The 115,343-nt window shown below is 48.2% G+C and carries 90 protein-coding genes and 1 pseudogene (2 of these 91 only partly in view); 67 read left to right on the top strand and 24 right to left on the bottom strand.

All coding sequences use genetic code 11. From position 1 onward, the window contains the following. The 10 genes from ADU23_RS30195 to ADU23_RS33855 all read left to right on the top strand — a co-directional run. Positions 1–518, top strand: partial view of an ABC transporter permease gene (locus tag ADU23_RS30195; RefSeq protein ID WP_053377148.1) — the 3' portion only. It extends 385 nt beyond the left edge of the window; the window shows 518 of its 903 coding nt (coding positions 386–903); its start codon lies off the left edge, out of view; its stop codon occupies positions 516–518. Positions 519–531: 13 nt separating this feature from the next. Beyond that, positions 532–1,407: a carbohydrate ABC transporter permease gene (locus ADU23_RS30190; RefSeq protein ID WP_442950637.1), complete on the top strand. Its 876-nt coding sequence runs from the start codon at positions 532–534 to the stop codon at positions 1,405–1,407. Between the two features lie 150 nt (positions 1,408–1,557). After that, complete coding sequence (locus ADU23_RS30185) at positions 1,558–3,153, top strand: extracellular solute-binding protein (protein ID WP_053377147.1); 1,596 nt, start codon at positions 1,558–1,560, stop codon at positions 3,151–3,153. Between the two features lie 106 nt (positions 3,154–3,259). Continuing rightward, the gene (locus tag ADU23_RS30180) at positions 3,260–4,294 is read left to right on the top strand and encodes a response regulator transcription factor (protein WP_053377146.1); all 1,035 of its coding nucleotides are present in this window, start codon (positions 3,260–3,262) and stop codon (positions 4,292–4,294) included. Beyond that, entirely contained in the window at positions 4,291–6,150 is a 1,860-nt protein-coding gene (locus tag ADU23_RS30175; RefSeq protein ID WP_053377145.1) for a cache domain-containing sensor histidine kinase, read from the top strand. The genes ADU23_RS30180 and ADU23_RS30175 overlap by 4 nt, the downstream gene beginning before the upstream one ends. A gap of 2 nt (positions 6,151–6,152) precedes the next feature. Then, the gene (locus ADU23_RS30170) at positions 6,153–6,920 is read left to right on the top strand and encodes an SDR family NAD(P)-dependent oxidoreductase (RefSeq protein WP_053377144.1); all 768 of its coding nucleotides are present in this window, start codon (positions 6,153–6,155) and stop codon (positions 6,918–6,920) included. Continuing rightward, positions 6,917–8,995, top strand: a complete 2,079-nt coding sequence (locus ADU23_RS30165) for a heparinase II/III domain-containing protein (protein WP_053377143.1) — start codon at positions 6,917–6,919, stop codon at positions 8,993–8,995. Before ADU23_RS30170 ends, ADU23_RS30165 begins: the two co-directional genes overlap by 4 nt. Then, positions 8,992–11,304, top strand: a complete 2,313-nt coding sequence (locus tag ADU23_RS30160) for a DUF4962 domain-containing protein (RefSeq protein WP_053377142.1) — start codon at positions 8,992–8,994, stop codon at positions 11,302–11,304. The genes ADU23_RS30165 and ADU23_RS30160 overlap by 4 nt, the downstream gene beginning before the upstream one ends. Before the next feature lie 404 nt (positions 11,305–11,708). Then, complete coding sequence (locus tag ADU23_RS30155) at positions 11,709–11,969, top strand: hypothetical protein (protein WP_053377141.1); 261 nt, start codon at positions 11,709–11,711, stop codon at positions 11,967–11,969. A 33-nt stretch (positions 11,970–12,002) separates the two neighbouring features. After that, the gene (locus tag ADU23_RS33855) at positions 12,003–12,347 is read left to right on the top strand and encodes a response regulator (RefSeq protein ID WP_053377140.1); all 345 of its coding nucleotides are present in this window, start codon (positions 12,003–12,005) and stop codon (positions 12,345–12,347) included. A 7-nt stretch (positions 12,348–12,354) separates the two neighbouring features. On the opposite strand, the gene ADU23_RS30145 is transcribed toward ADU23_RS33855, so the two are convergent. Beyond that, a complete protein-coding gene (locus ADU23_RS30145) occupies positions 12,355–13,701 on the bottom strand; it encodes a lytic polysaccharide monooxygenase (RefSeq protein ID WP_053377139.1) in 1,347 nt (448 codons plus the stop codon). 821 nt (positions 13,702–14,522) lie between these two features. Here ADU23_RS30145 and ADU23_RS30135 point away from each other — a divergent pair. The 3 genes from ADU23_RS30135 to ADU23_RS30125 all read left to right on the top strand — a co-directional run bounded on the left by ADU23_RS30135 (position 14,523) and on the right by ADU23_RS30125 (position 17,726). After that, positions 14,523–15,866, top strand: a complete 1,344-nt coding sequence (locus ADU23_RS30135; RefSeq protein ID WP_053377137.1) for an ABC transporter substrate-binding protein — start codon at positions 14,523–14,525, stop codon at positions 15,864–15,866. 105 nt (positions 15,867–15,971) lie between these two features. Beyond that, complete coding sequence (locus tag ADU23_RS30130; protein ID WP_053377136.1) at positions 15,972–16,829, top strand: carbohydrate ABC transporter permease; 858 nt, start codon at positions 15,972–15,974, stop codon at positions 16,827–16,829. 21 nt (positions 16,830–16,850) lie between these two features. Next, positions 16,851–17,726, top strand: a complete 876-nt coding sequence (locus ADU23_RS30125) for a carbohydrate ABC transporter permease (protein WP_231637560.1) — start codon at positions 16,851–16,853, stop codon at positions 17,724–17,726. Positions 17,727–17,800: 74 nt separating this feature from the next. On the opposite strand, the gene ADU23_RS30120 is transcribed toward ADU23_RS30125, so the two are convergent. Together ADU23_RS30120 and ADU23_RS30115 are read right to left on the bottom strand one after the other, a co-directional pair. Further along, positions 17,801–19,294: a response regulator transcription factor gene (locus ADU23_RS30120; RefSeq protein ID WP_053377135.1), complete on the bottom strand. Its 1,494-nt coding sequence runs from the start codon at positions 19,292–19,294 to the stop codon at positions 17,801–17,803. Continuing rightward, complete coding sequence (locus ADU23_RS30115) at positions 19,291–21,033, bottom strand: cache domain-containing sensor histidine kinase (RefSeq protein ID WP_176707726.1); 1,743 nt, start codon at positions 21,031–21,033, stop codon at positions 19,291–19,293. Before ADU23_RS30115 ends, ADU23_RS30120 begins: the two co-directional genes overlap by 4 nt. A 210-nt stretch (positions 21,034–21,243) precedes the next feature. Here ADU23_RS30115 and ADU23_RS30110 point away from each other — a divergent pair, with 210 nt between their 5' ends. The 11 genes from ADU23_RS30110 (at position 21,244) to ADU23_RS30060 (ending at position 36,388) form a co-directional block, all read left to right on the top strand. Further along, positions 21,244–22,572, top strand: coding sequence for an ABC transporter substrate-binding protein (locus ADU23_RS30110; protein ID WP_063846121.1), 1,329 nt, complete (start codon positions 21,244–21,246; stop codon positions 22,570–22,572). 255 nt (positions 22,573–22,827) lie between these two features. Then, positions 22,828–23,667, top strand: a complete 840-nt coding sequence (locus ADU23_RS30105; RefSeq protein ID WP_141680325.1) for a carbohydrate ABC transporter permease — start codon at positions 22,828–22,830, stop codon at positions 23,665–23,667. Then, positions 23,664–24,473: a carbohydrate ABC transporter permease gene (locus tag ADU23_RS30100; protein WP_053377132.1), complete on the top strand. Its 810-nt coding sequence runs from the start codon at positions 23,664–23,666 to the stop codon at positions 24,471–24,473. Before ADU23_RS30105 ends, ADU23_RS30100 begins: the two co-directional genes overlap by 4 nt. Before the next feature lie 183 nt (positions 24,474–24,656). Next, positions 24,657–30,044, top strand: a complete 5,388-nt coding sequence (locus ADU23_RS30095) for an NPCBM/NEW2 domain-containing protein (RefSeq protein WP_053377131.1) — start codon at positions 24,657–24,659, stop codon at positions 30,042–30,044. A 294-nt stretch (positions 30,045–30,338) separates the two neighbouring features. After that, a complete protein-coding gene (locus tag ADU23_RS30090) occupies positions 30,339–31,700 on the top strand; it encodes an ABC transporter substrate-binding protein (RefSeq protein WP_053377909.1) in 1,362 nt (453 codons plus the stop codon). Between the two features lie 92 nt (positions 31,701–31,792). Beyond that, on the top strand, positions 31,793–32,683 hold the full coding sequence (locus ADU23_RS30085) for a carbohydrate ABC transporter permease (protein ID WP_053377130.1): 891 nt from the start codon (positions 31,793–31,795) through the stop codon (positions 32,681–32,683). A gap of 19 nt (positions 32,684–32,702) precedes the next feature. Further along, positions 32,703–33,536 (top strand): carbohydrate ABC transporter permease, encoded by an 834-nt coding sequence (locus tag ADU23_RS30080; RefSeq protein WP_053377129.1) that lies wholly within the window; start codon positions 32,703–32,705, stop codon positions 33,534–33,536. A 298-nt stretch (positions 33,537–33,834) separates the two neighbouring features. After that, positions 33,835–34,317 carry a tetratricopeptide repeat protein gene (locus ADU23_RS30075; protein ID WP_053377128.1) on the top strand — a complete coding sequence of 161 codons (483 nt, stop codon included), beginning with the start codon at positions 33,835–33,837 and terminating at the stop codon, positions 34,315–34,317. 103 nt (positions 34,318–34,420) lie between these two features. After that, the gene (locus ADU23_RS30070) at positions 34,421–34,870 is read left to right on the top strand and encodes a GNAT family N-acetyltransferase (RefSeq protein ID WP_082198175.1); all 450 of its coding nucleotides are present in this window, start codon (positions 34,421–34,423) and stop codon (positions 34,868–34,870) included. Between the two features lie 179 nt (positions 34,871–35,049). After that, complete coding sequence (locus tag ADU23_RS30065; protein ID WP_053377127.1) at positions 35,050–35,394, top strand: DUF3243 domain-containing protein; 345 nt, start codon at positions 35,050–35,052, stop codon at positions 35,392–35,394. Between the two features lie 424 nt (positions 35,395–35,818). Further along, on the top strand, positions 35,819–36,388 hold the full coding sequence (locus ADU23_RS30060) for a hypothetical protein (protein WP_053377126.1): 570 nt from the start codon (positions 35,819–35,821) through the stop codon (positions 36,386–36,388). 159 nt (positions 36,389–36,547) lie between these two features. Here the strand turns inward: ADU23_RS30060 and ADU23_RS30055 are convergent, their stop codons facing one another. Together ADU23_RS30055 and ADU23_RS30050 are read right to left on the bottom strand one after the other, a co-directional pair. After that, positions 36,548–37,420, bottom strand: coding sequence for a carbohydrate ABC transporter permease (locus ADU23_RS30055; RefSeq protein WP_053377125.1), 873 nt, complete (start codon positions 37,418–37,420; stop codon positions 36,548–36,550). A 15-nt stretch (positions 37,421–37,435) separates the two neighbouring features. Further along, positions 37,436–38,386, bottom strand: a complete 951-nt coding sequence (locus ADU23_RS30050) for an ABC transporter permease (RefSeq protein WP_053377124.1) — start codon at positions 38,384–38,386, stop codon at positions 37,436–37,438. 144 nt (positions 38,387–38,530) lie between these two features. Between ADU23_RS30050 and ADU23_RS30045 the strand changes: the two genes are divergently transcribed. The 4 genes from ADU23_RS30045 to ADU23_RS32530 all read left to right on the top strand — a co-directional run bounded on the left by ADU23_RS30045 (position 38,531) and on the right by ADU23_RS32530 (position 45,066). Continuing rightward, positions 38,531–40,342 carry a sensor histidine kinase gene (locus ADU23_RS30045; protein WP_053377123.1) on the top strand — a complete coding sequence of 604 codons (1,812 nt, stop codon included), beginning with the start codon at positions 38,531–38,533 and terminating at the stop codon, positions 40,340–40,342. Between the two features lies 1 nt (position 40,343). Then, the gene (locus ADU23_RS30040) at positions 40,344–41,978 is read left to right on the top strand and encodes a response regulator (RefSeq protein WP_053377122.1); all 1,635 of its coding nucleotides are present in this window, start codon (positions 40,344–40,346) and stop codon (positions 41,976–41,978) included. A gap of 80 nt (positions 41,979–42,058) precedes the next feature. Beyond that, complete coding sequence (locus ADU23_RS30035) at positions 42,059–43,747, top strand: extracellular solute-binding protein (protein ID WP_053377121.1); 1,689 nt, start codon at positions 42,059–42,061, stop codon at positions 43,745–43,747. Between the two features lie 125 nt (positions 43,748–43,872). Further along, the gene (locus ADU23_RS32530) at positions 43,873–45,066 is read left to right on the top strand and encodes an eCIS core domain-containing protein (protein WP_197286121.1); all 1,194 of its coding nucleotides are present in this window, start codon (positions 43,873–43,875) and stop codon (positions 45,064–45,066) included. 612 nt (positions 45,067–45,678) lie between these two features. Here the strand turns inward: ADU23_RS32530 and ADU23_RS30025 are convergent. After that, on the bottom strand, positions 45,679–46,284 hold the full coding sequence (locus ADU23_RS30025) for a hypothetical protein (protein ID WP_157266025.1): 606 nt from the start codon (positions 46,282–46,284) through the stop codon (positions 45,679–45,681). Between the two features lie 463 nt (positions 46,285–46,747). Here ADU23_RS30025 and ADU23_RS30020 point away from each other — a divergent pair, with 463 nt between their 5' ends. Beyond that, on the top strand, positions 46,748–47,527 hold the full coding sequence (locus ADU23_RS30020) for a squalene/phytoene synthase family protein (RefSeq protein WP_053377907.1): 780 nt from the start codon (positions 46,748–46,750) through the stop codon (positions 47,525–47,527). A 56-nt stretch (positions 47,528–47,583) separates the two neighbouring features. Here ADU23_RS30020 and mprF read toward each other — a convergent pair whose 3' ends face one another. Beyond that, positions 47,584–50,232 carry a bifunctional lysylphosphatidylglycerol flippase/synthetase MprF gene (mprF, locus tag ADU23_RS30015; RefSeq protein WP_053377119.1) on the bottom strand — a complete coding sequence of 883 codons (2,649 nt, stop codon included), beginning with the start codon at positions 50,230–50,232 and terminating at the stop codon, positions 47,584–47,586. A 205-nt stretch (positions 50,233–50,437) separates the two neighbouring features. Next, complete coding sequence (locus ADU23_RS30010; RefSeq protein WP_053377118.1) at positions 50,438–51,340, bottom strand: hypothetical protein; 903 nt, start codon at positions 51,338–51,340, stop codon at positions 50,438–50,440. A gap of 273 nt (positions 51,341–51,613) precedes the next feature. Between ADU23_RS30010 and ADU23_RS30005 the strand changes: the two genes are divergently transcribed. After that, complete coding sequence (locus ADU23_RS30005) at positions 51,614–52,273, top strand: suppressor of fused domain protein (RefSeq protein WP_053377117.1); 660 nt, start codon at positions 51,614–51,616, stop codon at positions 52,271–52,273. Positions 52,274–52,368: 95 nt separating this feature from the next. Here the strand turns inward: ADU23_RS30005 and ADU23_RS30000 are convergent, their stop codons facing one another. Together ADU23_RS30000 and ADU23_RS29995 are read right to left on the bottom strand one after the other, a co-directional pair. Beyond that, entirely contained in the window at positions 52,369–52,593 is a 225-nt protein-coding gene (locus ADU23_RS30000) for a hypothetical protein (protein WP_053377116.1), read from the bottom strand. A 166-nt stretch (positions 52,594–52,759) separates the two neighbouring features. Further along, positions 52,760–53,623, bottom strand: coding sequence for a LysR family transcriptional regulator (locus tag ADU23_RS29995; protein WP_053377115.1), 864 nt, complete (start codon positions 53,621–53,623; stop codon positions 52,760–52,762). Between the two features lie 188 nt (positions 53,624–53,811). Here ADU23_RS29995 and ADU23_RS29990 point away from each other — a divergent pair, with 188 nt between their 5' ends. From ADU23_RS29990 to ADU23_RS29950, 10 genes are all read left to right on the top strand, one after another. Beyond that, positions 53,812–54,552 carry an SDR family NAD(P)-dependent oxidoreductase gene (locus ADU23_RS29990; protein WP_053377114.1) on the top strand — a complete coding sequence of 247 codons (741 nt, stop codon included), beginning with the start codon at positions 53,812–53,814 and terminating at the stop codon, positions 54,550–54,552. 40 nt (positions 54,553–54,592) lie between these two features. After that, positions 54,593–55,102, top strand: a complete 510-nt coding sequence (locus ADU23_RS34125; protein WP_331459300.1) for a DMT family transporter — start codon at positions 54,593–54,595, stop codon at positions 55,100–55,102. Beyond that, positions 55,074–55,460, top strand: a complete 387-nt coding sequence (locus ADU23_RS34120; RefSeq protein WP_331459299.1) for a DMT family transporter — start codon at positions 55,074–55,076, stop codon at positions 55,458–55,460. Before ADU23_RS34125 ends, ADU23_RS34120 begins: the two co-directional genes overlap by 29 nt. 71 nt (positions 55,461–55,531) lie before the next feature. Continuing rightward, entirely contained in the window at positions 55,532–55,984 is a 453-nt protein-coding gene (locus ADU23_RS29980; protein ID WP_053377113.1) for a MarR family winged helix-turn-helix transcriptional regulator, read from the top strand. Between the two features lie 84 nt (positions 55,985–56,068). Then, complete coding sequence (locus ADU23_RS29975; protein WP_053377112.1) at positions 56,069–57,481, top strand: MFS transporter; 1,413 nt, start codon at positions 56,069–56,071, stop codon at positions 57,479–57,481. Between the two features lie 629 nt (positions 57,482–58,110). Beyond that, positions 58,111–60,393, top strand: a complete 2,283-nt coding sequence (locus ADU23_RS29970; protein ID WP_082311251.1) for an amidase family protein — start codon at positions 58,111–58,113, stop codon at positions 60,391–60,393. A gap of 100 nt (positions 60,394–60,493) precedes the next feature. Then, on the top strand, positions 60,494–62,140 hold the full coding sequence (locus ADU23_RS29965) for an S-layer homology domain-containing protein (RefSeq protein WP_053377111.1): 1,647 nt from the start codon (positions 60,494–60,496) through the stop codon (positions 62,138–62,140). A 212-nt stretch (positions 62,141–62,352) separates the two neighbouring features. Continuing rightward, positions 62,353–63,009, top strand: coding sequence for an SDR family NAD(P)-dependent oxidoreductase (locus tag ADU23_RS29960; RefSeq protein WP_053377110.1), 657 nt, complete (start codon positions 62,353–62,355; stop codon positions 63,007–63,009). A gap of 154 nt (positions 63,010–63,163) precedes the next feature. After that, positions 63,164–64,288 (top strand): NADH-dependent flavin oxidoreductase, encoded by a 1,125-nt coding sequence (locus ADU23_RS29955; RefSeq protein WP_053377109.1) that lies wholly within the window; start codon positions 63,164–63,166, stop codon positions 64,286–64,288. 221 nt (positions 64,289–64,509) lie between these two features. Further along, on the top strand, positions 64,510–66,141 hold the full coding sequence (locus tag ADU23_RS29950) for an MDR family MFS transporter (RefSeq protein ID WP_053377108.1): 1,632 nt from the start codon (positions 64,510–64,512) through the stop codon (positions 66,139–66,141). 79 nt (positions 66,142–66,220) lie between these two features. Here the strand turns inward: ADU23_RS29950 and ADU23_RS29945 are convergent, their stop codons facing one another. Then, on the bottom strand, positions 66,221–66,679 hold the full coding sequence (locus ADU23_RS29945; RefSeq protein ID WP_053377107.1) for a MarR family winged helix-turn-helix transcriptional regulator: 459 nt from the start codon (positions 66,677–66,679) through the stop codon (positions 66,221–66,223). 106 nt (positions 66,680–66,785) lie between these two features. On the opposite strand from ADU23_RS29945, the gene ADU23_RS29940 reads away from it, so the two are divergent. The 4 genes from ADU23_RS29940 to ADU23_RS33030 all read left to right on the top strand — a co-directional run bounded on the left by ADU23_RS29940 (position 66,786) and on the right by ADU23_RS33030 (position 68,832). Beyond that, positions 66,786–67,202, top strand: coding sequence for a MarR family winged helix-turn-helix transcriptional regulator (locus ADU23_RS29940; protein WP_053377106.1), 417 nt, complete (start codon positions 66,786–66,788; stop codon positions 67,200–67,202). A 28-nt stretch (positions 67,203–67,230) separates the two neighbouring features. Further along, positions 67,231–67,980, top strand: a complete 750-nt coding sequence (locus ADU23_RS29935; RefSeq protein ID WP_053377105.1) for a GTP pyrophosphokinase — start codon at positions 67,231–67,233, stop codon at positions 67,978–67,980. Positions 67,981–68,073: 93 nt separating this feature from the next. Next, positions 68,074–68,553, top strand: a complete 480-nt coding sequence (locus tag ADU23_RS29930; protein ID WP_053377104.1) for a hypothetical protein — start codon at positions 68,074–68,076, stop codon at positions 68,551–68,553. 102 nt (positions 68,554–68,655) lie between these two features. After that, complete coding sequence (locus ADU23_RS33030) at positions 68,656–68,832, top strand: hypothetical protein (RefSeq protein ID WP_157266023.1); 177 nt, start codon at positions 68,656–68,658, stop codon at positions 68,830–68,832. A gap of 61 nt (positions 68,833–68,893) precedes the next feature. Here the strand turns inward: ADU23_RS33030 and ADU23_RS29925 are convergent, their stop codons facing one another. After that, positions 68,894–69,562 carry an SIMPL domain-containing protein gene (locus tag ADU23_RS29925; protein WP_053377103.1) on the bottom strand — a complete coding sequence of 223 codons (669 nt, stop codon included), beginning with the start codon at positions 69,560–69,562 and terminating at the stop codon, positions 68,894–68,896. A gap of 119 nt (positions 69,563–69,681) precedes the next feature. Continuing rightward, entirely contained in the window at positions 69,682–70,761 is a 1,080-nt protein-coding gene (locus ADU23_RS29920; protein ID WP_053377102.1) for a Gfo/Idh/MocA family protein, read from the bottom strand. 257 nt (positions 70,762–71,018) lie between these two features. On the opposite strand from ADU23_RS29920, the gene ADU23_RS29915 reads away from it, so the two are divergent. Beyond that, positions 71,019–72,734, top strand: a complete 1,716-nt coding sequence (locus tag ADU23_RS29915) for an ABC transporter ATP-binding protein (protein ID WP_053377905.1) — start codon at positions 71,019–71,021, stop codon at positions 72,732–72,734. Between the two features lie 4 nt (positions 72,735–72,738). On the opposite strand, the gene ADU23_RS29910 is transcribed toward ADU23_RS29915, so the two are convergent. Beyond that, positions 72,739–74,355: an ABC transporter substrate-binding protein gene (locus tag ADU23_RS29910; protein WP_053377101.1), complete on the bottom strand. Its 1,617-nt coding sequence runs from the start codon at positions 74,353–74,355 to the stop codon at positions 72,739–72,741. A gap of 120 nt (positions 74,356–74,475) precedes the next feature. Continuing rightward, entirely contained in the window at positions 74,476–75,468 is a 993-nt protein-coding gene (locus tag ADU23_RS29905) for an ABC transporter substrate-binding protein (protein ID WP_053377100.1), read from the bottom strand. A 238-nt stretch (positions 75,469–75,706) separates the two neighbouring features. Here ADU23_RS29905 and rpsN point away from each other — a divergent pair, with 238 nt between their 5' ends. Both rpsN and ADU23_RS29895 read left to right on the top strand, forming a co-directional pair. Further along, positions 75,707–75,976, top strand: coding sequence for a 30S ribosomal protein S14 (gene rpsN, locus ADU23_RS29900; RefSeq protein WP_053377099.1), 270 nt, complete (start codon positions 75,707–75,709; stop codon positions 75,974–75,976). A 39-nt stretch (positions 75,977–76,015) separates the two neighbouring features. Further along, positions 76,016–76,351 (top strand): DUF3024 domain-containing protein, encoded by a 336-nt coding sequence (locus ADU23_RS29895; RefSeq protein WP_063846120.1) that lies wholly within the window; start codon positions 76,016–76,018, stop codon positions 76,349–76,351. 147 nt (positions 76,352–76,498) lie between these two features. Here ADU23_RS29895 and ADU23_RS29890 read toward each other — a convergent pair whose 3' ends face one another. After that, positions 76,499–77,404 carry an AraC family transcriptional regulator gene (locus ADU23_RS29890; protein WP_141680287.1) on the bottom strand — a complete coding sequence of 302 codons (906 nt, stop codon included), beginning with the start codon at positions 77,402–77,404 and terminating at the stop codon, positions 76,499–76,501. Positions 77,405–77,574: 170 nt separating this feature from the next. On the opposite strand from ADU23_RS29890, the gene ADU23_RS29885 reads away from it, so the two are divergent. Both ADU23_RS29885 and ADU23_RS29880 read left to right on the top strand, forming a co-directional pair. Further along, positions 77,575–78,423, top strand: coding sequence for a sugar phosphate isomerase/epimerase family protein (locus ADU23_RS29885; RefSeq protein ID WP_053377098.1), 849 nt, complete (start codon positions 77,575–77,577; stop codon positions 78,421–78,423). A 26-nt stretch (positions 78,424–78,449) separates the two neighbouring features. After that, the gene (locus tag ADU23_RS29880; protein WP_053377097.1) at positions 78,450–79,460 is read left to right on the top strand and encodes a Gfo/Idh/MocA family protein; all 1,011 of its coding nucleotides are present in this window, start codon (positions 78,450–78,452) and stop codon (positions 79,458–79,460) included. 33 nt (positions 79,461–79,493) lie between these two features. Here the strand turns inward: ADU23_RS29880 and ADU23_RS29875 are convergent, their stop codons facing one another. Next, positions 79,494–80,330 carry an AraC family transcriptional regulator gene (locus ADU23_RS29875; RefSeq protein WP_053377902.1) on the bottom strand — a complete coding sequence of 279 codons (837 nt, stop codon included), beginning with the start codon at positions 80,328–80,330 and terminating at the stop codon, positions 79,494–79,496. A 218-nt stretch (positions 80,331–80,548) separates the two neighbouring features. Here ADU23_RS29875 and ADU23_RS29870 point away from each other — a divergent pair, with 218 nt between their 5' ends. Together ADU23_RS29870 and ADU23_RS29865 are read left to right on the top strand one after the other, a co-directional pair. Continuing rightward, positions 80,549–81,550, top strand: a complete 1,002-nt coding sequence (locus tag ADU23_RS29870) for a Gfo/Idh/MocA family protein (protein ID WP_053377096.1) — start codon at positions 80,549–80,551, stop codon at positions 81,548–81,550. A 30-nt stretch (positions 81,551–81,580) separates the two neighbouring features. Then, positions 81,581–82,519: an aldo/keto reductase gene (locus ADU23_RS29865; protein ID WP_053377095.1), complete on the top strand. Its 939-nt coding sequence runs from the start codon at positions 81,581–81,583 to the stop codon at positions 82,517–82,519. A gap of 29 nt (positions 82,520–82,548) precedes the next feature. Here ADU23_RS29865 and ADU23_RS29860 read toward each other — a convergent pair whose 3' ends face one another. Continuing rightward, the gene (locus ADU23_RS29860) at positions 82,549–83,310 is read right to left on the bottom strand and encodes a helix-turn-helix domain-containing protein (protein ID WP_231637655.1); all 762 of its coding nucleotides are present in this window, start codon (positions 83,308–83,310) and stop codon (positions 82,549–82,551) included. A gap of 184 nt (positions 83,311–83,494) precedes the next feature. On the opposite strand from ADU23_RS29860, the gene ADU23_RS29855 reads away from it, so the two are divergent. Both ADU23_RS29855 and ADU23_RS29850 read left to right on the top strand, forming a co-directional pair. Next, positions 83,495–84,304, top strand: coding sequence for a phytanoyl-CoA dioxygenase family protein (locus tag ADU23_RS29855; RefSeq protein WP_053377093.1), 810 nt, complete (start codon positions 83,495–83,497; stop codon positions 84,302–84,304). A 36-nt stretch (positions 84,305–84,340) separates the two neighbouring features. Continuing rightward, positions 84,341–85,165, top strand: coding sequence for a sugar phosphate isomerase/epimerase family protein (locus ADU23_RS29850; protein WP_053377092.1), 825 nt, complete (start codon positions 84,341–84,343; stop codon positions 85,163–85,165). 61 nt (positions 85,166–85,226) lie between these two features. Here the strand turns inward: ADU23_RS29850 and ADU23_RS29845 are convergent, their stop codons facing one another. Beyond that, positions 85,227–86,906, bottom strand: a complete 1,680-nt coding sequence (locus tag ADU23_RS29845) for a DUF11 domain-containing protein (protein ID WP_053377091.1) — start codon at positions 86,904–86,906, stop codon at positions 85,227–85,229. Beyond that, positions 86,903–93,610: a DUF7507 domain-containing protein gene (locus ADU23_RS29840; RefSeq protein ID WP_053377090.1), complete on the bottom strand. Its 6,708-nt coding sequence runs from the start codon at positions 93,608–93,610 to the stop codon at positions 86,903–86,905. Before ADU23_RS29840 ends, ADU23_RS29845 begins: the two co-directional genes overlap by 4 nt. 475 nt (positions 93,611–94,085) lie before the next feature. On the opposite strand from ADU23_RS29840, the gene ADU23_RS29835 reads away from it, so the two are divergent. The 9 genes from ADU23_RS29835 to ADU23_RS29795 all read left to right on the top strand — a co-directional run bounded on the left by ADU23_RS29835 (position 94,086) and on the right by ADU23_RS29795 (position 104,699). Continuing rightward, positions 94,086–95,867: a sensor histidine kinase gene (locus ADU23_RS29835; RefSeq protein WP_053377089.1), complete on the top strand. Its 1,782-nt coding sequence runs from the start codon at positions 94,086–94,088 to the stop codon at positions 95,865–95,867. Continuing rightward, positions 95,860–96,921 (top strand): response regulator transcription factor, encoded by a 1,062-nt coding sequence (locus ADU23_RS29830; protein WP_053377088.1) that lies wholly within the window; start codon positions 95,860–95,862, stop codon positions 96,919–96,921. Before ADU23_RS29835 ends, ADU23_RS29830 begins: the two co-directional genes overlap by 8 nt. 101 nt (positions 96,922–97,022) lie before the next feature. Continuing rightward, positions 97,023–98,318: an ABC transporter substrate-binding protein gene (locus ADU23_RS29825; protein ID WP_053377087.1), complete on the top strand. Its 1,296-nt coding sequence runs from the start codon at positions 97,023–97,025 to the stop codon at positions 98,316–98,318. Between the two features lie 94 nt (positions 98,319–98,412). Then, on the top strand, positions 98,413–99,297 hold the full coding sequence (locus ADU23_RS29820) for a carbohydrate ABC transporter permease (RefSeq protein ID WP_053377086.1): 885 nt from the start codon (positions 98,413–98,415) through the stop codon (positions 99,295–99,297). Next, complete coding sequence (locus tag ADU23_RS29815; RefSeq protein WP_053377085.1) at positions 99,294–100,121, top strand: carbohydrate ABC transporter permease; 828 nt, start codon at positions 99,294–99,296, stop codon at positions 100,119–100,121. Before ADU23_RS29820 ends, ADU23_RS29815 begins: the two co-directional genes overlap by 4 nt. Next, on the top strand, positions 100,118–102,121 hold the full coding sequence (locus tag ADU23_RS29810) for a beta-galactosidase (RefSeq protein ID WP_053377084.1): 2,004 nt from the start codon (positions 100,118–100,120) through the stop codon (positions 102,119–102,121). The genes ADU23_RS29815 and ADU23_RS29810 overlap by 4 nt, the downstream gene beginning before the upstream one ends. 202 nt (positions 102,122–102,323) lie before the next feature. Beyond that, on the top strand, positions 102,324–103,421 hold the full coding sequence (locus ADU23_RS29805) for an LLM class flavin-dependent oxidoreductase (protein ID WP_231637654.1): 1,098 nt from the start codon (positions 102,324–102,326) through the stop codon (positions 103,419–103,421). Positions 103,422–103,581: 160 nt separating this feature from the next. After that, entirely contained in the window at positions 103,582–103,893 is a 312-nt protein-coding gene (locus ADU23_RS29800) for a chorismate mutase (protein WP_053377083.1), read from the top strand. A 35-nt stretch (positions 103,894–103,928) separates the two neighbouring features. Continuing rightward, positions 103,929–104,699: a DUF3891 family protein gene (locus tag ADU23_RS29795; protein WP_176707724.1), complete on the top strand. Its 771-nt coding sequence runs from the start codon at positions 103,929–103,931 to the stop codon at positions 104,697–104,699. A gap of 381 nt (positions 104,700–105,080) precedes the next feature. Here the strand turns inward: ADU23_RS29795 and ADU23_RS29790 are convergent, their stop codons facing one another. From ADU23_RS29790 to ADU23_RS29775, 4 genes are all read right to left on the bottom strand, one after another. Further along, positions 105,081–106,199, bottom strand: coding sequence for a Ger(x)C family spore germination protein (locus tag ADU23_RS29790; protein WP_053377081.1), 1,119 nt, complete (start codon positions 106,197–106,199; stop codon positions 105,081–105,083). Next, positions 106,196–107,296: a GerAB/ArcD/ProY family transporter gene (locus ADU23_RS29785; protein ID WP_053377080.1), complete on the bottom strand. Its 1,101-nt coding sequence runs from the start codon at positions 107,294–107,296 to the stop codon at positions 106,196–106,198. The genes ADU23_RS29790 and ADU23_RS29785 overlap by 4 nt, the downstream gene beginning before the upstream one ends. Then, entirely contained in the window at positions 107,293–108,795 is a 1,503-nt protein-coding gene (locus tag ADU23_RS29780) for a spore germination protein (RefSeq protein WP_053377079.1), read from the bottom strand. The genes ADU23_RS29785 and ADU23_RS29780 overlap by 4 nt, the downstream gene beginning before the upstream one ends. Positions 108,796–108,941: 146 nt before the next feature. Further along, positions 108,942–109,883 carry a ribose-phosphate diphosphokinase gene (locus ADU23_RS29775; RefSeq protein WP_053377078.1) on the bottom strand — a complete coding sequence of 314 codons (942 nt, stop codon included), beginning with the start codon at positions 109,881–109,883 and terminating at the stop codon, positions 108,942–108,944. Positions 109,884–110,074: 191 nt separating this feature from the next. Between ADU23_RS29775 and ADU23_RS29770 the strand changes: the two are divergent. From ADU23_RS29770 to ADU23_RS29750, 5 genes and pseudogenes are all read left to right on the top strand, one after another. After that, a pseudogene (locus ADU23_RS29770) lies at positions 110,075–111,279 on the top strand (multidrug effflux MFS transporter). Positions 111,280–111,388: 109 nt separating this feature from the next. Beyond that, positions 111,389–113,041 (top strand): sensor histidine kinase, encoded by a 1,653-nt coding sequence (locus tag ADU23_RS29765; RefSeq protein WP_053377077.1) that lies wholly within the window; start codon positions 111,389–111,391, stop codon positions 113,039–113,041. Positions 113,042–113,050: 9 nt separating this feature from the next. Continuing rightward, on the top strand, positions 113,051–113,710 hold the full coding sequence (locus ADU23_RS29760; protein ID WP_053377076.1) for a response regulator: 660 nt from the start codon (positions 113,051–113,053) through the stop codon (positions 113,708–113,710). A 164-nt stretch (positions 113,711–113,874) separates the two neighbouring features. Beyond that, positions 113,875–114,501, top strand: coding sequence for an FMN-dependent NADH-azoreductase (locus ADU23_RS29755; RefSeq protein ID WP_053377075.1), 627 nt, complete (start codon positions 113,875–113,877; stop codon positions 114,499–114,501). A gap of 386 nt (positions 114,502–114,887) precedes the next feature. Continuing rightward, positions 114,888–115,343 carry the 5' portion of a TetR/AcrR family transcriptional regulator gene (locus tag ADU23_RS29750; protein ID WP_053377074.1) on the top strand. 129 nt of this gene lie beyond the right edge of the window, so the window shows 456 of its 585 coding nt (coding positions 1–456); the start codon lies at positions 114,888–114,890; its stop codon lies beyond the right edge, outside the window.

Genomic DNA, 115,343 nt, shown 5'->3' with positions numbered 1-115,343 from the left:
TTGGCATTCTATCGCCTTCCTCGGGCGTCATTAACGCGATTATCGGTTGGTTTGGTTTTGAGCCTATTTACTTCCTAGGGGAAGATTCGTACATTCGCACCATTCTGGTCAGCTCGGGCTTATGGCGTGACGTGGGCTGGGGAACGATCATTTACCTTGCTGCGCTGGCGGGCATCAACCCGGATCTGTACGAGGCGGCGGAGATGGACGGAGCAAGCAGATGGAGGCAGACGCTCGCGATTACGCTTCCGGCGCTGCTGCCGGTCATTACGATTTTGTTCCTGCTGAAGATCGGCGATTTTCTCGATTACGGATTTGAGCGGGTATTCGTTTTCCAAAATCCGCTTAACCTTCAGAACAGTGAAATTCTCGATACTTACATCTACAAGGCGGGACTTAATCAAATGCAGTACAGCTATGCGACCGCAATTGGATTGTTCAAGTCGGTCGTCGGCCTCACACTACTTTCCATCGCCAACTTTGTAAGCAAAAAAGCGACCGGCGAATCGTTGTATTAAGGAGGGACAGCAGTTGATCAGACGCGAATCGGCAAGCCGCAAACTATTTCTTGCTTTTAACTATACGTTCCTCACGCTTTTAGGCTTAATCATGTTCCTGCCGTTTCTTAACGTCATTGCGCAGTCGTTAAGCAGCGCCGGCGCGATCGACCGGGGAGAGGTCATGTTCTGGCCGGTTGAATTCACGACCAGATATTATGAATACGTATTCGATGACGTATCCATTTGGAGAGCGTTCAGCGTTACGGTATATATTACGGTGCTCGGCACAATCATCAACCTGCTGATGACCGCATCGCTTGCCTATCCCTTGTCGAGGCAGGAATATGTCGGCAGAACGTACATTTTGATCTTCGTGCTCATGACGATGATTTTCAGCGCGCCGCTTATCCCGCAGTTTATTCTCATGCGCGAGGTAGGTCTCGTAAATACGCTATGGGCGCTTATGATACCGACGGCAATCAGCGCCTTCAACCTGTTCGTGCTGCGCTCGTTTTTCACCCAAATTCCAACGGAGCTGGTCGATTCCTCGCGAATGGACGGCTGCAGCGAGCTGCGTATTTTATGGAGCATCATCCTGCCGCTGTCGAAGCCGGCACTCGCAACGGTAGGCATTTTCTACTCGGTGACGAACTGGAACAAATATATGGATGCCTTGTATTATATTAATGATGTTAAGAAATACCCTTTGCAGGTAAAATTAAGGCAGCTTCTTATTACGGATGACCTGACCGATACGGGCAATCTCGCATTCGAGGCGGCTTCGCAATCGGTGCAGGGCGTGCAGATGGCGGTCATTTTGGTCGCGACGATTCCCATTATTATGGTGTATCCATTTCTGCAGCGCTATTTTATTAAAGGCATGATGATTGGATCGATTAAGTCATAAGGCAGCACGGCTCTAACAGGCAGAGACTAAAAAAAAGACAAACGCAGCCAAACGGAGTCCATTGTGACGCTGCGCGCATCAACTCTACAATGGAATTGTAAGCGCTATATTTTATAGGATTTGTACCATCCAACGAAAAGAGGGGAATCGATGAAAAAGATTTTGGTTCGTGCGATGATCTTGGTTTTAACGCTTTCGGTATTTGCGGGCTGCAGCAATAACGCGGGCAAAGGCAATTCGGAAGGCAGCGCTGGCGAGAAGCCGGCAACGAATGCGCCTGGTGAGGAGAAGCCCTCCGAGCCGGTCAAGTTCTCCATCTCCATGCGTACGCTGAACGTAGCCTATGTCGAGAAAAATCCGGATATCAACAAAGACAAATACGTGCTTGAGCTGGAGAAAATGACGAATTCAGACCTCGACATCCGTCTCATTCCGCATAATGAATACCAAGATAAAATGATTCAAATGTTCGCAACGAACGACATTCCTGATGTGGTGCAAGGCAGCGGAGGCATTAGCGGCCCTGAGCTTGCGGGCGCAGTGGAGAACGGCGTGTTTCTCCCGCTTAACGACCTGCTCAAGGAATACGGCCCTGACCTGCTTAAGTTCATTCCTGAATCCGCGTGGGAGAGAATGACCGACGCGAAGACAGGCAATATTTACGGCATTCCTGAGGTGTTAACGAATCCTTCAAGGCGGGCAACTTGGATACGGACGGATCTGCTCAAGAAGGCGGGCAAGGAAATTCCGACAACGGTCGAGGAGACGCTTGATGTGCTCCGGGCGTTCAAGGAGCTGGGAGTCGAGCAGCCGTTCGCGGGCCGCCAAAACTTCAAATATGCGGATACTTTTTTTGGCGCTTATGATGTACTCGGTTATTTGAACCAATTTAAAGTGTTCCCGGACGGTCAGGTGAAGCCAAGCTTCTTCGACGTTGAAAATATGAAGAAGGCAATCGGCGTATACAAGACGATGCATGACGAGGGATTAATCAGCAAGGAATTCGCAACGATTGAAAGTACCGATTTCAAAAGCATCGTAACAAGCGGCAAGGCGGGCATATGGTCGATGAATGCCAATGAGCTGCCGATCTGGGGCGCCCAGCTTAAGCAAAACGTGCCTGATGCGGAAGTAGCGCTTATTCCGTCACCGGTTGGTCCTGACGGCAAAGGCGGATACGCGCATTACAATCCGGTTACGCGTTCTTTCTATATCAATGCGAAGGCAAAGGATAAAGCGGCCGACATCGTTAAGTTCTTCAACTGGATGGTTAGCGAGAAGGCGGAGTTATTCTTCAGCTTCGGCATCGAAGGCGAAGACTACCAAGTCACGAACGGCGAGCCGGTATTTGAGGTTCCAACCGATACTGCTGGCACGGATAAAATGCGTTATCTCAACTACTGGCTCTGGATGGTGCAGGATACAACCTATAATAAACGCGTATCCGAGCTTTCGGATTCCGGCAAGCAGCTTATTGATGCTTTTGACCATATGCTGGCGAAGGAAGGCCGCAGAGGGCTTGAATTTGACCCTCGTCTGGAGGCGCTCGTTCAATATCCGGATTTAAATCCGAAATCCGATGAAATGCCTCCGCTTATTCTGGAGCGCGTGCTCAAAATGGTATACGGAAGAGAACCGATCGACAATTATGAGAAGCTGCTTGATGAGTATTTGTCCAAAGGCGGCAAGGAGATTATCGAGCAGGCAACCGCGCGCTACAAAAGCGGTGAGAGCGCTTTCGAATAAGGTTTACGGAGAGGAGGCTGTTGCTTTACTATGAGGATACAAGAGGACTCTTCGCAGCCAGCTTAAGCTGGCTGAGGGAGCATCCAGTCCGAAGGGGGAAAGCTCCATGCACCGCATTCTCGTTGTCGACGATGAGCCTATGATCCGCAAAGGATTGGAAAAGCTTATTCAGCAAGCCGAACCTTCTAATATTCATACCGATACGGCCGAGAACGGCGTAGATGCTTTGGAGAAAATCCGAAGCAGCAGACCTACTATACTTTTTACCGATATTCGGATGCCGCGCATGGATGGGCTTGAGCTATGCCAGCGCATGCAGGAGCAATATGGTGATATTCCGATTGTCGTCGTCTCCGGTTACGGCGATTTCGAGTATGCGCAGAAGTGCATGTCTTACGGCGTAAAGGAATACTTATTGAAGCCTGTAACGAAGGCAGGGGTGCAGGGGGCGGTAAGCAAGCTGCTTGCAAGCCTTGCAGCAGATAGTGAACGCGCTTACATCTCGCTCTCCCAATCCGAGCAATGGCTGGAGCGGCTGGATGAAGCAATCTGGCATTTGAAGGATGAAGGGATTCGCGAGACGATCGAAGAGATACGGCTTTACTGCAGTTCGCGGCGAATTGACGACCGGCAGCGAGAGCAGCTGCTGCATGAGCTGCTTGCCAAGCTGGTGAAGCAAATTAATCAGCGCGATATTTATAAGATGGATTGTGATGAGCTGCTTGCGGAAGCGTCAAGGCAAACGAGCTTCGACGAGTTTGAACAATCGGTGCAGGGGCTTATGAAGCTCATTCGCGCGAAGCGCAAGGGGCTCGCGAGGGAACCGATCGAGGAAGCGAAGGCCTATATTGAGCGCAATCTCTCCAAGGAGCTGTCCTTGGAGGAGGTTGCCGATATGCTGGGCTTAAACGCTTCTTATTTCAGCCAGCTGTTTAAGCAGATGACCGGTGAGACGTTCGTCCATTACCGTATCAAGCGGCGGATGGAATTAGCGAAGAAGCTGCTTGCCGCTGCGCATCACAAAATAACGGATGTCTCGTATGAGGTAGGTTATGCGGACCATCCCCATTTTACAAAGACGTTCAAAAAGTTTACGGGTTATACGCCCTCTGAATACCGGACGACGCTGGGGATTGAATGATGCGAAGAAGCCTGTCGCGCCAAATGTTCGTTTACTTTTTTATCGTTATTTTGCTGTCGCTGTCGATGGTCGGCATCTTCTCGTACATGGAGTCGTCGCGTGCCATCGATAAGCAGGTTGAGAAATATATGACGACGGTCATCGATAATGCAGCCATGCAGACCGACAACCATCTGGCTACCTTCGAGCGGGTAAGCAACTCGATCCTTTCGCAGCAGCTAGTGAAAAAATTTCTCGATATGGACCCTGCCGACAGCTATGAAAATTACCAGTTCACAAGCCAGATCCGCAAAGAAGTATTCGAGAAGGTGTTCATTACTTATCCGACGCAGATTCATATGATTTATATACTCGGGTATCATGGACGGTCTATCTTTGACCAGAATCAAAGCTTCTCGTCATTATCGCTTGATCCGTCCGCACGTCTGGCGGAGCTGAATGAGAAGACGCCAGGCAGCGGCGAGATTGCGATTCTGAAGACGAGCCTGCTGGGTAAGGATCAGAACAAGGTCATTACCCTGGCTCGCAAAATCCGGGGTTATTCGTCATACAATCCGAAGGGCGTGCTTGCCATTGAATTTAATGAGCAGCAGCTCAGCAGCTTGTGGAATCAAGTCGAGCTTGGCGAGCAGGGCTTCTTCTTCATTCTCGACCGCCAGGGTAAGGTCATCTACGCCCCGGAGAACGACACGATGGAAGCGATGCTGCAATCGGATATTCCAGTGCGGCTCGTTGCGGGCGGCGATCAACGGTTCAACGAGCGGGTGAACGGGGAGCCGACGATGATCATCTCGCGAAAATCCGAATATTCGGGATGGAGCCTTGCGATCTCGATGCCGCTAGAGGAGCTGCGCGGTCCCATCTCGAGCATTCGTTCGACGACGATAACGGTAGGACTTGTGACGCTCGTCATCGCGCTTTTTCTTGCCATAAGGTTTGGCAGATCCATTGTGAGCCCTATTCGCATCTTGAAAAACGGGATGCGGGAGACGGAGAAGGGCAACTGGAAGAGCATCGAGACGAAGCCTAGGGCAGACGAGATCGGCGGCCTTATCCATAGCTACAACCTGATGGTAAGCCGGCTGTCGGAGATGATCGAGCGCGTATATGATACGGAGCTTCACAATCAGAAAACGCAGCTTGAGCTGCAGGATAACCAGCTTGAACGGCAGAAGGCGGAGTTTCAGGCGCTGCAGCTGCAGATCAATCCGCACTTTCTGTACAACACGCTGGAGACGATCAATTGCTACGCGATCGTTCAGGATTCTGCGGAAATATCGGAGATGGTGGAAGGGATGGCATTCATGCTCCGTTATTCGGTTCAGACGAATCTAGAGGAAATTACGATCGCAAATGAGCTTAACCATGTCCGCAACTATATGATCATCCTAAAGCATCGGATCGGGCGGGATTTTGAGATCGATGTGGCGATTCCGCCAAGGCTATTGCTCGCGAAGATGGTGCGGCTCACGCTGCAGCCGCTTATCGAAAATATTTTTCAGCATGCATTTCCAAATGGAATGGAAACCCGGCATGCGATTCGCATTGATGCGATGGAGCAAGGGGATAAGCTGCTTGTTGTGGTAGAGGATAATGGCTGCGGCATGACGGAAGCAAAGCTTGAGGAGCTGCGGGTTCGGCTGCTTCAAAACCGGCTTGCCGACGATGGCCATGAGTTCAAGCGAAAAGGCGGAATCGGCGTCGTTAACGTGCATCGCCGCATCCAGATGGTGTTCGGGGAAGCGTATGGATTAACGATTGAGAGCCGGCAAAATGAAGGCACAAGGATCATCATGTCCATGCCAAAACAATATAACGGCGGCGGCCTGAAAGAGACGCTGCGGGAGGAGCAATAACGATGCATATTGATCTTACGGGGAGAATAGCGCTCGTCACGGGAGCTTCGGGAGGAATCGGACGAGGGGTAGCTAGCATGCTTGCGTCAAGCGGGGCAAAAGTGGCGCTCAATTATTTGAGCAGCCGCGCGGGAGCGGAGGAAGCGGTTGCCGCTATTCGTGCTGCGGGCGGCACGGCGGAAGCGTTCCAAGCGGATGTGACGAAGCCGGAGCAGATTGAGGAGATGGTAAGCGCAGTCGAAGCTTCCTTCGGGAGCAGCATCGACCTTCTCGTAAACAACGCGGGACATTTGGTCCAGCGTCTGGCGAATGAGGAAATGACGGAAGAGCTGTATGCGAAGGTCATGGACGTAAATTTAAAAAGTGCGGTATTCGTCAGTAAATTCGTCATTCCCGGCATGAAAGCGAAGGGCAGGGGGAGCATCGTCAATGTCACGTCGATCGCGGCGCATAACGGCGGCGGACCAGGCGCATCCATCTACGCAGCGAGCAAGGCAGCCGTACTTACTTATACGAAAGGGCTTGCCAAGGAGCTTGCCGCGAGCGGCATTACGGTGAATGGAGTGTCGCCGGGCTTTATCGGGCAGACGGCATTCCACGATACGTTCACGCCCGATGCCGCCCGCAAGGCGACCGTGCAGGGCATTCCGCTCGGGCGCGAAGGGACGCCGGAGGATGTTGCAGGCGCCGTGCTTTTCCTCGTATCGGAGCTTTCTTCCTATTTGACGGGAGAGACGATCGAAATAAACGGGGGCATGTTCATGCGATGAGCATCCGGGGGAAGGCTGAAATGTATGGTTGGTGCGCGGATGCGCTGAAGGAGCTGGCGGCTGAGCTGGATCAGGTTACGGCTGCCGCAGAGCATCAGCGTGAACCGGCTATTCCAATGGAGCCAGGCGGTTGGTGGCATAGCTATGTATGCCCTGCCCATCATTCGGAGCTGCTGTTCGATCCGCTTGAAGAAGATGCGGCTATATTTACTTGTCCCCATGGCTGTGAGCTGAGAGGCGAGCCTTATCGAGGGGCATGGCTTGTGTTCAAGCATCAGTCGCTTGCAAGGCATGCGCTGCAAGCGGCCGCTGTATTTGCAGCTACCGGCGAAGGGCGTTATGCCGATCTTGGGCGATCGATCATCGTCCGGTATGCGCAGCAATTCCCGCATTATCCGGTTCATCCCGCTGCATCTCCATGGATGCTGAAAGGCAGAGCTTTCCATCAGGCGCTAACGGAAGCGATATGGGCTACGACGTTGATTAGGGCGTATTTGCTGCTCGTTGACGAAGGAATCTCCTTCACCGAGGGAGAGGAGACGCTACATGCATTTTTTGCGATGCTGGAGAGCAGCATGCTGGAATATCATGCGATCTTGACCAATGAGCGGGGCAATCCCGAGAACAATTACACAGCTTGGCTTAACGCTGCTTTGTCTTGCGTATACGCGGCTCGCGGCGAACGGCAGAAGCTGCTGGCGCAGCTGGATGACGAGGGCGGCTTCCGCCATCATCTCTCGATTGCGGTGAAGCCTGATCAGCTGGAGTTTGAAGGAAGCATATACTATCACGTTTTTGTGCTGCGCGCGTACTTGATTAACGCTGAAATGGCGGCAAGGTTTGGGGAGGACTTGTACGGCTATAGCGGTGAGGCAGGGCAGTCCATTAGCGGCATGCTGGATGTGCTTGCCCAGCTTGCAGACGCGAGCGGCTCATTGCCTGCACTGCATGACGGACCTTATTGGCGAGAGCCATATGCTAGGGAGCTGGCCGAGATTTTCGAAATCGGATTGGCGCAATATGGCAACGAGGACATTTTGCCGCTGCTGAGCAAAGTCTATGGTCAGCTAAGCCCGGATGCTCCGTCCCGCAGTGGGCTGGAAGCTGTTCTATATGGAACGGGAGATTGGAAGTTAAAGCCGCGAAAAGAGCAAATGGAAACCGTCTTGCTGCAAAGCAGCGGTTTTGCCGTACTCGCGCATGAACGCAATAAGCTGTCCTGCCTGCTCGATTTTGGTTCGCATGGCGGCTCGCATGGCCACTATGACAAGCTGAATCTGATGCTCAGCCACCGCTCGTATCCGCTCACGCCAGATCGCGGCACTGTGCCTTACGGTTCCCGGCTAAAGAAGGAGTGGTATCCGCATACCGCATGCCATAATACGGTCAGCATCGGCGGGCGCTCGCAGTCCGAAGCGCAGGGCGCTTGCATAAAGCATGAAAAAGAACAGAGCCGCTCATACGCTTGGATACGTACTGGCGATGCTTATGAAGGCGCCGTTCTCGATCGCCATGTGCTCGTTAATGACTTGTGGGTACTGGACTGGTTCGAGGTTCGGTTAGTGGAGAAGCAGCAGGTGGATTGGTGGTTTCATTATGTTGGCGTGGGGGATTCGGGCATAGGCGAAAGACATTACAAGAAAGATCCGGCTTCAATGCCGAAGCCGCTTGGCGAGCATGACGGCTACGCATATGTACAAGCGATAAGCCGCTTTGAAACGTCAGCCCCACGATCGTATACGGTCCGAATTGAGCAGCAGACCCAGCTTAAAGAGCAATCACCCCCGGAGGAAGTATCTGTCACTCTTTGGGCTGATGCAGGTTCATCGCTTATTCATGTGCTCACACCAGGAATAGCAGTTGATCCGTCGCAGCGGTCCGAGGGACTTCTGCATCGCCAAGTTGGCGATAACGTCCGCTTTATCGCCGTGTATGCATGCGGGAATGACGCTCCGCAGCTGCGATGGACGGAAGCGGGTGAGCTAATCGTCAGCTTGGGCGGAGAAGAGAATGGGGCTGGCAGCATTTATGCGTTAACGGACGACGGTTTGAAAGAGAGAGGGATGCTGCGATGAACAAATTGTTTGAGCCGCTCAGCGGCAAGCTGTCCGTACCTTATGAGCCGAGCGAGCAAACGAAGCTGCTAGAGAATCCCCCTAGATTTACATGGATGCCGGCAAGGCTCGAAGATGACCGTTATGTGCTGCAATATGCGCCAACTGGCAGCTTCGAACAGGAGCAGACGGTTACGGTACATCAGGTTCCCTATAATTTATATACGCCGGATCACCTCTTTGCGCCCGGGCGGTATTACTGGCGTTACGCCTTGTTGGCGGAGGGGGCGGGAGCTCAGTCGAATTGGAGCAAGACAAGGTCGTTCACCGTGCCGGAAGGGCTGCCGGAGACGCCGCTCCCTGCAAGGCAAGACCGCTATCAAGAGACATCAACTGCCCGCCCTAGGCTGTGGCTAAGCCATGAGCAATTGCTGTCATTCCGCACGGAGCTTGCAAAGGACGCTTCTTATTGCGGCTGGGATGTCTTTTATGAACAGTCGGTTAAGCCATGGCTGCATAAGGAGCTCATTGCCGAGCCAGAGCGTTATCCAGGCAACAAACGTATCGCGAGGTTATGGCGCAAAATGTATATGGATTGTCAGGAGACGTTATATGCAATTCGCCATCTGAGCGTCGCAGGCGTCATCACCCAAGACGCTGGCATGATTGAGAAGGCAAAAAGCTGGCTGCTCCATGTCATTTCGTGGGATACGGAAGGGACAACTTCGCGCGATTACAACGATGAAGCGGCGTTTCGGATTGCCGGAGCGGTTGCATGGGGGTATGACTGGCTGCATGGCTATCTCTCCGATGAGGAGCGGGCTGCAGTACGAGCCAATCTGCTGCGCAGGACAGAGCAAGTAGCCCATCATGTCATTGACCGTTCCAAAATCCATCACGTACCGTATGACAGCCATGCTGTCAGGTCGTTATCCTCGGTGCTTACGCCGGCCGGCATCGCGCTGCTGCACGAGGAGCCGCAGGCGCGGGAGTGGCTCGATTACACGCTGGAATACTACTCCTGCCTCTATTCGCCTTGGGGCGGCGAGGACGGAGGCTGGGCAGAAGGACCGCTTTATTGGACGACCGGGCTTGCCTTTGTAATCGATGCGATCAATCTCATTCGAGGCTTCACAGCCGTTGATCTGTTCAAAAGGCCGTTTTTTGCAAGGACTGGCGATTTTCCGTTATATTGCGCAAGTCCGTGGACGACGCGCGCGAGCTTCGGCGACCAATCTAACCTAGGCGAGCCAACCAGCTTGAAGACCGGCTTTAACATCCGCCAGTTCGCTGGGCGAAGCGGCAACGGGCTTTATCAATGGTACTACGAGCAGACGGCTGCTTCCGACAAGGACGCGGATTCGAAATTTTATAATTACGGCTGGTGGGATTTTCGCTTCGACGAGCTGTTGTATAACCATGATTATCCGGTGGTGCAGGCGATTGCGCCTACACGGGAAGCCATTAAGCCGGTCAAATGGTTCCGCGATATCGGCTGGGTAGCGATGCATCACCGGATGGATGATCCAAGTGAGCATATTATGCTGCTTGCAAAAAGCAGCCGTTATGGCTCGATTAGCCATAGCCACGGCGACCAAAATGGGTTTCTGCTGCATGCCTATGGCGAGCCGCTCGCAATCGAGAGCGGCCATTACGTCGCCTTCGGCAGTTCGATGCATGTGAATTGGCGCCGGCAGACGCGGTCAACCAACAATTTGCTGATCGACGGCACCGGCCAATATGCAGGCAAAAACAAAGTAGAATGCATGGAAGCAAGCGGTAATATAGAGGAAGCTTACTATTCGGAGGCGGGCGGAGGCTTCGGCTACACGCGAATGGATGCCACGGCTGCTTATAAGGTGAACGTGCCTTATTTGAAGCGGTACATGCGAGAAATATACTTTTTTAATCAATCCTACGTTGTTATCGTCGATTATGTAGATTTGACACAGCCAGCTAAGCTGGACTGGCTTATGCACACGCTGAACGAGATGCAGCTATCGGATCAAACTTTCCGTGTAAGAGGCAAAGCGGCGGATATGGATGGTCGTTTCGTTTACTGCTCATCGGGCAAAATGACGTTATCGCAGCATGATCAATTTACGGATGTAGATCCCTCCGAGCTGGAAGGGCTAGAAAATCAGTGGCATTTGAGCGCGGGTACTAACGCCGCGGCAAGCCACCGCATCGTGACGCTGCTCGTGCCCATGAAGAAGGGGGAAGAGAAATACGTCTCCTATTTCCTCGACGATCAGGATCACGGCGTCCATATTTATTTTACGAATGAGGATGGCATTACGCAGAAGATTGAAGTATCCAAAGCTTATTAAGGAGCGTTCGATTAACTCGGGGCTGCCCGTTTATAGAAGCATTGCTGCCATCAGGTGGCAGTGCTTTTTTTTGTGCTTTGCCATTTACGACTGAAAAAATCATAAAGTTGACCGATTTTATCAAAATGCCTGTAGAAGTATAAAAAATCGGGTTTTTGTTATATCGTTTCAACATTTTACCAGCGGTAGAATGTACATGAGCAGAACGGGATGCGGTTGCTGCTGGAGTCGAAGGCGGCTTTAGAGATATTCCGCAAGGGTTAGATGTCAATTTGTTATGGGAGGAAGAGCATGTCGCAAGCAACGACGAAACAACCGTACGCAGCGATGCCGCCGGAGCAGAAGCCGATTAGAAAAAAGAGTTTTTTTACAATCGTTTATTCAAGCAACTGGATGTGCAGCTGATGGTTTGGCCAGGCGTATTGCTGGTTTTTGTATTTTCATACATTCCGATGTATGGCATTTTGACTGCGTTTATGGATTACAACATTTTTACAGGTGCCAAAATATTTGAAAATCCTTGGGTCGGATTTAAGCATTTTGAAGCGTTTTTTAACGCGCCGCATTTTATGTCCTGGGTCATTGTTGGGGGCTTAGTTATGGATTATTTGGATTATATTACGGCGAGATGGCAAGCGAAGTTAAAACTGCTAAACGATGAGTAACGCAGCTTACGTTTATTAGGGTGGGATGTTTTCATGTACAAGGTGCTGTTGGTCGATGACGAGGAGCTTGATCTGGAAGGAATGAAACGTTTTATTCCATGGTCTGAGCTTGGCATGGAAGTAAAGGGAAGCGTTAACAATGCATTATCTGCGTGCGAAATCATAGATGGGCATCCCAGCGTCCTTATGTCGGAGCCGTTCAACAGCATCGACTATGCGAAGCTAGGCGAAGGCAGCATATTGACCGTTATGGATTCAACCGGGAAAAATTATTTTTGCATCGGGGAAAAATGCGGAAGGGCAATACGATTATTTCACACAGGGAAAGACCGGCAACGAGTCAACAGGCTCGTTGCCGGTCTTTTTTGTGATGGCTGATTAACGGCTACTTCAACAACCAAAGAGCAGGAACGTTTGCTGGCTCCCAGCTCACGATTGAAGTATGCGCCTGACGGCACTCGTAAACGGAACCGTTGTACGTTACGAGTGTTCCAGTCGAATAAGCTGTATTAGGTGCCCATGCAGGAGCTGTGGAAGCCGCTGCTGTTGTGCCATTGACCGTGCTGGCAGCCGACTGGTTGCCGGCAGCATCGACTGCATACACATTGAATGTGTAAGTCGTGCTTGCAGCGAGGCCTGTCACCGTATAGGAGGATGCTGTGCCTGCAACAGTTGCGACCAAAGTTGAGCCGCGGTAGATTTTGTACCCGGTCACGCCTACATTATCGGTAGATGCGTTCCACATCAGCATTAAGCTCGATGAGGTCGGTGCTCCCATCACATGCAGTGCGCCTGGCGCAGTCGGCGCTTGCGTGTCGTTGCCGACAGGGGCGTTTGTCGTTACGGAAATAGAGTTGCTCGCGCTGGAAGCATTGCCCGCAGCGTCTACCGCCTTAACATTAAAGGTATAAGCGGTATTTGCCGTTAAGCCTGTTACATTGTAGGAGAGCGTCGTGCCGGATACCGATCCTACTAGGGAAGATCCGTTGAAAATGTTATAGCCGGTAACCCCGACATTATCCGTTGAAGCATTCCAAGCGAGCGATACGCTGTTGGACGTTTTGGCTGGCGACGTTAAGGAAGATGGCGCAGTCGGCGCCTGTGTATCGCCTGGGTTCGTTCCGCTGAAATTAACGTCAATGACGTTATAGAAAGCGTTTACAGTATCGGCGATTTCCCAAACCGCTAGAATGACCTGATAGCCGGTACGGGCAGGCACGTTGCAAGTGTTCGAATAGGAGAATGGCGGTTGACCGCTGTAATTCACGGAGCAGAACGGCGTTAAATCGAAGGAATCACGAGTAAGCGCGGCATTCGGATTCCAGTTTTGTTTCGTAATATAGTACTTCCAGCTTGTTGTTGAATGATTGGCTGTAAGCTTCCAAGTAAATGTATTTTGACCGGAGGAAATGTTTACTTTCGACCAGCGGGTTGCCGATTGCTCATCAAGCTTAGGGAATGCTCCGTTTGCGCTGGCGATTTTGCCGTCTGCAGGACCTGCAGCTGGGAATCCTTTAGGCGCCTCTAGACTTTGAGGTTCATAGACTATCGATCCACAATCCGTGTTTTGTCCAGATTTACATAGAGCTGCACGACTGGCAGGCCCTTCAACATAACCGTGGGCAAAAAGCTGTTGCGAGAAAAGCGTTAATCCAAGAGCAGTAATTAGCATAATGCTGAAATAAGTACGGAAATGCTTTACTTTTAACTGAGCTAAACGAATGGTTGACAATGGGTTAACCTCCTTCAAATTGGGTATTGCCGCTACGTTTAAGCGCTTAAACAAATAGCAAATAAACGTGTCGTGAAACACTACCGTTGATGGGGGAACAGAGCCTCCTTTCTTAGAAAGCTGTATATATAAACTCAAGTTTGAGTTCATATCAAGGGTGGTTAATGGAGTTTAAAGCTATGAATTGGCCATTCGCGAAGCATCGTGATTTACGGGCAGGAACATTCTCGGAGGGGGAGTGGATATATTTGTCATACCAACTGCGACTGAAATCAGTGTACTACACTTTTTAATTAATTATGAGAGTATTTTGGATTATTTAATCAAAAACATGATTTATGATGTCAATATCAAGAAATAATTGTTCAAAATAATTAAGCGGTTGTACGCAGCTATTGACTTTTTTCGGGCAATCGGATGAGAAAATAGCGCTTCATTTTTTATAATATATGTAAAAAAGAATAGGACTTTAGTATCAAAAAAAGATAGGTGGCTCGTCCAGCTAGCTTTTTTAACCGGAGCCGTCATAACCGCTGCACCGCGCTGCAGCGGCCATAAGAGCGGTTTGAGCACGATGAATTTGCGCAATGAAGGAGCGAAGGGCGTCCGAATCTCTTAGATATCGCTTGGCCCAATCCAATAGTATTTTTTTACCCCTTGACCGCGAATAGCCACATATTTTTACCCCCGTTAAGAGAGATATTAACCCCTTATTTTACCAAATACCCCATTGAAATGAACTAAACAATCCCATAAAATTTTAGTAACAGCAGGAAACAGCATTTACTAAAATAACACTATTTTAAGGGGGATTAACAAAAATGTTTAAAAGTTCAAAATTATTTTTGTCTTTAGCTCTTATCTGCGTTTTGCTTTTGTCAGCATGCGGCAACAACGGAAATAACGGAAACAATACGGCTGGCAGCAGCAAAGAGCCAAGCTCGACGCCGGCAGACGAAGCAACGAAAGCGCCTGAAGCAGCACCGGTTAAGCTTCGCGTATTTTCCACATTCGGCGGCACTGACCCTGGTAAAGTAGCGTTTGAGAAAGTTTTGAAAGAGTTCACGGATGCGAATCCTAACATTACGGTTGAAAACGACATCATGTCGGCGAATGACGACGGCTTCAGAACAAAAGTAAACACGGATATGAACAGCGGCAACGAGCCGGATCTATTGTTCTACTTTATCGGCAAAGATGCTGAAGGCTTTGTAAACGCTGGCAAAACGGTGCCGTTAAACGACATCCTGGATGCAGACCCAGAATGGAAAGGCGGCTTCATCCCTGATGCGCTTGAGCTTGCTAAACAAGCGGACGGCAAAATCTACTCCATCCCTGTAACAGGCTTCTACGAAGGCATGTTCGTAAACAAAAAGCTGTTCGCAGACAACAATGTGGAGCTTCCTACAGACTGGGAAAAGCTGAAAACAGCTGTTAAAGCTTTAGCTGCCAAAGGCATTATTCCAATCTCCGCGCCATTCGACCAATCGCACTACCTAATCGAGCATTCGATTCTTTCTGCTGCTGGTCCTGAAAGCCAAGCGAAAGGTTTGAAAGACGGAATCGATCCGAACTGGGAGCTTGGCTTGTCAGGCTTGAAAGAGCTTTATGACCTCGGCGCATTCCCTAAGGATGCTGCAACAATCGATCTTGGAATGGCTCAGAACTATTACTACGAAGGTCTTGCAGCGATGCTGATTGAAGGTTCATGGGCAATTGGCGGCATGAGCGATGAGCGCAAAGCCGAGACTACAGTACTTCCGTTCCCTGCTATCGCTGGCGGCAAAGGAAGCGGCAATGATATCGTAGGCGGATTCGGTACTGGTTTCTATCTAGCTCAAAAAACGTTTGACGACGCTAAGAAAAAAGATGCCGCAATCGCATTGTTGAAACATGTAACGTCGAAAACAAGCATTCAAACGATCGCTCAAGCGAATGGCGGAACACCTGCGGCTGACGTTGAAGTTACCGGCCACCCGCAAGTTGTGCTTGACGGATTTGCAATGGCTGCTAAGGCTGCTTCCATCAGCATGCCGGTAGACAGCAAAATGTCTCCTGAAACGTTCACAACGATCCGTTCATTCATCAAACCGATCGTAACAGGCGAGAAAACGCCAAAAGAGGCACTTGAGGCCGCTAAAAAAATCGAGGATGCGAATAAGTAATTCCCAATAATCTTGTCACGCTCCAAATGATACTCGCCGCCCCTCTGCATGCAAGGGCGGCGCTATCATTTCAAGATCAAAAAAAATGACACCGTAGGTGATTGTATGAAGGGCGATCGGAAGTATATCTTTTTATTTTTGTTTCCAGCCGCGGTTTTAATGTCCATCTTTATTTATTATCCGTTTCTTAAAAGCATATATTTGAGCTTCTTTCGGACAAATGGTTTCTTTGATAAGAAGTTCGTCGGATTTGAAAACTACAAGCGGCTTTTTTCGGATGAAATGCTGGGAGCGGCTACGCTCAACACGTTGGAGATTATGCTCTATGTCGTTATTTTCCAGGTTGGCATCGCATTGGTATTAGCCGTTATGGTGGATAGCATTAAGTGGGGAAAAACATTTTTCCGTACCGTATTCTTTTTCCCAATCGTTATCTCCGGCGCAGCCATTTCTTTGATGTTCGTGTTGATTTACAACTATCAATTCGGATTATTGAACAGCGCTTTGGCTAAGTTCGGATTGGAAAAAATATTGTGGCTAAGCGAGACGGGCGCCTTGCGGGCGATCGCGGTTCCAACCGTATGGCATTATGTTGGCTTTTATTTCATCTTGTTCCTTACGGCGATGTCCAAGATTCCTTCGGATTTCTATGAGGCAGCGAAGATGGAAGGCATCTCCGGCATTAAGAAAACCGTTTATCTAACGATTCCGCTTATTGTGAGCGATATCAAGGTCGTTTTGATCTTGGCGATTACCGGTACGCTTAAAGTATTTGATTTCATTTGGATTTTGGCTAGGGGACAGAACGGCACAGAGGTGCTCGGAACCTACATGTACAAGAAGGCGTTAATCGACTTGAACTTTGGCTATGGCTCAACGGTTGCGATTTTTATCGTCGTATTCGGCGTTGTGCTGTCGGTTATTACGAACCGTCTGCTCAAAAGAGAAGAAATTACCTACTAACTGTGGAAGGGGGGGCCGGAAATGCAACAAATGAATATGGAGACGCGCACAGTGAAAAAAGCAACGACGGAAAAACGTTTTTCAGCGAGTGGTTTTTTTGTATATCTTTGCTTGAGCTTATGGGCTTTAACGACCATTTATCCGTTGTTCTGGGTCGTAAACAATTCGTTTAAAGTGTCCAGAGAGGTTATGAACAACTCCTTTGGCTTCGCATCAAAACCTGTCATGAGCAACTACGAGAATGCGTTTGACCGCATCAATATGGGGCAGAGCTATATGAACAGCTTGATTATGTCCATAAGCGGCGTGTTGCTCGTATTGGTATTCGGCGGTTTGGCGGCATATGTTATCGCAAGATTCCGATTTCGGGGCAGAAACATTATTTTCTCCCTGCTTGTCGCAACCCTATTGATTCCGACGTTCGCGACGATTGTACCGGTTTATGAAATACTTATCAAATGGAAGCTGGTTAATACTTACTTAGGACTGATTCTTCCTCAAACCTCAGGCAATCTAGCTTTTGCAACGTTGGTAATTGCCGGATTCATGGCCACCATTCCGAAGGATTTAGAGGAAGCGGCATTTATAGATGGATGTAATCGCTTCTCCATGTTTACGAAAATATTTTTACCGATATCAAGACCAGTATTTGCATCTGCAAGCATTTTCGTGTTCCTATGGTCCTACAACGATTTGTTCTCCTCGTTAATTTTCGTAAACAAGGAAAATGTACGTCCGATCGTTGCTCTGCTTAATGAGATTAGTTCACAATACGGAACCGATTTTGGACTTATGGCGAGCGCCGTTTCCCTTACGGTCATTCCAGTATTAATTATATACTTGTTTATCCAGCGGTTTATTGAGAAAGGCTTGACTGAGGGCGCAATTAAAGGTTAGTGGATCGAAAAACTCCCGCAATGGCTCATTGCGGGAGTTTTTGCGTCGCGGGTCTGCTGCAACCAAATCCGAAGCTATTTGAACTGCTCACGCACTTCAGAAGGGTAATTACCAAAGTATTGGGTAAATAGCTTCGTGAAATGGCGCGGGCTGTAATAGCCGACTTGTTCGGCTATTTTCTGAATCTGCAGGTTCGGCTGGGAAAGCAGCAGCTCTTTCGCCTTAAGCATACGGGTTTCAATTAAATATTTGGTGAAGGTGGTGCCGTATTTTTTGTGGAAAATCGCGCTTAAATAGTTCGGGCTCATCCCGATCTCATCCGCGATTTGGGCAATTCCGATGTCATTCATATAATGCTGGTCGACATAAGCAATCACCTTTGCGATCAAATCCCCTTGTTCTCTGTTCGCATCAGACATGACATGCAGCATATTCGTTCCGCATGCCTGCAGCTTTGGCATCCAATCCCGCAAGCTCTCCCCAGTAAGGGAGGAAGGGAGCTGACGGTCTAAGCAAGCGGCGGCGCAAGTCCAATCGGCAGGCTTGCTTGGGACAAAGCTTTTTAATTCTTTCTCAAATGCAGCAAGCGCCTTCGCATAGTTCAAATAGTCTTTTTGCAAATAGAGCTGTGATACCCGGTTCAGGCAATTGCCTACTCTCAGATGAACTTCGAGATTTTCGAGCTGCATCAGCTCCTCACATTGATGCAGCTGCCCAAGCGGCAGCAGCGAGAGCAAAGGCATCAAATGGTGAAGCTGGACGACTGCCTCTTGGACTGTACCTGCATCCTTGCATACGGGAGCCTGCAGCGCATAAACCGATAACGATTCTGTGCTTGAAGCTTTGAAGCTAAATGCAAGCTGGCGGTTATATAAGGCAAGAGGCGATTCGCCGTCCGTTTCGCTATGCGGGTCCCAAGCTATGCAGGAGAGGAACGACCCTTGCGGCATTCTAATCAAGCAACAGCGAATATCACTGCGGGCGAGCAGCGGTTTCATATTCTGCTGATGATACAGCATGAGCTGCGAGCCGGTATCCTCCTGCGATTGATTCGCCGCTGCTTTAAGCAAGGTGATGGAAAAACGGTATCGCTTCATTTTCTCAGGCAGCCGTAAATCGGAATGATCCCGCTCGCTTGTGCTGTGAATCATGGACAACAGATCGTACTCGAACTGCCGGTTTAACCGCAGCATCACTTCGGTACGCTCCGCCAATACTTGCCTGACTGCCTGCTCCAGTTCAGAGTGATGCACCGGCTTAACCAAATAATCGGTGATCCCTAGCTGCAGCGCTTCTCTCGCATAAGCAAAATCATTAAACCCTGATATAATGACCCATTTTGTGTGCGGAGAAACGTTTTTCCCCATTCGTATCGCTTCAATGCCGTTAAGCTTGGGCATGCGGATATCGACGAATACAAGGTCTGGAAGATACTGCTCGACTAGCTTGAGTAATTCTTCGCCGTTTTTGGCTTCGCCTTTTATTTGAAGAGGGAGGTCCATCTCACTGAGCATGCTCACCAAAACGCGTCGCGCGAGCTTCTCATCGTCTGCTAGTATAATATTCATTTGTAATGGTCCTCCTTGATAGGGATATAAATATGGATCGTCGTCCCCATACCGACGCGGCTTTTGATCATAAGCTCGGAATCCGGGTGGGTGAGCTGAAGCCGGCTTCTCACATTCGCGATACCGATATGCTTCGATTCATTATTTGGCTTAATTTCAAAACCAACGCCGTTATCGGCAATCTCAATAGCGAGCAGCCGTCCTTCTTTTCCAATAACGATGCTGGCTATGACACGCACTTCATTCGGTTTATCGTCCGGCTCCGTGCCGTGAATGATTGCGTTCTCGACTAGGGGCTGCAAAATCAGCTTCGGCAGCTTGAAATTAGCAAGCTCATGATCATAATGAATGGATATAGTCAGATCATCCTCAAAGCGCAGCTGCTGCAGTTCGAGGTATTGGGATAAGAATGCGAATTCCCTCTCTATAGTTGACAGCGCATGATCCCGTAATATATAGCGGAGCATTCCACTCAAGGAGAATATGGCATTTTCCAGCTTCTTATTATCGCCGTTCCTGTTCAACGCGATAAACCCATTAAGTGTGTTATAGAGAAAATGAGGCTGAATTTGCGCCTGCAAAGCCTGGTATTCAGCATCCCGCTGTGCCAGCACAGCTTTATATTGCGAATTGATGAGCTCGTTGATCTGAGAGATCATGCTGTTAAGCGCCCCGCCTAGCTGAGCGATTTCATCTTTTCCTTTGCTCTCATATTGGACCTTCATATTTCCGCGTTTGACTTCCTTCATGACATGGAACATTCGTTTGAACGGTTCGACAATCCACTGCGATAAGTATAGGAAAAGAAGGAAAGTCACAAACAAACCGCCGAAAGATAGCAGAACCCCGATTTCGTAAATCCATCTTGTTTTTTCGTTGATTTCTGATTTATTCAATAAAGCGACGATGTTCCATCCAGCCGAATCAATCTGATTGTATACGGCCGCATATTCATCGTGGTTGTCTTTAATGGATTGCGGCTTCATTTTTATTTTTTGTATGATATTGGCTGATAAAGGCTTGTTGGCATAAATGATTTGATTGTTCTCATCCATAATAGCGACAATTGAGCTGACGTTAAAGTGAATATTTGCAGTTATCTTGCGCAAAACATTAGTAGCGGCGTCGGACATAATGACGCCAAGCGGCTGACCGGACTCTGGATCTTTGAGAAGCCGTGCAACTGAAAACACTTGAGCGGGTGATTCGCTGCTTAGATAAGATTGCGGATGCGAGTTGATGAAGGCTGCTTTGCCGTTCGCAGCTTCCGCTTTTTTGTACCAATCCTCCTCTTCGAAGGGATAATGGTCTATGAGGCTTAAAGTATGATCGCGGGAATTCAAGTAGGCTTGTCCAGTAATTGGGATGACAAGCGTGCTTATAATGTCTTCTCTCGTATTGCTGAAAAATGCAGATAGCGTACTCGTCAGAGCGCGATCGGTTTGCAGCCGGACATAATCATTGGCGGTATCGTATTGATTGCTTGCTTTAATTTTGAGAGCCTGAAGGATATTGTCATTCAAATAAGGAGAGGCGGTCAACCGCTCTAAATCATCGAAGTAGGTTTCAATATTTGCAGCAACTGCTGCCAATGTATTCGCTGACAACTGCTGCGTATCCTTCGTTAATAAGCCTTGGAAATAGTAGGGCAGGACGAAGGCCAGCACAATAAATGGTGTAACGATGCTGAGCGTATAGATGAGCGTTAATTTAAAGCGCATGGTATGAATAAAGTTCAACCGCAGCCCCTCCGATAATAAAATAAGTTGCCAATTCTCATGCATAGCATATGAAATCGCATTCATGGATGTCAACCAGCTTGTCAGCGTTTTCAATATTTGGTGTAGAAATCAGCGCAGACTTCGTAGATCTTTAGCATATGGATGCATATGTCAGCCATGCTATTATGAAAGCGTAGTCAGACAACAAACATGAGGGGATTGAAAGAGATGAAAATGAAACAATCGAAAAAAATGATGTTGTTTCTAAGCGTGATTCTAGTATTTTTACTGACGGCTTGCGGATCACAAGGTTCGAATGAAAATGGAAGCGCTACAAATGCTACTAATGCACCAACAACTAACAATTCTGAAAACAACAAAAGTGAGAAGCCGGTAACGATTACGGCATCAACTAACGTAGTAGGCGAGCAAGCGGCGCTGCTGCAAGAGATGACTAAAAAATTTATGGAAGAAAACCCGAACATTAAAGTAGAGTTTTCCGCGCCGGGAAGCGAATACGAGAACATTATGAAGTTGAAGATGGCTTCCAACGAGCTTCCTGATGTATTCGCGACACACGGCTGGTCGCAAATTCGATACGGCGAGTATTTGGCGGATCTCAGGGATGAAGAATGGGTAAGCCGGTTGCATGAGGCGATCAAGCCAGCGGTAACGGATGCTGACGGCAAAGTGTATGCGCTGCCAATGGATCAAGATAAGTCTGGTATCGCATACAACGTCGAAGTGCTTGAAAAGTACGGTATTGAAGTTCCTAAAACGTATGACGAGCTCATGGCTGCGGCTGAGAAAATTAAAACAGAATCCAAAGGCGAAGTTATTCCGTTCCACATGGGAGGAGCAGACAGCTGGCCGATCGGACAGTTTTTCGATTACTTCGCGACTCCGCTTTATACAAGCGCAGAAGTGAATGATGGCGCGCAATTGAGCGATGGTACGTTTGATTGGAAAAAATGGGATCAAATGGCCCAAATGTTTTTGAATTTGAAAAAAGACGGCTATTTGAATCCGAATGTTCTGACAGCAAAATACAGCGACGATGCGCAAGCCCTGGCTGAAGGCAAAGCAGCATTCGCGTTTTACGGTTCTTATGTTATTGAGGAAGCAAAAACATTTAACCCGAATTTCAAAGGCGGATTTATGCCGATTCCATCGATTCACGAAGGCGATACGCCAACCTTTGCAGGCGGCGAAAAAACGACGTTTGGCGTATGGAAGGATTCCCCGAACATCGACGCGGCTAAGAAATACGTAGCCTATTTCGCAAAACCGGAAAATATCGCAGCAATGGCTTCCTCGTTTGCGCTTCCTCCTGGTCTTGACGGCATTGAGGTTGAAGCGGGGGATCTAACTGGCTTCTACGAGAAATACAACGATATTCGTATCCTTCCTTATTTTGACCGCGTATTCCTGCCAAGCGGAATGTGGGATGTTATGTGCAAAAACGGCGCAGATCTGCTTGCGGGCGGTATTTCAATTGAAGAATTCTCTAAAAACATGCAGCAGGAATATGAGCGTCTTAGAGCAGTCAGCAAATAATTAACATTCGAATACGGTTATTAATGAGCAACATAGAAATCGGCATATGAAGATAGCTGCGGCCGCAATCGGCTAAGCCATTACGGCCGCAGATCATTTTCGAAAGAAAAGGCCGTATTTGTGGAAGGAGGTTTGGGGATGTCTGCTGATAAAGTTGCTGCTAAAGAGACAAATTACGTGCCTGGTCATGCGAATAAAACAAAATCAAACGGGCTCGGAGCAAAATTGTTTCGTTTTCCAGGCCTGTTGAATTTAATGTATGTGCCTGCACTGGTTTTATTTTCGATATTTATTTTTTATCCGCTCCTTAAAGGTGTTCAGGTATCCTTTTATAACTGGAACGGTTTTTCGCAAAACATGATCTGGGTGGGCCTCGAGAAATACAAAATGATGTTTTCAGATCCCAAAATGATCACAACATTCAAGAATACGCTGATTTATGGTTTGGGAAGCACATTGTTCCAAAACATACTCGGTCTAGCTTATGCGCTGTTTCTTGATCGCCAGATTAGAGCAAAGTCGCTTATACGTACCGTTGTATACCTGCCGGTAATTATAAGTCCACTCATTATGGGTTATATCTGGTATTTCATCTTTCAGTACAACAATGGCGCTTTAAATGATTTGACTGCATTGTTCGGACATGCGCCGGCTGATTGGCTCTCGAACGGACCGATGGCAGTGTGGATTATCACATTTGTGAATACCTACCAATATATGGGCGTTGCAATGATTATCTTTTTAGCCGGTTTGCAATCTATTCCAAAAGACTATTACGAAGCGGCGGAAATCGACGGTGCTCGTTGGTTCGCTCGTTTCAAAAATATAACTTTACCTCTGTTGATGCCTGCTATTACGGTTAATATTGTAGTCAATATAATTGGAGGTTTGAAGCTGTTCGACGTCATTATTTCGATGACCAACGGAGGTCCCGGCTATGCTTCAATGTCGCTGTCCACGATGATGTACAACCTGATGTTTGCAAGGCAAGATGCTGGCTACGCTGCTGCGCTTGGTAATGTCATGTTTCTGATGATCTGCGTCATTAGCTTAACGGCGCTTTGGCTGCTGCGCAGGAAGGAGGTTCAGGCATGATCAGATTACCGAAATACATCGCCGCCCTTCTGATCGTCATTGTGCATATCATTCCATTTTATTTGCTGGTCAACATGGCCTTTAAGCCTTCGAGTGATTTGAGCTCGAAGTGGGCTCCATCCTCTACTCTTTTTTTCGGAAATTTCGTCGATGCTTGGGAGCGAGCCGGCCTTGATACGGCTTTAATAAACAACGTGATTATTACGGTATGTACGATGCTGCTTGGCATTCTGTTCGGTTCGATGGCCTCTTACCCGTTATCAAGGTATAAGTCTAAATTGAACCAGGTCGTTTATATGGTTTGCATATCCTGCTTAGTCGTTCCGGGGCTTACGATTCTTGTGCCTTTGTATAGGCTGGTCGTCGATGTCGGAGGCGTCAATACCCATTGGGCGATTATATTGGTTCATGTTACCTTTATTTTGCCAATGACGATATTTTTATATGCCGGGTTTGTAAGTTCCATTCCGAAGGAACTTGATGAGGCAGCTTTAATTGACGGCTGCAATCATTTTGAAATTTTTTACCGCATCATTTTTCCGTTATTGAAACCGATTACCGCAACGGTCGTCATTATTTTGGGCATGCAGGTATGGAATGATTACCAGTTCTCCGTGTTCTTCCTGCAAAACGTGCACTACCGCACGATTCCGGTTGCGCTGTCGTCCTTTATCTCGCAATTTCAAAGCAATATTAGCTGGGTTGCAGCCGGTTGCTTGATTGCGATGATGCCGATGACGATCATTTATATGTTTTTTCAGAAATATTTCATTAAAGGTATGGCAGACGGTGCGATAAAAGGCTAACCTCCATCCAATGATTCATTCACCCCAGAGCAACGCGAGGCCTATGCATAGTCATAGGTCTTCTTATTTTAGGGGTATTTTTGTTAATATAAATGTTAAAATTACACTATTTTGTTTAAAAATGATATTCGTTTTCGGACAATGTTCAACAAACTAATCAAATACAATTATGGAGGAATGGTAATGAATGACAGCAGAAGGCCATTATGGCTAATAAACAAGTTCACGATGCTGGCAATGGCTTTGATCATCGTATTTAGTGGGCTTGGAATAACGGCGGCTCCAGTAGCACAAGCGGCTGAACCGGAAGAAGCAACTTATTTAAGCGATTTGAATTGGGTATCAGCCGTTAGCGGCTGGAAAACGGTCCAGCGAGACAAAAACGTGGATGGCAAGCCGATTTTAATGAACGGAACAACTTATACCAAAGGGCTCGGCCTTCATGCCAACTCGGAAATTGTATACCAGCTGGATGGGCAATATTCGACATTTCGATCGATCATAGGTCCCGATGACAAGCACATTAACAATAGTGCCCGCGCAACGTCGGTAATCTTTTCGGTTTACGGCGACGGCGTCAAGCTGTTTGACAGCGGAGTTATGAGAATGTATCCCGAATCGCAGCCTACACCGATCAGCGTTGGAATAGCAGGCGTTCACGAGCTGCGATTGGTTGTGGATGGAGCTGGTGATCCTACCTCGAATCCGATACACAGCGACTGGGCGAACTGGGCGGAAGCGCGGGTCGTACGAACGATCGATCCTAGCACGATGCTGTCGGGCATTACGCTGGATAATGTAGGGTTAGCTGATTTTGCGAAAGAAAAAAAGTGGTACGAGGTTGGACTTGCGGAGGACGCACCGATTCCGGTTGTTAAAGCGGCCTCGTTGGACGAAAATGCAGCGATAACCGTTAGCCAAGCGCAGAGCTTGCCCGGAGCAGCAACGATTTCTGTAACCAACAACTCTCTTACAACAACCTATACGATCCAGTTTAAACTGAAGGATGTTGTGTTTCTCAGCGATTTGAATTGGACGGCAGCCTCAAGCGGCTGGCAGACCGTGCAGAAAGACAAAAGCGTAGGCGGAACAGCGATTAATTTACTTGGACATTCCTATGCGAAGGGGTTGGGTACGCATGCAAATTCGGTTATCAAGTATGAGCTGAATGGGAAATATACGAAGTTTAAATCGGATATCGGCTTCGACCACTCCCGGACGGGGAAAGAACCTTTTGCGTCAGTAAACTTCACCGTTAAAGCGGACGGTGTAACAAGATTCAATAGCGGCGTGCTCTCATCCGATCATCCTGTTGAATCATCCGTTGACATCTCCGTAGAAGGTGTGAATTTACTTGAGCTTGTCGTATTGGATGCGGATGACGGCAATTCGAACGACTGGGCAAACTGGGCCAATGCAAGATTGATAACCGGGGAGCCTACCGGAACGCTGCTCAATCAAATTAAAGCAGATGGCGTACCGCTTGCGGATTTTTCAAAGGGACAGCTGGAATATATGCTTGTTTTGCCCGCTGGTTCGACAGTAGTACCGCAACTTACGGTTGAGAAGGAGAACGCGGAAGCAACGGTTCAAATCGAGCAGGCTGCTTCCATTCCAGGAACAACCGTCATTAAAGTGACGAAAGGCGCGAATGTTACGGAATACAAAATCCATTTCTCCCTCAAAGATCCGGGTTTGGACGTAGTGGAGCTATCAGCCGACAAATTGGACATCAATCCGCTGCTGACTCCAACTGAAGTTATTCAAACTCATGTAAGGGCTTTCAATGGTGATGGCACGGAAGTGGATTTCGATGACCCGAACGTTAAGGTCAACTACTCCATCGTTTCTCTCTATAAGAGCAGCAAGTTTGAGGTTGCCACAATCGACGATAACGGCGTAGTGCATCCGGTGAAAGATAACGACAATCATTGGGTGGGCGGCTCTGCGCGCGTTAAAGTTACCGTCATTTCAGGAGGTCGAACGAAAGAGGATGAAATGACGGTTGTCGTTCGGCCCTTCTATATTGATTACAGCAAGACGCTGGTCATGAAATATTTTTTAGCCAGAAACGGAAATGTAGAGTTGAACCTTGAAGAAGCGCTGGAAGCAACCAAGAAGATCGACATCTTGACGAGAGGAATTCCGAAAGTTGTTTATTTGGTCGGTTGGCAGTTCGAAGGCCATGACTCCAAATATCCTTCATGGGATCAAGTTAACGTTAAGCTTAAGCGGCCGCAAGACGAAACTGCGGAGCAGAGCTTGATCTGGTTAATGGAAGAAGCGAAGAAATACAATACTACGATAAGCCTTCATTTAAATATGACAACTGCCTTTCCGGATAGTCCGCTGTGGGACGAATATGTTGCTGCCGATCTGATTGGCAAGGTGAAAGGCTCCGCGGGTACTTATAACGGTGTAGAAGTAAAAGAAGGCGATTATTCCGTTTATGGCGGAAGCTATGCGATAACTTATTATAGAGATTGGAGATCAGGGCTGCTTCAGCAGCGAATTCAAAGGCTGCTTGAAATGCTTCCTCCGCTCAAGGATGGTGCTACCATTCATACGGATGCATTTCATCTTCAAGTTCCGCAATCAGCGAATCCGACAGGCCGGGCATTAAATTTAAGTGAGTGGCATCAGCAGCTCGAAGGGTATACGAATGCCGACGAAGTAGAAACGATGAGGAATATTTTCCAGTATTGGCGTGACCAAGGGCTTGATTTAACTTCAGAGTTTGTAGATAGCTACCGCCAAGGAGAAGCGTTTGTGGGGCTGCAGCCGATGGCATGGCATTTCCGAGGCGTCGTTGCTCAAAAAAATTGGCTGATGAACGTTCCGGCTAATTTATATGTAGGCGGAAGAGGCGGCGATTTGCGCTATGGGTCCTCCATGCTTGGGGAAGGGCGCGTAAAACGAAACAATTTGCAAAACATGAACGGTTTTCTTGAAGATTTTGCACTTAACACACTGCCGTGGTATTACCTCAACCGTTTAGATCGAATATCCGACGACGGCGTGGTTGCACATTTCTCGAACGATGTAACAAGCTTTTACAACGGGGACAAATTAACGATTAAGCAAGGAGATAAAGTGCTGCAGAGCGGTGGAGATTTGTTTGTGCCATCGTTATGGACGAACAACGAGAAAGAAATCATGGCTTATAGCCTGAATGGCTATTCGAACGTGACCTGGTCGTTTCCTGATCAATGGGAAAATGTTCATGCCGTTGACACGTACAAAATAACGGCCGATGGCTTAGTTCCCGACCAATCCAATGTACCAATTACAAGCGGCACTATAACGCTTACGCTTGCTGCCAATACGGGACTTACCATTGTTCCGTCTGGAACGAATTTAAATGAAGTAAGCGGTGTCGTAATTAATAAAGAGCATTTAAGGCTTACGACCGGGCAAGAAGGAAACCTTGTGGCCACGGTACAGCCTGAACAAGCAACGAATAAAGGCGTCGTTTGGACATCCGGTGATCCAACCATTGCATCGATCGACCAAAACGGGAAAGTCACGGGTCTGTCTAATGGCACGACGGTAATAACCGTCCAAACGCAGGATGGAAAATACAGCCGCAGCAGCATCATCCAAGTTGCGCCGGAGAAGGTACAGCTGGTAAAAACTGACCTGCCCTCGAAGGTGTATTCCGGTGCGCGAAGCATTTCATTGAGTACAGATACACCCGGAGCTTCTATTTACTATACCATTGGCGGATCAGAACCGAGTGAAGACAGTACCTTGTATACGGAACCGATTGTTTTGCCGCTTGGCGTTACCGTTATCCGAATGATTGCCATCAAAGATGGAATGAGCAGCAGCGACGTAACGGCTAATGCTTACACTATCTTGGAAGCGGATATCGAATATTTGAATAGTCTGATAGCGACAGCACAAGAGCTGCATCATATATCCGTTGAAGGCGATCAAATCGGACAGTACCCTGTCGGCGCAAAAACAGCGTTCCAAGCGGCAATTGACGCAGCGAAAGCGGCGGGAAGCAATGCGGAGATATCAACGGAGCAGATCAAGCAGACAGCTGCGCAATTAGAGTCTGCTATTCTAACCTTTAAGCAATCCATCATTAAGGAGCAGCCAAATCCTGGCGTTGCAGATCTTTGGTCGGTGAATCGACTCGTCACTGCCTCGGAGATTAGATCGGATCGGATCACTTTAACGTGGTCTGGCATGAAAGAGGGAGCAGCAGCTACCGGCTTCAAGGTTACTTGGGGCTCGAATGAAAAAGCGGTTGATGGTGACAAGTTGTCAACAACGATAACAGGGCTTACCGAAAGTACCAGCTATGCCTTTAAAGTGGAAGCAAGAGACACGGAAGGACTTTGGACGGTAAATGGCCCGAGCGTTTCAGCCAGCACAGGTAAAGTGCCGACTAATCCTGAGCCGAGTCCGAGCCCGAGCCCTACTCCGAGTACCGGGACGGGTAACGTAACGAACCCGCCAGTGGAAACGATACGTCAAGTAGAGGCGTCGGAATTGAATCCGAAGGACGGAAAAGTGGCATTAGCGCTGACAACGAACCAAACCATAGTGTCGTTGCCTGCTGCCGCCGGTCAGCTTGATGGAAATGTATTGGAGTTAAGCCGGACGGATGTGGTTATGTCGATTCCGCCTTCCGTTCTGAAAGCTCTTGCCGAGAAGGCAGGCGCTGCGGCTCAATCAACGCTGCGAGTGAAGCTGGAGCCGGTAAGCGTTTCAGCTTCAGCAGCTAAAGCAGGCGAGTCTTCTCATTTGAAGCTAGGCGATCATATCTATGAATTTGATTTATACCTGCTGACTGGTAATCAACAGGTTCGTCTCACCGAGTTCCCGGAACCGGTTCAATTAACGCTTCATTATGACCCATCACTTGTGGACTCGGAATTAGTCGGCGTGTACCATTTTGATGAAACATCGCATGAATGGGAATATATCGGTGGTCAAATCGATAAAAATAACAGACAAATCGAGGTGAAGCTGAACCATTTTAGCCAATATGCCCTGCTGGAAATGAACAAGCGGTTTAACGATGTACCAGAGAGCCACTGGAGTTACCGTGCGCTGCAGGTGCTTACAGCCAAACATATTGTAAAAGGTAAGTCGGATGATCAATTCAGCCCTGATTCGGATATCACTAGAGCTGAGTTTACTTCGCTTCTAGCGAGAGCCCTCGGCCTATCCACTAACTTGGAACCTGATGCATTTGTCGATGTTGCAGCGGATGCATGGTACGCGAAAGAGGTGAATGCTGCTTATGAGGCTGGCATTGTAACCGGTATGTCAGCAACGGAGTTTAAGCCTGACGGGCGATTGACCCGGGAGCAGATGGCGGCATTACTGGTCCGGGCTTATGAGTATAAGTCAGGCCAAAGCATCGAATTCGGCGCTGAATTGCAGCGGTTCGCCGATGCTGACCAACTGTCGGAATGGGCAAAGGATGAAGCTTCCAAAGCGGTTGCGGCCGGTCTGATGCAAGGGAAAAGCGAAAATCTATTTGATGCCGGCTCAAAAGCGCAGCGAGCGGAAACGGTTCAAGCGATTTACAATTGGTTGAACGCCTTATAACGATAGCTGGCGAAACAAACCGGCTTGTAAGCTTATCCATAAAACAACAAAAACCGCTTCCTTTGGGAGTGGTTTTTGTTGTTTTAATGGATAAGCTTATGTCTAAAATTACGGATTGTCCGTGGGCAGGTGAAAAGTTCGAATATTAATCCGGTTATTTAAATAAGCATAAACCATACATCTAGAAAGCGCGTACATATAATTCCTTTTACGGTCAACTAGCAGTAAACAAACGAAGGAGGGGAAAAAGTGAGAACGAGTAAAAGAAAATTTATTCTGATCACAGCAGCTATCATGTGCGTTACTTTGTTATTCGGTTGTACGAGTAATAAGGAAACGACAAACGAACCCGCTAATACACAGACAGGGGAAGGGAATACCCAGACGACAAAGAAAACGATAACGATTACGTATAGAGATGACGGTATCGGTGAGGAAGGCGTGCTTTATAAATGGATTAAGGAAATATCCGCCAGTTATCCGAACAAAAATGTGGAAATCAAGCCAACGCCGATTCAAGCTTCTGAAGGGGATTATTTTGCCAAAATTGCTCTAGCGCTAAAATCCAAGGATACGGCGCCTGATATTGTAACGGAGGATACGTTTATTTTGAATTCCGATGCAAGCGCAGGATTTTTGGAACCTTTAGATGAGAGATTAAAAGGTTGGGAAGACTGGACCAACGGTTCTTTCATTGAAGCGATGAAAAAAGGGGTTACGGCAAGCGACGGGAAAGTGTACGGCGTACCTTACAACACCGATTCCCGGGGTCTCTGGTACAACAAAGACATTTTCAAAAATGCAGGTTTACCTGAGGATTGGCAGCCCAAATCATGGGATGATGTCCTGAGTGCTGCAAGAACGATTAAGGAAAAAGCCGGTGAAGGCGTTGTTCCGATCTGGATGAACCTTGGCAAAGCTACCGGGGAAGCAACATCCATGCAAACCTATGAAATGCTCCTCTACGGAACAGGAGAGAGACTCTACGATAATGACAGCAGTAAATGGATCATTAAGAGTCAAGGCATATTGGATGCGCTGAGCTTCATTGAGACGGTTAACAAGGAGAAGCTTGGACCGCCGCTTTCTAAAGTATTGAATGGTCAGGCAGGCAACACTTCCTCACGTGAATATTTGCCGCAGGGCAAGCTTGGTATTTCGTTGGACGGCTCATGGATTACGGGCAACTATTTTGATACGGGCGCTTCACCGTGGCCGGAATATAAAGATGTGTTAGGCTTTGCGCCAATGCCGACGAGCAAAGGGCAAGCGCCTGGATCGATTACGCTTGCTGGCGGCTGGGCGTTATCTATCCCTAGCAATGCGCAGCACAAAGACGAGGCATGGGACTTTATCAAATATGCATTAGGCAAAGAGAATACCCAAAAGCTCGTTATTGCTTCAGGCAACATCACCGTCCGTGCCGACGTGGCCAAGGATCCTGGGTATACGAAAATGCCGTTTAATGAAATCGCGACGGAGTATTTGAAAAATGCGGAATTTAGACCGGCACAGGATAAATATCCTGAGGTTTCTACCCAAATCCAAACGATGGTTGAATCTGTGACTACGGGAACGTCTCCGGCAGATGCGCTGAAAAAGTATGCGCAGGATGTAACCAGAATTGTAGGCAAAGATCATGTAATCGAAAAATAAAAGTGAAAAGCTTGCTCAAGCAGATCCAATTAAGCGGGTTTGCTTGAGCATCCGCTTTTTTTGATTTTCAGCATGCGGGAGGAGAACGATGCATGAGCAGCTTGACGGGTAATGTTCTCATGAAGAAAAGAAAATCATATGCGTGGCTCTATTTTTTACTTCCATCGATTGCGATTATGCTCGTTTTTTTCATCTATCCGATTCTGTTGACGTTCTTTTATTCCTTCACGAATTTAGCCTTAACAGGGGAAGCGGCTAGAGAGCTTAAATTTATCGGGATCGATAACTATACGCGCATGTTTGAAGATCCGACGGTCAGAGTCAGCATTTGGAATACGCTTATTTTTTTGATAGGGTCTGCTGTTATAGGCCAACAGGTGTTAGGATTTCTGATTGCGCTTCTAATGAAACAGAAAAATAAGCTGTTCCGGCGCGTTGTTGGAACGATCGTGCTAGCCGGTTGGGTTACACCTGAAATCGTATGCGCATTGTGCCTGTACAGCTTTTTTGGGGATGAAGGCACGCTTAATGCAATCATTACATCATTTGGGCTTCCGGAAGTGCTCTGGCTGTATACGGTTCCGATGGTCACGATTATACTGGCTAACATTTGGCACGGTACTGCATTCTCCATGTTAGTGTTTCAAGCAGCGCTGGATGATGTGCCTACGGAGATTGAAGAAGCGGCAGTTGTGGACGGGGCATCGGGGTGGCAGATTTTAACGAAAATTACGATTCCCTACATAAAAGATACGATCACGACAAACATGATGCTTGTGACGCTGCAGACGCTCGGGGTATTCGGTCTCATCTACGCGATGACCGGCGGCGGGCCGGGAACTTCAACCACGACGCTGCCGATCTTTATGTATAATCAAGCCTTTGTTAACTATCAGCTTGGCTACGGAACAGCCATATCCTTATTGCTGCTCTTAATAGGTATTATACTTAGCTTGTTCTATATTCGCTCGATGAAAGAGTAAATGTACAAGGAGACTTCGTATGAATGCGAAACATCGCAAATTGATTTATCGAGTCCTGCCGTATACGATTCTTACTTTGATCGGGGTTTGTTTCTTACTGCCGCTTTTATGGGTTTTTGTCGCGTCAATCGATACCAATGCCATGCAATCGCTCAAAATGCCAAATAAGTTCACCGGAGGAAACTATTGGGATGTCATCACTAACCGCGTCAATCAGCGCGCCTATGTGATTGGCTTGATCATGTCGGTTGGCCAAGCTATCCTCGTCGTCCTATTGGCGCTGCTTGCGGCATATCCGTTGTCTCGTTATCAAATGAAATATAAGAAGTCTTTTATGCTGACGATATTATTTATGACGTCCTTGCCGATTACGGCTGTTATGGTACCGGTTTATCAATTGTTTCTGAGCCTTAAATTGTATGATAATATTTTTGGCGTCATTTTATTTTATGTCGCTTCCTCGATGCCGTATGGCATTTGGATGCTGAAAAACTTTATGGATTCGGTGCCGAATGATTTGGAAGAAGCGGCATGGGTCGACGGAGCTTCTGTTTTCGTTGGCATTCGCAAGGTGGTTGCGCCATTAATGGTTCCGGGCATTTGCACGGTAGCCATTTTCACCTTTTCGGGGAGCTGGGGCAATTTCTTTGTCCCGTATATTTTGTTGCAAACACCTGAGAATTTCCCGGCTTCATTGAAGCTGTATCAGTTTTTTGGACAATACGGCATGGTGGAGTATGGGCAGTTAGCGGCGTTTTCTGTGCTGTACGCAATTCCTTCGGTTGTGATGTATATTCTCTCCCAGCAGTTTATGTCGAAAGGGTTTGGCCTGCAAGGCGGGACGAAAGGGTAAGCGAGTAAGGATAACATGCGATATCATAATTAAACATGCCTGCTTGGGCATGTTTTTTTGTGTGCTTTGATGCGCCTAGGGCGAGCGGGAATTTGGAAGCAGTTGCATAGAAATAAGCGCCTGCATTATAGTTTTAGACCAATAGCCAGATAGGTAAAAACCCTTTAAAATTAGATGTAGAATGATTAATAAATCGTAAACGATGCTCCGATAATGATCAGCAGAGAGTAAAAAATGATTGGCGTAAGGAAAGGCTTGAAATAGTTGCGTTCAATCTTAGTGCAAAGGAGTGATCGGTATGGATCTTTTAACGAAAGCGATAAAATTACGGGAAGCAGGACGGCTTGAGGAAGCGAAAACGATACTGTTTGATTTGGCAAGAGATGAGCCGCGTAACCCATCGGTATGGTATCAGCTCGCTTGGGTGCATGATGTAATGACTTTAGAGCGAGGCGCAGTATCCTATTACATTATCGCCATTGAACTAGGTTTGTCCGGTGAAGAAAGGCAAGGAGCGTTTTTAGGATTAGGAAGCACTTATCGTACTCTTGGCATGTATGAAAATGCGTTAAGCGTCTTTGAGGATGCGATAAAACAATATCCGGAGCGAAGAGAGTTTCAAGTTTTCTACGCGATGACCTTATATAATATGAAGGATTACGGACGAGCTATGGAGATTTTGCTCAAGCAATTAGCGGATACGAGTGATGATGAAGGCATTCAAGCTTATAAGAAAGCTATTCACTTTTATGCGGACAAGCTCGATCAGACCTGGAATTAATCGATTGCAATGGGGAGCAGCAAACGAGTATAAGCATTTATTCCCAGAAAAACGATGCTTCGTATGATACGATTGGTTTATTATTTTTCGGGAGGAATGCGTATTGCCTATTCGTTTGAAAACAGTGAGCGAGGAAAATTGGTTTGCTTGCACGAACCTTAAGGTAACTGAAGAGCAGCTTGCTGTGTTTCCGGCACCTGTCGTTTACTGGATAGCGGAGTCCAAATACGTTAAGAATTTTGAATTGCGTGCTGTTTATTTGGAGGATACCGTGATCGGTTTTATCGTTTATTGCGTTACGGCTGATGAGAACGGAAACTTCTGGATTCCGGCCCTTATGATTGACGAGAACGATCAGGGCAAAGGTTATGGCCGGGCAGCGATGGAGAAGTTGGTTGCTTATATGACTGATTCTTTGAATTGTAAAAGACTGATGATTGGCCACAGACCCCATAACGATATTGCGGCAAGGTTGTATGAGTCATTGGGATTCAAAAAAGTGAGTGATGACGCAATCGATGGCGAAATCGTACGTTTGCTGCAATTGCCGTGAGGAACCAATCGAAGGTATGTTATGGATTCAAGCTTGAGAGGGAGACCGCTGTTAGCGGTCTTTTTTTATGCGGAAAATGCCAAAAAAAGCATAGCTGGACATAGAAGTGATTGGTTAGTGGCAGGATAGGGKATAAGAATAACAAACCAATACCAATACATAAACAAGGAGGAACCATTATGTCGGAATATAATCATGTGGTGGATAAAGACGGCGAGCTGTCGCTCGGCAAAATCGATCAAACGCTGGACCGTATGGACTCGGGGAAAAAGGATGAAATTTTACAAAACTTCGGAGAATTTAAAAGCTATCTCGCCAAGCGAATCGAGCTGGCTGAGAATGTGGGATTAAACGAGGAGCAGCTAGCCTTAGTTGCGCAGAAGGTTGCAGGTTATTTAGCGAAGCATGAAGATCCTCGCAATCGGGAGGAAAAGCTTCTGCAGGAGCTTTGGAAAGTCGGTACCGAAGAGGAGCAGCATAAGCTGGCTCACTTGTTGGTGAAGCTGGCGCAGTCAGAAGGGTAAGGCATTATCAAGGGGCAGTAGCGAAGGGGTAAGAGCCTTTGCGACTGCCTCTTTTTTTATGGTTGGAGGTGGTGGTTTTGCAACATTAATGGGCAATGCATCGTATTGGAGGGGGGGCTGAAGTCTCCATATTAGAGGCCCCTTGATGCTTGGCTGCTTCGAGGAAACAGCAGCCTTATTCCGGCCGGCGCGCGGCAATTCATAATGGCGACGATAACAAGAAAAAGTCCCGTTATACTCCAATAAAACATAGGTTTCAGAAGTTGTGGTAAAATGGGTTTTGGGAATAGGAAGCTACCTCGCATAAACGGATGGATTGGACCCATTGCCTAGAGGTGATGAAGTTAAAGGGTTAGCATTGCGCAACAAAAGTCTCCCAGCTTCGTCTTATCTTTTGCATGTGAATAATTAGGGAGGCATAATATTGAAGCGATTATACGCTATTTTGTTTATATTGCTGTGGGTGAGTGGTTGCAGCGTTGAAAAAGACTCGGAAAATGATGGGGAAGCTGCAACGATAATCAAACAGCAGACAGCTATAAAGGTGAATGAAGCAAATAAGATGCCCAAAGATATGCCCGGCAACTTTGATTTTATGGTTCGGTTTGGTTATGGCGAGGTTAATAAAAATGAGATTAATACGTTCCAAGGTACGGTAACAAAGGATTTAATCATGAACGGGACGGCATCTGCAAAAGTTACGTTTACGTTGGAAGAGAAGCGCAGCATCTATGCGAAAATGAGAGAAATAAACATTATGGGAGCGAAAGAGCTAATGCCCGCCAGCGTAGGCTGTGAGGTTGTCCCCTATAGTGAAGACAGCTGGGAAATCAATGTGAATGGTGAAACGAAAATATTTACATGGACGGACAAGCACTGCGAAATAACGAACGATGCCAAGCAAATGTTGGAGCTGCGCAGCTTTATCCAGCAAATCGTTGAGGCAAAAGAGGAATACAAAAAGCTGCCCGAATCCGAGGGTGGCTATGAATAGATTTTTTTTGGTCATATACGCATTTCGGACTCGGATGGATGGCGAATCGTTTTGCAAAATTCAAGCGGATTAACCTAATTCGTGTGAATGGGCTGTAAAATCAGAATAGACAAAACCCGCAGGCTGCGTGATCGCAACATGCGGGTTTTGTTTGTTTTCCTATTCCTTAACCGCACCAATCGTTATGCCTTTAACAAAGTAACGCTGCAGGAAAGGGTAAACGAGCAGGATGGGCAAAGCACCGATAAAAATTTGCGATGCGCGAATGGTACGCTGAGACATATTAGCTACCATTGCAGGATCAAACTTCGTCAAATCGGCTTGCACGATAATCGTCTGCATGAAGCTGGCGAGCGGCAGCCTTTCAGCTTCTTTAATATAGATCAAACCGTCAAAATAAGCGTTCCAATGGCCGACCATCGTAAATAAGGAAACCGTCGCAATGGCTGGCAAGGAGATGGGCAAATAGATGGTGAAGAATGAGCGGAAATGGCCTGCACCATCCATAAAGGCAGCTTCTTCAAGATCCTTAGGTACGGTGCGGAAGAAGTTAAGCAGCAAAATGATATTAAACACCGCTACCATGCCCGGAAGAATAAGCGCGAACAGTGAATTCATAAGGCCAAGCTTCAGGATCAGGATATAACCCGGGATCAAGCCTCCGCTGAACAACATCGTAATGACAAAATACCAGAGATAAATGTTGCGAGCACGGAATACGCGGGTATCCTTGGAGAGGGCGTATGCCGCTATGAGATTGACGAACATCGCCATCGCCGTTCCGAGTACGGTCCGCTGCACGGATACCCAAAGGGACGAGAGGAAGTTGGCGTTGTCAAACGTTTTGGCATAGGCCTCAAATGTAAAGCCGATCGGCCAAAACGTAACCAAGCCAGCGTTGGCAGGCGCGGTTGAGCTTAAGGAGACCATCAGCAAGTGGTAGAGCGGCAGCAAGCAGAGAACAGATATCGTAGCCAAAAAGACATTGTTGAAAATCGTGAAAATACGATAAGATAACGTTTTGTGGTACATAGGTGGTCCCCCTTTCTAGAAGATGCGATAGCCGGCCAATTTATAGGCAAGTCGGTAGGATATGATAATTAGAATAAGGCTGATTAATGATTTGAACAGGCCAACCGCTGTAGCGAAGCTGAATTGCCCGCTCAGCAGACCTTCACGGTAAACGAAAGTATCGATAATATCTCCCTGCTTATAAATCAGTGGGCTGTATAAGTTGAACACCTGGTCAAAGTTCGCATTCAGTACGTTGCCTAGCGCCAATGTCGCAACAACGATAGCGATCGGTATAAGAGAAGGGATGGTCAGATGCATCGTTTGCTTCCAGCGGCTCGCCCCATCAACCTCAGCGGCTTCGTAAAGCGCGGGATTAATGCCTGCCAGCGCAGCTAGAAAAATAATGGTGTTGAAGCCAAATTCCTTCCATACGTCGCTTGATATGATTACAAATCGGAACCAATTGCCATCGCCTAAGAAGAAGATGGGCTTGATGCCGAATACATTCGATAGAAATTGATTGATGAGACCGGTCTGGGCAAGCACATCAATGAGAATACCTGCAAGCGTGACCCAGGACAGAAAGTGAGGCAGGTAAACGAGCGTTTGAATGCCCCGTTTCAGCCCTGAATTTCTAACCTCGTTCAGCAATAAGGCGAAAATAAACGGAATAAACAAATTCATTACAATTTTACTGCAAGCAAAGAGAAGGGTATTCCATGTAATCTGTAAAAAATATTCATTTTCCAGCATGTAGCGAAAATGTTTAAGGCCGACCCACGGGGAACCGGAAATACCGAGCCCTGCTTTATAATCTTGAAATGCCATGACGATGCCCGTCATTGGCAAATAAGAAAAGACGAAAACCAATAGGACAGCCGGCAAAACCATAAAATGAAGCATCCAAGGCTGCTTGTAGCCGCCTTTTGTTTTCTCACGCCGAGTGCTCTTAAGGCTCAGTTGTTTAGTCGTATTTGTGTCCATAGCTCTCTCCTGTTCCATAAAAACTCATTTGTGTATTCTGAGAAACCCTGATATATATAGTATCAACAAGATCAGCCATCGAACTATAGGATATTGTTAGGATCGATAGGGTTTTGTTAGGGATATTTGATGGAGGGGTCAGTTATGGTACTGAGTAGAGGGATTTCGTTTATCCGTAGAAAAATGGGTGCAAGATTCAGCTTGTTTGCCAAAATGAACGGGTTGATCATCATTTTGTTCATTCCGATTATTATCATGTTTACATATTCGAACCAGATCGCATTAGATGTGATCAGCAAGGAACTTCAGGTTTCAAACACGAAACAGCTATCCTTCTTATCTAGTCAAATCGATTCTCGGATTAATCAAACGATGGACTTTATCATTACCTTCTCGAGAGACCCGAACGTTGAGAAGTTCAATGGCTTAAATATTTGGGATGATGGCTACGATCAGATGCAAACCAGATATGTTGTGCAGGAGAAGATGGCTTTGCAGTCTGGGGTTATGAACATTTGGCCGGTTAAATATACGGTATATTCGCAGCAAAACAAAGAGATTATTTCCAACTACAATAACCCTGCCTCCTATGACGAGGAGTATCTCAAAAGGAATATGACGGGAAAATGGACATACGGCGATGGCGAGATCGTACCTGAAGGCGAGCATAAATCGTTTCATTGGTTTTATACCGATACCTTCGGTCAACAGGGGACGCTTAGAGGAAGCAATCTAGTCGTAGAAGCCAGCTTCGGCCATGAGAATATTCAAAACATGCTGGATACGTATAAAGCGGGCGGGCAAGGCGATCCGTTATTTTACCATCAGGGTGAAGCTCCGATTTTAAATCGAAGCGCTTCCAAATCGTTGTCAGCCGAGCTCATTGCATATTTAGACAAGCATAGGCTAGAGGATACGATGCAGAAGGTCGTGAGGCTGGAGGGCGAAAATTATTTGGTCAGCGCCGTAAAATCGCCGCAACTCGATTGGTATCTTGTTGATATCGTTCCGCTGGATCAAATCATGGGGCCTATTTCGTTCAGCCGCAATTTATTTTATGTATCGATGGTACTGTTATTTGTCGTCGGCATTTCTGCATCCGTATTGCTGTACCGGAACGTCCAACGTCCGATCAGAAAGCTCATTCAAGGCTTGCAAAGCGTACAGCGCGGGGATTTCTCGGTGCAGATCAAGTCCAACGTCAACAACGAGTTTTCCTTCTTGTTTTATCGGTTTAACGACATGTCGAGGCAAATCCAAAGCTTAATTGAGAACGTGCTTAATGAAAAGCTGCGTGTCAGGGAAGCAACCTTAAAGCAGCTGCAGGCGCAAATAAATCCCCATTTCCTTTATAACTGTCTCGGATATATTATTAATATGGCGCAGATGAAGGACGAGGAAGCCGTTGTGTCGATGGCGTATAATTTGAGCTCCTATTATCGTTATACAACCCGAATGGAGCGGCAAACGTCTACTTTAAGCGAGGAAATCAAACTTATCGTCAACTATTTGGAAATCCAAAAGCTTCGTAACGGGAGAATCCATTACACGATCGATATCCCTGAGGAGATGCACAGCCAGCAGGTTCCGCGACTGATGCTGCAGCCAATCGTGGAAAATGCCGTCATCCATGGCGTGGGGAAATCTTATTCATCAGGTGAAATTCGAATTACCGGCGAAAGGTTAGACGGCTACTGCAGAATTTATATCGATGACGATGGGCCCGGTATGGGTGCCGAGCCGCAGGAGGCGCTGAATCGTAAAATGCATGAGCCTTTGCAAGAGGAAATGGGCTGCGGTCTTTGGAATACCAATCAACGTATTATCCATCTATTTGGTGAAAATTCTTATGTATATTTCTCGAAATCACTTCTAGGCGGTTTTCGGACAGAGATCAAATGGGAGACGGCCTCTGGACAACAACTACAACATCCAACGATAAAAGGGGACATATGACATGCAGATGATCATAGTAGACGATGAAGCTCACTGGGCAGATAACTTATCCATGCACAAGCCATGGCATAAGCTTGGGATTGAACAGGTCCATAAAGCTTATTCTGGCCGCGAGGCGCTGCAAATTTTGGAGACGCATCCGATTGATATTGTCATTTCGGATATTATTATGCCGGAGATGACGGGCATTGAACTTATAGAGCGTATTCGCTTGCGTGATAAAAAAATAAAATGCATTATTTTATCGGGCCATTCCGATTTTGAATTTACGAAGGAAGCGCTCCGCAACCAAGCGGTGGACTATTTGCTTAAACCGCCTACCGATACTGAACTGTTTGGCGCAGTAAAAACAGCAATCGATCAGTTGACGGCGGAGTGGGAGAGCATCAGCTCCTTCGAGCGGACCGAGAACACGCTGCGGGAAAATTTGCCGCTGCTTCGCGGCCAGCTTCTTCTGGATGCGCTGCACGGTCAACGGATGTCCATTGAGGAATGGAACCGAAAGCTTGTGAGTTACGGCTTGCCTTTTAGCTGCGGCGACAGCGCCTTGCTGCTGGTTCGGATGGAAGAGGAATTTGAGCAATATAAAAACAATGGGCAGCAGCTGATGGAATATGCGATCGTCAACATGGCCGAGGAGATCATTGGGGAATTTGCCGAAGTATGGGGCGTTAAGGAGGAGCATGGTTATCTTGCTTTTCTTATTCAGCTCAAGGCAGGCCACTCCGAGGTAGGGAAAGAGACGATTTTGGAGAAGCTTGCCATCCAGCTTCAGTATAAGGTCAAGCAATTTCTGAAAGGATCGTTGTCGATTGTCATGACGGAGTGGTTCAAGCTTCCGGAGCAGCTTTCGGAGCGTTACCGGCAGGCGTCGGCTTATTTTATGCAAATCGTAGGGGACGAGCGCGAGTTTGTTATGCGTGTTGGCGAGCTGGAGCAAAATGATTCCCAAGGGGCTCTGGATGCGATCTATCAGCCGCCTACCTTGATTAATCTGCTGGAGGCTGGGCGCTGGGATGCAGCCGAAGAGAAGCTTTCCGCCGTATTTACTGAGCTCGACGAGCGCTGGTCCGAATCGTTGGAGCACTGCATGGAGGCTGGATTTTTAATCGCGTCATCCTTCACCCATCTTGCGCATCGGAACGGCCGTACGCTAACTAAACTGCTGGGGGAAGAGATTCAGCCCTTGCAAAGCGGCGAGGCTTTCAGTTCGATCAACAAGCTTCGCAAATGGTCGATCGGCGTGCTTGGCAAGCTGAAGGAGGGGACATCGAATGAAATTAAAGATTTCCGTTCCCTTTATGTGATGAAGACCCAGCAGTTTGTGGAGAAAAACTTGCATCTGGACGTATCTTTGCGTACGCTGGCTGATCACGTAAACCTTCATCCTACCCATTTGTCGAAAATTTATAAGATCGAAACGGGGGAAGGGATAAGCAATTACGTCGCCTCGCTCCGTATGGACCGTGCCTGCCATTTGCTTAGGGCGACCGAAAAAAAGGTATATGAAATAAGCATGGAGGTTGGTTATTTGGACCCGGCTTACTTTATCAAAGTGTTTAAACGCCAGTTCGGCGTAACGCCCCAAGATTATCGGGACGGAAATAACAGCCTAACAGATTCTTATGAAAACTAACATAATCCTATAGATCCCCTGCCCGGCTAATTGGTAGAGTTACACTTGTAGTGATCTTACATCGTAGGGGGAAATGAAAAATGAGTACATTCAGAAAACCATGGCTGTTGCTCGTGGTTATGGCACTTGTTGTGATCACCGCTTGCAGCGGAAATAATGCGGGGAACGGAAATGGGAAAAAGGAAGAAGCGGCAACGAATGAAGCGAGCACATCGCCAACCGCAGCCGCGTCGGGATTTGACCTTGGTAAATACGATCCGCCAATTGAAATTAGCACGGTATTAATGCCGAAGAAGTATATCAAGGACGAAACAAAGGAAAACAACGTTCATGACCGCTGGATGTTGGAGCAATTTGGCTTGAAATATAAAGACAACTGGTATCCGGCAGGCAGCGACCAATATAAACAAAAGCTGCAGCTGGCGATCGCATCCGGCGAGAAGCTGCCTGATTTTGTACCTGTACCAACGGACGCTGTCCTCACTAACCAACTGATCGATTCCGGTCAATTTATTGCGATTGATGAGCTGTTCGCGAAATACGCCAACAAAATTTGGAAGGACCATACGGAGCAAAACCCGGAACTATGGTATCCTTTCACGAGAGACGGCAAGAAATACAACCTTCCGATCCTAGAGTATACGGACAATGACGATACGGTGTTGTGGTTCCGTGAAGACTGGATGGAGAAGCTGAACCTGAAAGCGCCTACGACGATTGCAGAACTGGAAGTCGTTTTGGACAAATTCAAAAACGAGAACCCTGACGGGTTGGCTCCAAAAGACGTATATCCGCTTGCTGTTTCTTTGAAAAATAATACAAACACATGGATGGGCTCGCTGGATTGGTTATTCGGAGCATATGGCACGGTAGAGGAGCAATGGAACAAGGACGCAAACGGCAATCTTGAATATGGTTCCATTAATCCAGGCGCTAAAAACGCGCTTGCGAAGCTGCAAGAATGGATGAACAAAGGGTATATCCACCCTGACGCCGCTTTGTGGGATGAAGGCAAATCCGCTGAAATTTGGACAAAAGGCAACGCGGGCATTTTGCCTGGCGCGAACTGGGTACCGGACTGGCCAGCTCCAGACTTGTTGAAAAACGTACCGGGATCAAAATACAAAGCTTATCCGGTTCCTGCCGGCCCAGACGGCTTGATGGGCACCAAATGGCAAAACTCAGGTGTTAACAGCAGTATCATGATCAATAAGGACGCTAAACATCCGGAAGCGATTTTCCTTTATTACAACTTCCTGCTTGATAACCTAGCGAATCCGGCTGTCGGCAGCAAATTTGAATATGGCTTTGCCCAAGGCTATGACTGGGATATCGTGGACGGACAGCCTACGAGCAACAAAGACAAAATCAAAGATTTCTTTAATGATTTCCCTTACATTACGGGACCTGCCCGCATACCAACCCTTTATATGCAAACGCTAGTTAAGCTTGCGGAAGGCAATAAACCGGAAACACCTTACGAGAAGCAGCTTGCTGAGTTCCGTAAACCGGAAAACTGGTATGCAGCAAAAGTGGTTATGTCGCAAATCGACATCCGCAAACAAAACTATTTCACGGGTGCGGCAACGCCAACGATGATTTCGAAATGGAATCTATTGCGCCAGTCTGAAATGGAGACGTTCAACAAAATCATCTATGGCAAATTGCCAATCGATGCTTATGACGAGTTTGTTGCTAGCTGGAAGTCCAACGGCGGCGACCAAGTTACGAAGGAAGTTAATGATTGGTTCAAGTCCGTTACAAAGTAATGAAATAGTCAAAACGAACCGCAAGGAACACGCCGGATTTGGCGTGTTTTTTTGCGCTTTATGGAATTATCCGTATATGATACTATGAATCTATTATTCCATTTATTAGAAAGCTGGTGCCTGATGTGACATCTCGCATTACGGATAAAAATACATCTGCGAAGCCGCGCACCGAGACCGCTTCTCCGGCTTCCTTACATGTTTCGGCATCTGCTGAAGCTAATCTGTCACAACCATCCGCCATGCAGCCGCATAACTTGCTTCAGCTGCAAAGCAAGATAGGGAACCGCGCAGTCACGCAGCTTCTTCGGTCTGGAGCGGGAAGCAAGCGGTCAGAGCCGATTCAGCGGGAAAGAAACCAAACGGGCCTGCCCGATCAATTGAAAACAGGCGTCGAGAGCCTCTCCGGGCTTGCGATGGACGATGTCAAAGTACACTATAATTCCTCCAAGCCGTCTGAAGTAAACGCACTGGCATACGCGCAGGGCACGGATATTCATATCGGTCCCGGGCAGGAGCGGCATTTGCCGCATGAGGCATGGCATGTAGCGCAGCAGAAGCAAGGCCGCGTCAAGCCGACGGTTCAGCTGAAGGATGCTTCCATAAACGACGATGCCGGCTTGGAGCATGAAGCTGATGTGATGGGGATGAAGGCAAACCAAGCTGCCGGAGGACCGGAGCAGCTTGAGCAATCTTCAGCTGCTTCTACATCGATCCAAATGAAAGCAGATGCGCCAATGCAGTTTATCGGCGGCGATGTGTTAAAGTTTATTCAAAAAGCATGGCGCGGACCGGAGGGAGAGGTTAGTGAATGGTACTCCCAAATCGCGATGATTTTGAAAAATACGAGGTTCGAGGGCCGTGCGGAGGAAGTGTTTCAATATTACAAGGAGAACCCCGGCTTAGCGAGGCCGAGGCCGACGGATGAGGCATCGAGCAGCAGCAGTAGCAGCAGCAGTAGTGGTAGTGGAAGCAGTATGGAAAATGAGGAAAAGGAGTCCCGTTCAGACGACGTTTCGGTGCCGGAGAACCGTCCTACCTCAGGCGGAATGGTGGAAGGCGATGCCGCAACTATTGCGGATCTCAATGAGTGGGAAGAGGATACCGCGGAGTACGATTGCACCGATCGCGCTCATTCGCCAAAGGGCAAAGTATATTATGACAGCCGAACGAAAAGATATTATGGAGCGGATAATACGGGCCATGTCGGCTGGGGCTTTAAAATATGGGTGAAGAAGGATAAGACGACGCTGATTTACAAAGGCAATCTGATTTGGAGCGGAACGGAATGGGTAGAGAATGCTAGAGGGACGAAGTAATGCTTCGGCGGCCGGATGCTGTTATTGCGCTTAGTGCGGCAGTCTGGAACGATGGGCCCTGACCTGTCCTGAATACTGAACCATGCGATATGGTTTTGCAGCCGCTTGCCTTAATCGGGCAAGCGAAGGGCGCATACAGTCCTGTGAACTTATCCCCTTTATGTAGGACACTCAAAAATAACGTCATGTTATCATGGCGGTAGGAGTGACACGTGGAGGAGATATTTTACGGTTAAAAAGGCGATTGCGGGAATGCCCAAGATCCAGCCATTACAAATGGCGAACCACGCAACCGAAGCGAGACGCGAATGACTCACAGCTCGTGCTGGATACGATAGAGCAAATGACAACCAGTCAGTGAAGTTGTGCTTTCATCAGCGCAACTCAGAAGAAGACATTCACATTCATCAAGCCTTCGATGATTACATTTATTTCTATGAATACCAGCGGTTTTAAGCCAAACGAAACCAACGCGCACCGATTGAATGCCGGTACGCGCCGGCTTCTTAGCTTTTTCGTTTTTCTGCTTGGCGGAGGTAAGACCATGCCAGCATAGATCAAGTTTTTTTGATTTGCGGATCAGAACGGCATTGGCTAATCAGAAGCTAAGCGCTACTCCATATGTAGATCTTTAAAAAAGGCTAGGACGGTTTCGTCTAGATGATGAGCCGTAACGGCCAAACCTAGCTCAAGCGAAGCGTTAAGCTCCAAATGCTGCGAGGCAAACAACTTCCATTGTTCCTCTCCCGCACGGCCAAAGGCTTCAAAGTTGTTTCCCGTACGCTTCAGCCTAATCCATGTCTCGGGAAAAAACACGGGAAACTCCGGTGTTTCTGATGTGTAATCGGAAGGATAGACCGCTGCGCTGTCACCGTCTGGTTTTACGCGGAACTGAAGCTCATATCCGCCGTTGTTCTTATTTCTGGCGCTGTTATCGGGAAATACCATATGGTAAATATGAGGGCTGCCGGCATCCAAAGTCTCGCGTGCCATAATCCCAGCTTTCGTATATAAGTCCGCACTGCTCAGTGACTCCAAACGGACCGTAAAATCAAAATCGCCTGTATGGGTTGTATATGCAAAATGAAATTGGTCGGACGTTCCCCAAATATCTGTGCCGCCAGCAGTCACTAGATACCCATCTGGATACTTCTTCGTCGATCCCTGTCTAGCCGGGTTTCCTACGTCCGTTCCTACTAATGCAAAGTCTTGCATCATGTTATCCCCCTCAAGTAAACAGCATTGTTTTGAGTATAATCGATAGACGAAGGGAGGAAAAGTAGTTATCTTAAGGTGAGTTAGTAACCAAAAGGTTATCAGCTAGTTCCGGACGCATCGCTTTCTATTGAAGGACGTTTCTTTTGGTTCCATTGATTACCTCGGTACAATAAGACTAGTTTATAGATTTGTTTTTGCGATATTGGCTATTTTGGGTTCTAAAAAACTGGGAAAATTTGATACATAATCCTTCGGATTAAAGGCAAAATATAAATCATCGATCGGAAATGCCTCCTAGATTAAAGCTGATGTTACAGATGCTCCCAGACAAGAGGCGGCTGGCTCCAGTAAATCGCAGTAACGGTGCACATCTAAATCCATGTATGGTATTATAATAGTAACGATTAAAACAAGCCAAAAGCAAAGCTGCCATAATGAAGGAGTTTTTATTTTGAATGATGCTATGATCATGTTGAAGAAAACAAGCCGTACTTTTTATATTCCCATTAATCGTTTAAAAGAAGGATTAAAAGAAGCAGTTGCAGCTGCCTATTTGTGCATGCGTGCGATTGACGAAATTGAGGACCATGAGACGCTTGAGGACGATGTGAAAGTAGAGCTTTTGAATGGCATTCATGATGCATTCGAGTCCAAAGATGTCGTTAATGAATCCCAAAAGCTGTTGTCCCCCTATCGTGGCGTGCTGCCCGACGTGACGATGCGAATTCATGAATGGGCTCTATTATGTCCCCCCACTGTTACCGAGGTCGTATATCGCAACACTTCAAAAATGGCCAAGCAGATGGCTGAATGGGTTCATGTAAGCTGGAACATCCGGACGGAAGAGGATTTGGACGGTTATACGTATAGCGTAGCAGGCATGGTAGGGGAAATGTTATCTGAAATTTGGTTCTGGTACGACGGCACAAAATCAGACCAAGAGAAAGCGGTTGCCTTCGGCAGAGGTTTGCAGGCTGTTAATATTTTGCGCAATCGCAAAGAAGATTTGGAACGCGGCGTAGACTTTTTTCCGGATGGCTGGGGCACGAAGGAAATGATCAAGTACACGCGGCGCAACCTAAAGCTCGCTGATTCTTACATCGTAGATTTGAAGGGCGGACCCGCTTTGGATTTCTGTAAAATCCCGCTTACGCTAGCGCATGCGACCGTTAATCTTATTGCTGCAGGCGGCAACAAGCTCACAAGGGATGCCGTAATGAAGCTTGTAGGCAGCATCAATTAAGCAGTTGATCAAATAGATAAAAGCCAAGCCCATGATCGAAAACATGGGCTTGGCTTTTATTTGTGTTTGCTTGGTTTTCTTGCAATTAAACGGACCAGCTCGATCAGCAGTAACGGAAGCGATACCGAGGCTGGATAAGCGAGGTAGCGAGGCTCCCAATTCGGCGAAAATTTCTCCTTATACCGCCTAAGACCGACAAAACCATACCAGCTTCCCCCATATTGAAATAGGATGCGGGCGAGCTTCTCTTCCTTGATAGCGGATTGGCTTTGGCCGACGCTTGAGAGGGGAGCCATGCCTAGGTTAAAGCGGGCGTAGCCCTGCGCCTTGGCCCACTCCAATAAACAAATGAAGAGCTGATCCATCGTTCCATTAGGCGTAGCTTTCAAATACCGCATTAGATCGACGGATATCGAAGCGCCGTCATAGCCCGGTGCGATCGAAGCGAAAGCTACGACATCATTGTCGGGATTCCGGAGCAGCGCTACAGGCGCTTTTTGCAAATAGCTTTCCTCGAACCAGCCAAGCGAGTAGCCCTTTTCAGCTTTCCCGTCCAGCCACTGGTTTGAAATAAAGGCTAGCCTCTCCAATAATGCATGATCATGCGGAGGCTGAGCAATCTCGAAATGGAAGCCTTCGCGTTCAAAACGGTTTTTAACCGTACGCAAGCTTGCATTTTGTTTGCCGACAAGCGTAAAGCTTTCCAAATGAACCAAAGCTTCCTCGCCAAGCTTGAAAAAACGGTAGCCGTTCTCATGATAGAATGGCAAATAATCGGGTGAAGCCTGGTAAAATACGACCTCTAACGCAAATTGGTCCGAGAATTGCTGGAACTGCTGAATAGCTCCGCTGATCAAGCTTTTAGGACCTAAGGGATCGCCTAGCACGACCAGCTTGTTTCTAATTTTGGCATAAGGAATTAATATGCGATCATCCATAGCCCAGAAGAAGCTTTTGTCCCCGGTAAAAAGCATATGCGTCAGGAGGTTTCCCTGCTCATGCTCTAAAAAGGTTTGCAGCTTTGCTTGCTCATCTGGAGTGGCGCCGTCAATCGATAACGGTTTTGGCCGAAATAGATAAAGCAGCGACAGAATGAGCCAAGCAATCAAGAGACCAAATACCGCGACGATCGTATGCTGAGTCGGCTCTAACAGCCAATCGGCGTGGGCTCTCTTCGGAAGATGCCTAAGGAATGCCGGATGAATATGGGAGCCGACGAGGTAATACCCGTAGACGATAAGAAGCGTAACCAATCCCCAGCCAGCCGCATTATATTTGCCAAGGGGCACTGCAATACGGTAAAAGCGGTGCCTTGAAACCCATAGCAGCAGCGCCACAATGAGCAGGAATATGGCCTCCTCATAATCGAAGGCTTTGGCTAAGGTGAAAACGGAGCCTGCGCAAAGCAGCAAGAGCGTCCAATAATAAGCGCGTTTTACCCTTAACGAAATTCCGCGTGAGAGCACGATCAGAAGGATGCCGATAATAACGCTGAGCTGGTGGGATATTCGCATAATAGGGAGCGACAGCAGCTCTTCCGTGTATCGCAGACGGTACAGCATGCCGGGCGTTGCGGCGGATAACAGCAAAATGACCCCGCTTGCGAATACAAGCTTGCCCAGCGACCAAGCGCCAATTTCGCCAACAAATCCGAACTGGCCAGGCCAGCGCCAAACCTTCTGCCATAAATTCAAGGCACGGTCCATGATGCCGCCGTCAGATTGCTCATTGCGTTTAAGGTTGATCGGAAATTCGAAAGCAGCCATCATAAGGCCGATCAGCCATGGCACGATATAGTACAGAACCCTGAACAATACGAGTACGACAGCGCACTTGTCAGGAGGAAACCCGAGCAGCTGCAAACCAAGTATCGCCGTTAAATCAAAACCTCCGATGCCTCCGGGCGCCATGCTGATAATGCCGGCAATAGCGGCAACGGTATAGATGCCTAGTGCATTCGTAAAGGTGAGATCCGGAAGGAACATCGCCCCAATAAGCCAAAAAGTCATGCCGGCAAAAAACCACTCCAAGAAGGAAGCCCCGATTGAAGCGCTCATGATGCGCCAATTAAGCTGCCCTCGATTCCGATTAATCCATTTGGAGAACAGCGACGTACGCTGCAGCAAAATGAAAAGCGGCAAATAAAGGGCTGTTGCCCACACGGCGTAAATGAGCCAATGATGTTCTTCAGTCATAGCTTTGATCGGAAAAATGCCAATGATGCCAAGCCATGCCATTAGGGATAGTCCGGTAAACGTAATCGTGGAGAGGAAAGCAACCGAAGCCGCGATGCTTGTGATTGGAATATCACGGTTGCGGTATAGGATCGTTCGCAGTCCAGCTCCTGTTAAACCTGCGAAACCAATGAGATTGTTGGAGGTGTTCGCAATCCAGCCATAACGAAACGTATCCCATTTACCCGTGGAAAAATGAAAATGCTTGCGTATTAAAAAATCATAAGCACTCATCACGGATACAGCTAGGAGAGAAAAACTCAGCATCAAAATAATCGTTCGCGGATGAACATGGTGAAGATGATGCAGCGTTATTCCCCAATCGATCGTACGGAACTCCTTCTGTCCTTCCCAGTAAACAAGCGCGATGATCGCGAACGGGAGCAGGATTCGGAGCAGCTTAGCACGGTAAAGGATCGATAAAAGTTTAATGAGTTGCAGCTTTTGTGCGATTTCGCGAATCCAATTCATTGAATTTCCCCTTGCGTCTATGTATGAGAGTGGATGGTGATAGTCACCAGACGTGTTTATGTATCGCTAAATGTTTTAGAATTTATGTTCTAACTCCATTTGTTATTATATAACAAAAGGTTCATCTTCAACAATGAAGATGAACCTTTGGATGATTTGGCTTCTATTATCAGCGGCAGCTGAATATGCGGCAATCCTGGTGCCTTTAAAGATTGCGGGGTACGGCCTTTTGATCGGAAGTCGTATTTATGATCATTTTATATAGAACATACCCTCCCGCTGCTATTGAGAGCAGGAAGCATGCACACACGAGAAGCGAAAGCGGCGACCAATCGATGATGCTGCGGCCAAGATACGTCTGCCAGCCAATTACGATTAAACCGAGCAAGAAAGTAATCCCCGTAAAATGAATCCATAAGCTGCGAGCCCTTGCCGTAAATGAAGTTCGCTCAGTGAGCCAAGCGACAACGGGTACGGCTTGAAGCGCGTGGAATCCAAGGCCGTGCAGCACAATAATATTTCCCTCGGCACCAACTACGCGGCCTTGATTGATGGAAATCCAGATGCCTGCGGCAAACGAGAACAGGATGGCGATCATAGCGTAACGTATGCCGGTGACCAGCCCAGGTCTGAGCAAATAAGCTTTTCTGCGGCAAAAATGAATGGCAAGGAACAGATAAAACAAGATGAGCAACAATGCGACGAAGGTGAAAATGGAATCGACTGCAACGTCAAAGGACGAGCCGCCATTTACAAACCTCGGGTTGGCGCCGCGGAAATTTTGCACCGTTTCGGCAAAATAGGAATATAACGCAAGCAGGATAAACGACCATCTGAAGAAAGCTCTGCTTCTTGATCCCATAGCGGAAAAAGGAACGATCGCCGCCGTCGACAGCAAAAAGATTCCAAGTGCTGCATTAAAGGAAAATGCATGTGATGCGTTCCCATTTGGTGCGACAGGCGCTCCGTAAAGCAATACCCATACGGCACAAATCCCTGCAAGCAGGAAGCCGAGCAGCCCGGTAAGGACGAGCCCTTTTTCCCCTTCAAAAAAGGCAACTGATGGCTTCAGCTTTTCAATGGTCCTCCTCTTTCTCTCCATAGACATGGTATCTTCTCCTTATTTTCCATATTCGGCTTGATGTAATCATTGTATGGGGAGAGTAAGATGGGAAAAACATCCTCTAGTCTACCTCTTGGTTTAGACATTGGTCGTGATAACGATCAGACCAGAGACGGAATAGAAGCATGGCTCCATGAATCTTATTCCTCCGATAAAAAAAGTTTTTTTGGAATTATTGGGGTTAAAGGAAGGAAAATGAAGAATTTTGTCGAAAAATATGATACATGTAGGATAAAGCAGATGGAGGTAGTTTTATTTATGGTTCGTTCAGCAGAAAATTACGAGAAAATCTATAACCATGTTGAAAAATATATTGGCCCAATCGCAGGCGTATTTCGTGAAATCATTTCAGATATTACAGCCATCGATATTATCGTTGCGGGTCCAACCCCGAAGCGGAATTATTATACATTGGTTACGTATGGAATGAGTGAATTGCCGATGACCGTTCCGGAAGGGGCGGAGGAATACCGCTATTCCGAGATGATGATCTGCCTGCCGCCTACTTGGAAGATTTCAAACGAGGATTTTGAGGATGAGCGTTATTACTGGCCCGTTCGAGCGTTGAAAACATTGGCGAGATTTCCGCATGAGTTTCAAACATGGCTTTATATGGGACATACCCTTGCGAACGGTAATCCAGCGAAACCTTACCACGCGGATGTGAAGTTTACAGGCATGCTTCTCGCGCTTCCGGAAGTGGAAGATAAACCGGCGTTTTTTAATTTGAGCCTTTCCAGAGACAAAGTCGTGCATTTCTTCACATTGATCCCGATCTATCAGGAAGAAATCGACTACAATCTGAAACATGGCATGGAAGCGTTGTTCGCGAAGCTGAATAAAATCGGGACGGACGATGTCGTTAACCTGCGACGAAAAAATAGCTGCAAAAAGGTGTTTGGACTGTTTTTAACATGAACTTTAGCAGCAGCATGCACAAAAAACGCCCTCCAAACGAATCAGCATCATGATTCGTTTGGGGGACGTTTTTGATTTAAGGATGGATAACGGATTTACCTAGCTGCCGCTACTGCGGAAGGCAGAAGCGAATACACATTTTGCAGCAATAGGAGACTGCGGTTTAGCTTGAATTTTGAGCCAGAGAACGTGCACCGGTCATAATTGAAGCGAAGGGAAGAGATATGAATCGTACAGTTCGTGAACGAACAGCCGATATAATGTGATCCGTCAAAGTAAACCTCTTCATCTTTAAATGATTTGTTTAGTATATATTCCATTTCATAATCCTCCCTTAGTGAAAACTACTATTCTATTAAATGATATGTCTCTAGTTAATTGTTTATAACCAAATGGCTGTTAATTGAAACATTTGAACTACATTTTTAGGCTAAAACGAGAAACACCACGAGAGAGCGATAGGTCGCTTTTCGTGGTGTTTTTTCATTACTCGCTGCTTACGCGCGGCAGTTTTTCTATGAATGCATGCAAGGCGCTGCTTACAAAAGAGTCCTTGCGGGTAATAAACTCCGTTTTCATGTACTTGATCGTTTCGGGTATCGCATGCGTTCGGATAGCGCCCTCTGCTTCTTGTTTTACAACGACGATTTTGGGCATCAAGGAGATGCCAAGCCCAGCGGATACGCCGCCTACGATCGCTTCAAGCGTCCCAAATTCCATAATCGTCGGATTTGTTAAGCCGCTTGCTTGCAGCCATTTCTCTAGGACGGCGCGGTAGGAGCAGCCCATGCTATAGACGAGGATAGGCTTAGCGAACGCTTCTTCGATGCTTCTAACGGAGATATGCGACACGATGACGAGTTCTTCATTAAATACAGCAAAGGAGCTAAGGTCCGGATGCTCGCATTCGCAGCCGATAAACGCGCCGTCAAGCTCATATTGAAGCACTTTATCCATTAAGGCTTGGGAATGTCCAGTGGTCAGCGACAGCTGCACCTTGGGATGCTGTCCATAATAGTCGGCGAGCAGCGTTGGCAGCCGGACCGCTGCAGCCGTTTGCGTTGAGCCGATCGTAAGCGGGCCGTTCGGTTCATCCGTAGAGGTGAGCGCCTGCGTTGCCTCCTCTAATAAGCCGATAATTTTGTCGGCATAAGCAAGCAGCGTTTTGCCGCTTGAGGAAAGGGTCATTCCCCGGTTATGGCGGAGAAATAGTGCCGTGCCAAGCTCAGACTCAAGATTTCGAATTCTTGCGGTAACGTTGGACTGGACATAGCCTAGCTTAAGAGCAGCTTTAGTAATGGAGCCCTCGCGTGCAACCATATGAAAGACACGCAGATCCGCACTCTCCATCGTAAGTAACCTCCCCAGAAATCGTTCCGATAAATACTTTTTCTCAGCTATCACTAATTATGATACTTAATATCTTTAATGATCATTATACATAAAACCAAGGCCTGCTTACAATGGAGTTAGAACGGTAAAGCGCAAGGGGAAAAGTCGGAATGGCCAATTAAAAATAGTTAAAGGAGAGATGCACGATGGATATGAAAAACAAGGTTGCACTCGTAACAGGCGGGGGTACGGGAGTAGGAAGAGCAGCAAGCATAGCGCTTGCTGGCATGGGCGTCCGGGTAGCAGTTAATTATTCGAGATCCAAAGCGGATGCGGAGGAAACCGTCCAGCTTATTCATAGCGCGGGCGGCACGGCAATAGCGATCCAAGCAGATGTGTCCAAGTATAACGAGGTAAAGGAGATGGTGAACTCGGTTGCGCAGCTTTTTGGAACCGTCGATTTGCTGGTGAATAATGCAAGCATCACGCGCCATATTCCGCTTGATCGATTAGAGGATGTCATGGATGAGGATTGGGATGAGCTTTACGACGTTAACGTAAAAGGCATGTTTTACTGCGCACGTGCGGTTAGTCCTTATATGAAGACAAATAATCAGGGGGCCATCGTTAACGTTGGCAGCATTGCGGGTGTAACGGGCCTAGGATCATCGCTGCCATACGCCGTTTCCAAAGCGGCGGTGCATGGCTTAACGAAATCTTTAGCACGTGCGCTTGCCCCTGAAATAAGAGTATGCTGCGTCGTGCCGGGCGCGGTTGCGACAAGGTGGTGGGAGGGACGGGAAGAGATTATGCGCCGGTTGGCCGGTCAAATTTTGCTCCAGCGGATCTCAACCCCCGAAGACATCGCAAGCTTAATATGCGCCGTATTGCAGCAAGAATCGATGACAGGTCAAATGATCACGGTAGATGGCGGGCAATCGCTATAACTTTTGACAGCTGGAATGGCAGATAGAAAGGACGTACACCATGAACAAATACAAATACATGAGTCTAATCGTTGTGACGACATTATTAATGGGCATAGCGTTTCCAATCGGTAAAATCGGATTAAACTACGCGCCGCCATTTTTTCTGATGGGGCTTAGGTACGTGCTGGCAGGCGGCTTGCTTGCTCTAATCGTAGCGAAGAGACCAAGGCCTCGCGGCAGGAAGCAATGGCTGCAGGCTGTAGTAATTGGGTTGTTCCAAACAGCTGCGGTGATGGGCTGCGTCTACTACAGCATGTACTGGATTACGTCCAGCGAATCCGCCATAATTACGAGCATTAGTCCGCTTATCGTGATCATTATTGCGACTTTGTTTGCAGGCGCAATCTACAGCAGGCGACAATGGCTCGGCGTTGTGCTTGGCTTCATAGGCGTAGCCTTCGTTCGGTCTCCATCTGTCGCTCCAGCCGGGAACGTTCATCAGCTTCGGCGGGGCAGCCTGCTTCGCTGCTGCGACTTTGTTGATCAAGCGCTGGGGTCCAGGCTTTGATATGACCGCGCTCGCTGCTTATCAGATGCTTGCCGGCGGTGTCGCTCTGCTTCTTATAAGCGGATTCACGGAGCATCCGTATTTTACAATATCGATTAAGTCGGTAAGTGTACTGCTCTGGCTGGCGATTTTCTGCTCGATCATCCAGTTTTCGATTTGGTTTTATTTGCTGCGAAGCGGAGATGCGGCGAAAACCAGCTCCTTTTTATTTTTAGCTCCGTTTTTTGGTGTGCTCAGCAGCTGGCTTCTGCTCGGAGAGCAGGTGAAGTGGTATGCGTTAGTTGGCGGCGTATTTATTTGCATCGGCATCTTTCTGGTTAATTGGGAGAACAAAGCTAAAAGGTTTATTGAAATATAACGTTGACAAATTAGATGATCCCTTCTAAAATTAGTTTGAATTCAAACAAGTTGAAGGGCGTGAGGCTCCTTATGGGAGATGATAACCATATTTCTCGTTTTCCTTGGGAGCATGAGGATAGCCATACTTTACTCATAAAGCTCGCTTTCATTAATATTCGGCGTGAAATTGATTCGGCGCTGCGTCCGCTTGGATTAACCCCGCAGCAGTCCCAATCCCTGCACTTGCTGTCGATGAAGCCGGGAGCGATGAACGCCGATTTGGAGAAGCTGCTGTTTATTGATAAATCGAGCGTAACCAGCTTAATAAATGGCATGGTAAGGAAGGGCTGGGTCATTCGTTGCGATCATGAGCAGGATGCACGAATGAAGCGGATTTATTTGACAGAGCAAGGCAACGCAATGCATCAGCAAAGCTTGCAAGCCGTCATGAAGGCAAAGGATAAAGCGAATCTGCCTCTAAATGATGAAGAGTCCGCAACCTTTCGAGCACTGATTAGAAAAATCATTAGCGCTTACGAGTAGACATCTTGTAAGCATATTTTTTAAACATTTAGTTTGAATTCAAACAATGTTGGATTATAAGACAGAAAGGGTGTATAGGTCAAGATGGAAACCGCAAGTGTTCAGAACAACGGCGAGAAGCTTATGCCAATTTTGGCGTTCACATTAGTATTCTCCATTATGAATGCTTCCATGTTTAATGTCGTTATGCCGGTTATTAGCAAAGAATTCGCCATTTCGCCCTCGCAGGTAAGCTGGCTCCTGACCGGCTATATGATCGTATACGCAGTTGGCTCCGTTACATACGGCAAGCTTGCGGATAAATACAGATTGAAGGACTTATTAACGTTTGGCTTGATATTTTTTGCGCTAGGGTCTATCGTCGGGCTCCTTGCTAATGAATATTGGATGATTGTACTTGGACGAATATTGCAGGCTAGCGGAGCGGCAGTTGTTCCTGCTACGGCGATGATTGTTCCAGTCCGTTATTTCTCGCCTGAGAAGCGGGGCAGGGCGTTAGGTTCTGTAGCTGCCGCGTTGGCGCTCGGTACGGCGCTTGCTCCTATCGTTGCAGGTTTAGTAACGAGCCTGATCAATTGGAGATTTTTATTCCTGCTATCGTTGATTCCGCTGCTCGCACTGCCGTTCTTTAGAAAGTATTTAGACAACCAGAGGGGCGCCGCGCAAAAAATAGACTTTATAGGCGGCATACTGCTCGGTGCGGCGGTTGCTTTATTGCTGCTATCCATTTCACTAGGGAACTTGTTATTTTGTTTAGGGGGAGTTGTTTCGTTAATTCTGTTTATCGTACGGATTAAGACGGCTGCAGAGCCCTTTATTCAACCTAAACTGTTCAGCAATAAAAAGTATTCCTTTGGACTGTTTATTACTTTTCTAGCGACAGCTTTAAGCTTCGGCATGCCGTTTGTGACGCCGCAGTTTCTAGCTGGCCTGAATAACCTCTCACCGGCGATAATTGGTCTAATCATGTTCCCGGCAGCCATTACCTCAGCGTTCATGGGCCGGCGAGGCGGCAGGCTTGCCGATGAGAAGGGAAATTCTTTCTTAGTATACACAGCGATCTCGCTAAGCTTCACTTGCTTTGTTCTGCTCTCGACCTTCGTCGGAGCGTCGCCGTATCTCATTCTGTTTGTCCTCATATTTGGCAACATGGGCCAAACTTTCATGCAGATCGCAATGTCCAATACGATCTCGCGCACGCTGACGAAGGAGCAAATCGGGGTTGGAATGGGACTGATGTCCTTGCTCAACTTTATTTCCGGCGCGATGACTACGAGCGTGCTCGGAAAGCTGCTGGACGCGAAGGAAACGAAAATCCATTTTAATCCGTTCGCGCTTCATGGCGCAGCTTATCTGTACAGCAACATTTTCTTTTCCTTGGCTATACTTGCCGCAATTATAGTCGGCATCTATTATTTCGCGTTTAGCTCGTTCGGGGGGAAAGCGGGAATGAAGACGGATCTGAAGGAACGCAAATCATCCTCTACAACGGCTTAAAAGCAGCTCCTTTATGAAAAAGAGTGAGGTTGTCTCAAACAGATTACATTTTCTCGGAGATTTTTGATCCATAAGGTTGGAAGGCAGCTTGCTCTTTTGGCGGGTGGAGTGCGCAGAAATAAGGCTAGTTTCTAGACTTATTTCTGGTATTTCGGCTGGTATGAGTGAAATAGAGCTAGTTTCTAGCTCTATTTTCTTTCGCATGTTCACAATCTAGTTAAAAAAATAGCGGTACAGGAATAGCCTCCTGTACCGCTATTTTACATGTGAGCTTACAGTTCAAAAAATACATATATATACAATTTTATGATTTGCATGTGCTGTTTATGTTAGGTTATATGTTTAAATCTAATATATTTATTAAAAAACCATTAAAAATCGAGTGATCAATTGAATGGTGGAGCAATAACTAGCATTTCAGCTATGAAAGCGTTTTTTCTAGCATATTTCAATTTGTAAAAGCTAGATTAATAAATATACTAGAGTTATATATGTTAGATAACATTACACATAGGTGGATTAGGGGGAGTTTTAACACTTTTCAGCAGCTAGAATTGAGGTTTTTTCTGTATTATCGATTTACTAGTGTAATGTTTATTGACATTTCATAGACACCCAAGGAGGATTCGATGAAAAATTCACTTTTTAAAAAGCTATGTGCAGCTATCGTTACGACTACTCTATTAACAAGTCTTGCATTTATCGCAGCACCAACACGTACATATGCCCAGCAAGAGGAACCGATTGCCACGAATGAACAGGCGGCTGCCAACGTCATCACGCTGGAAGCGGGATCGCCATCGATTGGACTTAGCGGCCCTGTCCTAGCAAAGGTTGGCGAGCAGTTTCAGGTCAGCGTTTCGTTATCTACGTATGCAAGCGGAGTGAAGGCGGGCAAGTTTACGGTTGATTATAATTCGGCGCTGTTCGATTATGTGTCAGCAAGCGCGGCAACCGCCAAAACACAAATCATTAACGAAAATAAAGGCATCAGCCAAGTTACGATTGTAACGGCTAACCCGGGAGATGCGCTAGTCGACGGGGAAAAGGTGCTGCTCTTGACCTTTACCGCCAAAGTAAGGGCCGGAGTCAACAACATCCAAGTATCCGCCGAGCTTGGCGTTGATGCGGAGGGGGCTATGATCAAAGCTCCTGCATCGACGCATGGCATTGCTGTCTCAGCCGAGGAAACTGGCGTCAAGGGCGACCTTAACGGTAACAATGTCGTGGATATTGGTGATTTAGCGGTATTGATCACTTATTTCGGGATTAACAATAGCAGCCCGGATTGGTCCAAAGTAGCTGCCTCGGATTTTGACGGCAATGGCGTCATTGAAATTTCGGATCTAGCGGCGCTAGGGAAGATCATCGTCTTTGATGCCGGTAAATCATTTGATGTGATGGAGACCAGCGTCATGGATATTCAAAATGCGATGGAAGCGGGTACGTTAAGCGCGGTTGAGCTTGTAAAAATGTATTTGGCGCGTATCGCGGCTTATGATTCTGCCGGCCCCGCATTGAAATCGATTATTTCGATCAATCCAGACGCTTTGACGATTGCGAAGCAGCTTGACGATGAGCGCAAAAAGACAGGTGCGAGAAGCCTGCTGCACGGCGTGCCCATCATTGTAAAGGATAACTACAATACGATTGGAATGGCTACAAGCGCAGGCTGTACTTGCCTCAAAAACAATTTTACGACTAGCGATGCCTTTATGGTAGAGAAGCTAAAGGATGCCGGAGCGATTATTTTGGCAAAATCCAATTTGCATGAGTTTGCTTTTGGCTTATCAACAATCAGCTCGCTTGGCGGCCAAACGCTCAACCCATATGATTTGACGAAAAATCCGGGCGGATCTTCCGGCGGCACAGGCGCAGCGCTTGCAGCCAACTTTGGTGTTATTGGCCTGGGTACGGATACAGGCGGCTCCATTCGCGTTCCATCGTCCTACAACAACTTGGTCGGGCTTCGTCCAACTATCGGCTTGACTAGCCGTGAGGGCATCATTCCGCTAGCGCTGTCGCAGGATGTTGGCGGACCGATTGCAAGATCAGTAGAGGATATCGCCATTTCGATGGATATTTTGAAAGGATATGACCCGGACGATGCTGCTACATTGTATAGCGTTGGCAGAACGCCGACGACTTACACCAAATATTTGGACGCGGACGGCCTGAAGGGAGCTCGCATCGGCGTTATCGATGCACTGCTTGGAACAAATGCCAAAGTAAAAGGACTGACTGAACAAGCGATTGCAGATATGGAAGCGGCAGGAGCAACGATCGTTCATGTCGAGGTACCGAATTTAACGAAAATTTTGAATTACAGCAGCTTGAGCGGCTACGAGTTCAAATCGCAATTAGATGAGTATTTTGAAAAATATATCAATAATGTACCTGGGACGCTTGTACCTTATCGTTCATTGGGCGATATTATTGCATCGAATACCGATATGTTAACCGATCAATTAGCGTCGTATAAGACTCGTAATGCGATTGGCGATTTGAGCACGAATACGGCGTATATCGACATTATTTTGAACCGTCCGAAGCTTAGCCAGCAGTCCTTGCTGAAAGTAATGACCGATAATGATCTGGATGCTCTTCTGTATCCATCGACAGCCAACCCTCCTTCCAGCTTGTCGGGAACGAGCGCGGGCAGCGCGAATCGGTTAAGTCCATTCTCCGGGTTCCCGGCGATTTCAGTACCAGCAGGTTTCGTAGATAACGGCATGCTTCCTAAGCTTCCGCAAAATATTGAGCTGTTAGGCAGACCGTTCGATGAGCAAACGCTAATCAAGCTTGCTTATTCCTACGAGCAGCATACGCATCACCGTGAGGCGCCATCGACTACGCCTGCACTGGTAGAAGCTCCGCAGGAACAACCAGCACTGCTTGAGCCTGCTGCCTAATCGGCAATAGCAGCAATTACAGGATGAGAGGGGCTTCGATCGGTTCCTCCCATCCTTCCACTATGGACGCGAATTCAACCTGAAAGGAAGATCACAACCTATGGCACGTAAATGGCTTATCCTGTGCAGCACATTGCTTCTGATGCTGCTCGTGCTTCCAGCTGCGGCTTTCGCGGCTGAGTCGCCTGTCACCTCAATTGTCGTCTCGGACAATCAGCCTTCCTTGGGCCAGAGCGTTCAAGTTACCGTTAAAGCGGATCACATATCCGATTTGTATGCGCTCGAGCTTGCCGTTTATTATGACCCTGCACTGCTGGAATTCCAGGCGGGCAGCGAGAAAACGGAGCTTAAAGGATTTGCCGTTCCAGTTAAGCAGTCGGAGGCAGGCGGCCATCATCTCCTTTTCGCGCATACGAAAACAGGCTCGACCGCAAGTGTGAGCGGTTCGGCAGACCTGGTTACGTTCACGTTTGTTGCCAAGCAACAATCTAACGCGGCTATTACGATTAAAGATGTAAAGCTGATTGATTCCAAGCTCAATCAGACATCAGTTACAACCCCTTCTATCGCTACGATAACGATCGCTGGCGGCGTTGGCGGACCGCCTTCTACACCAACGCCTACTCCAGGAGCTGGAGCTGAGACGGATGTGGTAGATGTCTTGGCGCAGCAGCTGACTAGCGCCGAAGGGAATAAAGTTAAGGTTACTTTACCGGCTAATATAGCTAAGGTAAGACTTCCTTACAATGCTGCGGAGCTGCTTGGCAGCAGCAGTCTTGAGGTGCAAGCAGGCGGTATGAAGCTGCTGGTTCCACAGGACGTGCTCAAGCAGTTGGAAGGAAAGGTATCGGCGGAACGGCTGAAGGACAGCTCCATCATCCTGCTAGCAGAACCATTGAAGGAAAGCCTGAGCAACGAATTAATGGGCCTCGTTCAAACCAAAACAAACGGTGAAATAAAGGCAGGCGGCAGTATCTTCGATTTTGCGCTTTATTTGCAGTTTAAAGACGGCAGTACGGAAGCGTTAACGGCATTCATCAAACCGCTAACGATAAAAATGCCGCTGGCTTCCTCCATCAATGCTAAGCTTGCTGGCATTTTCTACGTGGCGAACGACGGATCGCTGCAATATGTTGGCGGCGAAGTGGTTGGCGGAGAGATGGTTGCGGAAATTAGCCATTTTAGCAAATATGCTTTATTAGAAGTGAATAAATCGTTCACGGATGTGCCAAGCAGCCACTGGGCATCAGCTGTTATTAAAGAGCTGGCCGCCAAGCAGATCGTAACCGGAACATCCGCAGCAGCATTCGAGCCGGCTCGCAGCGTAACGCGTGCGGAATTTACCTCGCTTCTAGTCAGAGCGCTGAAGCTGACGGATGAGGGCGCTTCAACCTTTACGGATGTGAATGCAACTGCTTGGTATGCGAATGATATTAATAAAGCTGTAAAAGCGGGCTTAATTCAAGGGCGAAGCGCTTTGACATTTGCTCCAGCCGAGCAAATTACGAGAGAAGAATTAGCTGTACTGGTTCTAAGAGCGTATGAGCTGAAGTCTGGTACGGCTCAGGAAACATCGCATCCCGCCTTCAAGGATGCTTCTCAAATAAGCGCTTGGGCAGTCAAAGATGTAAACAAAGCTGCGGCGCTTGGCTTGCTCCAAGGTCGTACAACCGGGCTGTTTGTGCCAAAAGGCATCTCTAACCGCGCAGAAGCGGCTCAAGTTATTTATCATTTGTTATTCAAATAAGTAATCGGAAGTCCCCCAATGTGGGATGCTTACAGGCTATGCTTGTATACATCGCACCTTCGGGGACTTTTTTAATTGGAATAACAGGAATTCTATAAACCAATAGAATTTATTGATTAGAAAAAGATTATTAGCAGTGATAAAGTTTGTAATTACTTGGATGCTAGCCTTCAATTGGACGACTGTCATATAAACGAAAAGGAGAGAACAAAATGAGCAAACCGCTATTAGTCATTGTTGGTGCAGGACCGGGCGTTAGTGCGGGGGTTGCAAGGAAATTCGGCAAGGAAGGGTTTCGGATCGTGCTTGCTGCTCGCAACGAAGCATCGCTTAAGCAGTATGCGAAGGAGCTTGAGGAGCTGGATATTGAGGCGTATGCTGTTATAGCTGATGCAGCAGACCCCGATTCCATTGCGAATGCATTTGCGCAAATTAAGCAGCAATTTGGAGAGCCGGACGTACTCCTTTATAATGCGGCGGTCATTTCTCAGGTTAAGCCGACTGACTTGACCGAATCCCGGCTTATCGATGAGTTCAAGGTGAATGTAGTGGGAGCTCTGACCAGCGCGAAACATGTGATTCCGGCCATGATCGAGCGAAAGCAGGGTACGCTGTTATTTACGGGCGGAGGGCTTGCTTTGGCGCCGGCAGCAGCGGTATCCTCCTTGTCCATAGGCAAAGCTGGCATTCGTTCGCTTGTTTATACATTAGCTGAGGAGCTGAATCCGCAAGGCATTTATGTCGGTACGGTAACGATAGCCGGTTATGTATCCAAAGGGACCTTTTATGATCCGGATTTAATTGCGGAAGAGTACTGGACATTGTATACCAATAGAAGCGATATTGAATTTTTATATAAACAAGCATAATTGTTAAGACTAAGAAAGCATTTGGGCCAAGTGGTTCAATATGCTTTTTTTTTTGCCGCTTGACAGTCGCAACTGTATAAACTAATATTACAGTATCAAAAAAAGTTACAGTTAATGTGTGAATATAAATAGGATAACGGGAGAGATGTAAGTAATGAAATCCAATTATAAGCCATTGTTTGAATCGTTTTCTTTGAATAGCGGAGTTGAATTAAAAAACCGCGTCGTGATGGCGCCGATGACCCATTTTTCCTCAAATGAGGATGGAACTGTTTCCGAATCCGAGCTCAGCTATTATAGCCGCAGATCAGGCGGTGTTGGCCTTGTCATAACGGCTTGTATTTATGTTTCGCCAAATGGCAAAGGTTTTGCTGGTGAATTTGCGGGTGACAGCGATGAAATGATCCCTAGCCTAAGAAGCTTAGCTTCTACGATTAAAGAAAAAGGTTCAAAGGCGGTCTTGCAAATTTTTCATGGCGGCAGAGAATGTCCTCCGAGTTTAGTTCCCGGCGAAGATGTCGTTAGCGCAAGCGCGGTAGCGTCAGAGCAAAACGCGACTGTAGTTCCTAGAGCTTTGCGCGACGAGGAAATTGTGGAAATTATCCGCCACTTTGGAGAAACGACAAGAAGAGCGATTGCAGCAGGCTTTGATGGTGTTGAAATTCATGGCGCCAACGGTTACCTATTGCAGCAGTTTTTCTCATCTCATTCGAATACGCGTGAAGATAGATGGGGCGGAAGCATTGAAAATAGACTTCGATTCCCGCTGGCAGTAGTTGATGAAGTAAAACGAGTAGTCGCTGAGCACGCAAAAGCGCCGTTTATTGTAGGTTACCGTTTCTCTCCTGAGGAAGCGACAACACCAGGCATTACGATGGAGGATACCTTCAAGCTGGTTGATGAGCTGGCGGGCAAGGAGCTCGATTACCTTCATGTATCGTTGATGGATTTCTGGTCTCTGCCAAGACGCGGCGCAGATGAGACCAAAGCACGCGTGGAGTGGATACAGGAGCGCGTTGGGCATTTAGTGCCTATTATCGGTGTAGGCTCCATTCATACGCCGGATGACGCGGTGAAGGCTCTTGATACGGGAATTCCGCTTGTTGCTATTGGAAGGGAACTTATCGTAGAGCCGGACTGGGTTGAGAAGGTGGCCGAGGGAAGAGAAGCAGAAATAAAAACAACGCTTAGCAGAGCCGACCAAGATCGTTTGGTCGTGCCAACACCATTATGGCAGGCTATTGTCCATACGCCAGGTTGGTTTCCGTTAGGCGATTAATATAGATGGAAGCAAACAGGCCAGAGATTACTCTGGCCTGTTTTTTTTTACGTTCTTAATGCTTTTATTGCGGTGCTTTCAATTAAAATGATTTGCCAGTTGTTTTAGTACTAAAGTTATTGTATCATCATATAATAGGTTGGCAACCTAACTAAATTAAAAAAATTAGTTTTGCTGCCAATGGGTCATAATAAAATAAAATGTTTAGGAGTGCAGGGCAAATGGAGCAATTAACTCAAAAGAAAAAAGTTACCATCATGATTGCTCTGATGGCAGCGATGTTCTTCGCAGCTATCAATCAGACGATCGTGAGTACGGCAATGCCGCGAATTATTGCAATTTTAGGGGGCATCGAGTATTACACTTGGGTCATCACGATCTATATGCTCACCTCAACAATTGCCACTGTGCTGGTAGGGAAACTGTCTGATATTTATGGACGAAAACCATTCCTGTTAGTCGGGATTGTACTTTTTATTATTGGCGCCTTTCTTTGCGGAACGTCATCATCGATTTTTCAGTTGATTACGTATCGAGGCATACAAGGTTTAGGAGGCGGTATTCTAATGTCCGCCACCGTCACGGCGGTAGGGGATTTATTCGCACCGCGTGAGAGAGCAAAATGGACCGGCATCATGATGGCTATTTTTGGTTTCTCCAGTGTCCTTGGTCCAACGCTTGGCGGATTCATGGTTGACCATATCGCGTGGAAATGGATTTTCTGGATCTTCCTTCCGCTTGGTCTAGTAGCATTTGGGATGATTTGGAAAATGTTTCCGAAAACAGCGCGCAAAACGACGGAATCGATCGATTACTTAGGTTCGTTATTTTTAACGCTGACGATTATCGCGTTGTTGCTTGGCTTCTCATGGGCAGGAACGAAATACGACTGGGGTTCCTTCGAAATAATCGGACTGCTTGCGGCAGCCGCTGTATTTTTAGTTATTTTGCTTCTTATTGAGCGCAAAGCAAAAAGCCCGGTGCTGCCTTTGGCGATGTTTAAAAATGGCATCGTTACGGTTTCCAACTCCATCGGCTTCCTCATGAATGCCGGAATGATGGGCGCGATGATGTATCTGCCGTTTTTCGTACAGGGTGTGCTTGGCATTTCGCCAACAACATCAGGCTTCGTTAATATGCCGATGTCGATTGCGATGATTATTCTTAGTACCTTATCAGGTCGCTGGATTTCTAAATCAGGCAAATATAAACGATTTGCAATGGCGGGTATGCCATTCATGGTTATTGGTATGCTTATGATGGCCTTTATGACCAATGTTGGCGTGGCTGTTGCCGCTATGATCGTATTTGGTATTGGACTCGGTATTGCAATGCCAGTATTTACGCTGACGGTTCAAAACGCCGTAGCGCCTTCTGAGCTGGGTGTAGCTACGGCTACTGCTACCCTGTTCCGTAACCTAGGCGGTACAATCGGGATCGCGGTAATGGGTACGGTTATGAACTCAACATTAACAAGCAAGCTGGAGGCTGCCGTAAAAGCAGGTGAAGGGCCGGATTTATCGAAGGTAGATCCTGCAACAGCCGAGAAATTAACGAGCTTCCTGAACCCGCAAATGCTTCTTGATCAGCCTAAGCTGAAAGAGCTGCACGCGACGCTTCCGGAGCAGATTCAACCATTATTTACGCACATTATCGAAATGGTACGTTCGGTACTAAGCGATTCGTTAACCGTTGTTTTCTTATTCGGCATGTCCTTGCTGATCGTTGCATTCGTACTTGTGTTTTTCTTAAAAGAAATTCCGCTTCGCACTTCGAACGATATGAAAGCCAAAGCGAATCTGGAACAGCCTGAACAAGCAGATAAATTAAAAAAAGAGCCGGCTCTTAATTAATTCTAAGGAGCGGCTCGGCAGAGGAGGGATTTCGTTGTTTGCAGCAATGCTTCCAACGGAATCCCATTTCTATATTCAGCTAATCGTTCACTTGTGCCGTTTGAAGGTAATCAAAAACTTGATTGAGCATGCCGACAAGCTGATCGCTTTGCTCTTTGCCGAGCATATCGATCATACCGGTGAAAACAGTATGGAAGCGTTCAATTGCTTTTATTGCTAACTGCTCGCCTTTGTCCGTTAACGTTATTTCCGTAATTCTTCGGTCTGTCTTATCTGCGGAGCGCAGCACATAACCCGCGGCAATTAAGCTGTTGAGCATCTGCGTCACGGTAGGCGATGTGACTTGAAGCAATTTGCTTATTTCAGACACGTTCGTATTGGCGATGCCTTTATCATTGCTCTGCTTTACACAGATAAGCATGCGAATTTCGCTGGGCTTAAGTCCGCCCCACATCGTTTTTTTACGCCAGTCGGCTCGTCCGAAACGCTGGAAAACCTCGATTAACTGGCCGACATTTTCATATTTATCCTTGCTCATTCGATTCACCTCGGTGAATTTATTTTATCATTTAATTAGGTTGCCAACGCAATTATAGTAAGTTTGAGGTTAATAAGTCAACAAACGAACAGAAATGAGGTGCGAAATGAACGACTACGATGAATGGAAGGAGCTGTTTCCCCTGTTAAAAGGGGTTTATAAAAAGCTGAAAGCCGAGTGGTACAAGGGAATGGACTGCAGCTTCTCAGTCAATCAAACGAGAATGATTCAATATTTGGACCGCCAAAGCCCAATGAAATCGACGGACCTTGCCGAGCTCTTGTTCATAACAGCCGGTGGTGTTACGCTTATTGGGGACAAGCTTGTCGAGAGAGGGCTTATTCGAAGAAATCGGGGAGAAGAGGATAGGCGTGTCGTCTATTTGGAAATTACAGACGAGGGCAGGCGATATATCAAGTCCTTTGAAGAAAGCGATGAGGCCATTATTCGGTACATGAGCGAACGAATCTCACCGGAGGATTTGGCGCATTTGAGAAGGATTTTTACCTTGTTTGATGATTAGCAAGTTTTAGGAAGGGGAACATGAACGCATGGCAGCAATGGATCAAATGCATAAAATTAAAGAAATGAAACATCAGATTACACGTTTCTTGATGATGTACAAGTTTGCGCTTCAGGAGCTGGAAACAAAGATCGAGATTTTAAAAGAGGAATTTCATTTATTGCATGCTTACAATCCGATTGAGCACACAAGCTCACGCATGAAATCGCCGAAGAGCATATTGGAGAAGCTTTATCGAAAGCAATCCGAGCTTAATTTCACCAGCATCCGAAACAATATTAAGGATATCGCAGGACTTCGGATCACCTGTTCATTCATATCAGATATTTACCGCATTAGCGATATGCTGAAAAATCAAAGCGACCTAAAAATTTTAGAAATAAAAGATTATATTAAAAATCCTAAGCCAAACGGCTATCAAAGCCTCCATATGCTCGTTGAGGTACCGGTATTCATATCGGACCGGGTCGAAAACATGTGCGTAGAGGTACAAATTCGGACAATCGCAATGGATTTTTGGGCAAGCCTTGAGCACAAAATCTATTATAAATATCAGCAGTCCATCCCGCCGCATTTGCTGGAAGAGCTGAAAGAGGCTGCGGAATCGGCATCCGCGCTGGATCTAAAGATGGAGCGGCTCCACAATGAGATCGAGGCGATCAAGGAGGAGCGCGAGGGCGATATCGGAGATGAGATGGTTCAGCTCATCATGAACAATCAAAGCTTTTCGATTCCAGGCATGCTGCTTGACCTGTTCGACGAAGGCGAGACAAAATAATAGTCGTGAACCTTTTGCCAACGACATAAAGTGAAAGTAGTGCAATACATACTACCGATCGAAAATGCGTTGTTGAAGGGTGGTCATAAAGCGATGGTCATATCTAGCTTTCAAGCCTTCATTCAGGTGTTTGGTTTATCGATCTCCATGAGCTTAGTGGGCGGCCTAATTGGTCATTTTGTCAAAAATGGCATTATCGAATTGCCAAAGCTCGTCATAGAATATGATGAGGAAGGCTTAACGCTGTCTTCGAATTGGCTAATGAAATGGATACAGCGGGTGTATTATTTTGTTATTTTCGTCATTGGCTTCAGGGATCATAGCAATGCAAAGAAAAAGATATTTTTTGATCTTGGTTTTTTGGGCGATTTATTGATTGCCATCGGGACGGGAATACTGGCGAAGACGGCGTTAGCCATGGCAAATACGTCGGACAATTTTGCAGTAGTGAGCAGCTCGCTCCTAGCGGGTTATGCAGGGTTATCGTATTTGAAGAGCAAGCAGAACAAAGAGTTCGCTGATTTGTTCCCGGAAGAAATGGATGATCAAAATCCGCGAACGCAGGCTAAATAACATGCAAGTTTACTTAACTGCTGCGTATAATGAGCATAGATGATTAAGGTAAAGCTTATAAATAAGTTTTTTATTCCAAAAAACTTTAAAGGAGGGCGGCGCGTGGGAAAAACAACGGTTAAAGTGACCTCTGAAGAGATGCAGGAGCTCAAGAAGCTCGCTGAGATAGTCAAAAATCCTCAACTTCCGATGTCTGACCGTCGCATAGCTAAGACCCAGTATGAGTCTATCATAAACTTTGCGAAGAACAGCAACCGCGGCATTATTTCATCTGTCTAATACGCAGCACGGTCTGATCAAGCCGTTCCTTTCCGGAACGGCTTTTTTTTGTGTGCCGGTCTTATTGAATTAGCAAATACCATACACGAACCGCAGCATTGATTGTCAGCTGTCCAGGCTCGATTGGCGTCACCGCAGCCTCTGCGGCAAAAGCCCTTTGCAAAGGGACTGGCCCTGATGAAGGAGATAGCTCTTGGACTTTGCTTGGGACAGGAGCGATGGAGACGCCAAGTGTATTCGCGATCGCAACCGCTTTAAGCCGGGCGTTTTGGACGGCAAGCGATAAAGCCTGATTTTCATGCTGTTCTTTATGCTGCAACGAAAATTGAATGGACGAAACGATGTTGGCGCCGTGAGATACGGCTGTATCAACAACGATGCCCGTCTGATCGACTTGATCGACCGTAATTTGCAGAAGGTGGGTTACTTTATAGCCTTTAAAGATTTGTTGGCCATCCGGAAAATCATATTGCATTTCGATTCGATAATCGTTTGTTTGGATTTGGTCGCGTGGGATATTTAGTTGTTCTAGGGAATGGATGATGTCCGTGCTGATTTGCGCATTTTCGGATTGGACCGTTTGCAGCATCGTTCCTTCTGTCATGGCTCCGAGTATGATTAAGGCGCGATCTGGAGCGGCTGCAGTTGTTGCTTCTCCTATAACGTCAATGGTGGGCAGGCTTCTGTGAGGAATGGGGGAAGCCGCATAATAGCTGGGGTTACCGTACATAGGCTGGACTCCTTTCATAAAAAAGGGATTAAACTAATGTATGGATATATAGCCTTGGGCATACAAAAAAAGACGGGCAAGATTAAATCTTGCACCGCCATTATTTTGAAATCCGTTATTTAAGGCAATTCGATCGTTACCTCGCGCTTGCTTGCTGCGGAGCGGAGTACGCCGTCGATAATCGCTTGGTTATACAAAATTTCCGCACCCGGAATGGGGGCCGGGCGATTATCCGCAATCGCAGCGACAAAGTCCTTAACCTTCTCGTCGAACAGATTAAGGCCGTGCTGGATAACCGGAATGGTCGATTCAATATGCTGGTTGGCGACATCATGATATAGCGTCATGCTGCCCACGCTGCCATCCCATACGCCGCTCCAAGGGCCGGTGCCGGCTGGCGTAACCTTTAGTCCGCCGTCGGTTCCGAGAAACATCGTAGCTCCGAGCGTATCCATGTGCATAGCCCAGCTGATTTTGTAATTCAGCACGATATCGCCTTCAAGGCGAACCATCGCAACGCCAAAGTCTTCCACGTCAAAATTAGCGGATTCTCTATGGTATTTCGGGTTTGTTCCAAAATGATTGGATGTATAAGCCGATACGGTAAGCGGCTTCGGATAACCAAGCGCGTTAAGCGCCATATCAAGCGAATAACAGCCGATATCGGCCATAGCGCCTGCGCCAGCCAGCTCTTGCCGGATAAACGTGCCGCCAGGCATGCCGCGGCGTCTGCCGCCGCCTGTTTCTATAAAATAAACGTTGCCAAGCTTTCCTGATTGCACGATATCTTGAATGAGCGACATGTTGGGGTCGTACCTTGGCTGGAAGCCTACGGTCAACATTTTGCCGCTGCGCTCAGCAGCCTGAACCATATCGATGGATTGCTGAAGCGTGACGGACATTGGCTTTTCAACCAATACATGTTTGCCTGCATTTAATGCGTTTACGGACGTCTCGTGATGAGCGAAGTTAGGCGTACAGATGCTGACGCCGTCAATATCAAGCTCAAGCAGCTTCCTGTGATCTTCGAATGCGGTTGCATGAATAAGCTCTTCTTGCTCGATGAAGGCCTGCGCTCTCCCTGCCAAGCTGTCTGCTACCGCGACGATTTCAACATGGGGCATTTTCTTATAAGCTGAAGCATGCGCCCTTGCAATGCCGCCGCTTCCTATAATTCCAATTCGGATCGTTCTCGCCATCGTATATGTCCCTCTTTTCATTGTATTGCTTTTACTTTAGCACAGCTCTACTAGCCATGAAATTGCGAGAAAAGGACATCCCTTCTACAAAATCAGGACATCGACGGCTTTTTGGTGGCAAGCTTCATTTTGTACAAAAAAATGCTCGCGTTTGTCCATTGTTTCTTATTAGGCTTTTGTTTTACGATAAGATGGCTGTAAATGATAACGATTTTCATTACGCATATACTATTGATTGGATAGGAAGGAAGCTGAGTATGCTGCGTCGTTTTTTTGCTTATTACAAGCCTTATAAGAAGCTATTTATTTTGGATTTTTCATGCGCCATATTGGCTGCCTTGCTGGAGCTTGCTTTTCCGCTTGCGGTGAACCGTGTCGTGGACGATTTGCTGCCAAGCGGCAACTGGAAGTGGATTTTGTATGCCTGCATCGGACTCTTGGGCATTTATGTATTTAGTGCCGCACTGCATTATGTCGTTACCTATTGGGGGCATAAGCTTGGGATCAATATTGAATCCGATATGCGCAAGCAGCTGTTCGACCGGGTGCAGAAGCTAAGCTTCCGTTTCTTCGATAACAATAAGACCGGCCATCTGGTTTCCCGCATGACGAATGACCTCATGGATATTGGCGAAATCGCCCATCATGGTCCCGAGGATTTGTTCATTGCCTTGATGACGCTGACCGGGGCGTTCGCGATTATGCTGAGCATCAATTGGCAGCTTGCTTTAATGACCTTTGTCATTATTCCGCTTATGATTTATTTGTCATTACATTTCAGCCGTAAAATGTCAGCTGCCTTTAATCGCATGTTCTCTGATATTGCCGATTACAACGCGCGTGTTGAAAATAACGTTAGCGGCATCCGCGTTGTTCAAGCGTTCGCAAATGAAAAGCATGAGATGAAGCGTTTTGCTGAAAATAACGGCCGTTTCCGCTTGACGAAGCTTGTAGCTTACCGCGTTATGGCATGGAACTCTTCAATCAGTTTTATTCTAATGAAGCTAATCTCGTTGTTTGTGCTCGTCTGCGGCACGTGGTTTGTCATTCAAGGCGATATGAGCTACGGCGAATTTATCGCATTCGTTATGCTGTCGAACGTGTTTCTAAGCCCGATCAATCAAATCAATTCCGTTATCGAAACGTATCCGAAAGGGATTGCCGGCTTTAAACGTTATTTGGAACTGCTGGAGACAGCGCCTGATATCGACGATGCGCCGGATGCGAAACGAATGAGCAGCCTTAAAGGGGATATTCATTTTAATAACGTAACGTTTGGTTACGAGAATAAAGAGAAGGTGCTGCAAGGACTGAACCTGACCGTACGCGCAGGGGAAACGGTGGCGCTTGTTGGTCCTTCCGGAGCCGGCAAAACGACGCTTTGCAGCTTGCTGCCGCGCTTCTATGATGTAGATGAAGGATCGATTACGATCGACAATGTGGATTTGCGCCGGATGACGCTGGAGTCGCTGCGCGCGAACATTGGAATTGTGCAGCAGGATGTTTTTCTCTTTGACGGAACGATTAGAGAAAATATTGTATATGGCAAGCTTGGGGCATCGGAGGAGGAGATTATGCAGGCTGCTCGCCAAGCGCAGCTGGAGGAGCTCGTCCTATCGCAGCCGGAAGGGCTGGATACGTTCATTGGCGAGCGGGGCGTCAAGCTCTCTGGCGGACAGAAGCAGCGCCTCTCGATTGCCCGCATGTTTTTGAAAAACCCGCCGATTCTTATTTTGGACGAGGCGACCTCTGCGCTTGATACGGAGACAGAAGCTGCGATCCAGCTTGCGCTTGCCGAGCTGTCTCGCGGCCGTACGACGCTTGTCATTGCCCACCGGCTTGCAACGATCAAAAATGCTGACCGCATTGTTGTGGTAGCGGAGCAAGGGATTGCCGAGCAGGGCAAGCATGACGAACTGATGCAAATGCGCGGATCATATAGCCGTCTGCATCAAGCCCAATTCGGCGCATAATCATTTAGGAGGTTTGGTTCAGCAGCTCGGGGAGCAGCGACAGCAGCTTGTCTCGGGAGGAAGCGTCTTCTTGGTTCCAATCAAGCTCATCAAGCACGTAGCTGTAACCGTTTTTGACGGCGGGAAGACTTCTCCAAATCGGGCTGCGAATCAATTCCTCCATAGCCGCTCTTGAGTCGGGACTCTTGGGCAGCATCATGAATACGCGATCTCCGGCGTATTGATTAAGGGTCTTCTCCGTTATTTCCTTGTATAGCCGGCCTGACTTCAAGACGTCCTGCACCTTGCCTGCGGGACGGAAGCCGTCGGGATGGTAAAGCACCGAGGATAAGCCGATATTGCCCATCACAAACAATCGTTTGCCGCGGTGATAAACAAAGACGGAAGCCGTTTCCTTTGGACGAAGTAGCGTCTGAAGCTGCTGCCACATTAATAAGGCATTGTTATTGTGATGAAGAAGCCATTGCTGGGCTTCTTTTTTTTTGCCCAACCATTCTCCGAGCATAAGCAGCCGATCCTCAAGCGTTCCTCGCGAGTTATAGGTGAGGGTTGGGGCGATTTGGGAAATTTCTGCATACAGCTTTTCATTGGATTGGTCGCAAATAATTAAGTCCGGCTCCAAAGAAGCGGCCTCTTCGGGATTAAAGGGGACGTCTCTATGCATCATTTGGCTGCCTACAAGCTCAATGCCAAGCGTCTTCAAATCACCGACCGAATCACCGCAGTAGAGGATGCGGTTAGGCTGCGCAGGGATGCTGACCTCATGGCCGTCCCAATCTTTAACGAGCATGTTTTGACGCATCGAGATCGCATATTGCCTTGGAGAGAAGCCGGTCATAAGACGGAAGCGGCGGCTAAAATAATACTCATCGGTAAAGCCGACACGCTCTGCAATGTCGCGAAGCGGGCTGTCGGTATGAATCAGCCATTCTTTGGACCGGTTAATTCGAAGCTCAGTCAAATAATCAAGCGGCTTCTTGCCCGTCAGTTCCTTGAAGATGGAGGTGAACTGCCACGAGGGAACGTCAGCCATCTGGACAAGCTGCTTGACCGTTATGTTGTCCTGGAAATGGTTTTGCATATATTGAATCGTCTGCTCAACCGTTTGAGTTGAGCCTGCCTTATGATCGGTTTGCAGATTATGCTCAAGCAAAAATCCAATAAGCTTCTGAAAGTGCAACTGCTGCCGAAACGCTTCAATGTTGTCGAAGTTCGTATTGCCGGCATGCAGCTGGCCCAGCAAATCGATCCACTGTGCGAGCGGATAGACACGAAGCATAGGATTGTTTGGAAACAGCGGCTTGCCATATGGCGCAGGCTTACCCTTTTCCAAACAAAAAACATGAAAGGAGATGGTGTGGTATTCCAAAGTGTTGTCATCCAAGCTCTCGAATTGATAGGCGGTTTTTGGCGGGAGGAGGAAAGAGCTGTATGACGAGAAAAGGGAGCTGTGATTATCCGTAAATAATCTGCCGCTGCCGCTCTTGAATATAAGAAGCATATAGCCGGATGTTATTTGCTCCGCCAATACGGAGCCTGCCGAATGGCTGTGCAGCTTCATGTCTTCAAAATGAAAGACCAAGGAGCGAAGCGGTAAAGACGAATGTATGGGTTCAGACATGGCTGTAGCCTCATTTCTAAATGAGAATAATTATCAATTAATTTCATTATAGACAAAAAGAAGAAGCTAATCAACATAAGTTGAAGAGCTCCTTCCAATTAAGCAAGCGATAATAGGCTGTTATTTTTGGATAAGCGCTTTGGGCAGCTCTTCTAACAGCCATTCTCTTGAAGTCGCGTCACTGGATGCTTTAAGCAGATCGAAATTGTACACCTGACCGTTTTTCACGGCAGGCAGCTTCAGCCACAGCTCGCTTTTCATAAGCTCATTGGTCGATTGCTGGGCGCTAGGATCAACGGGATTCAGGATGAAAATGCGGTCAGCCGCATATTCAGGCAGCAGCTCGGAGGAGATTTCAACAAAGCCTTGCTCCTTATTAATGATATCTTGGACGATAGGCGTTGGCTTGAAGCCGCCCGGCTCATACAAAAATTGCGGAAGACCGGTACCCGCCATAATAAACAACCGGTTCCCAGGATAGATCGTAAATACGGAAGCCGTCTCGCCTTCCTTGATGCCGCTCTCGTGAAGCTGCTTCCACATTTCCGCCGTTTTCTCCGCATGTGCGGCGAGCCAATCCTCCGCCTCTTGTTTCTTATTTAACAAATCGCCTAAAATGCGCATTCTCTCCTCAAGCGAACCGAAGGAGTTGAAGGTTACGGTAGGTGCAACCTTGGAAATGGCTTCATATTGCTGCTCATCAGCATTTGAGAAAATAATCAGGTCCGGCTGCAAGGTCATCGATTTCTCGACGCTCAAAGGGAAACCTACATCCTCTGCGTCTTGGAGCTGCTCCTCAAATACGGTGCCTTTAATCATATCCTTCATGAGCCCGACAGGCTTAACGCCAAGGGCAAGCAAGTCTCCGGCCGTTTCTCCATGGAAAATGACGCGCTGCGGGTTAACGGAAACTTCAACCTTATGGTTTGTCCAATCGGTAAAGGTTCGCGTAGTCGCTGCAGCTTGCTCGGTTGCCTCCGGCGCTTTCGTCGCCTCGGCAGCAGGGCTTGCCGTATTGCCCGTATTAGTAGAGTTGCTGCCGCAAGCTAGCAATAATGCCCCCATTAGTGCGAATGTAGTCAAAAGAGCGGCTGTTTTTGTACTTCGATGCATGTTGTGATTCCTCCGGAAAATGTTTTGAGATAATGATAATCATTATCGATATAATCAATCGTAATCGATTAAACGGGAGTGCTCAATGGACAAAATAAAGGAGAGCTTTTGAGTTTGTCCAAATGCGGCTCTAAGAGCTGAATCCAAACCTATTGATGGCATTGAAAAGCAACTTTGCAAAGCGAAGGTTTTCTGTTATTATTAATTAGTAATTATTACGAATAAGGAGGTTGAGATTATGGCTAAAAAATCAAAAGTAGTGATGGAACAAAAGAGACAAGCGCTTGTCGCCAAATATGCGGATCTTAGAAGAGAGCTGAAGGAGAAGGGCGATTACGCTGCTTTGCAGAAGCTGCCGCGAGATTCGTCAGCTACGCGCCTGCATAATCGCTGCGAGCTAACGGGCCGCCCACACGGCTATTTAAACAAATTTAAAGTGTCGCGGATTAAGTTCCGTGAGCTGGCGCATGCGGGCCAAATTCCCGGCGTTAAGAAAGCCAGCTGGTAGGGACAGGCTGTTACCAGATTTGATGAGGTGATTTAGAGTATGATTGATCCCTTTACCGTCAAAAGGATTGATTCGATTATGAGCGGCTATATCGACCAGAAGATACCAGGGGATCTGCGGGTGTCCGTTCGGCTTAGGCATGAAATCGTCGATAATCAATTGACGTTAGCTGAGGAGAGGCCAACTTCTAAACGAAACGAGTGGGATCGCATTGACATCGTACAATTCCGCTTGGAATCGAAGCAATGGAAAGTGTATGCGAAGAATGGCGATCATAGATGGACATTTGTTGAAATGATATCTCCAAGCACAGATTTCGAGCGGCAGCTTGAGCAGGTAGAGATCGACCAAGCGGGACTTTTCTGGAAGTCGTAAGCATCTGCTTGAAGCTCTCCCTGTAGCCCGGCGTGCTCTGAACATAGCATGAAAAGGATCGGCTGTCATAGATGAAGAGGGTATCCTTTAAGGTTAATAGCCTTAAAGGGTACCCTCTTTTTTTTGTGTGTTGCTATAGAACAATGGCTATAAAATCTTTGACAGCTTCCGGTATTCACGGGGGGAAATCCCCTCGTGGCGGCGGAAGATCCGGCTGAAATAGTGAATATCGGAATAGCCGACGAGGCTGCCGACGTTCTCAATCGATTGATCCGACTCTCGAAGCAGCCTTCTTGCTTCACGGTGGCGAATAGATTGCACATATTCGCTCGGCGGCATGCCGGCGATTTGTTTAAACAGCTTGGCCGTATGGTCGATGCTCAAATTCATATTTTCAGCGATTGTACGGTTGGTCCAGTTGGACGAAGGCGCGGCTTCGATCTGTTCCATCAATTCAGCAAGCTTTCCGCCATGCAAGGAGGCTTGACCGGAGGTGCGCGATAGGGGAGATCGAAGCAAGTGAGTGAGTATTTGGAGCATCAATGCCTTGCAGACCAGCTCATAGCCGAGCGGGCGCATCGTGAACTCGTGGACAAGCTGCTCCATCAGCTGCACGCAAACGAGCGGCGGAGTATATACCGGATGATCGGACAACGGTGCAACACCTTCGATACAGGGCTCAAGCGAAAACTTATGAGGCTGAACGGAAGCTTCATTTACTACCATGTCAGATTCGGTCTGAATATCCAGCTCATCAAAGAAATCAAAATGAATGCCCAGAAACCGAGTGTCAGAGGAAGAGACGACTTCATTTTGGTGATAAACGCCGGAAGGCAAAAAGATAAGCTGTCCGGCCTCAATGGTATAGCGCTGTCCTTGCATCGTAGTCGCGGCTTCGCCTTGGCATACGTAAAGCAGCTCGAAATCATAGAGTCTGCGCCTCGGAAGGACACCGGTCGGCATGCGCTGGAATTGCGCATAATGGACGCTTGGCGACCACTCTCGGAACTTTGTCATACGGATGCCGGGATAGTTGGAATCGAGCTTTTCCAAGAGGCAGCCCCCTTCCTGCAATGAATTAAAAAGAGAACGGAATTGTCCAAATAATCGCTTTATCAGCTAAATCTATTTACGCAAAAATCATTTATTATATACGTATTATCACATGCTCTGGCAACCAATTCAATATCACGTAATAAGTTAAAAGCATAGGAGGACTTCAAATGAAAAAAGGGATTAATATCTGGTCATTTAAAGGCGATTCTACCATTGCGGATTGCATCACAACCGCCAAAAAAGCTGGCTTCGACGGAATCGAGCTGTCTTTGAACGAAACGGGCGAGCTAAGCCTGGCGGCAACGGATAATGAAATTCGCGACATTCAAAATCGTCTCGAAGAGGCTGAGCTTGAAATCGCGGGGCTTGCAACCGGCTTGTATTGGTCTTACCCGATGACTAGCGAAAACGCGGCAACGCGGGAGAAGGCGATCGACGTCTGCAAGAAGCAGCTAGAGCTTGCGGCTGCGCTTGGCGTCGACACCATACTCGTCATTCCTGGCGCGGTAGGCGTAGATTTTATTCCGGATAGTGAAATTACCGACTATGAATACGCATATGACCGGGCGCTTGAATCGATAGGGAAGCTCGTTCCTTTCGCAGAAAGCGCAGGCGTTTCCATTGGCATCGAGAACGTTTGGAATAAATTTTTGCTTTCGCCCCTAGAGCTGCGTTCATTTATTGATGCGCATGGCTCGGCGAATGTAGGCTCTTATTTTGACGTTGGCAATGCGCTGCAAAACGGTTATCCGGAGCAGTGGATACGGATTTTGGGCCACCGCATCAAGAAGGTGCATTTTAAAGATTACCGCCGTCAAGCAGGCGGCCTGCATGGATTCGTGGATCTGCTGGCAGGCGACGTAGATTATCCGGCCGTTATGACAGCGCTTCGCGCGATCGGTTACGACAATTACGTCACAGGTGAAATGATTCCGCCGTACAATCATCATTCGGAGCAAATCATATTCAACACTTCTAAAGCGATGGATGCGATACTGGGCCGTCAATATTCATAATTCACAATCTACTGGGAGGTTATTGTATGTTAAAGGTTGGTTTAATCGGCTTCGGGTTTATGGGACGCATGCATTTTGACAATTATGTGCGGCTTGCTGCAGAAGGCGCGCCGGTGCAGCTTGTAGCAATCTGCGATCTGCTGATCGAGGAGCTGAAGGAAGGCAAGGCGTCTGGCAATATCGCGACCGAGCAGGACGTATATGATCTTACTCCTTACAACTTATACGATAATATTGCTGCGATGCTGGAGAATGAGGAACTGGATGTCGTTGATATCACTTTGCCAACCTACTTGCATGCTGATCTAGCCTGCAGCCTGCTGGAGAGAGGGCTTCATGTGCTATGCGAGAAGCCGGCAGCAGGAAATGCGGAGGACGGCTGGCGGATGGCCAATACGGCAAAACGTACAGGAAACACGCTGATGATCGGCCAATGCCTGCGCTTCTGGCCAGCCTATGAATATTTGAAGGCCAGCGTAGAGGACAAACGGTACGGAGCGGTTACGGGCGGTTATTTCTTCCGGGGCTCAGGCGCGCCAAAGGGCTGGTTCCTTGAAGGCGACAAAAGCGGAGGCTGCCTGCTGGACATGCATATCCATGATGCGGATATGGTGCACTGGCTGTTCGGCAAGCCGGAGAAGGTGTCGACGATTGCGCGCAATGTCATTCCGGGCAGCGCCTATGACGTAGTGTCCACCAATTACATTTATCCCGACGGCAAGGTGCTGAATGCGCAAGCGGACTGGACGCTGGAGGGCGATTTCGGGTTCGCGATGACGTATCGGGTTAATTTCGAAGGCGGCAATCTAGTCTTTGAAAATGGTCAAGTGAAGGTGAATCCGAACGACGGACCGGGCTTTATCGCCGAATTGTCGGAGGATATGGGTTATTACCGCCAGATCAAATATTTCATTGAGTCGGTTGAAGCAGGCACTCCTGTATCAATCTGCTTGCCGGAAAGCGCGGTAGGCACGCTTGAAATGATCGAAGCGGAGATGCGGTCGGCTGATGAAGGCGGCACATTGATCAAGCTATAAGAAGCTGCGCCCACGAGGCGCAGCTTTTTTATTTTATACTCCATAAAGCTGGCGATATACAGTTGGCGTCATCCCCTCGTGCTCCATAAACCGCTTGTTGAAGTAGCTGACGCTTGGATAACCGGCATCGCCGGCAATTTGGCCGATGTTGATCTCTTTGCGCTCAAGCAGCCATTGCTTCGCCATTTGAAGGCGGCAGCGCGTAACAAAATCCATCGGCGTCATTTCCATTACGCTGCGAAAGAGCTTGCAGAAGTAATAAGGGGATACGCCGGCATGCTCCGCCCAATGCTCAAGCACAAAGGGCTGCGTTGCTTCCTGCTGCATGAGCGGTAGCAGCTCTAGGATGCGGTTGCCGGCTGTGCTTGCTTTGCTGCCCGAAATCGGAACAGCCTGCTCGACGAATACGGCGAGAATCGCATAGGTTAGCGCGGACAGCTTCGTCGGATGCAGCATCCGGTGAGACTCCGCTTCGACAAGCAGATCCTCGTGAACCTGTTCCCAAGCGGCAGGCTGGCGAATCGTCCAAAGCTGGCTTTTGTGAAAGCCTCGTTCAATCATGTAGTCCTGCAAGCCTGTGCCGTAGAAATGTACCCACCTGATGTCCCAAGGATCATCCTTGCTGCTATAGTAATGCTGCCGCTGCAGCGGAAAATAAAGGACCGCCTCCCCTGCCTCAAGCGTGTGCACCTTGCCGTCATATTCAACATACCCTTTGCCGGATACGACATAATGGATGTTGAAATTGTTCAATGAGCCGGCTTTGCGCATGGAATAATGCTCGGGGTGATTCCAGTAATGACCGACGGATTCGGGGAAACAAAAGAACGGATTTTGCGGGAGCGTCAGCAGAAGGGACTGCCTTTGCATAGCTTTCACCTCGATGACAATATTGTTGTAATCCATAGCAAAATAATATCATTTTATTTTTGAATGTTCTACTTTAAACTAGAGGAAAGCATAAGTTAACCGTTCTATTTCTCTAATTATTAAAGACATCCGATAAGCTGTGATGAGAACAAGCGGTACGGCTAGTTATGCTTACAATCACAATATAATAATAAAATAATAGCCGAGGTGACGGTAGGATGAAGACGGATAAGCTAAAATGGGGCATTTTGGGCTGCGCAGGAATCGCCAAAAGAGCGGTTATTCCTGGCCTTAAGCTCTCAGAGTTAAACGAGGTAGCGGCAATTGCCAGCCGCAGCTTGGACAATGCCAAGAAAACGGCAGAAGAGCTTCATATCGAGACTGCTTATGGCAGCTATGAAGAGCTGCTGGCTGATCCTTCAATTGATGTCGTATACATTCCGCTCCCAAACCATTTGCACCGGGAGTGGACGATACGGGCCGCGGAAGCCGGCAAACATATTTTGTGCGAGAAGCCGCTGGCATTGACGGCGAAGGAAGCGGCTGAGATGGCCGAAGCAGCTGCGAAGGCTGGCGTCCTTCTATCGGAAGCCTTTATGTATAGATACCATCCAAGGTACGACATGATCAAGAAGCTGATCGACGCCGGCGAGATAGGCGAGGTTCGCGGCATCCGCAGCGCGTTCACCTTCAATAACGCAGGGCATAAGGAGAATGTCAGATACCGCAAGGAATGGGGCGGCGGCTCGATTTACGATGTAGGCTGCTATCCGATCAATGCCGCGCGCCTGCTGCTGGGCAAGGAGCCGGAAGCGGTGACGGTGCAAGCTTTGTTTTCGCCGGAGCATGATCATGTCGATATGATGGCATCGGGACTTGTGGAGTTCGAAGGTTCGGTGTCGCTGACGTTTGATTGCGGCATGTGGGCGGCTTTCCGCAACCCGCTGGAGGTGCTTGGCAGCGACGGCACCATAGAGGTTCCATCCGCATTTGTAACGGGCGAGCCAGGCAGCGGCAATTTCTTCGTAAGCGCCAAAGGTGAACGCCGAGAGGTCGAGGTGCCGCATGTAAACGCTTATACGGCGCAAGCCGATCATCTTGCTCAAGCCATTAAAGGCGGTACGCAGCTGCAATTCGGCGGATCGGACGCTGTACGCAATATGAAGGTCATTGATGCTTGCTTGGAATCGGCGCATGAGCGTAAGCGCGTTCTGCTTTAAATTAGAAGATAAACGAAGGAGGCAATAACGATGGAATATATTCAAATCAAAGGTTCGCCAAAGCCGGTATCGCGCTTAATGAAGGGTTCGGACTATTTTTATCATGATGCTTACGAGAAGGCTTCGGCTAATTTGGACGCTTTCCTTGCCATCGGTGGCAATTCAATCGACACGGCGCATATTTACTGCGGCGGACAAAGCGAGGAAGTCATTGGCCGTTATATGCTGGAGAGGGGCAACCGCGAGCAACTCGTTATTTTGACAAAGGGGGCGCATCATAATCAAGACGGCCCTAGAGTGAGCAGAGAAGCGATCCGCCAGGATTTGGCTGACAGTCTCAAACGTCTGCAAACCGACTATATCGACCTCTATGCGCTGCATCGTGATGATCCGTCGGTACCTGCAGGAGAAGTGATCGATATTCTAAACGAGCATGTGCAATCAGGCGCCGTCCGGGCGATTGGCGTATCGAACTGGACGTGGCAGCGGATTAAGGAAGCGAATGAATATGCGGCTGCAAAAGGACTAGTAGGGTTCTCCTTCAGCAGCCCGAACCTTAGTCTTGCGAAAGCGAATGAGCCCTTCTGGTCTGGCTGCGTATCGGCTGACGAGGAAACCTGCGCATGGCATGAGGAGCAGCAGTTCCCGCTGTTGTCATGGTCTTCGCAAGCAAGGGGCTTCTTTACGGGCAGATTCTCGCCTGAGGTTCGCGACAACGCAGATCTGGTACGCGTATTTTATAGCGATGACAATTGGGAGCGGCTTGAGCGCGCGAAGCAGCTGGCAGCAGAGAAAAACGTCAGCGCGATCCAAATCGCGCTTGCCTATGTGCTGAATCAGCCGTTTCCGACCTGTGCGTTAATCGGCGCGCAGTCAGCAGAGGAGCTTCATTCCTGCGACGCGGGCTCGCTTATTCAGCTTACCAAGGCAGAGATGGATTGGCTCGACCTCGCAACGCAGAAAGTTTAATACGGAATAGAAAATGAAAAAGGACAAAGCTACTCTCTGCGGGCAGCTTTGTCCTTTTTGTACGTTCTTGGGCTTGTGCCGTACGTATTGCGAAATAATGCGGCAAAATGATTGTAATTGTAGAAGCCGACATCGAGCGAGGCCTCGGTAGCCGTACGTCCCATATGCTCCATTAGCAGCGCAGCCTGCTCAAGCCGCAGCCGGTTCAAATGCTCAAGGACGCTAGCGCCCGTTTCCTGCTTGAAGAGATGGGAGAGCCTGGAGACGGAAAGCCCGACGGATTTGGCTAGATCCTCGATTCGGACCGCTTGCTGCATGTTGCGGGATAAATATTGCAGGGCGAGTTCGATGCGCGGGTCAAGCCGGCGCTCAAGCAGCTGTGCTGCGAGAAGAATAACTTCACGCAGCGCATTTTCGCAAAGCATATGCCAGAAGCTCGCTCTCTCGCGGGAATCGTTCAAAATATGATGAAAGGTGTGCTGCACCCTGCTTTGCATATTGCTGTCGGGCACGGTGGCCACGATACATTCTTCGTTAGGCAGGTAGTCGATTTCAGGTAGTTTCTGAAAATGCGCCCAGTAAAAATGCCAGCGGCTGCCGGGCACGGTTCCGTATTCATGCGGAATGCCGGAGCGGAGCAGCGCGATTTGTCCGCTTCGGCAGCGCTTTTCCCCATGAGGCGTACGCAAATAGCCTTCGCCCTCCAAAGTGTAAAAGAGGAGCCAGTCGCTTATGCCGTTTGGCCTGCGATACCGATAGGAATCGGATTCATCGAAAAGCCCGCTTAGCAGCGCACCGCCATTCGTCTCGGTAACCGTGTCGTTGTCGTTAGATGGATGCGTGGCGATCTCCTCCTTGGAATAAAAATAGCAGAATACCGATAGTTTTCAGCAGTAATCATTCTTCCTTAAAAATAACGAAAGCTCTATGATTATGTCAAGAACATTGATTAATTCAGTGAAGGAGAGCTAAGCGATGACAAAGCGTTTGAACGTATTGACGCAAGAGCAAGTGGATCAATTTGTGGCAGAGGGATATATCGTGATTAAAGATCTGTTCTCGCAAGAGGACATTCGCACGATTGAGGATACGTTTGAGGAGATCAGCCATACGACTGTACCGGGCTTGTTCGAGCCGGATTTGACTGGGGCTGGGGATGATCCGTTAAAACGGTTTCCTCGGGTCATGCATCCCCACAGGTTCAATGACACGGCCAAGCAATATTTGCTGCATGAGCCGGTAATGAATGTTTTAGCCGATTTATACGGCGAGGAAGCGCTGGCAGCCCAAAGCATGTTTTATTACAAGCCGCCGGGCTCACGCGGCCAAGCGCTGCATCAAGACAATTTCTATTTGCAGGTGGAGCCTGGCAACTGCATCGCGGCATGGACGGCAATCGATGCGGCAAATGAGGAAAATGGCGGCTTGCTGGTCGTTCCAAAGACAAGCGAGCACGAGATAAGCTGCCCCGAGATGGCGGATTCCACCGAATCCTTCACGACACATTACGTCAAGCCGCCAAAGGACCAGAAGGCGATGCCGGTAATTATGGATAAGGGTGACGTGTTGTTTTTTAACGGGAATCTCATTCACGGCTCCTACCGAAACAAGACGAAGGATCAATTCCGCCGCGCGTTTATATGCCATTATGCGAATGCGTCAGCAACTCATATCAGCAATCACTATCGCCCGTTGTTCCGCCAAGACGGCACGCCTGTCGATTTGGAAATCAATACAGACGGAGGTCCGTGCGGAATTGAATTCGAAAATGCGTATCCGCACTAATTTATGAAGAATATAAACGATCAATTGCAGGTGGAGATGTCTTGGTGGGGAATGAATGCGCTGGAAGGTACAGCGGGGCATGCGGCAGATACGGAAGGGAAATTCAAGCTAATTGCGGAGAGCGGCTTCGACGGCATTAACGCTTTTGTGCCGGCGCCTGAAGAGAGCGGACTTTGGAAGGAGCTCCTTCACAAGTACGGCTTATCGTTCAGCGTGAACGCTTATCCTGCGTCGCTGAAGGACATGTCCGACTTTTTGGATAAGGCCGCTGCATTCGGAAATATTGACTATATCAACGCACAGGTAATGACGCCTTTTCTAATCGGCGACTCGGCGCTTGAACTGCTCTCGGGCATCGACGCGCTCGCAAGGCAAGCCGGCATTCCGGTGTTTATCGAGACGCATCGGGGAACGATTACGCAGGACCTCATTCGGACGCGGCAGTTTTTGGAGTCGCTGCCGCTGCTTAAGCTTACGATTGATTATTCCCATTATGTGCTGGCGGGTGAGATGCATACGGTATCGCCTGAAGCGGAGCAGATGCTCCAAAGCTTGCTGCCGTATGCATGCAGCATCCATACGCGCATCTCGAATGGCGAGCAAATTCAGATCGATCCCGGAGAAGCAGGCGATCATCCGATGCTGCCCCATTTTGCAAGATGGTGGGAAAGCGCCATGCGTCATTGGCTAAAGGGAGCAAGGCGGGATAATGAAATATTCCCTGTAGTGATCGAGCTCGGACCGCCGTCCTATGCGATTACGAGAGACGTTGCCGGTTCAGGGCAAACCGAAGTTAGCGATCGCTGGCTGCAGTCTCTCTATTTGAAGAAGCTCGTCAAGCAGCTTTGGCAAAATCTTTAACAAAAACCCGACTTGGACAGCGCTGTCCAGTCGGGTTTCTTATGGGTTCCGCCTTTTCATGCTACTCATCATCCCCGGTCACATCAACCTCTAGCGGATTGGATACAGCCTCCCCGTTCATGCTTCGGCCATCCGCCTCATACGTATAGCTTGCTATGACGTATCCTAATATTTTTTCTGACAAATACGCATCCGTTACGACGGCCGAATATACGATTAGTAGTCTAGATCCCGGCGGTACGCTTCCTAGCAGCCATGTTCGGTTCCCGTCATAAGCGCTTGGATTTCGTTTGGCGCCATCTACGCGGTACGTCTTCGGTAGAAGATCGACGCCATAAGGAAAGTCGCTTATGAAGGACACGTCTGCAGCCAAATTCCCGTTGTTTGTGAGAATGGCATGAATGGTTATGGCATCGCCATATTCGACGACCGCAGGCGCAACCCGCCCGCTGATTTGGATGATTGGAGCGGCGATTTCCGTTGCAGCGGAATTGGAGAGCGAGGTGTTGCTAACCACTCTGCCATCCGACAGCCGGAAGGTGTAGATGACTCTTGCAGCATTCGTTATCGGATCAATAGAGGAGATTTGCGGCGGGATTTGAGCGGCAAACGTTACGACATTTAGTGATTGCCCGAGCAGCGTGCCGAGCGTGATGCCATCCTCGAGCCTTGCGCTGGGCATTGGAATGCCATTTAGCTTTAGGCTGTTCGCAACAAACCTCACCCCGCCGGGCAAGGAATCCTCCAGTCTTGCATCGACCGCTATATGGGCTGCATTCCGAATTTGAATGGTGTAATGCAACGTGTCGCCGGGAACCGCGAGTTCTTGATCCACCTGCTTAGTGACGATAATCTCAGGTTTGACAAGGGTAACGATTACCTCATTAGACAATACAAAGCTTGGCGTGCCGGAAATGAGATAACGAATCGCTGCTTGGCTGACAGTCTGATAGGGCGTTTCCTCGGTCGTTTGGGTGCGATAGGTAATCATAACGGTAGAATGGGGCTGCAATAGACCAAGCGGAATGCCGGATCTTGGGTCGGCTTCCGGTGAGATCACGTCGTCTACCGTTACGCTGCCGGGTACAAAAAGTACGCCGGCAGGCAGGGTAAGGAAGGCGACAGCATCTCTAAGGCTGAGATTGCCTTCATTGACGATTGTTAACGAATACGAAACAAAGTCAGAGGGAAATGTGTGACTGGTGCTGGCTTGCAGGCTTGCAGATACAGATAAAGGATTGACAGGCGTCACAAGGGCGTTGGAATAAGTGGTGCTCGTAACCCTTCTTCCCTCGGCAGTCTGGAAGACGGAATCGGCGCGCGCTTGATTAACAAGCTGCAGGCTGCTGGGCAGCGAGATGACGATGAGCTGGAAAACGATTTGGGCACTAGCCTGAGGCTCCAGGCTGCCAATGGTTATGCCGGATTCCGGCGTAGAGCCGGGAAGCGGCGTTCCGTTTAGCAGCAAGCTGTTTGCAACAAAGGATGTTCCCTCAGGCAGCTTGTCGGTAAGGGTAACATAGCCGGCTACATTGCCAGTGTTCGTGGCGATAAGTTTGTACGTTATCGTGCTTCCTAATGAGACCTCGCTTTCAAACGCGCTTTTGTTGATTTCGACGCGAGTGCCTACCAATGCGGTATTAACCGTATTGGAGTAAGTGACAAACGCTGCGCTTCCAGAAGCAAATTGAACGAGCGATTGGTTCTGCACAATGGGATTATTGCTTGAAGTCAGGCTCATATCGAGACAACCAGCACTTGGAAAGTAACCGTTGAGCTGGCACCCGGAGCAATAGTGCCGATCGTGATGCCGTTATTCGGATTCGCCGAAGGCCGTGATGTGCCATTAACAATGACACTGCCGGCAGTAAACGTCGTTCCAGCAGGTACAGGATCGATGAGGACAACGTTGCTGACGGCTGCAATTCCGTTGTTAGTCACGAGCATAGTATACGTAATCGTATCGCCTACGACAGCATCAACGGAGGAGGCGCTCTTTACGACCGTCACATTTGGCGAGGAAACAGGGATAGACAAAACATTGGACAAAACGGTGCCTGTCAGCAAACGGCCATCCGGCGGCGAATAGGAGTAATTGGCTGTCGCTTGATTGACGAGCAGCTGCGGTGACGGAAGCGCATCGACGGTAACCTGAAGCGTAATGAGAACGCTGACGGATGCTCCCGGTTGGACGGTACCGACGGATACGCCAGTCGCCGGATTCGCCCCCGGCTGAGGCACGCCGTTGACCAGCACGCTGTTTGGCACGAATGCGGCTCCGGTAGGAATCGTATCTAATACCGAAGCATCGGCGGCAATGTTGCCCGTATTTTTGATGGTTAATGAATAGGTGACGGTATCGCCGACAGTCGCGTTTGCGGTATCAGCCGATTTGCCAAGCGAAATCTGCGGCTGGTAAACCGGCGTGACGACAGTGTTGGAAAACGTGTTTCCAGAAAAAGCGCCGGAGGTAAAGCTTACGGTCCCTGCATTACTTAATGAAGCAGGGCTCGGCAATGACGTAACGAGTATGCTGAAATCGACCAAAATGGTTATGCCGGGCGCTATTGTACCAAGGAGTATGCCTAATGTAGGGTCGGCTGATGGTACAGGCACGCCGTCGACGACCACGCTGCCGGTTTGGAAGGCTGCGCCAGCGGGAATCTGATCGATTACGCGCACATTGTTTATATTTTCAATACCGCTATTCGTAACGGATAAACGATACGTGAGAGTATCGCCAACGACGGCATCGATAACCGTTGTGCTCTTCACGACAACGACGTTAGGAGCGGATACCGGAATCGATAGCGTATTCGTTACAAAAGAACCGTTCAAGGTGCGAGTATCAGGCAGAGTGAAGCTGTACGTTGCAGATGCTTGGTTGGCAAGCTGCTGGGTAGGCGGCAATGTATTGATGACTACGGAAAACGTGACGGTTGCGGCAGTTGTCACACTGCCAAGCGAAATTCCTGCTGCCGGATCTGCGCCGGGCACGAGCTGGCCGTTGACGATGACGCTGTTCTGGACGAGGCTTGTTCCGGCTGGAATCGTATCGGTTACGGTAACGTTGCCCGGATAGTTTCCAGCGTTCTGCACAGCTATCGTATAAACGATCGTGTCGCCAATGGTAGCGTTGCTTGTGCTGCCGGTCTTGATGCCTGTCAGAATAGGCTGATAGACGGGAACGATTACCGTATTGGAGAAAGTGACGCCTGAGAACACGCCGGAAGTAAAGCTGACAGACGAGCGGTTGCTGAGCTGTCCGGAAGCGGGCAGCGAGGTCACGGTCACGTTAAACGAAACGACAACGGTTTGCCCTTGGGCAATCGTGCCGATCGCTACTCCGGCGGCGGGATTTGCGGCTGGCCTTGCTGCCCCGTCTACGAGCACGCTCCCTGCTACGAGTGCAGTGCCAACCGGCAAAGGGTCGGTAAAGATGACATTGTTAACGGCTGCGATTCCGCTGTTAAGGATCGATATGGAATACGTAACGATGTCTCCGACAGCTGCAGCTGTTGAAGCTGTGCTCTTAACTACGCTGACGTTTGGGGCAGATACGGAAATAACGACCGTGTTGGAGCTTGCGCTTCCGTTAAGCGGACGGCCGCTCGGCAGGACAAACGAGAAGGCTGCCGCTGCTTGGTTGGAAAGCTGCTGCGGATTCGGCAGCGAATCAATGATGACGGAGAAGATGACGGTAACGGTTGTATTTGGGGCAACCGAGTTAATCGTGATGCCTGTCACAGGGTCTGTGCCGGGCTGAGGCAATCCGCCTACGAGGACGCTGTTAGGCTGGAAGATTGCGCCGGCAGGAATATTGTCCGTCAATACTACGCTTCCAGCATAATTTCCTGTGTTACTGACATCGATTCGGTAGCTAACGGTGTCGCCTAATGTTGCATTGATGGTATTGGCACTCTTCACAAGCGAAATGATTGGCTGATATACCGGTGTATTCACGACGTTAGACGTCGTCATGCCGGAAAATGCGCCTGAAGTAAAGGTGACGCTGGCCTGATTGCCGATTTGTCCGGATGCAGGTATGGCGATTACGCTTAATTTGAACGTGACGGTAACCGTGCTCGACGGTGCAATGGTGCCGAGGGGAATGCCGCCAGCTGGGACGCCTGGGGCTGGCGTGCCGTTAACCGTCACGCTGCCGGCAACGAATGCCGCGCCATCTGGGACAGGGTCGGTTAAGACGACGTTATTTATCGGCTCGATTCCGCTATTGGTAACGCCTACCGAATACGTAATGATTTCGCCTAGCGCGGCATCAACTGCGGTTGTGCTTTTGACCACGGCAACGTTAGGGGCTGAGACCGAGATGGACAAGGTATTGGATTGCGCGGATCCGCTTAACAACCTTCCATCCGGCGGCGTAAACGTATAAGAGGCAAAAGCTTGATTGACGAGAAATTGCGGATTCGGAAGCGATGTGACGATTACCGAGTAAGTGACGGGTATTGAAGCGCCCGGCGGAACGGAGCCTACGCTGATGCCGGTAACCGGCGATTCGCCAGGATGCGGCACGCCTCCAACGACGACGCTGTTTGGCGCAAAGGTTGTTCCAAGCGGAAGGGGATCACTTAGCGTAAGCTGGCCTGCCAGATTCCCGGCATTGCTCACGAGCACCGTATAGGTAACGGTATCACCTACTGTTGCATTGCTCGTATTTGCGCTTAACAGCAGGGCGATCTGCGGCTGCGTTACGGGTGTCGTTGTCGTATTCGACGAGGAGGAAGCCGAGAACACACCTGATGTGAAGCTGACTGTTGATTGGTTCGTAATTTGGGATGGTACTGCCATCGTCACTCTCACCTCAAATGTTACGGTAGCCGAGACGCCTGGGGCGAGGGTACCGATTGGAATGCCGGAGGATGGGTTCGAATCCGCCCGGGGCGTGCCGTTCACAATAACGCTGTTGTTGATAAATGCAATATTACCGGATAAGGGATCGTTAATGACGACATTGTTTACGGGAGCGATGCCATTGTTGGTTACGACGGAGGTATAGGCGAATGTATCGCCAACAACGACGGCGGTAGTCGTTAATGATTTGACTATGGTTACGTTTGGCGGCGATACGGGTATCGAGACTGTATTGGATGTAGAAGCTCCATTCAACTGGCGGCCATCCGGGAGTGAATAGTTATATTGCGAAACTGCTTGGTTAACCAGAACCTGCGGCGAAGGCAGCGATGTTACGGTAACGACAAAGCTGATCTCGGTTGTTGTGCCGGGCTGCAAAGCACCGATTGGAATGCCTGTAACGGGGCTTAACCCCGGGAAGGGAACGGCATTAATCAGCACGCTGTTTGCGGCGAAGGTTGCACCGGCAGGGATATTATCCGTTATCGTCACATTCGCGGTTGTATTGCCTGTGTTGCTCGCTCTTATCGTGTAAGTGTAAGTATCGCCTTCGGTTGCGCTTTTCGTGCTTGCGGATTTCACAAGTCCTATCACAGGCTGAAAAGCAGGGATGTTGATCGTATTGGAAAGCGAAGAACCGGTAAAGGCGCCTGATGTATAGCTGACGCCTGCCACGTTGGCAATAACGGCCGGACTTGGCAGGGAGGTTACCTGAACTTGAAAAACAATCGTAATGACGGCAGAAGCATTGAGTGTACCGACAGCAATCCCGACGTTCGGGTTTGCGGCTGTTGGGACCCCGTTAATGGTTGTGCTGCCTGCCACGAAGGTGGTTCCGTTTGGCAGCGAATCCGAAATGTTGACGTTGGTTACGGATACGATGCTGTTATTTGTAACGGCAAGCGTGAAGGTAATGATATCGCCGATTGCCGCTGCGGTAGCGTTAGCGGATTTGGTTATGGATACGTTTGGTGCTTGTGCTGAAAGGGTAACCGTATTCGAGCTGCTGCTGCCGGCCAAAGCTCGCCCGCTTGGCAATAGATACGTGTAGCTGGCAACAGCTTGATTGACCAGCGTTGGCGGGGACGGCAGCGTATTAAGAATAATTTTGAAGGAAACGGTCGACGATCCGGACGAGGGTATGGAGCCTAGCGAAATGCCTGTAACCGGACTGTCGCTCGGACGGGCCGTTCCGTTCACGGTTACGCTGCCTGCTATGAACGATGAGCCGTTTGGTATATTGTCTGTTAATGTGGCTTGCGCGGCAATATTTCCGGTATTCCTCACCGTGAACGAATAGGTAACGGGTCCCCCTACGGTTGCGCTTGTTGGCAAGCCGCTCTTGACGATGCTTATGATCGGCTGATAGACGGGCGTTGTCACGATTCCAGACAGAGAGAGGCCAGAGAATGCTCCCGAGCTGTATGAGACGGACGCTTGATTGACAAACGAGCCAGAGCTTGGTACGGAGAGCGCGCGGATCGCGAAAGTGACGGTTACAGAGCCGCTTGGCGCGATAGTCCCAATACTGATGCCGCTGGCCGGACTGGCCGTAGGCCTTGAAGCGCCAGCGACCACTACGCTGCCAGAAACAAATTCCGCGCCTGCGGGTATGGCATCAGTCAACGTGACATTGGTAACGGCCGCGATTCCGCTATTTGTAACTACAATCGTATAAGTAAGCGTTTCTCCTACGGCGATGTCTGTTAGGTTAGCCGTCTTAACGGCGGTTACGCTTGGAAGCCTGACCGGAATCGTAACGGTATTGGAAACAAATGAGCCTGGGAAGATTCTCCCATCAGGAATCTGATACGTATAGGTCGCGGATGCCTGATTCACAAGCTGCGGAGGCGATGGAAGCGAATTGACCTGCACTTGGAACGTAACCGTTGATGATCCGCCTGCCGCGACGGAGCCGATTGCGACTCCGGCGGCTGGGTTAGCACCTGCCACCACAACGCCATTTACACGAAAGCTATTCGCAATAAAGGACGTGCCCGCCGGTATGTTGTCGGTTAAGGTGAGCGTTGCCGCCGAGCTGCCTGTATTGGCAACAAGCATCGTATAAGTGACCTGATCGCCAACGGTTGCATTTTGCGTATTCGCGCTTTTGACGATCGATAAATTCGGAGCAAATACGGGGACGGTTACGGTGTTTGATGGAATGACACCTGTAATGACCGATCCTCCTGCGACACTTTGGAATGTAAACGCCGCATTGGCCGTGCTTGAAATTTGTGCAGAGCTGGGCAAGGAGGTTACGACAACTTGATAAGTAACCGTGATGGAGGTCGCAAGATTCAGTGAGCCTAGCGGCGCTCCGGTTCTTATGTCGAAGGTCGGTTTAGCAACGCCGCCTACGGTAACGCTGCCCGCCACGAAAGAGACGTTCGAGGACAGTGTATCGGTTAAGACAACGCTTGCTGCGTTCGCCGTTCCTGAATTGCTCACCGTAACGGTGTAGGTGATGATGTCTCCGATCGTGGGCCCCGTTACGTTATCGCTGAGCACAACGCTGATAATAGGTGCATTGATATCAACTTGAATCGCGTTAGCGTTCAGCACATAAGCATCCCCGGAGGTTGTTAGCGACAACACGGCCGAGCTTTGGTTATTCGTAAGTCTTGCCGAAACGTCGACATTGGTAATATCCCAGCCTTGACGTCCTCCGATAATGTTTGTGCCAGGGGCACCGTTCGTTTGATTGCGGTTGCCAAAGGTTCCAGTCGTGTTTAAGGCGCCTGAATCGTTGTTGATTTGCGAGGCAAAAAAATTGTTCGCGAAATTGTTTGTTCCCGATAATGCGACTAAACTCGCTGCAGTTGGGCCAAACAGCGCTTGATCCCCTGTTCGGTTGGCGTCCCCTTCCTGCGCGCTGAACAAGGCTCTCCCGCCTAAGGCACCCGAGATCGGCGTTGCAAAACCGGTAATCGTCGTATTGACGGGCCCTGATGCGCTTTGCACAAGAATGGCTCCAGCGCGAAGAGACATATTGCGAAAGGGCAGAGAAGGGTTCTGATAGATGACGGCTAGCGTCCAGCCGGCATGATTGGCGGTGGAATCGCCTGGGATAATAATCGTCCCGACGACAGAGCCAGTCGAATATGTCCCCGCGCCGCCGGCCTGCACGAATGCGGTGACATTCGCCGACCTTACATAACCTAGTGCGCCGCCTCCAAGGTCAAACGTATTGCTCGTTGCCGCATCGGGCGTCACGCTAAAGGTATTGAGCGGTGTTCTAAAGGTAACGGGATTATTAATGGCCGCGGTTAAATTGACAGTTCCATTAACATAGGTTCCGCCCCAAATAAGCTCAGCATAAAGAACGGTGCTTCCTGTGGGAAGGACAAGAATGGCAGCTGAGCTGTTCTCCAAATAGTTGCTTGTTGTTCCAAGCGGATATGTGCCGTATTGCGCGGCCGAATTCGTCGTAATGAAAGCGCCAATGCTATCGGATGTGCCAGGTACCCCCGCGACTTCTGAACGGCTGAGGCCCAGCGTATTTCCTGTAAACGTAATGGCGCCGGTTGCATTTAATGTTGCTCGGACGACCAGAGGTATTGAATTCACCCCCTTCGCAAACTAGGATTCTTGTTGCTATGCATAAATGGATTGATTAAGTGTATGAGCCTTTATTCGCAATTTTGTTTGTCTTCCTAAAATATAGTTTTAACATTATTTGGATTTAGTTTAATATTGTCCAACCATAGAGTCTAAGATTGTCCAATTAAACGCTTTCATTTACAGGATATAATGATAAAAACGCTTACAAGAAGCTGGGTTTGCGGTGATGATACAGAAACGGATACAATGGTGTCCAAGCCCGAAACCGAGCTATTGACCAATAAACCTATAGAGTAAACCGATAATGGAAATGCTAATCTCATGATCACAGTGACGTGCACCCATATAGCTGCACCGCAATCCTTTCATACGATCATCATTCCATGCGGATGATGAAAGCATATAAACTAACGCCAGCAATCGATGGGGCGTTAGTTTTTTGCACACAAAAGCTAGAATAGAAGCGGGAGGCGCAGAGCATATGTTGGCCAAGCTGATCCGTTTACTGACTGACCCCTTCCGGCGCAGTATTCGGAATAAATTGATTTTTACGATGATTTTTTTGTCCGTTATTCCGATTATAGCGGTTACCGCTTTGGCAGCCGAAAACACCCGAAAGTCGATGGAAGCGGAAGTAATCGGAACGAATTTATCCAATATGAAGTGGACGGGCGTTTATTTGGGGGAGCAGTTCTCGCAATTAAACAATCTCGTTTATTCCGTGCTCATCAGCCCTCATCTTAGTGACTATTTGGCGAGCACGGAAGGTTCGCTGCTCATTAACCAATTTGCCGCCCAAAAAAACATAATGGATACGCTGAGCAATTTATTTTATTCCGCAGGCAATCATGTGATTGGTGTTGAGTTGTTTTTGAAAGAACCGAGAAAGTTGTTTACCATAAGCGGGAACCAATATGACTTGGAGACCTCGCCAGATATCCCATCCCCGTATAAGGAGCTGTTCGAGGAAGACAAGGATTTTCTTATCCAATCCAATAGCGGGGACGAAGGCCACTTTCAGCTTATAAGGAGCATTAACCGTTTTGAGAACCGTGAGAAGCTAGGCGGCATTTCGCTTAAGATCAGATGGTCGATGCTTGATCAGACGCTGGACTTGATCGGCCGCGGCGAGGAGCATCAGGTGCTCATCGCGGGCGATGACGGGAATGTGCTTTACCAGCGTTTTGGCGAGCGCCCGTCAGACGACATTATGCTGCGGATCAAGGAGACCAAAGCGGCTCAAGGCTATTTCCGCATGCCAAAAGAGTACGTCTTCTATAACACGATTGATCCCGTCGGCTTGAAGCTGATTACGATCATTCCGACCAGCTTTATTAACAAAAGCGCGCAATCGACGATGCAATTTGGCCTTATCGTCGGCGCGATTTCAATCTTGCTTTCGATTTTGATCGCTGTGTTGTTAGCTTGGCGGACGGCCACGCCGATTGTCACGCTGGCAAGATCGATGCAGGGCCTTGGCATCATCAAGGAGACGGAGCTGCCCCAAAGCAACCGCGTGGATGAGATCGGCTTGCTCGAAACGAAGCTTTACAACATGTCCTACCGAATAAGAGAGCATATTAAAACCGAATACAGCATCAATCTGGAGAAGAAGACCGCTGAGCTTAAGGCGCTTCAAGCGCAAATCAATCCGCATTTTTTGCAAAACACGCTTCAAATGATCGGCAGCATGCTCTTTACGAAGAAGCCCGCCGAGAGCTATGAAATCATTCGATCGCTCAGCGATATGTTCCGGTACGTCATTCGTGATCCCAATGATCTCGCATCCTTAAAAGCGGAAATCGAGCATTTGAACAATTATATGCTCATCCAGAAGCAGCGGTTTTCATCCAAGCTAACCTATCATACGGAGATGGACGAGACGGCGATGCTTTCTCCGATTCCGAAGCTGACGCTACAGCCGATCGTTGAAAATGCTTTTTTCCACGGGCTAGAAAATAAATCAGGCAATTGGGAGCTCAGCGTGAGCGTGGTGCGCGAGCATGCGGGGGTCCGAATTCGAATCCGAGACAATGGCGTTGGCATACGCGAGGACAAGCTTGCCGACCTGCAAAAGCGGCTTCACCATCATAGCGGGCAAGTATGGACGCACGGCAATCGCATCGGCATTCAAAACGTTGCGTCCCGCATTCAGATGCATTTTGGCCCGGACTACGGGATTACGGTTGAAAGCGAGTTAGGAGCGGGAACGACGGTCACCGTCACTATTCCAAACAAAGCAGGGGGAGAGCAGCATGCTTAAAGTATTAATTGTGGATGATGAGAGCTGGACAAGAGACATCATTAAGGCATTCGGCGAATGGGAAAGCCTTGGCATGGAAATCGTAGGAGAAGCAGAGGACGGCAAGGAAGCGCTTCGTATGACGGAGCAATTGCAGCCTCATATTGTCATTACCGATATGCGCATGCCCGGAACGGATGGGGCAGCTCTCTTGCAGATGCTTAATGATCAATTTCCGGCGATCAAGACGATCGTCGTTAGCGGCTATGATGATTTTCAATATGCGAAACATGCTATTCGGTTTAAAGCGATCGATTACCTGCTTAAGCCAGTTGATCCGAAAGAGCTGAATACGGCGCTGCAAAATTGCAAAAGCGGGCTTGAGGCTGCCCTTATGGAGCGTGGGCCCTTATCGCTCGATCTTGATATCTCATATTCGCTGGCATCGTATAAGCAGCTTTTAAAATCGCATTTTAACGAACTGAATACAGATGGCGTCCAGGCAACGATTGCTCAAATGATGGAGGAACTCGAGCGCAGCGGAAATACGAAAGCGGTTATGCTGGAGCAGGTCGTACAGGAGCTGCTCCTGCTGCTTAAGGAATTGATGAACGCGAATTCGCAGGACAGCGACGCGCTGCATGCGCCGTACGGGCAGGAGGTCGTAGAGTCGGGTGCGAATACGTCTGCTTTTCTTACCCATCATTATTTGACTACGCTTGGGCAGCTTATTCACCAACGGAAGTTTAAAAACAAATTAAATTTGGATGAAGTCAGGCATTATATGGAGAAGCATTATTCGGAGCCGGTTACGCTGGAGCAGCTCGCAAGAGTTTTTTTCGTGAGCAAGGAGTATTTGAGCAAAATGTTCAAGCAGGAGTTCGGACGCAACGTTACCGATTATATGCTGCACCTGCGCATGGTGAAGGCGAAGGAGTGGCTGCAGGATGAGAGCATTCCCATTAAAGCGATTGCGGAAATGGCGGGCTATGAGGATATCACCTATTTTTACCGCGTATTCAAGAAACATTTCGGCATTGCGCCAGGTGAGATGAGGAAGAGCAGCGAGGTTTAAAAATGTCCAACGAAAGAGTCTAATTCTGTCCAATTAAACGCTTTCATTTTTTAGATACAATGAAAGCGTAAACAAAACAAGCTTCTGGGAGGTCAAATTAGATGAAAAAAATAGTTAAAGGTTTACTCGTTACAGCGCTTGCAATGACGCTGCTGGCTGGCTGCGGAAACAATGCAAACAATGCCGGCAGCACAGATGGCGCAGCAAGCGGCGGCGGTGAGGCAAAAAGCGTGAAGCTTAAAATGTTTATTGCACTTCCGCGGTTTAAAGAGCATTTCGATAAATATATTGCGGATTTTGTGGCGAAGGAAAAAGCAGAGAAAAATATCGACGTTACGGTGCAGCTCGAAATGCCGACATCCGATAACGCGGCGCAAATTTTGAAAACGCGCCTTGCTTCCAACGATGCGCCTGATATTTTCGCGCTTCATGCCATCAACGAAATTCCTTCCTACTACAAAGCGGGCTACTTAGAGGATTTGTCCGACCAGCCTTTCGTTGGCAAGCTGCTTGAAAGCGTGAAGCCTGCCGTTACAACGACGGACGGCAAGGTAGTAGCCGTTCCTTTGGAAACATTGTCATGGGGCTACTTGTACAACAAGAAGATATTTGCCGATCTTGGGCTGACGCCTCCTAAAACATTGACGGAAATGAAAGCGGTTGTCGAGAAGCTGAAAGCGAATAAAGTAACGCCATTCGTGCTTTCTTACAAAGAAGCTTGGATTCCGCAGCTTGTGCTGCCGCTAGCGGCAGGCGCCCTTATCCAAACGGAAAAACCTGATTTCATTGATCGGATGAATAAGGATGAAGGCTCTTTTACCGAACTAAAAGCGATGTTTGACATCTTTGATCTGATTAATGCAAACGGAACGGATAAAGCGACGGAAGTTGGCGGCGATGATGGCGCGGCGGCGTTTGCTTCAGGCAAAGGCGCAATGTGGCTGCAAGGTCCGTGGTATGCAGAAACGATTCTTAAATCGAATCCGGATATGGATTTTGGAGTGGCACCGCTGCCTATCAACGATAACCCGGATGCGACTCTCATTAACCTTGGCGCTTCTACATCGCTTGCCGTTTCCAAAACGACTAAAAACAAAGAAGTTGCGCAAGATTTTATCAACTATATTTTGGATGACACAGCTTCAAACGCATTCTTCCAAGCGCTTAAATTCAATCCGATTTCTACCATTCATACGTATGACAGCTACCCATGGGTAAACGATGCGACGGCTTATGTCAAAGAAGGCAAATCCTATCAAGACCCTCATATTCCTCAATCCGTGAAGGATGAGGTGGGCAAAGGTCTGCAAGCTTACTATGCCGGCCAATTGTCTCAGGATGACGTGCTCAAGGCGCTTGATAAAGCTTGGAAATCGTACAACAAAGTAAATAAGTAATACGAATCAATCTCGGGATGAAGGGGAGACAAGGAGAATCCTGCTTCGCTTCATCCCGTTTTTAGTACAGACACATAGGAGAGGGGCGGATACTGTGCCGATCAAGAGCTACAAAAAATACATCTCGTTATTTACGTTTGTCGCGCCCGCGTTTATTTTATATGCCGTCTTCCTGCTGATTCCGACAATCGGCGGAATGTTCTACAGCTTCACCGATTGGAACGGCTTGAATCGAAGCTATGATTTTATCGGTTTTGGCAACTTTGTCGAAGCGCTTAGAGACGATCCGGATTTTGTCGGTTCGTTATTGTTCACCTTAAAGTATGTGCTGTTCATGGTTGTGCTGCAAAATGTTTTCGCGTTGCTGCTAGCCGTATTCATTGAATCGCGCCGCAAAAGCAAAGGCTTCTTCCGTACGATCTTCTTTATGCCGAACATGATAAGCACGATCATCAGCGCGTTCATGTGGACGTTCGTATTCGCGCAGGTGCTGCCTCAGCTCGCTGAGAAGACAGCGTTTACGTTTCTGGACCAAGCTTGGATCGGCGATCCAAAGATAAGCTTCTTCTCGATTCTAACCGTCTCGCTATGGAACGGTGTAGGCTACATGATGATTATTTATTTGGCTGGGCTGCAAGGCGTGCCTCAAAGCTTGAAGGAAGCAGCTGTCATCGACGGTGCTACCGCTTTCCAAACGTTCCGCAACGTGACGCTGCCGATGATTTCACATGCGATTACGATCTGTTTTTTCCTCACGCTAAACGGTGCGTTTAAAGTGTTCGAGGTCGTCTACGGCTTGACTGGCGGAGGCCCGGGACGGAGCACGCAGGTTATCACGATGAACATCTACGAGGAAGCCTTCTCCAACAACTTCCGATATGGTTATGCCAGCGCAAAATCGGTCATTCTATTCATCATTATTTTAATATTCACATTTATTCAAATTCGAGTCATGAAGAAAAGAGAGGTGGAAGCATGAGCCAGAAAAAATCAACCTCCCTCCTTATTACTATTATTCTGTCGATTGGGGCAGCGATCTCGTTCTTCCCCATCTACTTGGCCGTCATCAACTCGTTCAAGACGCAAGGCGAGATGTTCGAATCTTTTGTCTCTTTGCCATCGAAAATTCAATTCGATAACTACGTAAATGCTTTTCAACAAATCAATTTGCTGGGCAGCACGGTTAACTCGATCATTATTTCGGTGCTAGGCATCGGAGGAATCGTCTTTTGTGCTTCGCTTGCTGGTTATAAGCTGTCCCGTACGAGCGGTAAGATCAGCAATCTGATCTTCTTCCTGTTTATCGCATCGATGCTCGTGCCGTTTCATTCGATTATGATTCCGTTGACTAGAATGGCCAAAGCGTTGTCCGTTCAAGGCAGTACGTATGGTCTTGCAATCATATATATTGGACTCGGCGTCAATATGGCGATCTTTCTGTACCACGGCTTCGTGAAGTCCATTCCGAAGGAGCTGGAGGAGGCGGCGCAAATTGACGGCTGCAATGAATACCAAACGTTCTTTAAAATTATTTTCCCGCTGCTGGTGCCGATTACGGTAACGATAGCGATTCTGGATTTCCTTTGGATCTGGAACGATTTCCTGCTCCCGCTGCTCATGCTGACGGACGTAGGCAATTATACGCTTATCTTGTCTACGAATACGCTGTTTGGAGAGTATAACAAGGAATGGTCGCTTATTTTGGCGGCGCTCGTGCTGACCGCGATTCCGGTCATTATTATTTACTCGTTCTTCCAAAAGTTTATTATGCATGGAATTGCCGAGGGGGCTGTCAAAGGATGAATAAGCTGTTATATGGCGTCGCCTATTATGACGAATATATGCCTTATGAACGATTGGATGCAGATATTCGAATGATGAAGGAAGCGGGCATTAACGTCGTTCGAATCGCGGAATCGACCTGGAGCACGCATGAACCGCAAAACGGCGTGTTCGACTTTTCTTCCGTGGACAAAGTGCTGGATGCGATGCACGAGGCGGGTATCGCGGTTATTGTTGGAACGCCAACCTACGCCGTGCCTGCATGGATGGTCAAGGAGCACCCGGATGTGCTTGCCGTAACCCCTCAGGGGCCAGGCAAATACGGCGCTCGGCAAATTATGGACATTACGAATCCTTCCTATCTCTTCTATTCAGAGCGAATCATAAGAAAGCTCATTAGCCGCGTAAGCACACATCCGGCCGTCATCGGCTATCAGACGGATAATGAGACGAAGCACTATGATACGGCGGGGCCTAACGTACAGCTTCAGTTCGTCAATTACATGAGGGAGACCTATGAAACATTGGACGCCGTCAATCGGCTGTTCGGGCTTGATTATTGGAGCAACCGCATCAATAGCTGGGAGGAGTTCCCTTCCGTTGTCGGTACAATCAATGGCAGCTTAGGCTCGGAGTTCGCGAAGTTCCAGCGGAAGCTAGTGAACGAGTTTCTGGCATGGCAGGTCGCTATCGTGAACGAGTATAAGCAACCCGGACAATTCGTCACCCAAAACTTTGATTTCGAATTCGCATCGCACGGCCATTCGTTCGGCGTCCAGCCGTCCGTTGATCACTTTGCTGCTTCGGAGCCTTTCGATATTGCCGGCGTCGATATTTATCATCCCTCGCAGGATGATTTAACCGGCATCGAAATCTCGTTTGGCGGCGACATGACACGTTCGCTCAAACATAGCAATTACTTGGTGCTCGAAACGCAGGCGCAGGCTTTCCCGCATTGGACGCCTTACCCGGGGCAATTGCGGCTGCAGGCGTTCAGCCATCTCGCTTCCGGCGCGAATATGGTTGCGTATTGGCACTGGCATTCGATCCACAATTCATACGAAACGTATTGGAAAGGGCTGCTGAGCCATGATTTTCAGCCAAACCCTGTCTATGACGAAGCCAAGACAATCGGTGCGGATTTTGCTAGGCTAAGCACGGAGCTTGCCAGCTTGCGCAAAAACAATCGAGTCGCCGTAATGGTCAGCAATGAGGCCTTATCCGCAATGGAATGGTTTAAGCTGCCTGGCGGTAAAACGTATAATGATGTCGTTCGCGCCCTCTATGACGAATTGTACAAGCTTAACGTCGAGGTCGATTTTATTCAGCCTTCCTGTTCTCATTTGGAAAAATACAAGCTGGTTGTCGTTCCGGCGCTTTACGCTGCCCCTTCAGAGAGTTTGGAGCGGTTAAATGAATTTGTTCATAGCGGCGGTCATGTTGTCTATACGTTCAAAACCGGCTTCGCCGACGAGGTCGTAAAGGTTCGTACTTCACAGCAGCCCGGTATCATACAAGCAGCATGCGGCATATCCTATAGCATGTTCGTAACGCCAAATCACGTTGGCTTGAAAGGCCCGTTGATCGAGGAGAGCACGGAGGCAAGCGAGGTTGAAACGTGGATGGAGCTTATTACGCCTACAACCGCTGAAGTGCTAGCTTATTACGATCATTCGCAGTGGGGACAATATGCGGCAATTACGAGAAATCATTACGGCAGCGGAACGGCAACCTATATCGGCTGCTTGCCAAGCGCCGCAGTTGTGAGGCGCGTGATTAGCGGTGCTTTGCAGGACGCAGGCCTTTGGGGAGCGGAGCAGGAGCTTGTTTTTCCAATCATCGTGAAAACAGGTTTGAATGCCAGCGGCAGGCAAATACGTTATTATTTCAACTACTCGAACGAGGCTGCTGCATTTGACTATAAGCACCATTCCGGCACGGAGCTGCTGACAGGAAGCATTGTTAGAAACGGACAAAAGCTAGAGCTGGCGCCTTGGGGATTTCTCATTATAGCGACTTAAATAGTAAGAACCTTCCGATCACAAATGCTGTGGTTATGAAGGTTCTTTTGTACATTGTAAGCGATATAAAACAGGCATCATGCTTGCTAACTTGACGCATCTTAATAACTTATGTATCATTACTTACGTAAAGTAACTAGGTACGGCAAAAGAAGACGTTCTCTGTCTTTTGATCTATAAAGCATGGAAAGCGGTGTTTGACATCAAAGAGGAAATCCAGCAGGAAGCTCCTCCTGCGAAGGAGCAGGCAGGCGCATTTGAGTTTGGCATTTATACGTTAGGTGATATTAGCTCAGACCCTCTGACAGGGCAAACGCTCAGCGCGAGAGATCGCATGAAGGAAATCGTAGCGGCAGCAAAGCTGGCGGATGAAGCGGGCATTGATGTGTTTGGGGTAGGCGAGCATCATCGCTTGGATTTTGCGGTTACCTCTCCGCCCGTTGTACTCGCAGCCATTGCGCAAGCAACGAAGAAAATCCGGTTAACGAGTGCGACGACGGTGCTTGGAACCTCAGATCCGGTAAGGGTATTCGAGGACTTCTCGACCTTGGATTTGTTGTCTGACGGGCGAGCGGAAATCATTGCAGGACGCGGGGCTTACGTGGAATCCTTCCCCTTGTTCGGTTACGAGCTAGCGGATTACAAGGAGCTTTTTTATGAAAAAATCAATCTGCTGCTTAAGCTGAACGATAGCGACAGAATGACTTGGAACGGCCGCTTTCGCACCGCGCTGCAAAATGCTGAAATCGCGCCTCGTCCGCTGCAGCCGGGTCTGCCGGTATGGGTCGGCGTCGGCGGTACGCCGCAGAGCGCGGAGCTGGCGGGCAAACTAGGAGTTGGCATGGCTCTTGCCATCCTCGGCGGTGATCCTGCCCATTTCAAACCATTAGTGGATGTATACCGGGAAGCGGGCATACGAGCTGGCCATCACAAGGAAGATCTAAAGGTCGCGATCACAAGCCACGGTTATATTGCCGAGTCGACGCAGCAGGCGAAGGATGAGTATTATCCCTATTACGCAAGCTATGTAGCCCAGTTCATGGGTGGCAATGCAAGAGGCGAGAAGCTTGCGCGCGGGCAGTTCGAGCAGCTGGCGAATCCAGTGAACGCGCTGGCGGTAGGAAGCCCGGATTTGATCATCGAGAAAATTTTGGCACAGCATGAGCTGTTTGGGCATAGCCGGTTTATGGCCCAGTTCGATATCGGCGGAATCCCCTTCTCTAAGGTGGCGGCTTCGATTGAGCTGCTCGCTACCAAGGTTGCACCGGTTGTGCGCAGAGAGCTAAGCAAACCATCATAATTGAATTTTAAAGTGGAGACTCTCCAGCGTGTTGAGGCGCAGGAAGGTCTCTTTTTTTGGTGCTAAAAACCTGCCAATTGTCAAATAGTTAAGCGCGCATAGCCGATTAAGCTCATGAAATGGTACAATTAAAGAAAATAGATAGATAAGGGAGAGGCGCATGGAGGCTTCTAGGTTAGATGAATTAAGAGTAAATATCGATCAATTGGACGAGGAAATCATTGCCTTGCTGGCAAAACGGTTTCAATTAACAGAAGAAGTGGGTATTTATAAAGCAGCAAATAAGCTTACAGCGCAAGACCCAAGCCGTGAATCCAAGCAATTTGCCAAAATAACGAAGCTGGCAAGCCGCAACGAGCTTAATCCGGAGCACGCAACGGCTATATACAGATGTTTGATGGATGTCGTCATATTGCGCCACAAGGAAATTGGGCGAACCTACGGGCAAAACAATCGGATTGGACAGATATAAGCAGGCATATCGGCCTTATTGGTACGATGGAAGGGATGGCAACGATGATCGTATACGAGAAGGAAGACGCATTCATATTAATTGCACAGCATGATCATGCACGCATTTCCGGGGATCTTGTCTCAGCATGGCAAAGCGGACTATTCTTAAGCGACGAGCGCAAAGAAGAGTTAGCATATGCCGCATACGAGCATGACAGCAGCTGGATTGATTTGGACCGCATTCCCATTTGGAATGACGCCGCCCAAATCCCTTTCTCATTCCGCGATTTTCCGGGCAACATCCGATTTTTCTTTTATTCCAAAGGACTGGACCACATTCAAGAAACGAGCGAATATGCTGCCTTGCTCGGCAGTATCCTATACACGACGTTAGCAGAGCGATTCAGAAACGAGGATACGATCGCCTTTGTAGAGAAAGAGTTCGCACGCCAGAGCGCGATTATTGAACGTCTGCAATTGGATGTGAAGCTGCTCCAGCAGCACGCGAAGTCGCTGCTGTTATGCGACGAGCTGTCGCTGTTTGTTTGCATGGAGAAGCCCGGCACGCCGCGGCGGAACTATGAATGGTTTTCGAATGGTTTTCCTTATTGGTTTGACCGAACCGGAAACACTTCTTTGATAGCGGAGTGGAAGGATGAATCAACGATTGAGCTGTATCCGTTTCCATTCAGCAGGCCCGTCGAGACGTCCCTGTCCTTCAAAGAAGTAAGCAAAACGGATATTGCGAAATATGGCGTAGCCGAGGCTTATACGCGCGCGAAATTGCAGGAAAATAGGCTGGTATTTCAACAGAAGCATCAGTAGGCGCTAATAGGAATGGAAGCAGAAGGACACCGCCGAGCGTTTTGAAGCGCACCCCTAATAGTAGACATTGGACTAACCCAAATGGGAAACCGATGATACGTTAGGGGTGTTTTTTGAATGCAAAATAAAGGCAGAGTCCGTAAATGGGTGTCTAGACTTCATTAAGATAATGTGCGGGCGGTCACGTACTTTGTTAAAAGATTACATTTGTCCACGCTCCTTTCTCCGATTTTGCTCGCCGCCTACTGCTTCTGGCCGGGCAGGTGGAAGATCATCTCCATTTAATCATTGAATCGGCAGACCGGAATTTGGTCTGCCGATTTGTCTAACAAATGGAGCTTGAGCATTTAGGCAGGTTGTCCTTTTTTATTCACGCATTCATTACGTGACCGGTCCCATAGATCCGATGGACAGCTCCAATTTGACGTTAATGACCGCATCCTGAACGGCCTCGCCCCAGCGATCCTCTACTTTTTTATATGCTTCATACTCAAAGGCTCTCGCATGTACGCCGAGCCCGATCGGATCGATTTGATGCTTCTGCACCTTCTTTATTATTTTTTCTATCTCTGCATTCATTTGCTTGCCGATTAGCTGTTCAAGCTTGTTATCCTCATTTGAGACATCAAACGTAAACAATCGCTCGAAGAGTGTAATCGTCATGTTGATACGAAAATCAAATTGAAATCGGTCGTTGTGATAGGAAGTTTTGATTTTTGTTTTAATTTTGCTTGCGCTAAAGCTTATGATATCGGTTGCGAATGGGCCGGTTTTGGGCTCGCTAGGTATGCGATAGGATAAGCTGACGCCGGGTGCTGCCTTCTTTTGCAATAGGCTAAGCAGCACCGTTTCTTGTGCATTGAGCGAAGCGACATATTTGCCCTTCTGGTTGAGTAAAGCCGATCCTTCGAGTCCGATATCTTTTTTGGTCATTTTAACTTCCGCCATGTAAGGCGTGACGCCTTTCTCGTAAAACTGCCGGTGCAGCTCCTGGACAGTCGTCGCATACGTCTCTGATTTTTTGCTTTTGGTATCGACCATCCCGCGTATTAAAATGGGCATTTGCGGCTGTTCCACATTGTTTAAGTAGAAGAGCTCCGATACTTTGCCATCGACGATAACGACGCGGTCCATAACCGTATTTCTTGCATCGCGGAATAAAACATCAAGCATTTCAAACCACCCCTCATGCTGCACCAACCGTTTTCCGATCAAAATAACTTTGAGATTCCGTCCTTGCCAATTGCCTGCCGTAAAGGCATCCTGCCTCGTCTTCGCTTGCCGAAGAGTATTCGTCGTCCCGCTGCTCTGCTGGCTCTGCCGGTCTTTCTTTCGGCTATACACGGGCATTGTAGAAAAGTATTGCAGCTTATCATTTTTATCTAAATCGATGCCAAACGCCAGCGGAGTTGCCGCGTTTTCCAAATTTAATTGGTCGCTGCACCCGGATAACGTAAGGACGGTAAGGAGAAGAAGGCTGGTGATGAGTTGTTTATTCATAAGCTATTCTCCGTCCTGAAACGTTTTCTAAGCATGAGATAACCAAGCAAAATGAAGGGAAACACATATTCCATCCCGATCCCGTACCACCCCATCCAAATGCCAAAACGATCGCTTTGATTAAAGGTTGGGATGTAGAAGTAGGAGCTTACGACAAGCAAGAAGCATAATATTTGCAGCGGCCGAATGACATTTTCGGAGCCAAACGTCCAGCTGATGCAGTATGCGGCAATATAAGTGGAAGGAATCCACGCGAGTGAATAGATGATGATGTAGTAGGAAATAAACGGAACTTCGATTCTCTCCATAAACTGAAATTCAATCGTTTTCAAAATGCTGACGATAGGCTCGTTGAACATTTTTATTTCGTCGGGACTGAAATAAATAAAGCAAGCGAGCGTGATCAGCAAATAAGCGAGCATCGTCAATCCGTTTGAGAGCACCATGTTGCGGAACGCTTTTTTCTTATTGCTTAAATACGGATATAAAATAAAGATGGTCACCATGCCAAGGCTGGGGTAAAGCAAAGCGGGCAAAGCGGACAGAATGGGCACTATGCCTTCCTTGAACATAGGGAGCAAGTAGAGCCAGTGCGCTTGCTTAAGCGTGAACAAATAGATGAACGGAATCCAGCAAGATAGAAAAAAAACGACCTCTGCGTACCTGCCAAGCACTTGGGGGCCGTGTTTGCTGATCATGTAAGTAGGCACCAGAAATAAAAACATGAACATATAGGACGGTGTAGTCGGCATTAACCATGCTTTTGTAATGAGAATGCCCCGGTCAAGACTGTCGTACATAAACGTTAGATAATAGAGGCTGAAGAGAAGGGCGTAACCTTTTCCAACCCATACGCCAAAGTTCTGTGCGAGCAAATCAAGTATCGTGCCATTTGGATGATACTCCATAATTTTCACCACAACATAACAGACGACAACGTTTATCGCAAAAGCAAGCGGAATCGCCATCCAGCCATCGGTTCCGGCGGCATCTGCGAGATCTTTTGGCAGAGAGAGGATGGATACGCTCAGTTGAAGGCCTGACAATATAAAAATGAGCTGCATGGATGTGATTGGATGTCGCCGGGCGCCATTCATTCGTTTTTCTCCTTTCTCACAGATCCTCTCCGTTTCCGCTGCAAGGGAATGCTGTTTGTTGGGCGATTTTTAATTAGCCAAATAGGAACACGAACGAGAGCATCCTTCCAGTCGGCTAATCGCATAGGTGTAATCGGGCTGCCGTAAGGCATGCCTAATGATTTTAAGGTCAGCAGATGAGCGATCATGATCATTAAACCAACCACGAGCCCAACAAACCCAAATGCTGTCGCAAGACCCATCAAAATAAAACGGATAAGCCTTACCGCAGCCACCATATCGTAGTTAGGCAAAATAAACGAGGATATGGCCGTGAAGGCGACGACGATCACCATAATATTGCTTATTAAACCGGCCTGCACGACAGCTTGGCCAATGACGATACCGCCAACGATGCCGACCGTTTGGCCGATCGGCGCCGGCAGCCGGATGCCTGCCTCGCGAAGCATCTCCAAGGTGATTTCCATAAGAATCGCCTCTACGAAAGGCGGAAACGGAACCTGCCCGCGAGATTCTCCGAGCGTCATGAGCAGCTTCATCGGAATAATCTCAAAATGATAGGAGACGACAGCGATATAGAAGGCAGGGAGAAAGGCGGCGGTAAAAAAGGCAAACAGCCTGAGCAGTCTAAGAAACGTAGCAATCGGCCAGCGAATGCTATAATCGTCTATATTTTGAAAGAAGGTGAGAAACGTAACGGGCGCAATTAGCACATTTGGCGATCGGTCAACGACAACGACGCATCTTCCCTGCATTAACTGTGACGCAGCTGTATCCGGACGCTCCGTCGAGACAAATTGAGGAAATAAAGAGAAGGGATCATCCTCAATCAACTCAGAGAGCTCTCCCGCGTTTAAAATAACATCGACATCCACTTTGCTTATTCGCTGCTCTAATGCATCGATGAGGTCTGGATTTGTCACATCAGCCAAATACAAGATCGATACAGCCGTTTGCCCGCGCCGGCCAACGGTCATCCTTTTCATCTTCAGCTCACGATCGGTAATATAGCGACGAATCATTGCAATGTTTTGCCCGCCCGTTTCGACGAAACCTTGATGCGCGCCTTTTAAAGAAGATTCAAGCTGAGAATCTTGAATGGCTCTTTGCGGCAAGCCCCTTGTATCAAGAATGTAAGCTTCATCTCTGCCGTTTACGAACAAGATGCTGCTTCCTTGAAGAAAGCAAAATTCAAGACGGGAAAATGATTTCTCTGCTATAATTTGTCCCACATTTATAATCAGATCATCGCCTGGATGTCCGCTGCCGGATTCTTGCTGAAGCGGACGCAATACATCATGGTTAATGGCAGAGCGCTCGGTCAAGCTTTCTAAATAGATGATTAGCGCTTGCTCGTTCGTTTGTTTGATCGTTAGCTTGCGAATGACTAGATCAGGAGTATCTGAAAACTTGCTATTGATAAGGGAAATGATTTCAAACAGGTCTGAGCTTATGTGATCCGTTTCATCATGAATCATATTTTCAGACTTATCATTCATCGCGTACGCCTCCTTATCGCTGCCATTAATGATTCGCTGCTTATTTTGTCACGTATTTCCAAAGCTATGCATCAAACAGCAAATCCCCCATGCCTAAAGGCAAGGGGGGATCGTTTTAGCATGCTATGCAGTTATGGCAAAATCAGTTAGGTGCCAGCCTTGAAAAGCGTTGCAATAGAGCCGCCTTCTGTAATGATTTTGATTGCTGTAGCCAGAAGCGGAGACATAGGCAGGACGATAAACTTATCGGAGCGCTCCTCGCCAATCGCGATCGTATCGGTGATGACGACCTCGCGAATGTTCGGATGATCCAGCTTCTCAAGCGCATTGGCTGAGAAAAGCCCGTGCGTTGCACATATGTATGAATCATGCGCGCCTTTTTTCTTAAGCGCCTCTACGACATTTACGATCGTGCTGCCCGTATCGATTAAGTCTTCAATAATGATCGGCGTCATATCCTCTACGTCACCGATAATATGCGTAATCTCGGATTGGTTATGCGCTGGACGATTTTTGATCATAATGGCAAACGGGCAATCGAGCAGGCCAGCCAGTTTCTCGGCGGTTGTTGCGCGGCCCGCATCCGGTGATACGACAACTGGGTTTTTAATTTGTTTGCCTCTTAAATATTCAATGATCAAATCAAGCGCCGTTAAATGATCGACCGGAATATCGAAAAAGCCTTGGATCGGATCGGCATGCAAATCGACCGTAATAATTCGATTGGCGCCTACGGTAGTTAGAACATCCGCTACCAGCTTCGCAGAAATCGGCTCGCGCGGAGCAGACTTTCTTTCTTGCCTAGCGTAGCCGTAATAAGGCATAACGATATTGATGGTTTTGGCTGATGCGCGCTTAGCTGCATCAATCATGACGAGCGTTTCAATTAAATGCTCATTAACGGGATGGGATAGCGACTGTACGATAAAAACATCGCAAGTACGAATCGGCTCTTGGTACGATACATGTATTTCTCCGCTTTGATGCCTGGAAATGGCTACTTTACCAAGCGGCATATCAAGTTCCTTACATAGCTGCTCGGCAAGCCTCTGGTTAGAGGTGCCGGAAAAAATTTTTACTTTTTGCATAAAATCTCTCCTTAAAATCTACGTGAATCGACATTGTTTGCTCAATCATAACAAACATAGCTTGGAAGGACAAATAATTGCTGGGCGTAAGAGGTATTGGAACAAATAATAAAAGGTGATAAAGTGAATCCATGCAAAGGAAAGCGAAGAAGGAGCTGCCGTACGTGATTGATCAAAGCAAAACACATTCGATGGAAGCGAATCCGTCAACAGGGGCAAGGCGGTTATGGCTTATTATTTTACTTGGCTCATTGTCTGCATTTGGGCCGTTGTCCCTTGATATGTATTTGCCTGCATTGCCGAAGCTAACGGATGATTTTAATACGAGCTCATCACTCGTACAATTGAGCCTGACGGCCTGCATGATTGGACTTTCCGTCGGACAATTGTTTGCGGGAACCTGGAGCGATATAAGGGGACGAAGGCTGCCTCTCCTCCTGTTTGTGGCTGTTTATGGGCTATCATCCATTTTATGCGCGCTTGCGCCATCGATTGGCGTGCTTGTCGCGCTTAGGTTTATACAAGGATTTGCCGGCGCAGGGGGCATCGTTATTTCCCGGGCTATTGTGCGGGACATGTACGCGGGTCCTGAGCTTACTAAGTTTTTTGCGATGCTTATGCTGGTCAATGGCGCAGCGCCTATTTTTGCGCCGATTGCAGGCGGACAGCTGCTTAAAGTAACGTCTTGGGAAGGCGTATTTATCGTTCTTGGCGCATGGGGTGTCGTTATTTTCGCAGCCGTATTTTTTGGCATGCCGGAAACGCTGCCGCCTTCGAAACGGATGGCCGGAGGCTTCGGCCAGACGTTATCCACCTTCGGAATGCTGCTGCGCGATCGTTCGTTTATGGGGTTTGCGCTGGCGCAGGGCCTCGTCATGGCGGCGATGTTCGCTTACATAGCAGGATCTCCGTTTGTGCTTCAAAATATTTACGGCGTTACGCCCGAAGGCTTCAGCTTATTGTTTGCCCTTAATGGTTTAGGCATTATTTTATTCGGGCAGCTGACAGGACGATTGGCGGCAAAGGTGGGAGAGCATAGGTTATTCGTTGTTGGCCTTGCAATTGCAGCGACGGCAGGCTTGGTGCTGCTGCTGATGATCCTCATCAAAGCGCCGCTTGCCGCGGTTCTTATTCCTTTGTTTTTTGTTGTATCTAGCGTAGGAGTGATCAGTACGACGGGCTTCTCGCTTGCCATGCAGAAGCATGGTCATGCTGCAGGCAGCGCATCCGCTTTGCTTGGGCTACTGTCATTTAGTTCGGCGGCATTATGGCGCCGTTTGTGGGCCTTGGCGGAAGCGCAAACGCGCTGCCAATGGGCATTTGGATCGCGCTAGCAGAGCTTGGCGCTGTAGCCTGCTACATTTTTATGATCAAACGACCGCTTAAGAAACGATAGGAGCGGGCAGCTGCCATTCTGTAAAGCAGTCAATACTGCTTTATGGAGTGGCTCTTTTTTTTGCTGCGGCGCAGGGTGTATAATGTGTGCTTAGAAGGGAGTGGGGAGCATGTCACAAGAGATAAGAGCTTATGAGCTGGTCGCGCTTAAGGAAATAGCGGAGATGCTTAACAGCACGAACGATATGGACCAAATGCTTAATGACGTGCTCGTCAAGCTGCTTCAAGTAACAGGCTTTACCACAGGCTGGATATTTATGATCGATAATCGCAGCGATAGGCTATGCGTAGCCACACATAATTTGCCGCAAGGGCTGAATGCGAATAATCAGGCGGTCATGTGCGGCTCGGAATGCTGGTGCGTGGAGAGCTACAAGCAGAACAAGCTGCATCATGCCGTCAATATAATAGAATGCTCCAGAATTACATATGCCAATACCCATGATTTTGGAGATACAGAGGGTGTGTCGCATCATGCGACAGTGCCGCTCAAAGCCGGCATAGACCAGTTCGGCCTATTAAACGTCGCATCCGCGGGCAAGGTTCGCCTGACAGAGGAGGAGCTGGCGCTGCTGCAAGCGGTAGCTTATCAGATCGGAACGGCGGTCAAGCGCATCCGTCTTTACCAGGTGCAGGAGCAGCATGCGATGCATTATGCGAAGCTCGGCGACGTCATCCAAAAAATCAATGCGATACAGGATATTAACCAGCTTCCGCTTCAAGCGGTTAGACATATCGGCGATACGTTTCATTGGCAGCATGTGTCGCTCTTCATGTATGAGCAGCAGCAGTTATCGCTTCGCGCCCATTATTCGGACAACCAAGTCAAAAAAGAGTGGCTGACGCTTGCGATTGATCAAGGAGGTCCGGTGAGCACCGCGTTTAGCGAAAATCGATTGGTTAAGCTATCGGATTGCCATGAAGTGCCTCGTTCGTCCCTGTCGACGATCGGCATCCCGCCATTCTCGTCGGCGGTCGCGATTCCACTCCGCATCAGAAGCCGTCCGATAGGCGTGCTGTTCATCAGCAGCCAGCTTGGCAATCAGTTCGACGATTACTTGGAGGACTTTATGTACTCGCTTGGCGATCATTTTACTCTCAGCGTAGAGAATTTACGGGTCTATGAGCAGCGGCGAGAGCTTGCACGGATGGAGGAAAGGAACCGGATGGCTAGAGATTTGCATGACTCGGTTATCCAGAAGGTGTTCTCCTTGTCCTTTCTTGCCAAAGGCGCCGAGACGGTGCTCGCTGGCAAGGAGCCGGTAGTCGAGCGCTCGCTGCAAGATATTAGGCAGCTGTCTCAGGAAGCCTTGAAGGAAATGCGTACGCTCATTTGGCAGCTTCGGCCAGCCGGGCTGGAGCATGGCTTGATCACTGCGCTTAAGCAATACGGGAAAAGCATGGATTTGACCGTATATGAGCAGGTGGAGGGCGTGCGCGAGCTGCCGCGGGCGATCGAGGAAGCATTTTGGCGAATCGGGCAAGAGGCGCTCAATAACGTGAAGAAACACGCGGAGACGAATGCCGTACATATTCGCTTGTTGAAATCGGAGCATACGGCAAGCATGGAAATTATGGACAAAGGCAAAGGCTTCTCGCCGGAGAAGCGAAGCGGCAGGCTGACGATGGGGATGCTCTCCATGCGGGAGCGTGCGGAGACGCTTGGCGGCGACTTATCGATCAAGAGCAGCAAGGGGCAGCCGACAGTCATTAAGGCTACGATTCCGGTTGCGACAGAGATGGAAATGTGGGACGAGGAATGAGGAGCGGCTGTGAAAATAAAAATTTTACTGGTAGATGATCATTTAATCGTATTAAAGGGTATTTCGTTTTTTCTGAGCATGCAGCCTGATTTTGAGCTGGTTGGCGAAGCCCATAACGGACTGGAAGCGGTGGAGAAAGCAGCCGAATTATTGCCTGATATCGTATTGATGGACCTGAACATGCCCGTTATGGACGGGATTGAGGCGAGCAACCTCATCGCGCAGAACAATCCGGAAATTAAAGTGCTTGTGCTGACGAGCTTCTCGGATCGGAGTCATATCGTTCCGGCTCTGCAATCCGGGGCAATCGGCTATATGCTGAAGGATGTGGAGCCTGACCAGCTTGCAGAGGCGATTCGCAGCGCCTATAAAGGCAATGTTCAGCTGCATCCCGACATCTCTGCCGCGCTGCTGGCACAGGCTGCTCCCCAGGCAGAGGAGGCCAAGCAGCTTCCTGGCCGCGAGCTATCCGAAGTTTTAACGCCAAGAGAGATTGAGGTGCTGCAGCTGCTGACAAAAGGAATGAGCAACAGAGATATCGCTCATGCGCTGACGGTTGCCGAGAAGACCGTAAAGACGCATGTTAGCAGCATTTTGAGCAAATTAAATTTGACGGATCGCACGCAAGCTGCCTTGTACGCGGTGCAAATGATGAATGGCAGTGATTAAACAAACAGTTCTACGCCAATAGTCTTAGGACTAGTCCTCCGCCTTTGGCGGTTTTTTTATGCCTATTTTTCGGTCTATTTGCCGATGCTGCCGAGGATAAAACTTAATACAATAAAGGTACTTACAAAAAGTAAACACAAACAAACCTTGGAGGGAATTATACTATGAGTACAGTACTATTTGTTAAAGCAAACGATCGCGACATCGAGCAGGCAACAAGCGTTAAGCTTTACCAAGCGTTTCTAGACAGCTACAAAGCAAGCAATCCAGAAGATACAATCGTTGAGCTTGATTTGTTCAAAGAAGAATTGCCATACATGAACGCGAACATGATCAACGGTAACTTTAAAGCAGCCCGCGGCTACGATCTGACTGCAGAAGAGCAAGCGGCTGTAACCGTGTCCGATAAATATATCAATCAATTCCTTGCAGCTGATAAAGTGGTATTCGCATTCCCGCTTTGGAACTTCACCGTACCGGCTGTATTGCACACTTACATCGACTACCTTTCCCAAGCTGGCAAAACATTCTCTTACACAGCTGAAGGTCCTGTCGGCCTAATTCCTGACAAAAAAGTGGCGTTGCTTAACGCTCGCGGCGGCATCTATTCCGAAGGTCCAGCAGCTTCCGTTGAAATGTCTTACAACTTCATCCGCACAGTAATGGGCTTCTACGGCGTGAAAAACCTAGAGAGCGTTATTGTTGAAGGCCACAACCAGCTTCCAGACCAAGCGGAAGCAATTGTATCAAACGGCATCGAGCAAGCTAAAAAAGTTGCAGCAGGCTTCTAATTAACAGCTACAATCGATGGCAGCCGGACTTTAATCGTCAAGGGCGCCGATAAATAATACGCAACGAGCCTTTAGAATTTTCTAAGGCTCGTTTTGCGTGTTAAAAGCCGCAACTATTCGTTCCCGCCTCCGTAATGATCATCCACCATTCCTTTCATAAGAATCGTACAGGAAAAACTCCATCTAATTTTTCTTTTATTGAAGCAAATCGATCTTTAACCGGAAAAAGTACCGTTAATCATGCTGTAAACCGGTAGCCGGACAGTCGGATACAGCAGACGAGCCTTTCCCGCAATGGCAGGGCTTCCATCAAAAAAGAGTTGACTTAGCAGGTCCATAGATGTTTTTATTATATAGACCGATCGTTATAATCGAGGAGTGAATCAATGTCGGAAAAACAAAATACTCGGCAAACTATATTGGATACAGCCTCGCGGCTTTTTTTCACAAAAGGGTATCATGCTACAGGATTAAGCCAAATTATTAAAGAGAGCAGCTGTCCTAAAGGCTCTTTGTATTATTATTTTCCCAATGGCAAGGAAGAGCTGGCGCTGGAATGCATTGCTTGCACCAAGGCGTTTGTCATCGAGAGATGGAAAACAAAATTTGCGGCATACGAAGACCCTTCCGAGGCGGTACAAGCATTCGTGCTTGATATGGGAGAGGATGCCGAGCAATATGATTTCCAAGGTTATATGCCGTTTAGCTTCTGGATGGCGGTCGAAACGTCGGCGATTAGCGAGAAGCTGAGAGCCGCCGGTCAGGATGTGTTTGCCTCATGGCAGGCCGTTATCTCCGACCGTTTGATTGAGACTGGCATGGTTGCAGAGAAAGCAGAGGAA

Source organism: Paenibacillus sp. FJAT-27812, from assembly GCF_001273905.1.
In the GTDB taxonomy this organism is placed as follows: Bacteria; Bacillota; Bacilli; order Paenibacillales; family Paenibacillaceae; genus Pristimantibacillus.
Note: the sequence above shows the minus strand (reverse complement) of the source record. Positions and strands in the feature narration are given on the sequence as shown.

Coding starts and splice junctions, on each gene's coding strand:
- ADU23_RS30185 (WP_053377147.1), top strand. CDS start 1,558: ATGAAAAAGATTTTGGTTCGTGCGATGATCTTGGTTTTAACGCTTTCG.
- ADU23_RS30180 (WP_053377146.1), top strand. CDS start 3,260: ATGCACCGCATTCTCGTTGTCGACGATGAGCCTATGATCCGCAAAGGA.
- ADU23_RS30175 (WP_053377145.1), top strand. CDS start 4,291: ATGATGCGAAGAAGCCTGTCGCGCCAAATGTTCGTTTACTTTTTTATC.
- ADU23_RS30170 (WP_053377144.1), top strand. CDS start 6,153: ATGCATATTGATCTTACGGGGAGAATAGCGCTCGTCACGGGAGCTTCG.
- ADU23_RS30165 (WP_053377143.1), top strand. CDS start 6,917: ATGAGCATCCGGGGGAAGGCTGAAATGTATGGTTGGTGCGCGGATGCG.
- ADU23_RS30160 (WP_053377142.1), top strand. CDS start 8,992: ATGAACAAATTGTTTGAGCCGCTCAGCGGCAAGCTGTCCGTACCTTAT.
- ADU23_RS30155 (WP_053377141.1), top strand. CDS start 11,709: ATGGTTTGGCCAGGCGTATTGCTGGTTTTTGTATTTTCATACATTCCG.
- ADU23_RS33855 (WP_053377140.1), top strand. CDS start 12,003: ATGTACAAGGTGCTGTTGGTCGATGACGAGGAGCTTGATCTGGAAGGA.
- ADU23_RS30135 (WP_053377137.1), top strand. CDS start 14,523: ATGTTTAAAAGTTCAAAATTATTTTTGTCTTTAGCTCTTATCTGCGTT.
- ADU23_RS30130 (WP_053377136.1), top strand. CDS start 15,972: ATGAAGGGCGATCGGAAGTATATCTTTTTATTTTTGTTTCCAGCCGCG.
- ADU23_RS30125 (WP_231637560.1), top strand. CDS start 16,851: ATGCAACAAATGAATATGGAGACGCGCACAGTGAAAAAAGCAACGACG.
- ADU23_RS30120 (WP_053377135.1), bottom strand. CDS start 19,294: ATGAATATTATACTAGCAGACGATGAGAAGCTCGCGCGACGCGTTTTG.
- ADU23_RS30110 (WP_063846121.1), top strand. CDS start 21,244: ATGAAAATGAAACAATCGAAAAAAATGATGTTGTTTCTAAGCGTGATT.
- ADU23_RS30105 (WP_141680325.1), top strand. CDS start 22,828: ATGTATGTGCCTGCACTGGTTTTATTTTCGATATTTATTTTTTATCCG.
- ADU23_RS30100 (WP_053377132.1), top strand. CDS start 23,664: ATGATCAGATTACCGAAATACATCGCCGCCCTTCTGATCGTCATTGTG.
- ADU23_RS30095 (WP_053377131.1), top strand. CDS start 24,657: ATGAATGACAGCAGAAGGCCATTATGGCTAATAAACAAGTTCACGATG.
- ADU23_RS30090 (WP_053377909.1), top strand. CDS start 30,339: ATGTGCGTTACTTTGTTATTCGGTTGTACGAGTAATAAGGAAACGACA.
- ADU23_RS30085 (WP_053377130.1), top strand. CDS start 31,793: ATGAGCAGCTTGACGGGTAATGTTCTCATGAAGAAAAGAAAATCATAT.
- ADU23_RS30080 (WP_053377129.1), top strand. CDS start 32,703: ATGAATGCGAAACATCGCAAATTGATTTATCGAGTCCTGCCGTATACG.
- ADU23_RS30075 (WP_053377128.1), top strand. CDS start 33,835: ATGGATCTTTTAACGAAAGCGATAAAATTACGGGAAGCAGGACGGCTT.
- ADU23_RS30065 (WP_053377127.1), top strand. CDS start 35,050: ATGTCGGAATATAATCATGTGGTGGATAAAGACGGCGAGCTGTCGCTC.
- ADU23_RS30055 (WP_053377125.1), bottom strand. CDS start 37,420: ATGTACCACAAAACGTTATCTTATCGTATTTTCACGATTTTCAACAAT.
- ADU23_RS30050 (WP_053377124.1), bottom strand. CDS start 38,386: ATGGACACAAATACGACTAAACAACTGAGCCTTAAGAGCACTCGGCGT.
- ADU23_RS30045 (WP_053377123.1), top strand. CDS start 38,531: ATGGTACTGAGTAGAGGGATTTCGTTTATCCGTAGAAAAATGGGTGCA.
- ADU23_RS30040 (WP_053377122.1), top strand. CDS start 40,344: ATGCAGATGATCATAGTAGACGATGAAGCTCACTGGGCAGATAACTTA.
- ADU23_RS30035 (WP_053377121.1), top strand. CDS start 42,059: ATGAGTACATTCAGAAAACCATGGCTGTTGCTCGTGGTTATGGCACTT.
- ADU23_RS30025 (WP_157266025.1), bottom strand. CDS start 46,284: ATGATGCAAGACTTTGCATTAGTAGGAACGGACGTAGGAAACCCGGCT.
- ADU23_RS30020 (WP_053377907.1), top strand. CDS start 46,748: ATGATCATGTTGAAGAAAACAAGCCGTACTTTTTATATTCCCATTAAT.
- mprF (WP_053377119.1), bottom strand. CDS start 50,232: ATGAATTGGATTCGCGAAATCGCACAAAAGCTGCAACTCATTAAACTT.
- ADU23_RS30010 (WP_053377118.1), bottom strand. CDS start 51,340: ATGTCTATGGAGAGAAAGAGGAGGACCATTGAAAAGCTGAAGCCATCA.
- ADU23_RS30005 (WP_053377117.1), top strand. CDS start 51,614: ATGGTTCGTTCAGCAGAAAATTACGAGAAAATCTATAACCATGTTGAA.
- ADU23_RS30000 (WP_053377116.1), bottom strand. CDS start 52,593: ATGGAATATATACTAAACAAATCATTTAAAGATGAAGAGGTTTACTTT.
- ADU23_RS29995 (WP_053377115.1), bottom strand. CDS start 53,623: ATGGAGAGTGCGGATCTGCGTGTCTTTCATATGGTTGCACGCGAGGGC.
- ADU23_RS29990 (WP_053377114.1), top strand. CDS start 53,812: ATGGATATGAAAAACAAGGTTGCACTCGTAACAGGCGGGGGTACGGGA.
- ADU23_RS34125 (WP_331459300.1), top strand. CDS start 54,593: ATGAACAAATACAAATACATGAGTCTAATCGTTGTGACGACATTATTA.
- ADU23_RS29980 (WP_053377113.1), top strand. CDS start 55,532: ATGGGAGATGATAACCATATTTCTCGTTTTCCTTGGGAGCATGAGGAT.
- ADU23_RS29975 (WP_053377112.1), top strand. CDS start 56,069: ATGGAAACCGCAAGTGTTCAGAACAACGGCGAGAAGCTTATGCCAATT.
- ADU23_RS29970 (WP_082311251.1), top strand. CDS start 58,111: ATGAAAAATTCACTTTTTAAAAAGCTATGTGCAGCTATCGTTACGACT.
- ADU23_RS29965 (WP_053377111.1), top strand. CDS start 60,494: ATGGCACGTAAATGGCTTATCCTGTGCAGCACATTGCTTCTGATGCTG.
- ADU23_RS29960 (WP_053377110.1), top strand. CDS start 62,353: ATGAGCAAACCGCTATTAGTCATTGTTGGTGCAGGACCGGGCGTTAGT.
- ADU23_RS29955 (WP_053377109.1), top strand. CDS start 63,164: ATGAAATCCAATTATAAGCCATTGTTTGAATCGTTTTCTTTGAATAGC.
- ADU23_RS29950 (WP_053377108.1), top strand. CDS start 64,510: ATGGAGCAATTAACTCAAAAGAAAAAAGTTACCATCATGATTGCTCTG.
- ADU23_RS29945 (WP_053377107.1), bottom strand. CDS start 66,679: ATGAGCAAGGATAAATATGAAAATGTCGGCCAGTTAATCGAGGTTTTC.
- ADU23_RS29940 (WP_053377106.1), top strand. CDS start 66,786: ATGAACGACTACGATGAATGGAAGGAGCTGTTTCCCCTGTTAAAAGGG.
- ADU23_RS29935 (WP_053377105.1), top strand. CDS start 67,231: ATGGCAGCAATGGATCAAATGCATAAAATTAAAGAAATGAAACATCAG.
- ADU23_RS29930 (WP_053377104.1), top strand. CDS start 68,074: ATGGTCATATCTAGCTTTCAAGCCTTCATTCAGGTGTTTGGTTTATCG.
- ADU23_RS29925 (WP_053377103.1), bottom strand. CDS start 69,562: ATGTACGGTAACCCCAGCTATTATGCGGCTTCCCCCATTCCTCACAGA.
- ADU23_RS29920 (WP_053377102.1), bottom strand. CDS start 70,761: ATGGCGAGAACGATCCGAATTGGAATTATAGGAAGCGGCGGCATTGCA.
- ADU23_RS29915 (WP_053377905.1), top strand. CDS start 71,019: ATGCTGCGTCGTTTTTTTGCTTATTACAAGCCTTATAAGAAGCTATTT.
- ADU23_RS29910 (WP_053377101.1), bottom strand. CDS start 74,355: ATGTCTGAACCCATACATTCGTCTTTACCGCTTCGCTCCTTGGTCTTT.
- ADU23_RS29905 (WP_053377100.1), bottom strand. CDS start 75,468: ATGCATCGAAGTACAAAAACAGCCGCTCTTTTGACTACATTCGCACTA.
- rpsN (WP_053377099.1), top strand. CDS start 75,707: ATGGCTAAAAAATCAAAAGTAGTGATGGAACAAAAGAGACAAGCGCTT.
- ADU23_RS29895 (WP_063846120.1), top strand. CDS start 76,016: ATGATTGATCCCTTTACCGTCAAAAGGATTGATTCGATTATGAGCGGC.
- ADU23_RS29885 (WP_053377098.1), top strand. CDS start 77,575: ATGAAAAAAGGGATTAATATCTGGTCATTTAAAGGCGATTCTACCATT.
- ADU23_RS29880 (WP_053377097.1), top strand. CDS start 78,450: ATGTTAAAGGTTGGTTTAATCGGCTTCGGGTTTATGGGACGCATGCAT.
- ADU23_RS29875 (WP_053377902.1), bottom strand. CDS start 80,330: ATGCAAAGGCAGTCCCTTCTGCTGACGCTCCCGCAAAATCCGTTCTTT.
- ADU23_RS29870 (WP_053377096.1), top strand. CDS start 80,549: ATGAAGACGGATAAGCTAAAATGGGGCATTTTGGGCTGCGCAGGAATC.
- ADU23_RS29865 (WP_053377095.1), top strand. CDS start 81,581: ATGGAATATATTCAAATCAAAGGTTCGCCAAAGCCGGTATCGCGCTTA.
- ADU23_RS29855 (WP_053377093.1), top strand. CDS start 83,495: ATGACAAAGCGTTTGAACGTATTGACGCAAGAGCAAGTGGATCAATTT.
- ADU23_RS29850 (WP_053377092.1), top strand. CDS start 84,341: ATGTCTTGGTGGGGAATGAATGCGCTGGAAGGTACAGCGGGGCATGCG.
- ADU23_RS29845 (WP_053377091.1), bottom strand. CDS start 86,906: ATGAGCCTGACTTCAAGCAATAATCCCATTGTGCAGAACCAATCGCTC.
- ADU23_RS29835 (WP_053377089.1), top strand. CDS start 94,086: ATGTTGGCCAAGCTGATCCGTTTACTGACTGACCCCTTCCGGCGCAGT.
- ADU23_RS29830 (WP_053377088.1), top strand. CDS start 95,860: ATGCTTAAAGTATTAATTGTGGATGATGAGAGCTGGACAAGAGACATC.
- ADU23_RS29825 (WP_053377087.1), top strand. CDS start 97,023: ATGAAAAAAATAGTTAAAGGTTTACTCGTTACAGCGCTTGCAATGACG.
- ADU23_RS29815 (WP_053377085.1), top strand. CDS start 99,294: ATGAGCCAGAAAAAATCAACCTCCCTCCTTATTACTATTATTCTGTCG.
- ADU23_RS29810 (WP_053377084.1), top strand. CDS start 100,118: ATGAATAAGCTGTTATATGGCGTCGCCTATTATGACGAATATATGCCT.
- ADU23_RS29800 (WP_053377083.1), top strand. CDS start 103,582: ATGGAGGCTTCTAGGTTAGATGAATTAAGAGTAAATATCGATCAATTG.
- ADU23_RS29795 (WP_176707724.1), top strand. CDS start 103,929: ATGGCAACGATGATCGTATACGAGAAGGAAGACGCATTCATATTAATT.
- ADU23_RS29790 (WP_053377081.1), bottom strand. CDS start 106,199: ATGAATAAACAACTCATCACCAGCCTTCTTCTCCTTACCGTCCTTACG.
- ADU23_RS29785 (WP_053377080.1), bottom strand. CDS start 107,296: ATGAATGGCGCCCGGCGACATCCAATCACATCCATGCAGCTCATTTTT.
- ADU23_RS29780 (WP_053377079.1), bottom strand. CDS start 108,795: ATGAATGATAAGTCTGAAAATATGATTCATGATGAAACGGATCACATA.
- ADU23_RS29775 (WP_053377078.1), bottom strand. CDS start 109,883: ATGCAAAAAGTAAAAATTTTTTCCGGCACCTCTAACCAGAGGCTTGCC.
- ADU23_RS29765 (WP_053377077.1), top strand. CDS start 111,389: ATGTCACAAGAGATAAGAGCTTATGAGCTGGTCGCGCTTAAGGAAATA.
- ADU23_RS29755 (WP_053377075.1), top strand. CDS start 113,875: ATGAGTACAGTACTATTTGTTAAAGCAAACGATCGCGACATCGAGCAG.